General features: G+C 57.7%; 99 protein-coding genes, 1 tRNA gene and 1 pseudogene (2 of these 101 running past the window's edge). 40 read left to right on the top strand and 61 right to left on the bottom strand.

Annotation, left to right across the window (positions count from 1 at the left end; all coding sequences use genetic code 11):
• Positions 1 to 2089, top strand: partial view of an EAL domain-containing protein gene (locus FIV46_RS06065; protein WP_139939480.1) — the 3' portion only. 155 nt of this gene lie to the left of the window's left edge; the window shows 2089 of its 2244 coding nt (coding positions 156-2244); its start codon lies beyond the left edge, outside the window; its stop codon occupies positions 2087 to 2089.
• Between the two features lies 1 nt (position 2090).
• Here FIV46_RS06065 and FIV46_RS06060 read toward each other — a convergent pair whose 3' ends face one another.
• From FIV46_RS06060 to FIV46_RS06050, 3 genes are all read right to left on the bottom strand, one after another.
• Positions 2091 to 2375, bottom strand: a complete 285-nt coding sequence (locus FIV46_RS06060) for a hypothetical protein (protein ID WP_139939478.1) — start codon at positions 2373 to 2375, stop codon at positions 2091 to 2093.
• 8 nt (positions 2376 to 2383) lie between these two features.
• Entirely contained in the window at positions 2384 to 4699 is a 2316-nt protein-coding gene (locus tag FIV46_RS06055) for a S8 family peptidase (protein ID WP_139939476.1), read from the bottom strand.
• A gap of 119 nt (positions 4700 to 4818) precedes the next feature.
• The gene (locus FIV46_RS06050; RefSeq protein ID WP_139939474.1) at positions 4819 to 5367 is read right to left on the bottom strand and encodes a hypothetical protein; all 549 of its coding nucleotides are present in this window, start codon (positions 5365 to 5367) and stop codon (positions 4819 to 4821) included.
• Positions 5368 to 5530: 163 nt separating this feature from the next.
• Between FIV46_RS06050 and mnmC the strand changes: the two genes are divergently transcribed.
• Together mnmC and acs are read left to right on the top strand one after the other, a co-directional pair.
• Positions 5531 to 7459, top strand: a complete 1929-nt coding sequence (gene mnmC / locus FIV46_RS06045; RefSeq protein WP_139939472.1) for a bifunctional tRNA (5-methylaminomethyl-2-thiouridine)(34)-methyltransferase MnmC2/FAD-dependent 5-carboxymethylaminomethyl-2-thiouridine(34) oxidoreductase MnmC1 — start codon at positions 5531 to 5533, stop codon at positions 7457 to 7459.
• Positions 7460 to 7541: 82 nt separating this feature from the next.
• The gene (gene acs / locus FIV46_RS06040; protein ID WP_139939470.1) at positions 7542 to 9485 is read left to right on the top strand and encodes an acetate--CoA ligase; all 1944 of its coding nucleotides are present in this window, start codon (positions 7542 to 7544) and stop codon (positions 9483 to 9485) included.
• An 81-nt stretch (positions 9486 to 9566) separates the two neighbouring features.
• On the opposite strand, the gene FIV46_RS06035 is transcribed toward acs, so the two are convergent.
• Positions 9567 to 10700 carry a tetratricopeptide repeat protein gene (locus FIV46_RS06035; RefSeq protein WP_139939468.1) on the bottom strand — a complete coding sequence of 378 codons (1134 nt, stop codon included), beginning with the start codon at positions 10698 to 10700 and terminating at the stop codon, positions 9567 to 9569.
• A 270-nt stretch (positions 10701 to 10970) separates the two neighbouring features.
• Here FIV46_RS06035 and FIV46_RS06030 point away from each other — a divergent pair, with 270 nt between their 5' ends.
• Positions 10971 to 11459 carry an aminoacyl-tRNA deacylase gene (locus FIV46_RS06030; protein WP_181163077.1) on the top strand — a complete coding sequence of 163 codons (489 nt, stop codon included), beginning with the start codon at positions 10971 to 10973 and terminating at the stop codon, positions 11457 to 11459.
• Here the strand turns inward: FIV46_RS06030 and FIV46_RS06025 are convergent.
• From FIV46_RS06025 to FIV46_RS06015, 3 genes are all read right to left on the bottom strand, one after another.
• A complete protein-coding gene (locus FIV46_RS06025; protein ID WP_139939464.1) occupies positions 11456 to 11950 on the bottom strand; it encodes a nuclear transport factor 2 family protein in 495 nt (164 codons plus the stop codon). The two genes, FIV46_RS06030 and FIV46_RS06025, sit on opposite strands and share 4 nt — an antisense overlap.
• A gap of 3 nt (positions 11951 to 11953) precedes the next feature.
• Positions 11954 to 12673, bottom strand: a complete 720-nt coding sequence (locus FIV46_RS06020; protein WP_139939462.1) for an alanyl-tRNA editing protein — start codon at positions 12671 to 12673, stop codon at positions 11954 to 11956.
• 142 nt (positions 12674 to 12815) lie between these two features.
• A complete protein-coding gene (locus tag FIV46_RS06015; protein ID WP_139939460.1) occupies positions 12816 to 14804 on the bottom strand; it encodes a protein meaA in 1989 nt (662 codons plus the stop codon).
• Between the two features lie 269 nt (positions 14805 to 15073).
• Here FIV46_RS06015 and ccrA point away from each other — a divergent pair, with 269 nt between their 5' ends.
• Both ccrA and FIV46_RS06005 read left to right on the top strand, forming a co-directional pair.
• A complete protein-coding gene (ccrA, locus tag FIV46_RS06010) occupies positions 15074 to 16384 on the top strand; it encodes a crotonyl-CoA carboxylase/reductase (protein WP_139939458.1) in 1311 nt (436 codons plus the stop codon).
• An 11-nt stretch (positions 16385 to 16395) separates the two neighbouring features.
• The gene (locus tag FIV46_RS06005; protein ID WP_139939456.1) at positions 16396 to 18051 is read left to right on the top strand and encodes an acyl-CoA dehydrogenase family protein; all 1656 of its coding nucleotides are present in this window, start codon (positions 16396 to 16398) and stop codon (positions 18049 to 18051) included.
• Between the two features lie 40 nt (positions 18052 to 18091).
• Here FIV46_RS06005 and FIV46_RS06000 read toward each other — a convergent pair whose 3' ends face one another.
• Positions 18092 to 20212, bottom strand: a complete 2121-nt coding sequence (locus tag FIV46_RS06000) for a prolyl oligopeptidase family serine peptidase (RefSeq protein WP_139939454.1) — start codon at positions 20210 to 20212, stop codon at positions 18092 to 18094.
• Positions 20213 to 20549: 337 nt separating this feature from the next.
• Here FIV46_RS06000 and FIV46_RS05995 point away from each other — a divergent pair, with 337 nt between their 5' ends.
• The 4 genes from FIV46_RS05995 (at position 20550) to FIV46_RS05980 (ending at position 22990) form a co-directional block, all read left to right on the top strand.
• Positions 20550 to 20816 carry a hypothetical protein gene (locus FIV46_RS05995; RefSeq protein ID WP_139939451.1) on the top strand — a complete coding sequence of 89 codons (267 nt, stop codon included), beginning with the start codon at positions 20550 to 20552 and terminating at the stop codon, positions 20814 to 20816.
• Between the two features lie 111 nt (positions 20817 to 20927).
• Complete coding sequence (locus tag FIV46_RS05990; RefSeq protein WP_139939448.1) at positions 20928 to 21119, top strand: HIG1 domain-containing protein; 192 nt, start codon at positions 20928 to 20930, stop codon at positions 21117 to 21119.
• A 9-nt stretch (positions 21120 to 21128) separates the two neighbouring features.
• The gene (locus FIV46_RS05985; RefSeq protein ID WP_139939445.1) at positions 21129 to 21695 is read left to right on the top strand and encodes a cob(I)yrinic acid a,c-diamide adenosyltransferase; all 567 of its coding nucleotides are present in this window, start codon (positions 21129 to 21131) and stop codon (positions 21693 to 21695) included.
• A 92-nt stretch (positions 21696 to 21787) separates the two neighbouring features.
• Entirely contained in the window at positions 21788 to 22990 is a 1203-nt protein-coding gene (locus FIV46_RS05980; RefSeq protein WP_139939442.1) for an acetyltransferase domain-containing protein, read from the top strand.
• Here FIV46_RS05980 and FIV46_RS05975 read toward each other — a convergent pair.
• The 3 genes from FIV46_RS05975 to FIV46_RS05965 form a co-directional block, all read right to left on the bottom strand.
• A complete protein-coding gene (locus tag FIV46_RS05975) occupies positions 22977 to 24032 on the bottom strand; it encodes a fatty acid desaturase family protein (RefSeq protein WP_139939439.1) in 1056 nt (351 codons plus the stop codon). The two genes, FIV46_RS05980 and FIV46_RS05975, sit on opposite strands and share 14 nt — an antisense overlap.
• A 119-nt stretch (positions 24033 to 24151) precedes the next feature.
• Positions 24152 to 24745 (bottom strand): glutathione S-transferase family protein, encoded by a 594-nt coding sequence (locus FIV46_RS05970; RefSeq protein ID WP_181163076.1) that lies wholly within the window; start codon positions 24743 to 24745, stop codon positions 24152 to 24154.
• 32 nt (positions 24746 to 24777) lie between these two features.
• On the bottom strand, positions 24778 to 25269 hold the full coding sequence (locus FIV46_RS05965) for a flavin reductase family protein (RefSeq protein ID WP_181163075.1): 492 nt from the start codon (positions 25267 to 25269) through the stop codon (positions 24778 to 24780).
• A gap of 205 nt (positions 25270 to 25474) precedes the next feature.
• Here FIV46_RS05965 and FIV46_RS05960 point away from each other — a divergent pair, with 205 nt between their 5' ends.
• A complete protein-coding gene (locus tag FIV46_RS05960; RefSeq protein ID WP_139939431.1) occupies positions 25475 to 27715 on the top strand; it encodes an ATP-binding protein in 2241 nt (746 codons plus the stop codon).
• Between the two features lie 66 nt (positions 27716 to 27781).
• Here FIV46_RS05960 and cysN read toward each other — a convergent pair whose 3' ends face one another.
• From cysN to FIV46_RS05940, 4 genes are all read right to left on the bottom strand, one after another.
• Positions 27782 to 29686, bottom strand: a complete 1905-nt coding sequence (gene cysN, locus FIV46_RS05955) for a sulfate adenylyltransferase subunit CysN (RefSeq protein ID WP_139939429.1) — start codon at positions 29684 to 29686, stop codon at positions 27782 to 27784.
• Positions 29686 to 30585, bottom strand: coding sequence for a sulfate adenylyltransferase subunit CysD (gene cysD / locus FIV46_RS05950; protein WP_139939427.1), 900 nt, complete (start codon positions 30583 to 30585; stop codon positions 29686 to 29688). The genes cysN and cysD overlap by 1 nt, the downstream gene beginning before the upstream one ends.
• 337 nt (positions 30586 to 30922) lie before the next feature.
• Positions 30923 to 31498 (bottom strand): NADPH-dependent FMN reductase, encoded by a 576-nt coding sequence (locus FIV46_RS05945; protein ID WP_139939425.1) that lies wholly within the window; start codon positions 31496 to 31498, stop codon positions 30923 to 30925.
• Between the two features lie 12 nt (positions 31499 to 31510).
• Positions 31511 to 32212: a pirin family protein gene (locus tag FIV46_RS05940; RefSeq protein ID WP_139939423.1), complete on the bottom strand. Its 702-nt coding sequence runs from the start codon at positions 32210 to 32212 to the stop codon at positions 31511 to 31513.
• A 97-nt stretch (positions 32213 to 32309) separates the two neighbouring features.
• Between FIV46_RS05940 and FIV46_RS05935 the strand changes: the two genes are divergently transcribed.
• The 5 genes from FIV46_RS05935 (at position 32310) to FIV46_RS05915 (ending at position 37882) form a co-directional block, all read left to right on the top strand.
• Positions 32310 to 33203 carry a LysR family transcriptional regulator gene (locus FIV46_RS05935; RefSeq protein ID WP_139939421.1) on the top strand — a complete coding sequence of 298 codons (894 nt, stop codon included), beginning with the start codon at positions 32310 to 32312 and terminating at the stop codon, positions 33201 to 33203.
• Positions 33204 to 33333: 130 nt separating this feature from the next.
• Positions 33334 to 34443: an endonuclease/exonuclease/phosphatase family protein gene (locus tag FIV46_RS05930; protein WP_139939419.1), complete on the top strand. Its 1110-nt coding sequence runs from the start codon at positions 33334 to 33336 to the stop codon at positions 34441 to 34443.
• A gap of 100 nt (positions 34444 to 34543) precedes the next feature.
• Complete coding sequence (trhO, locus tag FIV46_RS05925) at positions 34544 to 35551, top strand: oxygen-dependent tRNA uridine(34) hydroxylase TrhO (RefSeq protein WP_139939412.1); 1008 nt, start codon at positions 34544 to 34546, stop codon at positions 35549 to 35551.
• On the top strand, positions 35548 to 37008 hold the full coding sequence (locus tag FIV46_RS05920; protein ID WP_139939409.1) for a protein adenylyltransferase SelO: 1461 nt from the start codon (positions 35548 to 35550) through the stop codon (positions 37006 to 37008). The genes trhO and FIV46_RS05920 overlap by 4 nt, the downstream gene beginning before the upstream one ends.
• 88 nt (positions 37009 to 37096) lie before the next feature.
• Positions 37097 to 37882 (top strand): hypothetical protein, encoded by a 786-nt coding sequence (locus FIV46_RS05915; protein WP_139939406.1) that lies wholly within the window; start codon positions 37097 to 37099, stop codon positions 37880 to 37882.
• A gap of 12 nt (positions 37883 to 37894) precedes the next feature.
• Here FIV46_RS05915 and FIV46_RS05910 read toward each other — a convergent pair whose 3' ends face one another.
• The 3 genes from FIV46_RS05910 to FIV46_RS05900 all read right to left on the bottom strand — a co-directional run bounded on the left by FIV46_RS05910 (position 37895) and on the right by FIV46_RS05900 (position 39917).
• Entirely contained in the window at positions 37895 to 38827 is a 933-nt protein-coding gene (locus FIV46_RS05910) for an RNA polymerase sigma-70 factor (protein WP_219845916.1), read from the bottom strand.
• Positions 38797 to 39231 carry a carboxymuconolactone decarboxylase family protein gene (locus tag FIV46_RS05905; protein ID WP_379955175.1) on the bottom strand — a complete coding sequence of 145 codons (435 nt, stop codon included), beginning with the start codon at positions 39229 to 39231 and terminating at the stop codon, positions 38797 to 38799. Before FIV46_RS05905 ends, FIV46_RS05910 begins: the two co-directional genes overlap by 31 nt.
• Positions 39232 to 39344: 113 nt before the next feature.
• Entirely contained in the window at positions 39345 to 39917 is a 573-nt protein-coding gene (locus FIV46_RS05900) for a lipid-binding SYLF domain-containing protein (protein WP_219845914.1), read from the bottom strand.
• Between the two features lie 170 nt (positions 39918 to 40087).
• On the opposite strand from FIV46_RS05900, the gene FIV46_RS05895 reads away from it, so the two are divergent.
• Positions 40088 to 42190 carry a TonB-dependent siderophore receptor gene (locus tag FIV46_RS05895; protein WP_181163074.1) on the top strand — a complete coding sequence of 701 codons (2103 nt, stop codon included), beginning with the start codon at positions 40088 to 40090 and terminating at the stop codon, positions 42188 to 42190.
• Positions 42191 to 42222: 32 nt separating this feature from the next.
• On the opposite strand, the gene FIV46_RS05890 is transcribed toward FIV46_RS05895, so the two are convergent.
• The 4 genes from FIV46_RS05890 to FIV46_RS05875 all read right to left on the bottom strand — a co-directional run bounded on the left by FIV46_RS05890 (position 42223) and on the right by FIV46_RS05875 (position 47765).
• Positions 42223 to 43848, bottom strand: a complete 1626-nt coding sequence (locus FIV46_RS05890; RefSeq protein ID WP_181163105.1) for a long-chain-fatty-acid--CoA ligase — start codon at positions 43846 to 43848, stop codon at positions 42223 to 42225.
• Positions 43849 to 43888: 40 nt separating this feature from the next.
• On the bottom strand, positions 43889 to 45691 hold the full coding sequence (locus FIV46_RS05885) for an acyl-CoA dehydrogenase family protein (RefSeq protein ID WP_139939397.1): 1803 nt from the start codon (positions 45689 to 45691) through the stop codon (positions 43889 to 43891).
• 138 nt (positions 45692 to 45829) lie between these two features.
• A complete protein-coding gene (locus FIV46_RS05880) occupies positions 45830 to 46837 on the bottom strand; it encodes a 4-hydroxyproline epimerase (RefSeq protein ID WP_139939394.1) in 1008 nt (335 codons plus the stop codon).
• A 4-nt stretch (positions 46838 to 46841) separates the two neighbouring features.
• A complete protein-coding gene (locus FIV46_RS05875) occupies positions 46842 to 47765 on the bottom strand; it encodes a dihydrodipicolinate synthase family protein (RefSeq protein ID WP_139939391.1) in 924 nt (307 codons plus the stop codon).
• Between the two features lie 217 nt (positions 47766 to 47982).
• Here FIV46_RS05875 and FIV46_RS05870 point away from each other — a divergent pair, with 217 nt between their 5' ends.
• Positions 47983 to 48897, top strand: a complete 915-nt coding sequence (locus FIV46_RS05870) for an alpha/beta hydrolase (protein ID WP_139939388.1) — start codon at positions 47983 to 47985, stop codon at positions 48895 to 48897.
• Positions 48898 to 48908: 11 nt separating this feature from the next.
• Here FIV46_RS05870 and FIV46_RS18445 read toward each other — a convergent pair whose 3' ends face one another.
• From FIV46_RS18445 to FIV46_RS05825, 9 genes are all read right to left on the bottom strand, one after another.
• A complete protein-coding gene (locus tag FIV46_RS18445) occupies positions 48909 to 49055 on the bottom strand; it encodes a DUF2474 family protein (RefSeq protein WP_139939385.1) in 147 nt (48 codons plus the stop codon).
• Positions 49055 to 50053 carry a cytochrome d ubiquinol oxidase subunit II gene (gene cydB / locus FIV46_RS05860; RefSeq protein WP_139939382.1) on the bottom strand — a complete coding sequence of 333 codons (999 nt, stop codon included), beginning with the start codon at positions 50051 to 50053 and terminating at the stop codon, positions 49055 to 49057. Before cydB ends, FIV46_RS18445 begins: the two co-directional genes overlap by 1 nt.
• The gene (locus FIV46_RS05855; RefSeq protein WP_139939379.1) at positions 50053 to 51483 is read right to left on the bottom strand and encodes a cytochrome ubiquinol oxidase subunit I; all 1431 of its coding nucleotides are present in this window, start codon (positions 51481 to 51483) and stop codon (positions 50053 to 50055) included. Before FIV46_RS05855 ends, cydB begins: the two co-directional genes overlap by 1 nt.
• Before the next feature lie 58 nt (positions 51484 to 51541).
• The gene (locus FIV46_RS05850; RefSeq protein WP_139939376.1) at positions 51542 to 53335 is read right to left on the bottom strand and encodes a SulP family inorganic anion transporter; all 1794 of its coding nucleotides are present in this window, start codon (positions 53333 to 53335) and stop codon (positions 51542 to 51544) included.
• A gap of 31 nt (positions 53336 to 53366) precedes the next feature.
• On the bottom strand, positions 53367 to 53807 hold the full coding sequence (locus FIV46_RS05845; RefSeq protein WP_139939374.1) for a protein tyrosine phosphatase family protein: 441 nt from the start codon (positions 53805 to 53807) through the stop codon (positions 53367 to 53369).
• A 77-nt stretch (positions 53808 to 53884) separates the two neighbouring features.
• Positions 53885 to 54538 carry a peroxiredoxin gene (locus FIV46_RS05840; RefSeq protein ID WP_139939371.1) on the bottom strand — a complete coding sequence of 218 codons (654 nt, stop codon included), beginning with the start codon at positions 54536 to 54538 and terminating at the stop codon, positions 53885 to 53887.
• A gap of 29 nt (positions 54539 to 54567) precedes the next feature.
• Positions 54568 to 55431, bottom strand: coding sequence for an MBL fold metallo-hydrolase (locus FIV46_RS05835; protein WP_139939368.1), 864 nt, complete (start codon positions 55429 to 55431; stop codon positions 54568 to 54570).
• A 37-nt stretch (positions 55432 to 55468) separates the two neighbouring features.
• Positions 55469 to 55924: an ArsR/SmtB family transcription factor gene (locus FIV46_RS05830; protein WP_139939365.1), complete on the bottom strand. Its 456-nt coding sequence runs from the start codon at positions 55922 to 55924 to the stop codon at positions 55469 to 55471.
• Complete coding sequence (locus FIV46_RS05825) at positions 55921 to 56595, bottom strand: peroxiredoxin (RefSeq protein ID WP_139939362.1); 675 nt, start codon at positions 56593 to 56595, stop codon at positions 55921 to 55923. Before FIV46_RS05825 ends, FIV46_RS05830 begins: the two co-directional genes overlap by 4 nt.
• Before the next feature lie 185 nt (positions 56596 to 56780).
• On the opposite strand from FIV46_RS05825, the gene FIV46_RS05820 reads away from it, so the two are divergent.
• Positions 56781 to 59687: a cation-translocating P-type ATPase gene (locus FIV46_RS05820; protein WP_139939359.1), complete on the top strand. Its 2907-nt coding sequence runs from the start codon at positions 56781 to 56783 to the stop codon at positions 59685 to 59687.
• A 76-nt stretch (positions 59688 to 59763) separates the two neighbouring features.
• Here FIV46_RS05820 and FIV46_RS05815 read toward each other — a convergent pair whose 3' ends face one another.
• A complete protein-coding gene (locus tag FIV46_RS05815) occupies positions 59764 to 62154 on the bottom strand; it encodes a TonB-dependent receptor (protein ID WP_139939356.1) in 2391 nt (796 codons plus the stop codon).
• A 519-nt stretch (positions 62155 to 62673) separates the two neighbouring features.
• Here FIV46_RS05815 and FIV46_RS05810 point away from each other — a divergent pair.
• Positions 62674 to 64044, top strand: coding sequence for a methyl-accepting chemotaxis protein (locus tag FIV46_RS05810; protein WP_139939353.1), 1371 nt, complete (start codon positions 62674 to 62676; stop codon positions 64042 to 64044).
• A gap of 4 nt (positions 64045 to 64048) precedes the next feature.
• Here FIV46_RS05810 and FIV46_RS05805 read toward each other — a convergent pair whose 3' ends face one another.
• Together FIV46_RS05805 and FIV46_RS05800 are read right to left on the bottom strand one after the other, a co-directional pair.
• Positions 64049 to 64240: a DUF2783 domain-containing protein gene (locus tag FIV46_RS05805; protein WP_139939350.1), complete on the bottom strand. Its 192-nt coding sequence runs from the start codon at positions 64238 to 64240 to the stop codon at positions 64049 to 64051.
• Positions 64237 to 65898: an FAD-dependent monooxygenase gene (locus FIV46_RS05800; protein ID WP_139939347.1), complete on the bottom strand. Its 1662-nt coding sequence runs from the start codon at positions 65896 to 65898 to the stop codon at positions 64237 to 64239. The genes FIV46_RS05805 and FIV46_RS05800 overlap by 4 nt, the downstream gene beginning before the upstream one ends.
• A gap of 156 nt (positions 65899 to 66054) precedes the next feature.
• Between FIV46_RS05800 and FIV46_RS05795 the strand changes: the two genes are divergently transcribed.
• Positions 66055 to 67308: an APC family permease gene (locus FIV46_RS05795; RefSeq protein WP_139939344.1), complete on the top strand. Its 1254-nt coding sequence runs from the start codon at positions 66055 to 66057 to the stop codon at positions 67306 to 67308.
• Between the two features lie 9 nt (positions 67309 to 67317).
• On the opposite strand, the gene FIV46_RS05790 is transcribed toward FIV46_RS05795, so the two are convergent.
• The 10 genes from FIV46_RS05790 to FIV46_RS05745 form a co-directional block, all read right to left on the bottom strand.
• Positions 67318 to 68376 (bottom strand): sodium:calcium antiporter, encoded by a 1059-nt coding sequence (locus tag FIV46_RS05790; protein ID WP_139939341.1) that lies wholly within the window; start codon positions 68374 to 68376, stop codon positions 67318 to 67320.
• Positions 68377 to 68412: 36 nt separating this feature from the next.
• Positions 68413 to 68730, bottom strand: a complete 318-nt coding sequence (locus FIV46_RS05785) for a hypothetical protein (RefSeq protein WP_139939338.1) — start codon at positions 68728 to 68730, stop codon at positions 68413 to 68415.
• 3 nt (positions 68731 to 68733) lie between these two features.
• Complete coding sequence (locus FIV46_RS05780; protein WP_139939336.1) at positions 68734 to 69033, bottom strand: hypothetical protein; 300 nt, start codon at positions 69031 to 69033, stop codon at positions 68734 to 68736.
• A 208-nt stretch (positions 69034 to 69241) separates the two neighbouring features.
• A complete protein-coding gene (locus tag FIV46_RS05775) occupies positions 69242 to 71185 on the bottom strand; it encodes a sensor histidine kinase (RefSeq protein ID WP_139939333.1) in 1944 nt (647 codons plus the stop codon).
• A 273-nt stretch (positions 71186 to 71458) separates the two neighbouring features.
• On the bottom strand, positions 71459 to 72127 hold the full coding sequence (locus tag FIV46_RS05770; protein WP_219845910.1) for a 2OG-Fe(II) oxygenase: 669 nt from the start codon (positions 72125 to 72127) through the stop codon (positions 71459 to 71461).
• A gap of 119 nt (positions 72128 to 72246) precedes the next feature.
• Positions 72247 to 72582, bottom strand: coding sequence for a zinc ribbon domain-containing protein YjdM (locus FIV46_RS05765; protein WP_139939330.1), 336 nt, complete (start codon positions 72580 to 72582; stop codon positions 72247 to 72249).
• Positions 72583 to 72654: 72 nt separating this feature from the next.
• Complete coding sequence (locus tag FIV46_RS05760; RefSeq protein WP_139939327.1) at positions 72655 to 74058, bottom strand: M20/M25/M40 family metallo-hydrolase; 1404 nt, start codon at positions 74056 to 74058, stop codon at positions 72655 to 72657.
• 88 nt (positions 74059 to 74146) lie between these two features.
• Positions 74147 to 75109 (bottom strand): HNH endonuclease, encoded by a 963-nt coding sequence (locus FIV46_RS05755; RefSeq protein ID WP_219845908.1) that lies wholly within the window; start codon positions 75107 to 75109, stop codon positions 74147 to 74149.
• Between the two features lie 8 nt (positions 75110 to 75117).
• On the bottom strand, positions 75118 to 75564 hold the full coding sequence (locus FIV46_RS05750) for a thermonuclease family protein (RefSeq protein WP_139939324.1): 447 nt from the start codon (positions 75562 to 75564) through the stop codon (positions 75118 to 75120).
• Between the two features lie 293 nt (positions 75565 to 75857).
• Positions 75858 to 76514: an outer membrane beta-barrel protein gene (locus FIV46_RS05745; protein WP_181163073.1), complete on the bottom strand. Its 657-nt coding sequence runs from the start codon at positions 76512 to 76514 to the stop codon at positions 75858 to 75860.
• Positions 76515 to 76921: 407 nt separating this feature from the next.
• Between FIV46_RS05745 and FIV46_RS05740 the strand changes: the two genes are divergently transcribed.
• The gene (locus tag FIV46_RS05740; RefSeq protein ID WP_139939319.1) at positions 76922 to 77593 is read left to right on the top strand and encodes a PEP-CTERM sorting domain-containing protein; all 672 of its coding nucleotides are present in this window, start codon (positions 76922 to 76924) and stop codon (positions 77591 to 77593) included.
• A gap of 634 nt (positions 77594 to 78227) precedes the next feature.
• Positions 78228 to 78308, top strand: a pseudogene (locus FIV46_RS18440) (PEP-CTERM sorting domain-containing protein); the annotation flags it as partial.
• Positions 78309 to 78379: 71 nt separating this feature from the next.
• Here FIV46_RS18440 and FIV46_RS05730 read toward each other — a convergent pair.
• Both FIV46_RS05730 and FIV46_RS05725 read right to left on the bottom strand, forming a co-directional pair.
• Positions 78380 to 78814 carry an SRPBCC domain-containing protein gene (locus tag FIV46_RS05730; protein ID WP_139939316.1) on the bottom strand — a complete coding sequence of 145 codons (435 nt, stop codon included), beginning with the start codon at positions 78812 to 78814 and terminating at the stop codon, positions 78380 to 78382.
• 87 nt (positions 78815 to 78901) lie between these two features.
• The gene (locus FIV46_RS05725) at positions 78902 to 79735 is read right to left on the bottom strand and encodes a LytTR family DNA-binding domain-containing protein (protein WP_181163072.1); all 834 of its coding nucleotides are present in this window, start codon (positions 79733 to 79735) and stop codon (positions 78902 to 78904) included.
• A 201-nt stretch (positions 79736 to 79936) separates the two neighbouring features.
• On the opposite strand from FIV46_RS05725, the gene FIV46_RS05720 reads away from it, so the two are divergent.
• Positions 79937 to 81121, top strand: a complete 1185-nt coding sequence (locus FIV46_RS05720) for an acyltransferase family protein (protein WP_139939312.1) — start codon at positions 79937 to 79939, stop codon at positions 81119 to 81121.
• A 195-nt stretch (positions 81122 to 81316) separates the two neighbouring features.
• Here the strand turns inward: FIV46_RS05720 and FIV46_RS05715 are convergent.
• Positions 81317 to 81393 (bottom strand) — tRNA-Arg (locus tag FIV46_RS05715).
• Positions 81394 to 81570: 177 nt separating this feature from the next.
• Between FIV46_RS05715 and FIV46_RS05710 the strand changes: the two genes are divergently transcribed.
• From FIV46_RS05710 to FIV46_RS05695, 4 genes are all read left to right on the top strand, one after another.
• Complete coding sequence (locus tag FIV46_RS05710) at positions 81571 to 82386, top strand: hypothetical protein (RefSeq protein WP_139939310.1); 816 nt, start codon at positions 81571 to 81573, stop codon at positions 82384 to 82386.
• Between the two features lie 127 nt (positions 82387 to 82513).
• Positions 82514 to 82930: an acyl-CoA thioesterase gene (locus FIV46_RS05705; RefSeq protein WP_139939307.1), complete on the top strand. Its 417-nt coding sequence runs from the start codon at positions 82514 to 82516 to the stop codon at positions 82928 to 82930.
• A gap of 15 nt (positions 82931 to 82945) precedes the next feature.
• Positions 82946 to 83737 (top strand): thermonuclease family protein, encoded by a 792-nt coding sequence (locus tag FIV46_RS05700; RefSeq protein WP_219845904.1) that lies wholly within the window; start codon positions 82946 to 82948, stop codon positions 83735 to 83737.
• Positions 83738 to 83766: 29 nt separating this feature from the next.
• Complete coding sequence (locus tag FIV46_RS05695) at positions 83767 to 85266, top strand: M48 family metalloprotease (RefSeq protein ID WP_139939301.1); 1500 nt, start codon at positions 83767 to 83769, stop codon at positions 85264 to 85266.
• Between the two features lie 85 nt (positions 85267 to 85351).
• Here FIV46_RS05695 and FIV46_RS05690 read toward each other — a convergent pair whose 3' ends face one another.
• From FIV46_RS05690 to FIV46_RS05645, 10 genes are all read right to left on the bottom strand, one after another.
• Positions 85352 to 88525, bottom strand: coding sequence for an efflux RND transporter permease subunit (locus tag FIV46_RS05690; RefSeq protein WP_139939298.1), 3174 nt, complete (start codon positions 88523 to 88525; stop codon positions 85352 to 85354).
• Complete coding sequence (locus FIV46_RS05685) at positions 88522 to 89739, bottom strand: efflux RND transporter periplasmic adaptor subunit (protein ID WP_139939295.1); 1218 nt, start codon at positions 89737 to 89739, stop codon at positions 88522 to 88524. The genes FIV46_RS05690 and FIV46_RS05685 overlap by 4 nt, the downstream gene beginning before the upstream one ends.
• Positions 89736 to 91178, bottom strand: coding sequence for an efflux transporter outer membrane subunit (locus tag FIV46_RS05680; protein WP_139939292.1), 1443 nt, complete (start codon positions 91176 to 91178; stop codon positions 89736 to 89738). The genes FIV46_RS05685 and FIV46_RS05680 overlap by 4 nt, the downstream gene beginning before the upstream one ends.
• Positions 91179 to 91383: 205 nt before the next feature.
• Positions 91384 to 92211 (bottom strand): metallophosphoesterase family protein, encoded by an 828-nt coding sequence (locus FIV46_RS05675; RefSeq protein WP_219845902.1) that lies wholly within the window; start codon positions 92209 to 92211, stop codon positions 91384 to 91386.
• A 142-nt stretch (positions 92212 to 92353) separates the two neighbouring features.
• Positions 92354 to 92857, bottom strand: a complete 504-nt coding sequence (locus tag FIV46_RS05670; RefSeq protein ID WP_139939289.1) for a CarD family transcriptional regulator — start codon at positions 92855 to 92857, stop codon at positions 92354 to 92356.
• A 386-nt stretch (positions 92858 to 93243) separates the two neighbouring features.
• Positions 93244 to 93582, bottom strand: coding sequence for a ferredoxin FdxA (gene fdxA, locus FIV46_RS05665; RefSeq protein ID WP_139939286.1), 339 nt, complete (start codon positions 93580 to 93582; stop codon positions 93244 to 93246).
• A 123-nt stretch (positions 93583 to 93705) separates the two neighbouring features.
• Positions 93706 to 94110, bottom strand: a complete 405-nt coding sequence (locus FIV46_RS05660) for a tellurite resistance TerB family protein (protein WP_181163071.1) — start codon at positions 94108 to 94110, stop codon at positions 93706 to 93708.
• 165 nt (positions 94111 to 94275) lie between these two features.
• Positions 94276 to 94803, bottom strand: coding sequence for a retropepsin-like aspartic protease family protein (locus tag FIV46_RS05655; RefSeq protein WP_139939280.1), 528 nt, complete (start codon positions 94801 to 94803; stop codon positions 94276 to 94278).
• Positions 94804 to 94896: 93 nt separating this feature from the next.
• Positions 94897 to 95289, bottom strand: a complete 393-nt coding sequence (locus FIV46_RS05650; protein WP_139939277.1) for an RNA-binding S4 domain-containing protein — start codon at positions 95287 to 95289, stop codon at positions 94897 to 94899.
• A 10-nt stretch (positions 95290 to 95299) separates the two neighbouring features.
• Positions 95300 to 98401: a helicase-related protein gene (locus FIV46_RS05645; RefSeq protein ID WP_139939275.1), complete on the bottom strand. Its 3102-nt coding sequence runs from the start codon at positions 98399 to 98401 to the stop codon at positions 95300 to 95302.
• Between the two features lie 190 nt (positions 98402 to 98591).
• Between FIV46_RS05645 and FIV46_RS05640 the strand changes: the two genes are divergently transcribed.
• The 6 genes from FIV46_RS05640 (at position 98592) to FIV46_RS05615 (ending at position 105497) form a co-directional block, all read left to right on the top strand.
• Positions 98592 to 99893, top strand: a complete 1302-nt coding sequence (locus FIV46_RS05640; RefSeq protein ID WP_139939272.1) for an NTP/NDP exchange transporter — start codon at positions 98592 to 98594, stop codon at positions 99891 to 99893.
• Positions 99890 to 100822 (top strand): aldo/keto reductase, encoded by a 933-nt coding sequence (locus tag FIV46_RS05635; protein WP_139939269.1) that lies wholly within the window; start codon positions 99890 to 99892, stop codon positions 100820 to 100822. Before FIV46_RS05640 ends, FIV46_RS05635 begins: the two co-directional genes overlap by 4 nt.
• Positions 100823 to 100906: 84 nt before the next feature.
• Positions 100907 to 101350, top strand: coding sequence for an Lrp/AsnC family transcriptional regulator (locus FIV46_RS05630; RefSeq protein ID WP_139939266.1), 444 nt, complete (start codon positions 100907 to 100909; stop codon positions 101348 to 101350).
• Between the two features lie 127 nt (positions 101351 to 101477).
• Positions 101478 to 103154 (top strand): thiamine pyrophosphate-binding protein, encoded by a 1677-nt coding sequence (locus tag FIV46_RS05625; RefSeq protein WP_139939263.1) that lies wholly within the window; start codon positions 101478 to 101480, stop codon positions 103152 to 103154.
• A gap of 18 nt (positions 103155 to 103172) precedes the next feature.
• Entirely contained in the window at positions 103173 to 104678 is a 1506-nt protein-coding gene (gene amaB / locus FIV46_RS05620) for an L-piperidine-6-carboxylate dehydrogenase (RefSeq protein ID WP_139939261.1), read from the top strand.
• 90 nt (positions 104679 to 104768) lie between these two features.
• Positions 104769 to 105497 carry a sirohydrochlorin chelatase gene (locus FIV46_RS05615; protein WP_181163070.1) on the top strand — a complete coding sequence of 243 codons (729 nt, stop codon included), beginning with the start codon at positions 104769 to 104771 and terminating at the stop codon, positions 105495 to 105497.
• A 2-nt stretch (positions 105498 to 105499) separates the two neighbouring features.
• Here FIV46_RS05615 and FIV46_RS05610 read toward each other — a convergent pair whose 3' ends face one another.
• On the bottom strand, positions 105500 to 106408 hold the full coding sequence (locus FIV46_RS05610; protein WP_139939257.1) for an SDR family NAD(P)-dependent oxidoreductase: 909 nt from the start codon (positions 106406 to 106408) through the stop codon (positions 105500 to 105502).
• 184 nt (positions 106409 to 106592) lie between these two features.
• Between FIV46_RS05610 and FIV46_RS05605 the strand changes: the two genes are divergently transcribed.
• Both FIV46_RS05605 and feoB read left to right on the top strand, forming a co-directional pair.
• Positions 106593 to 106886 carry a FeoA family protein gene (locus FIV46_RS05605; protein WP_139939255.1) on the top strand — a complete coding sequence of 98 codons (294 nt, stop codon included), beginning with the start codon at positions 106593 to 106595 and terminating at the stop codon, positions 106884 to 106886.
• Complete coding sequence (feoB, locus tag FIV46_RS05600; RefSeq protein ID WP_139939253.1) at positions 106883 to 108736, top strand: ferrous iron transport protein B; 1854 nt, start codon at positions 106883 to 106885, stop codon at positions 108734 to 108736. Before FIV46_RS05605 ends, feoB begins: the two co-directional genes overlap by 4 nt.
• On the opposite strand, the gene FIV46_RS05595 is transcribed toward feoB, so the two are convergent.
• Complete coding sequence (locus tag FIV46_RS05595) at positions 108705 to 110009, bottom strand: MFS transporter (RefSeq protein WP_139939251.1); 1305 nt, start codon at positions 110007 to 110009, stop codon at positions 108705 to 108707. The two genes, feoB and FIV46_RS05595, sit on opposite strands and share 32 nt — an antisense overlap.
• A 439-nt stretch (positions 110010 to 110448) precedes the next feature.
• On the opposite strand from FIV46_RS05595, the gene FIV46_RS05590 reads away from it, so the two are divergent.
• The 3 genes from FIV46_RS05590 (at position 110449) to FIV46_RS05580 (ending at position 113096) form a co-directional block, all read left to right on the top strand.
• Entirely contained in the window at positions 110449 to 111198 is a 750-nt protein-coding gene (locus FIV46_RS05590) for an electron transfer flavoprotein subunit beta/FixA family protein (protein WP_139939249.1), read from the top strand.
• A 2-nt stretch (positions 111199 to 111200) separates the two neighbouring features.
• The gene (locus tag FIV46_RS05585) at positions 111201 to 112133 is read left to right on the top strand and encodes an electron transfer flavoprotein subunit alpha/FixB family protein (protein ID WP_139939247.1); all 933 of its coding nucleotides are present in this window, start codon (positions 111201 to 111203) and stop codon (positions 112131 to 112133) included.
• A gap of 90 nt (positions 112134 to 112223) precedes the next feature.
• Positions 112224 to 113096 (top strand): 3-hydroxybutyryl-CoA dehydrogenase, encoded by an 873-nt coding sequence (locus tag FIV46_RS05580; protein WP_139939245.1) that lies wholly within the window; start codon positions 112224 to 112226, stop codon positions 113094 to 113096.
• A gap of 48 nt (positions 113097 to 113144) precedes the next feature.
• Here FIV46_RS05580 and FIV46_RS05575 read toward each other — a convergent pair whose 3' ends face one another.
• Both FIV46_RS05575 and FIV46_RS18060 read right to left on the bottom strand, forming a co-directional pair.
• Positions 113145 to 114167, bottom strand: a complete 1023-nt coding sequence (locus FIV46_RS05575; protein WP_139939243.1) for a polysaccharide deacetylase family protein — start codon at positions 114165 to 114167, stop codon at positions 113145 to 113147.
• Positions 114168 to 114475: 308 nt separating this feature from the next.
• A complete protein-coding gene (locus tag FIV46_RS18060) occupies positions 114476 to 114640 on the bottom strand; it encodes a hypothetical protein (protein ID WP_181163069.1) in 165 nt (54 codons plus the stop codon).
• 290 nt (positions 114641 to 114930) lie between these two features.
• On the opposite strand from FIV46_RS18060, the gene FIV46_RS05570 reads away from it, so the two are divergent.
• Positions 114931 to 115343: the 5' portion of a YHS domain-containing (seleno)protein gene (locus tag FIV46_RS05570; RefSeq protein ID WP_139939241.1), read on the top strand. Its footprint extends 94 nt past the window's final position; only the first 413 of its 507 coding nucleotides appear in the window; it begins with the start codon at positions 114931 to 114933; its stop codon lies beyond the right edge, outside the window.

Genomic DNA, 115343 nt, shown 5'->3' with positions numbered 1-115343 from the left:
TATCCCGGAAAGTTTTTTCCGGGAGACAAGATATTTGCGCGATTTTCTTGACCTGGTATCCCCCGACTCACCTGACACTGCGGACACCGTTTCCAGCCAGATGTTTCAGGAAATGAAGCGGTTCACCTCAGCCCGGGACTTATTTCCGGTTTCCTTCGAACATTCACTGCCCAGTGGCCGACACATCGAAGTGAAGGGCGAGATCCTTCCGGACACCGGCTATATCCTGACATTGCTGGACATGACTTCCCGCAAAAAGGCTGAGAACCTGGAACAGAACGATCTTCAGGAAATGTCTACCCGGCTGGAAGAAATAAACATTCATCGCCAGACTATGGAGAAGCAGGCGGCGGATGCCGTACAGATGGCCGAGGAACTGGCACTGGCCCAGAATGAAGCACAAGAATCCGCCCGCCGGATCCAGGCCATCCTGGACGCCATGGCCGATGGCCTTGTGACAATCGACGAGGAGGCAATGATCCTCACAGCCAACCATGCCATAGAGGAAATGTTCGGCTATACGGTCGATGAAGTCGTCGGCCAGAGCCTTTTGTTTTTGCTGAATTCCACCTTTTTCATCGATCAGGAAGATATGATCGATTACTTCGATTCCCTTGACCGGAATAAAACAGAATTCAAGCGCAAGGAAACCGGCTACCGCAAAAACGGCGCCCATTTCCCCGTGGAACTGAGTATCCGTGAAGTACATTTCAACGACCAGCGGCAATATACCGTCCTGGTTCGCGACATTTCCGAGCGATTTGAAGCCGAAGCGCTGATCCGGAAAATGGCCCTGCACGACAGCCTGACCGGCCTGGCCAACAGGAACCTGTTGCAGCAACGGCTGGATGAAGCCCTGAAAATGGCCAAGCGGCTCGGTAAAAAAGTCGCGGTCATGTTCCTCGACCTGGATATGTTCAAGCCGGTCAATGACCTTTATGGCCATACGACAGGTGACCGGCTGCTCCGCATCATCGCAGAACGCCTGACCGAGTGCGCCCGGGAAGTGGATACGGTCGCCCGGCTGGGCGGCGACGAGTTCGCGATCGTCTTTACCAACCTGGACGACGAAACAGTGGTGACCAGAATCGCCAAACGGATCCTGAGCAAAATTCAGCAGCCCATTGAGATTGAAGATAAAATACACAATGTCGCCACCAGTATCGGCATCAGCTTCTATCCCCATGATTCGAGGATTCCGGAAGAATTGATCCGCATGGCAGATGTGGCGCTGTACCAGGCCAAGGATGACGGCCGCAGGCTGTATCGCATCTATGATTCCCAGATGGACGCCTCCGCCAAGGCGGAAAAGGAAATCGAGATGGACCTGAGCCGGGCCATTGAACGGAACGAACTCAGTCTTCACTACCAGCCGCAATTGGACACCATTGACAACAGCGTTGTCGGCGCCGAGGCGCTGGCGCGCTGGAATCATCCGGTCAAGGGACTGGTACCGCCTTACCAGTTTATCCCGATCGCCGAAAACTGCGGCGAGATCATCCCGATCGGCCAGTGGATTATGGAAACAGCCTGCCGCCAGGCCAAGGAGTGGCAGGACAAGGGCCTGCCCCCGTTCCGGGTCTGCGTCAACATTTCCGCCAAACAGTTCCACCTCAGCGACTTTACCCAACGGGTGGAAGATGCGCTGACCAGGTCAAAACTGGCCCCGCAGTGGCTGGAACTGGAAATTACCGAGGGTATGGTGATTGCCGACAAGGACAGTATCATCCCGAAACTTGAAAAGCTGTCCAGTCTGGGTGTGAACCTGGCAATCGACGACTTTGGCACCGGCTACAGTTCACTGGCTTACCTCAAGAAATTTTCGGTTCATCAGCTCAAAATCGACCAGTCCTTCATCCGGGATATTACCGAGGATCATGACGATGCCGCGATCACCGATGCGGTTATCCGCCTGGGACACAGCCTGGGCCTGACAGTGGTTGCCGAGGGTGTGGAGACCGAGGAGCATGTCCAGCTGCTGCGCCAGAAAGGCTGCGACGTCCTGCAGGGCTACCACTTCAGTAAACCGCTGCCGGTGGAACAGTTCGAAGACTGGATCAAAGCCCACAACGAACGGCTCTATTCCTGATCTAGTCCTGGTCCGCCACGGCCGGGCAATCGGCCTCGGCCCGGTTCATGGTAAAGCTGCCGTCTTTTTTCCGGTATTTGATCACCTGGGTTGTCTTGGCGCCGGGGATCTTGGTCTGGTACATCATGCAGCCGTTCTTGTCCTGTCCCAGCGGCACCTGAAAGACACCCTCGGCAGTTTCAATGGTCCCGGCCGGCCAGTCGGCCGCGGCGGCACGGGGAAATTCGCTGTTCGCTGCACAGGCGGAGAGCAGAATGGTCAGCCCCAGGATCGGATAAAGTTTCATGTCACACCTCAAAAACCGGAAGACAGCCTGAACAGCACAGAGGAAATATCCCCGGCCGTGGTGCTGTGTCCCGGGTTGATCTGATGCAGCATATTAACCCGAAGTGTCGCCCCGAAGAAACCGGCCATTTCCATCGCCAGCTCGATATCAATCTCGCGCCCGTCCGGCACCAGCGAGACCCGGCGGCTGGCGAAATTCAGCACGTCACTCACATAATCCCGGCTTTCCACATAGCTGACGCTGGCGGCGCCGCTGTCCACCCTGAGGGGCTGGCTGACCGCAAAGCTGACCTGTTCGCCCAGACCGGCCAGGTCGCGCCCTTTCAGCCCCAGCGAGAAACTGCTTGAGGTCAGCCGGTCCAGCCCGCCGAGCAGGCTTGCGGCGGCCGCCTCCACAGTGGTCAGGCCCCGGGAATAATTGCCAAACAGGCTGAGTTTGCCGGACAGCGCATAATCAAACCTGAGGGTGGCGAACAGGCTGCTGGCCCCCTCGCCGATTTTCAGGGCTCCGTCGGACAGGCTGCCGAGCACCGACCCGTCTTCGCGGAGCATCCCCAGGTCGACCCCGGCCGTGAAGGCAGCGGAGAGATCATGTTCCAGTTCGGTCAGCAGCAGCAGGCTTTCCGTTTCCAGGCCAATGCTGTCAAAGCGTTTCTGCCCCTGCCCCAGCGACATCCTGAAACGCGTTGCCTGTGTCACAGGCAGACCGGCCAGCGCCGTCGTGCTGCCGTCGCGGATCTGCAGGGACATAAAATCTCCCTTGCCGATGGTCAGGAAATCATCATGGTTATAGTCAGAGGTCAGTTCCGCCACGCTCAACCCGCTGGCCAGGCTGAACTGCGCCCCGCCCGGAAGGTCCTGACGGAAGGAAAAGCGCAGGTCGCGGACTCGCCTCTCCGCCACATTGCGATTGCTGAAATAAAGCTCGTCGATCTCCCGGAAACGATCTTCCTCCTTCCAGGAAAAACTGATGTCCGCCGTGGACGACAGGGTGAGCACGGCATCGCGGGACTGCAGGCTGCTGTCGGTAATGCTTTCCAGATCAGGACCCCGGTCATCGAGATGAATATTTTCGCCCAAGTCGATGCTGTAGGAGCGGTTATAGCCGTCGAGCATCATGCTGTCGGACAGGGCATCCGCCATCCCGGCGAGGCTGCCGAAAGCCCCGGGGGTGTAGACAACGGCCGTCTCCGTCGACACAGTGATCACCTCGCCAGTTGCGGTCTGCACCGCCACCGAAGTAGTGCCCTGCGGGGCAAAGGCTTCCGTCAGGTTGATCAGGCCGGAGCCGTAAACGCTGTCCAGCCCCTCATCACCCAGGTCGGTCGCGGTAGAATAGAGCAGTTCGGCCACTTGCTGGCCGGTCAGGTTGGGAAAGGCCTCGAACAGCAAGGCCGCCGCCCCGGCAATATGCGGGGTGGAGAATGAGGTGCCGGAATACGCCCATTTAAATTCCTCATTGATGTCTACTGCGGGGATCAACTCGCCAGCCGCCACCAGAAATACTTCCTGGGCGATCGTGCCGGCTTTGTAGCTGAAATCACTGATGACGTTATTTTCACCCACCGAGCCGGCAATGATGATCTGGCCGTTGGCCCAGCTTTGCAGGGCATCGAGTGCGGAGGCCTCGGGCTCATCCCCGGTGCCGGCCGGGTCATCGTCCTGAATATTGCCGGCGGAAACCACGATCACCAGTCCGGCTTCGACCGCATTTCTGAGGGCGTGGGAAAGCGTCGGCGTATTGGGGGCGTCGCCGCCAAGGCTGATGTTGATGACACTGGCGCCATGGGCCACCGCATAATCCACCGCCGCAGCAATGTCGCTGTCGTAAAAAGAACAATCCCCATCCGGCTCGCACGACCCCGGGTCCGCTGCATTGATGGCCAGGATCGTGGAATTGAAGGCCACGCCATGCACCCAATTGTCATTTTTATTGGCCGCGATGACCCCGGCCACGGCAGTGCCATGGCCATCCGGATCCGAATCTTCCACGTCCACATAACTTCCGGTGATGATATTGATGCTGTCGGGGCTGATATTGCCGACCAGCTCAGAATTATCCGTGTCGATTCCCGTATCGATGACGGCCACGGTAATGCCCTCGCCGGTCACCCCTTCCTCATAGGCGGCAATGGCGCCTATCTGGTCCAGTCCGTAATTCAGGCGATATTCGGCCGTATCATAATCAATCACCGGGATGACCGGATCAGGGTCCGGCGTGGCTGGTGTCGGCGAAGAGGTCACACCGCCGCCGCCCGAACCGCCGCAGGCGGTCAGCAGGCATACAGCAGAGGCAGAAACAAGCGTCCTGAGCATCATATTCATGCGTTTTCTTCCACCCCCTCCGTTCCGGCGGGAAACCGGATTCTATCCCACATCACAAGGGTACCGAAGGCTCCTTACCCAAAGGTTAAAACGCCCTTCGGCTCCATCTGCTATTCCGGCTATTCTTCCTCGTCCTCGAATTCCCGACGATTGAGGTTGCGGCGATAGATGAAATCAAACACCGTTTCCCATTCCTCACTGTCTTCCTTGCGCCGCTCGGAAATATTATGAATACTGCCGTCCTTGTCCGGGGTCCAGCTCATCCGGAAGATGTAACCGCCCAGCGGCTCGTCCGATGACAGGATAAAGGCTTTATCCTCCGGCCCGCCTTTCAGGATCTGTGAACCGGCTTGGTTGTCGACCCAGAACTGCACCCACTCTTTGCCGTTGAAGGCCGTCAGGCTTTTGCCGTTCATCCGGAAAGGCACCCCCGGGGAAGAAAAATAATCATCCAGCGAGATCCAGCTCTGCTGCAGGGCGCAGCCGGCCAGCGTCCGGCTGATCCGGTCAAAACCGACCAGCTTGCCGCTTTCACGGTCATAGACCAGCCATTCCCCGACCCAGAAATCAAACAGCCGGAACACCGGATGGGAACAGGGCACCACGGGCTTTTTCTCGTCCTTGGCATATCCCGGCGACACCCCCAGTACACTCAATATAAAAACCATTCCCACAACCCGGCCAACAGACATTCGGCATAACTCCCATTTGCGGTTTCAGCTTGTCCCGTGGCAGCATACTGGCATTGGAGCAAATTGCCAATTGCTTCCGCGACAGGAGTTTCTATGATCAGCTCCATAAACAGCGTGCCCTGGAAACCAGCAGGACCTGATGTCGAACGACCAGTCTGATAAAGACCTCTACTGGCAGGAGGGCCGGATCCCGGCTTCCCGTCAGTTTGAGGATATCTATTACAGCCCGGAAAACGGGCTGGAGGAAAGCCGCTATGTTTTCCTCCAGGGTATCGGTGCGCCGGAAGCATGGCGGAACAGGCACCGCGTCAGTATCGGCGAGACCGGTTTCGGCACCGGACTTAATTTCCTGCTCAGCGTCCATGAGTGGCTGCAGGTGGCTCCCGCAGACGCCCGGCTGTTTTATCTGTCGGTAGAGAAGTATCCCCTGGCGCCGGAAGATATCCGCAAAGCGCTGGCCCCTTGGCCGGAGCTTTGCGGAGAGCTGGAGGAATTGCTCGCCGCCTACCCCGAACCCATTCAGGGCTTTCACCAGCGCAGCCTGTTTGGCGGACGGGTCACTCTGCTTTTGTTGTTCGGCGATGCCTGCGACATGCTGGACAAAGTAGTGCCGGCGCCGCTGGACGCCTGGTATCTGGACGGATTTGCCCCGCGCCGCAACCCGGACATGTGGAACGAGCGGCTGTTTGCCGCCCTCGCCCGCCTGAGCGGTCCGGGTACCCGGCTCGCCACCTTCACCGCTGCCGGTTTCGTCCGGCGCGGCCTGGAGGACGCGGGCTTCGCCATGGAAAAAGCGCCGGGATTTGCCGGCAAACGGGAATGCCTGCGCGGCATCTTCACAGGGGACAGCGCGCAGCCCGAGCGCCCCTATCTCGTCGGAGAGCCCTGGTATAATCCACCTGCCCCTCTGCCCCGGTCCGGCCATATCGCTGTCGTCGGCGCCGGCATTGCCGGCATGATGGCCGGCTGGCACCTGACGCGCGCCGGCTACCGGGTGACGGTTCTCGACCGGCAGGAGGCCCCGATGCAGGAAGCGTCCGGAAACCCGGCCGCCATCCTGGATCCTTTCCTCAGCGTGGATGACGGACGGGAGGGGCGTTTTCATCGCCACGCCCTGCTGCATGCGTTGCAGTTTTACCGGAATCTGCCAGAGGGAATCTTTTACGCCTGCGGCCTGGAACGCCGGGCGGCCTCGGATAAAGAACAGACGCGCTTCAACCGGATCATGGAAACCACGCCGCTGCCGGAGCATCTCCTTGAACAGAAAGAGGACGGCAGCCTCTGTTTCCCGACCCTCGGCTACCTGATCCCGGAAAAACTTTGTGCCTTTCTGAACCGGGACCTGGATTTCCGCGGCGGCCAGCAGGTCGAAACGCTGGAAAAACGCGCCGGACGCTGGCATCTGCGGGATGAAAACGATCACACCCTGATCGAGACGGATGCGGTAATATTGGCCACACCGTCGCTGATCCGCAAGTTGCCCCTGACGTCGCACCTGCCGCTGGAGGCACTGAGCGGCCAGATCAGTCTGTTTCGCACGCCGGCGGCAGCGCCGGACCATGTGATCACCGAAGAAGGCTATGTGGTCCCCTCCCTGGTGCTGCAGGGCCGCCGGGTGACCGTCGCCGGCGCCAGTTTCCTGCCGCTGGCCGATCCCGACCTGATGCCCGCGGTGACAGAGCGGGAACATGATGAAAACCGCGCCAAAGCCGCCGCCCTGCTGCCGCAACTGGCCGGGGCCGACCTGCTTGGCGGACGCAGCGCCATCCGCTACTTCAGTCCCAACCACCTGCCCTATGCGGGACCGGTGCCGGACCGGGATTTTTACCTGCAGGAATATGAGTCGCTCCGCCACGGCCCGCGTCATAAACCCCTGCCCGACGCCCGTTATCACGGCGGCCTATATGTATTAAGCGCCCTCGGCGCCCGGGGTTTCCTGACTTCGCCCCTACTGGCCGCCCAACTGACAGGCCTGATCTGCGGCAATATCCCGCCGCTGGAACAGAAAATCTCCCATGCCCTGCATCCAGCCCGCTTCCTGATCCGTGAACTGGTCAAAGGACGTTAAAATCCACAACATCCTTTGACTTGGAACCGCCATAAAAATATGATGAGATGTAATAGATCCTGCCAACCTATAGGGAAAGACAATGACTGAAATCCACACACACCCGGTACCAAAAGAAGTGGCTGAACGGGCCCTCCTCACCAACGACCAGTATCTGGAAATGTACAAGCGCTCCGTCGAGGATCCGGACGGATTCTGGGGGGAAATGGGCAAAGTCGTGGACTGGATCAAACCCTACAGCAAAGTGAAGGACACTTCCTTTGACAAGGACGACCTGCATGTGCGCTGGTTTGAGGACGGCACGCTCAATGTTTCCTATAACTGTATCGACCGCCACCTGCCGGAAAAGGCTGACCAGGTGGCCATTATTTTTGAAGGCGACGACCCGAGTGTTTCGCGCACCATCACCTACCGGGAACTCTATGAAGAAGTCTGCCGCTTCGCCAACGTACTGAAAGAGCATAACGTGAAGAAGGGCGACCGGGTCACCATCTATATGCCGATGATCCCCGAAGCCCTGTTCGCCATGCAGGCCTGCGCCCGGCTCGGCGCCATGCACAGCGTGGTGTTCGGCGGCTTCTCTCCGGAAGCCCTGGCCGGACGGGTCCATGACTGTAAAAGCCATATCATCATCACCGCCGACGAAGGCCGCCGCGGCGGCCGCCTTGTGCCGCTCAAGGCCAATGTGGACAAGGCCCTGGAGCACAAGGACATAAGCGTGCAGAATGTGATTGTGGTGCGCAATACCGGCAACGATGTTCCCTTCACCGAAGGCCGCGACGTCTGGTATCAGGATGCCGCCGCCCAGGTTCCGGCCGAGTGTGAGCCTGTGGAAATGAATGCGGAGGATCCGCTGTTCATCCTCTATACCTCCGGCTCCACCGGCCAGCCGAAAGGGGTGCTGCACACCACCGGCGGCTATCTGGTCTATACCACCCTGACCTTTAAATATGTGTTCGACTATCATGACGGCGACGTCTACTGGTGTGCTGCCGATGTGGGCTGGATCACCGGCCATAGCTATATCTGCTATGCGCCGCTTGCCAACGGCGCCACCATGGTGTTTTTCGAGGGCGTCCCCACCTGGCCCGACGCCGGGCGGCTGTGGCAGACGGTGGAAAAACACAAGGTGAATATCCTTTATACCGCGCCCACCGCCATTCGCGCCCTGATGGGCGCCGGGGACGAATTTGTTACCAAATATGACCGTTCCAGCCTGAAGCTGCTCGGCTCCGTGGGTGAACCTATCAACCCGGAAGCCTGGGAATGGTATTACCGGGTGGTTGGCGACAGCCGCTGCCCGATCGTGGACACCTGGTGGCAGACGGAAACCGGCGGCATCATGATCACGCCGCTGCCCGGCGCCACCGACCTGAAACCGGGCTCCGCCACCCGTCCTTTCTTTGGCATCAAGCCGCAGCTTGTGGACAATGAAGGCAATGTACTGGATGAAAATGCGGAAGGCAACCTGGTGATTACCGACAGCTGGCCCGGCCAGATGCGGACGGTTTACGGCGATCATGACCGCTTCTACATGACCTATTTCGCCAACTATAAAGGCAAATATTTCACCGGTGACGGCTGCCACCGGGACAAGGACGGCTATTACTGGATCACCGGCCGGGTCGACGACGTGATCAATGTGTCCGGCCACCGCATGGGCACGGCCGAAGTGGAAAGCGCCCTGGTCGCCCACCATGACGTGGCCGAAGCCGCCGTGGTCGGCTATCCCCACAATATCAAGGGCCAGGGCATCTATGCCTATGTCACCCTCAACCATGGCGTCACCCCGACGGAAGAGCTGCGGAAAGAACTGGTCCAGTGGGTCCGCAACGAAATCGGCCCCATTGCCACCCCGGACCTGATCCAGTTCTCTCCGGGCCTGCCCAAGACCCGTTCCGGCAAGATCATGCGCCGCATCCTGCGCAAGATTGCCGAGAACGAATATTCCAATCTGGGCGACACCTCCACCCTGGCGGAACCGGCTGTGGTGGAGGAACTTATCGAAAACCGGCAGAACCGGTAACTACGTACTTGTAAGGAAAAGCCGGGCCTGGAGCCCGGCTTTTTTTGTTATCAGGGTTTTCATGAGGCAAGAGGACGAAAGCTACCGGATCTGCTGTTTTTTCTCCAGGGTTTCCGCGGCCTTTTCCTCTTCCCCCAGGGCGGCATAGGTGTCCGCCATCAGGGTGTAAAAACGCGGTTCCTGGATCTTCCGGTTGATGATCTCCCGGAGATGGGAGAGAGCCACATCATAGTTGCCCTCTTCATAGGCTTCCTTTGCCATGTAGTAGCGGTAATAGGGGTTTTTCATCTGATAGTCCCGGGCTACCTTTTCAAAATAAGCCGCTTTTTCCGGCTCGCCCATCAGGTCGTAAAGAATATGGAGATTATTGAGGGCGGAATAATTGTCCCGTTTCCTGGCCAGGGCGATAAAATAGGCCCGCTCTGCATAATTGTATTTTTCATTCAGCCGGTAAAACACCCCCAAATTCGACCAGAACTGGGAATTACCCGGCGCAAGTCTGATGGCTTTGGCAAAATACCTGAAGGCGTTCTTCATATCCCCCTGGTCCAGATATTCCGCGCCAAGGTTGCTATAGTAATGTCCTTCGGCTTCCTGATCGCCGATCAGTTCGGTCTTGTAGTATGGTTTGACATTCACACGGTCGATATCCACCACGGTGGTTTTCATTTCGTTGGACGTGATGCGGACATTGACATGACGATTGGCATAAATCAGTCTGTCGTCCACAGGCGTCCAGTCCGGCGGAATTTCGACTTCCTGAAATGTTGCCCTAAGGCCCCTTTCCCGCGCCATGAGCGCGATCAGGTAACTGAATCCGAGGCAGTTGCCTTCCGCCTTGCGGAAAGCCTCCCGGGCCGTGTAGGTGACCGACTTGTTGTAATCCATATTCAACCCGCCGCTACCGACCACAGAAGTAAGAATTGATCTGATTGTTACATAATCGCTCTGTATGAGGGGAACCTTTTGGTCCAGAAAGGCCCGCATCTCCGGACTCATTTCGAGAACACCGTCTTCAGGCAATGTCAGGGACACAGCCTCTGCCCCGAAAAGCTCCCGGCCTGACAGCAGGTCTTCGGTTGTAATTTTCGCAGATTTATCGGACTGTTTGTCGCCATAAAAAGTAGCACACCCCGCCAACACCAGCAGAGATGTCAGGATGATCAATCTGGATATAAGTTTCAGCGGGGCTCCCAAACCGCTCCAATCACGCATATGCTCACCTATATTCCCCCTACTAAACTTACCCCGTTTTTCTATTTATCTTCCTTAATGTACCACAAATCACAGGCCTTCCGGGTCAATAATCCGTGAACCGCGCCTGCGAGGGCCCTCTAAACAAGGACCCCTGCAACGGTATTTGCCACTATTTGCATATACTGATATGGATCTTTTCGTGTGAATTACAAGTAATTTTGTAGTACAATGTGCACCTCTACTCTGACCACATTAATCTCGTACAACCAGAACTCAAGGAGGCTCAAAATGGGTATGGCTTTATCCCTCAGAGATTATCTCAGGAGCATGAACTCCTCTCACGAAACACTGACCCACCCGCATGCCGACCGCAGCAATTATGTCGCAAAAAGCGCCCATATTCCGGGCGCCAAGCTGGCCAAGGGCGTATTACTGGCCTCGGGCACCGGTTATATGCTGGCAGTCATTCCCGCCGATCACCGGCTCGATATCCACAAGATCGAGAATATCATCAAAGAGAAAGTGGATATGGCGTCGGAAGGCGAGGTGGAAATGATTTTCAACGACTGCGACCCCGGCGCCGTGCCGCCGGTCGGGCAGGCCTATGGCCTGACGGTGTTCCTGGATGACCATCTTGCCGACTGTGACGACATCTACCTGGAAGGCGGGGACCATGAATCCCTGGTCCACATGGAAGCGGACAACTTCCGCCATGTCATGCAGGGGGCAGTCTACGGCGATTTCACCCGCGACGTGGAGTATGCCGAAAGAGTCTAGTTGCCGTCGGTCGCTGATTGAACGATTTCCGAGACCTGTTCCCAGACTTGGTTGGGCACCAGGAAAGTGAGTGAATAGTGGGCGATCTTCCACGCGTCGTCCTCCTTCACCACCACGCCTGTACCGCGGAAATCACCCCATTTTTCCGATCGGGTGATTTCATCGAACCAGCCGGTGCGGCCATCCGGGGAAAAATCAATGTGCTTTTCAACGGACCGGTAGGACCAGCCCTTGCCGTCCCTGAAACGTTCACCGACATATTTTTCAAACTCGGGATAGGGCCAGCGTTCCCGGCTGTCGGTGCCCATAAACACCGAATCCCTGGTCATGGAGCCCAGGTAGCGCTCCTTGTCACCCTTGTCGGCCGCGTCGTGGAATCCGTCCAGCAGGGCGGCAACCGCCCGTTCCTCCGCTGCCCGGTCAAAAGCCAGCGCCTGCGAGGCCAGAAAGAACACCGAGATGACGCCCAGGGTTATGGTTCTGACATTCATGAGCTATCCTCCCGCAAACATGATATTGACGCGCCGGTTGCGCTTGCCCTTGTTTTCAATCTTGCTGACCCTGAGCGCGCCGATTTCCCCGGTCCGCTTGACATGGGTGCCGCCACAGGGCTGCAGGTCCACGCCGTTCCCAACCTTCATCAGGCGCACACGGCCGGACCCCCGCGGCGGCTGCACCGACATGGTGCGCACCAGTTCCGGGTTTTGATCCAGCTGCTGTTCCGTGATCCAGTAACTGTCAACCACATGGTCTTCCTCCACCAGACGATTGAGCGTGGCTGAGATCTCCTCTTTGTCCAGGGTTCGGTCACCGATATCAAAGTCGAGCCGGCTCTTGTCTTCACCGATCTGGCCGCCGGTCACCCCGCAGGGCACCGCGGCACAGAGCAGATGAAGCGCGGTATGCATGCGCATATGCCGGTACCGCCGGTCCCAGTCGATTTCGGCCCTGACTTTGGCTCCGGCCGCAGGCAGGGTCTGGCCCTCCTCCGGCACATGGATCACCTCGCCGCTATCCCGGTCCGTGACCGTGGTAGAGATTTTGATCTCACGACCATCCTCCAGCACAAGCCGGCCGCTGTCGCCGGGCTGACCGCCGCCAGTGGGATAGAAAACAGTCTGATCAAGAATGATCCCGCCGTGCGGATTGACGTCCGTCACGACAGCGGAACAACGTCGGAGATAGGCGTCCTCGCGGAACAGCTCCTTTGTCATCTTTATATCCCCTTTTTCTAATCTAATAAAACCATAACAGAAAAAGGGTCTTAAGGGAAAGAATCAGAAGTGGGAACAGCAAACGGCCCGCACAAAAAAGGCGGCTCCCAAAGCCGCCTTATGAAACACTCCGGCAGATCACTCAGCGCCGGTACTGGTTATGCCGCCGGCCGACAATACCGACGATATCTGACATGATCTCCGACATCTGGTAATCCTTGGGCGTATAGACCCGGGCCACGCCCATGTCGAGCAACTGCTTTTCATCCTCGGGCGGGATAATGCCGCCGACAATCACCGGAATATCCTCAAGTCCGGCCTTCTTCATCCGCTCCATCACATCCCGGACCAGCGGCAGGTGGGAGCCGGACAGGATCGACAGACCCACCGCATGCACCCCTTCCTCGAGCGCCGCATTGACGATCTGCGCCGGGGTCAGGCGAATACCTTCATAGACCACTTCCATCCCGGAATCGCGCGCCTTGACCGCAATCTGTTCGGCGCCGTTGGAATGACCGTCGAGGCCCGGTTTGCCGACCAGGAACTTGAGGCGGCGACCGAGCTTGTCGCTGACCTCGTCCACCTGATGGCGCACATCCTCCAGGCTGTCGCCGGCTTCGCCGCGCGCCGCCTTGCCGACCCCGGTCGGGGCGCGATATTCGCCGTAAACCTCGCGCAGGGTCTGGGCCCATTCGCCGGTGGTCACCCCGGCCTTGGCCGCTGTGATGGACGGCTCCATGATATTGCGGCCTTCCTGCGCGGCCTGTTTAAGCTCCGCCAGGGCGCTATCCACCGCTTTGTCGTCGCGGCTGTCGCGCCAGGCCTTGAGCCGCTCGATCTGCTCCTGCTCGGCGGCCGGATCGACGGTCATGATGCCGCCGTCTTCCTCACTTACCAGCGGTGACGGCGCGGTCTCGGTGAATTTATTGACCCCGACCACGGTCTGTTCACCGCTTTCAATGGCCCCGAGCCGGGCGCTGTTGGATTCCACCAGCTTCTGCTTCATGTAGCTGCTGTCCACGGCGGCAATGGCGCCGCCCATCTCTTCGATTCGGGCCAGTTCGGCGCGGGCTTCCTCTTTCAGGGCCTCCACCTTGGCCGTCATCACGGTGGACCCGTCAAACAGGTCCTCATATTCCAGCAGGTCGGTCTCGAAGGCCATGATCTGCTGCAGGCGCAGCGACCATTGCTGGTCCCAGGGGCGCGGCAGGCCAAGCGCCTCGTTCCAGGCCGGAAGCTGTACCGCCCGGGCCCGGGCCTTTTTGCTCAGCACCACCGCCAGCATCTCGAGCAGGATACGGTAGACATTATTTTCCGGCTGTTGTTCGGTCAGGCCGAGGCTGTTGACCTGGACGCCATAACGGAAGCGGCGATATTTCTCCTCCTCCACACCGTATCGTTCCCGGGTGATTTCATCCCACAGCTCGACAAAGGCCCGCATCTTGGCGATCTCGGTGACAAAGCGCAGGCCGGCATTGACGAAGAAGCTGATTCGGCCCACCACCTTGGGAAATTCCTCTGCCGGCACCTGGCCGCTGTCGCGCACCGAATCGAGTACCGCCACCGCCGTCGCCAGAGCGTAGGCCAGTTCCTGCACCGGTGTCGCACCGGCTTCCTGCAGGTGATAGGAGCAGACATTGGTCGGATTCCATTTGGGAATCTCCCGGTAGGTGAAGCTGATGACGTCAGTGATCAGCTTCATGCTGGGTTCGGGCGGGAAGATATAGGTCCCTCGACTTAAGTATTCTTTTATCAGGTCGTTCTGTACGGTACCATTGAGCCTGGAACGATCGGCGCCCTGCTCTTCCGCCGCCGCCACATAGAGGGCCAGCAGCCAGGGCGCGGTGGCGTTGATGGTCATGGAGGTATTCATCTGCTCCAGCGGGATCTGGTCGAACAGGGCCTGCATATCGCCGAGGTGGCAAACCGGTACGCCCACCTTGCCCACTTCGCCCCGGGACAGCACATGATCGCTGTCGTAACCGGTCTGAGTCGGCAGGTCGAATGCCACAGAGAGACCGGTCTGGCCCTTGCCCAGGTTGGTCCGGTAGAGCTCGTTGGAGGCTGTGGCCGATGAATGCCCCGAATATGTCCTGAACAGCCAGGGCCTGTCTTTTTGTGCTTTTTCCATATTGCTCTCGTCCCTCTTATTGCAAAGCAGCAATTATTTAATGCTTAAACTAATTGTTTTATTACCAAAATCAATGGTTTTAAAAAAATATTATTTCTCACTAGACCTGAATTAAGAAATAATATAATTATTATTGCGATGCAATAAAAAATGCCGTTTAATATGGTATCATATTGCTGCGGGACAGTAAAAAAATTCCGGCCCCGGGGAGAAAAACCGGGCCCCGACGGCGCATCAAGGGATACACACACAGCTTATCGAGGGACAACATGAGTAAACTGACAGCCGAGGAAATTGCCGAACGGGAAAACCTGGAAGGCAAATTCGAAAAAAAGGACCTGTATGAGGTCGGGGAGATCCCGCCCGTCGGTCACGTGCCGGCCAAAATGTATGCCTGGGCGATCCGCCCGGACCGGCTTGGCCCGCCGGAACAATCCTTCCAGCAGGAAGTGGTTGATGTGCCGGAAATCGATTCCGACGAAGTGCTGATTCTGGTGATGGCCGCCGGCGTCAACTACAACGGCGTCTGGGCCGGCCTCGGCATCCCCATGTCCGTCTTTGACGTGCATGGCGCCGACTATCATATCGCCGGCTCCGATGCCGCCGGGATTGTCTATAAGGTCGGCAGCCGGGTCAAACGCTTCAAGGTCGGTGACGAAGTTGTGGTCCACTGTAACCAGGACGATGGTGACGACGAGGAATGCAACGGCGGCGACCCGATGTTCTCCACCAGCCAGCGCATCTGGGGTTATGAGACCCCGGACGGCTCCTTCGCCCAGTTCGCCAAGGTCCAGGCGCGCCAGCTGATGCCGCGGCCCAAGCACCTGACCTGGGAGGAAAGCGCCTGTTATGTGCTCACCCTCGCCACCGCCTACCGCATGCTGTTCGGGCATCGCCCGCATATCCTGCGCCCGGGTCATAATGTCCTGGTGTGGGGCGCCTCCGGCGGCCTCGGCTCCATGGCGATCCAGCTGATTGCCGCTGCCGGGGCTCATGCCATCGGTGTGATCTCGGAAGAGGACAAGCGCGAATTTGTCATGTCGCTCGGCGCCAAGGGCGTGATCAACCGCAAGGATTATGATTGCTGGGGCCAGCTCCCCCCGGTCAGCGAGACCAAAGAATATGGCGAATATCTGAAAAAAACCCGTGAATTCGGCAAGGCCATCTGGAACATCACCGGCAAGGGCAATGACGTGGACAGCGTGTTCGAACACCCCGGCGAAGCCACCTTCCCGGTGTCCTGTTTCGTGGTCAAGCGCGGCGGCATGGTAGTCTTCTGCGCCGGCACCACCGGCTACAACATCACCTTTGACGCCCGCTTTGTCTGGATGCGCCAGAAACGTATCCAGGGCAGCCACTTTGCCAACCTCAAGCAGGCCTCCGAAGCCAACCGGCTGGTCATTGATCGCCGCATCGATCCCTGCATGTCAGAGGTCTTTTCCTGGAACGACATTCCCCGCGCCCATACCAAAATGTGGAAGAACCAGCACAAGCCCGGCAATATGGCGGTCCTTGTTTCCGCCAAAACCCCGGGGCTGACCACTTTTGAAGACGCCGTCGAAGCCGGCAACAACGGCTAGGGAGAAGTCAAATGACCTTTGAACTGTTTCCCGCCTGCGAGGCCGCCCTTGCGGCGGCGGACAAGCTGGTGGCGTCTGCGCGGGACGGCCTGCGCGCCCATCTGGTCAAGGACGGCAAGCTCGACCGCACCCTGATGGCCGAGCACCAGTTCGAATGCCACGGCCTGTCCTGGATTGCGACCTATGCGGAAACCCTGCGCCAGACCCTGGAGTGGGCGAAGAACCTGTCCACCGAAGGCAAGTTCACCGAACTTGAGGAACTGATCCTGCGGGTCGGTTTCGGCGAATATCTGAGCCAGATGCGTGGCGGCATCCCCATGAGCCAAGGCGAAATCATCCGGCCCGATGCCATGTGGGTGTCCATTGATGACGTCAACGCCTTCGGCACCGAAGAAGTGATCTACCTGATCGAGACCGGCAACACCCCGGAAAACCGTGAAAAGATCGCCCGGCTGGTGGAACACAGTCTTGATTCCGGGGAATTCGGCAATCTGGGCCTGGATGAAATGTATGAAATGATCCGCGACCAGTTCCGCCGCTTCGCCAACGAGGAAGTCATTCCCCATGCCCACGGCTGGCACGAGCGCGACGACTATATCCCCATGGAGGTCATCGACAAGATGAGCGAAATGGGCGTGTTCGGCCTGACCATCCCCGAACAATATGGCGGATCGGAGCTGGGCAAGACCAGCATGTGTATCGTGTCCGAGGAACTGAGCCGCGGTTATATCGGCGTCGGCTCGCTCGGCACCCGCTCGGAAATTGCCGCCGAACTGATCATGGGCGGCGGCACCGAGGAACAGAAGGCGCAATGGCTGCCGAAGATCGCCACCGGTGAAATCCTGCCGACGGCGGTCTTCACCGAACCCAATACCGGCTCCGACCTCGGATCGCTCAGGACCCGCGCGGTCAGGGACGGCGACAGCTATACCATCACCGGCAACAAGACCTGGATCACCCATGCGGCCCGGGCCGATGTCATGACCCTGCTGGCCCGCACCAACCCCAATGAACCGGGCTACAAGGGACTGAGCATGTTCCTGGCCGAAAAAGAACGCGGCACCGAAGACAATCCGTTCCCCACCGACGGCATGACCGGCGGCGAGATCGAGGTGCTGGGCTATCGCGGCATGAAGGAATTCGAGCTCGGCTTTGACGGCTTCAAGGTCAAGGCGGAAAACCTGCTCGGCGGCGAGGAAGGCAACGGCTTCAAACAGCTGATGGTCACCTTCGAGAGCGCCCGCATCCAGACCGCGGCCCGCGCGCTCGGCGTCGCCCAGTGCGCCCTGGAGCTGGGCCTGCGTTACGCCACCGAACGCATCCAGTTCGGCCAGCCCATCTTCAACTTCCCCCGGGTACACAGCAAGATTGCGCTGGCGGTTGTGGAAATCATGATGACCCGGCAGCTGACCTATTTCGCCGCCCGGCAGAAGGACGAAGACAAGCGCTGCGACCTGGAGGCCGGCATGGCCAAGCTGCTTGGCGCCCGGGTCGCCTGGTCCACCGCCGACAACGCGCTGCAGATCCACGGCGGCAACGGTTATGCGCTGGAATATGCCATCAGCCGGGTGCTGTGCGATGCCCGCATCCTGAATATTTTCGAGGGCGCAGCGGAAATCCAGGCCGATGTGATCGCCCGGCGGCTGCTCTCCGAAGCCGGCAACTGATCAAAAACAAAGGGCCGGATCAACTCCGGCCCTTTTTCATTCAGTCATCGCCTTCCAGCTCCCGCCAGAGATAGAGATATTCCAGCGCCCGCATGGTCGCTTCCTGATCATGGTTGGCATTGCCCTTGTGACCGCCTTCGATATTTTCATAATAGAAGAAGGGCTGGCCATAAGCTTCCATCTTGGCCGCCATCTTGCGGGCATGGCCGGGATGGACCCGGTCATCCAGGGTCGAGGTGAAGAAATAGACCCGCGGATAGTTCCCGTCCTTTTTCAGATTCTGGAACGGCGAATATTTGCGGATATAGGCCCATTGCTCCGGAATATCCGGATTGCCATATTCCCCCATCCAGCTGGCGCCCGCCAAAAGCTTGTTATAGCGCTTCATATCCAGGAGCGGCACGCCGCAGATGATGCCATGGAACAGGTCCGGCCGCTGGGTGAAGGAAACCCCCATCAGCAGGCCGCCGTTGCTGCGCCCGAAGGCGCCGTAATGGCGCGGCGATGAGATGCCGCTGGCCTGTACCGCCTCGGCCACGGCGAAGAAGTCGTCATAGGCCCGCTGGCGATGTTCAAACAGGGCCGCCTCATGCCAGCGCGGGCCATATTCCCCGCCGCCGCGGATATTGGCGATCACATAGGCCCCGCCTTTTTCCAGCCACAGCTTGCCGAGCACCGGCTTGTGCCGCGGCAAAACGGAAATGTCAAAGCCGCCATAGCCATATTGCAGCACCGGGGTTTTACCGTCCAGTTTGACACCTTTCCTGTAAACCAGGAAATAGGGCACCTTTGTCCCGTCCTTGCTGGTGGCAAACTTCTTCTCCACCATCAGGTCCTTGGTATCGAATTTCAGGGACACAGACTGCAGTTTTTCTGAAACACCCTCCTTGAAATTCACAAAATAAAGGCTGGGCGGGGTGAGCAGGCCTTCCTTTTCCAGCAACATGTCGTCCCGGCTGTAGGTGGAGGAACGAAGGGTCAGCACCTGTTCGCCCGGCATTTCCACTTCGCTGCCGCTCCAATCACCATCTTTCAGGGAAAATGTCCGGATCCGGCTGGAAACATCTTCCAGCAAATTGACGACCACAGAAGATTTGCCGATCGCCACCTGCCGGATAGTGCCGCTATCCCCCGGATCGTAAATTTCCTCGATCGTAGTGATCTGCCCGCTTTCCATGAATTCTTTCAACGGGAAAGCCAGCAGGCTGCCGGCCTTATGGCCGCGCCAGTCCTCCTGGATCCGGATGATCACCCGGCCTTCAAACAGACCTTCCAGGTCAAGCTTGCGGGGGATCGGCAACTGCCGGGGCTGATTATCGCTATCCAGCACATAATAGCTGAACTCGAAAAAGCTGTGACCGCGTAGCAGGAAGCTGGCACCGCCTTCCTCGCGGTAAAAGCCGGTCGGGAAAATAAAGGTTTCATCGGCGTCGATTTTCATCAACGGGGACGCCTCGGACAACTTCTGCCCCCGGGCAAGGATCTTCATTTCCCGCGGATATCCGGAAGCGTTCAGGCTGTCCGGCGCGCCCCAGTCGGTCGCCACCATCAGTATGTCGCCATCCAGCCAGTCTATCCAGCTTTTGGCCAGGGGTATGTCAAAGCCTCCTTTGACAAAAGACTTGGTGTCCAGATCAAACTCCCGGTACACGGCCGCGTCTGTCCCGCCCGGTGCCAGTTCAATGATACAGCGCCTGTAGGCGGGGGCCAGGCAGTTGGCGCCCTTATAGACCCAGTTTTCCCCTTCCGCCGCCGCCAGGACGTCCACATCAAGGAGAAGTTCCCAGTCGGGTTTACCGGCCCTGTAGGCTGCCACCGGGCTGCGGCGCCAGATACCGCGCACATGCGCTTCGTCCTGCCAGAAGTTGTAGACATACTCCCCCTGCAGGTCGCCGACGGCGAGCCGGTCTTCTGCCGTCAGGATGTCATAGGCTTCCTGCTTGAAGGCGTCAAAACGGGGATCCGCCGTAATCTCCGCAACAGTCCTGCTGTTCCGGGCGCGCACCCAGTCGAGGGCCTTGTCCCCCTGAATCTCCTCCAGCCACAGGAGAGACTGGTCCAGGGCATCCGCCCCGGTTGTTTGCCCGGCCCGCGCGGCTCCTCCGCTCACCAGCAAAAGAGCGGCACACAGTCCCGAAACTACTGATTTCTTTCTCACCATTGATAATCCCCATTTGTCGGTTTTCTTGTCGCCTGAGCGGCAAATATTTGTTTGAGACAGACATGTTATCGAAAGCGGCGGACTATTCCACAAAACAAACAAGGACCGGCTAAAAATAGGCAATTATTCAGAAAATTGTCCCATTTTTAGAATATTATACAATTATAGCGGCTTGGAGCGCATAAAAATTCACATATAGCTATTTATAATACTTGATCAGCCGATTATTCCTGTGATATGTCCTGCACATATTTATCGGGATTTTAGTGGGAATAGCCGATCAGAAAGGAAGTAATTGCTTTCGAGGCTGTTCCAGCAGACGAAAGTCTGATACACTTTGAAAGAATTTGCCGGACCGATGGGGTCAATCGATCCGGCTTCAGGAATATCCCCATCAGGACCTCTGTTCCCGATCACCTCGGGTGGCGGTTCTGACAGATACCAACTGGGGCTGCTTTTAAAAGTTTTTCTTTTGGAAGCAGCCTCTTTTTTCTTTTCCTCCGCAAGAGAACCGGGCTTAACGCCTTTTGTTATTTCTGAAAAACAAAGAATAGTCTATAAAACTAGAACGTTAACTCTGTTGGTCAGAGTCGGGATTGTATAAAATCCTCGCCAAATGCCAAGAGTGAATCGTATAAAATATGCAATCAGGGTAAAAATCCTACAAAAGTGCATTTTATTAGACGTTAATATTGAATAAGTGGAATTTTACAGAATGTTAATCCTCAAACTCCTCATCATTCTTGGGATCATTGTGACCGGGGGAATCATGCTGCTTGGTGTTGCCAGCATGAGCAAAGGGGGAGACTTCAACAAGAAACATGGCAATCAACTGATGCGGGCCAGGATCATCGCGCAGTTCGTGACCCTGCTCCTGATCGCCATTTACCTGCTGGCTTATGGATGAGGTACCGCATTGGTTAAGCTGACCAAAATCTATACCAGGGGAGGCGACAAGGGACAAACGTCGCTGGCCAACGGAGAGCGCCTGCCCAAACACGACTTGCGTATCGAGGCCTATGGCACGGTTGATGAGGCCAATGCGGCCATCGGCTTGGTCCGGCTGCATACATCAGGCATGGAAGATGACATGCTGGGCCGCATCCAGAACGACCTGTTTGATGCCGGGGCCGACCTGGCTTTGCCGTTCGCCGAAGACTACCAGTGGGAGCCTTTGCGCATCACTGCGGGACAGGTGGAACGACTGGAACAGGAGATTGACCTGATGAATGCGGAAATTCCACCGCTGGACAGTTTCGTCCTGCCCGGCGGCTCGCCCGCCTCGGCCTTCCTGCACCAGGCCCGGACTGTAACCCGGCGCGCCGAACGGCTGGCGGCCCGCCTGGCGGAAACCGAACAGGTCAATGCCGAGGTCATCAGGTACCTGAACCGTCTGTCCGACCATCTGTTTGTCCTGAGCCGGCGCCTGAACAACAACGGCGCCGGCGACGTCAAATGGGTGCCGGGGGCAAACCGGGAATAAACCGTCGAAGGAACGATGATTTATTTGTCTACTCCATTAGGGTATAGTGTTATTCTAAAACGAATAAAAATATATCTGAAAAGGGGAAGAAAATGTCAGAGACCGCTGCTGCGGCCGCTACCGCTGTTTCACCGGCCCACCGCAACCGCATCATCAGCATCGATATCCTGCGCGGCATCGTCATGATCATTATGGCGCTGGATCACGCCCGCGATTTCTATTCACCTACTCTATTCGCGCCGGAAGACCCTACCGCGACAACGGGCTTTTATTTCTTCACCCGCTGGATCACCCATTTTTGCGCCCCGACCTTTGTTTTTCTGTCCGGGGTCAGCGCCTGGCTCTATGCCGATGCCCGCAATGCCGGCAAGCAGGATCTGGCGCTCTTTCTCCTGAGCCGTGGATTCTGGCTCATCTTCATCGAAATATTCGTGATCACCTATCTCTGGCTGTTCACCTATCTGGGGTTCACCATGCAGGTGATCTGGGCCATCGGCATGTCCATGATCATCCTTGCCGGCCTGATCTTCCTGCCGCGCGCGGTGATCGCCGTGATCAGCCTGGTTGTCATCTTCGGCCATAACCTGCTAGACCCGATCGCCCCGGCCGACTTCGGTACGCTGGGATGGCTGTGGACCATCCTGCATGTTCCGGCCTTCCACCCCACCCAGGGCGGCGGGCCGATCGGGCCGTTTTTCTTCGTCTATCCGCTGATCCCCTGGTTCGCCGTCATGGCCCTGGGATATGTCATGGCGCCGATCTTCAAAGCGGAGCCAGCCGTTCGCAACAAGAAGCTGATCACCTATGGCCTTGCCGCTATCGGCCTGTTCCTGGTGCTGCGCGGGTTCAACATCTACGGCAATCCCTACCCCTGGGCCGAACAGGCAAGAGGGGACTTCTATACAGCCCTGTCATTCCTGAATGTGGAAAAATATCCGCCGTCCCTGCTATATCTTTGCATGACCCTCGGGCCGGCCCTGTTGTTGCTGCCTTTGCTGGAAAAATGCACCGGCAAAGTGGGGACGGTGCTGGGCGTTTACGGCAAGACCCCGTTCCTGTTTTATATTCTGCATATCCTGTTCCTGCACATCGGATCAGCCATCTGGTATCAGGTGGCCTATGGCAAGTCAGGCGTGCTCTTCTTCATGCCCAGTAGCTGGCCGGAGGGCTTCCAGCCGGTGCTGTGGAAAGCCTACCTGGCCTGGGCCATCGTCTGCATATTGCTCTATTGGCCCTGCAAATGGTTCTCCGACTATCGCAAGGCCCACAAACAATGGTGGCTCAGCTACCTTTAGGCGACTTCTGGCTTTCCGCCGCATCCGCCCACAGGGTTTTCAGCGCATGCCACAAGGTGGGGCGGGAGGCCTGGATGAAATGGGGGCCGATCTCCGGATGGGCCGCCAGCCGCCTGTGAGCCGTGCCCAGCGCATGATAGGGCATCTGCGGAAACAGGTGGTGCGTGGCATGGAACCTGAGCCCGACCGGTGCCCACAGGGCGGAGATCACGCCGCCCGGTACATCAACGCTGTCCAGGAACTGTTCGGCCACGGTCATTGTCTCGTCCCCCGGATTACGATAGGCATGGGCACCAAGGGTACGGAAGCTGTTCATCAGGAAAATCACACTGGTCACGCCGTACCAGACAATCAATACTTTCCACGGCATAATGCCGCCGATCATCAGCGCGACGGCAGCGATGGCATAGAGGCTGGCGCAGACTTCCTGCAGGCGCCAGTAGTCCCCATCCATTTTGGTCGGCGGCGGCCGCTTGTAGGCCAGGTCAATGGTCATAGACGACATGCTTTCCCACAGCTTGCGGTTCAGCGGCGGAATAAGCCAGCTGACAGGGGTGAGGACGAGAAAGCGGACCAGGAAAAGCGCCGGCAGGAAAAAGGACAGCAGAACAAAGATAACATTCTTCCATGGCGGCTGGGCGCCGAAGGGCAGATATTCCCCATCCTCCTTTGTACCATAGACATTGGGTTTATGGTGATCGCTGTGCACCCCCATGTAGGTAAAGGAGGGGATCAGGAGCGGAAAACCCGCCAGCATGTTCCATACCGCGCGGAACAGTTTGAATGTGCCGCGTTTCAAATGCACGATTTCGTGGGTGAAGATGGCGGCCCGGTAGAGCGCCAGCGCGGACACCACAAAAGCCACCCAGAACTGCCAGCCGGCATAGGGCTGCATCACGGCCGCGGCCAGGGACGCCCAGCCGAGGCAGACGCTGACCAGGAAATCCGGCCAGTAGATCCAGGGCTTGGGCTGCATCAGGTCGGTCACAAGTCCCCGCACTTCCCTGAGGGGGAAGTTTTCGGCTCTTTTAATGCCGGACATAGCAGAAATTTTTCCTAACTCATTCATCACACTAAAATATGCTCACTCATATCGTTCCTTGAAGCATGAATTCAAGGCCATTTCGCGGCAAACATCCCTGCCCCGCCCTTCAGCGGACGTTATCTGGGGTATGCGGGCCGTTCAGCGCCCTTTTTCACCCAGGCCGCCACATTGGGCCAGTTGTCCAGAGACATACCAACATAAAGGGTAAAACCGGCGCACCGGATACCAACCAGATCCGCCATGGTAATTTCGTCGCCCACCAGCCATTCCCGGCCTTTCAGGGCTTCTTCCAGCACATTCAGGGCGTTGGTTATATGATATTTGCATTCCTCGCAAAAGGCCTCGTTTGCCTCACCAGGACGGAATTTGGTCTCCAACATCAGCTGGAAGGCAAAAGCGTCGATTTCCGTCATGCCGAAGAAGCACCAGCGCAGGATGTCCGCTTCTTCCTCGGGCGTTTTGCCGAGCAGTTTGCCGCCGCCATACTTGCGGGCCAGATAATAGCTGATGGCCACGGATTCCGTCAGCACAAAGTCGCCGTCCACCAGGGTCGGCACCTTGCCTGTGGGATTGAGCTTGCGATATTCCTCGCTCTGGGTCCCTTCGCTCCGGGGATCATAGGCCTTGAGATCCAGTTCAATGCCGAGCTCGGCCGCAGTCCATATGTTTAGTGCTGCGCGGGATTGCTTGCTGCCGTATAGAGTAATCATTTCTTCCTCCCTTGTTGACCGCCGCCCGGGCCTCATTCTGCCGCGGGGAACGGAGAAAATGTTCCATATTGACCATTTAGATAAATCAGCGGATCGACCTTTTCTTCGATTTCGACATCGACCACGTCACCGATAAAGATCTCATGGCTGCCGTAGGTATGGTTTTCGGTCCGCCGGCACAGGATCACCGCCTGTGCGCCTTTGAGGGTCGGCGTGCCGTCACCCTCCATATTCCAGTTCTCCGCTTCCACCCTTTCCCCGGCCTTCCGGCCGCCGGCACAGTCATTGGAAACGGCAACCTGGTTGCTGTTCAAAAAATTTATGGCGAACTCTTCCACTTTGACCAGAACATCCGCCAGCGCTGTCTTCCTGTTCAGACAGACAAGCATGGAAGGGGGATCGAAAGAGACGGAAGAAACCGCCGTCGCCGTAACCGCATAACAGTTTCCATCCCTGTCCCTGCAGGACACCACAGAAACCGAGGAAGCATAGCGCCTCATGGCGCCGGCAAGTGCTTTTTCCATCATCCATTACCTATTTTTTCATTCTACTCCCGCCCGTTATAGCTGTTTGCCCCGCCGCGTAAAAGTCGAATATTTGAAAAACTGATACCCCGGCGACAACCTCTGCTGCAGAATGCAACATATGGTGGTTTTTTCTGTTTATGATTATGCGGCAATGCTAGAATGGCCCTATAACTAAATAAAACAAGGTCATTCTCCGGGATCAATGAAGAAAAATACGCTGATAACTTTGCTGTTTTCTCTTGCGCTGACGACAGGATTATCCCTGGCAACCTACAGAACAATCCAGCAGAATACCCTGGGAAACGTCCATGCCGAATTTAACACCCTGGCGGCGAGCCTGTCCTACAGGCTCGAGCAGCGTATCCGGGAAAACCTTGAATCAATGTATCTCCTGCAGGAACATTATCGTCGCGACGTCGCTGTCGAGCCACAGGAATTTACTGATTTCACCCGTGATATTCTCGAACGCCATCGCGCCATCTCCCTGTTTGCGTGGCTTCCGAAGATCGAAGCGACAGACCGAAAACAATTTGAAAGAACGCTTGCAGACCGGGGCGCGCAGGCCCCCTATATCCATTCGAAGACAGATGACGTCGCGCCCTCTCCGCGCCAGGAACAGCCGTTTTATTTCCCCGTCGACCTGCAGGCGGTCCGTTTCGGGAAGCCTCTTTTCCTCGGCTTCGATTTTTTCGCGGTACCGGACTATAGAGCTGCCATAGAGCATAGTATAGAAACCGGGAAAATCACGGCCAGCGCCAGCTTTGTGCCCGGGCAGCCCGGACTCAAGAAAGCGGCCTATTGTTTCGTGCCCATCTTTCAGGACGCGGATGCAGCTCACGCCGGGAAAGGGAATGTACGGGGGATCATCGTCGCATTGATCGTCGACCAGAACATCACGACCTATAAGGTATTCGATGCGGGCCACATCTTCAAAGAGCTGGACGTTGACATCACAACCTCCGCCTCGCTGGCCAGCGACGGGGACTTTGCCACCCAGGTCAGTGACGACCCCGACCGTTTTTTTTACCAGTATAGATTTCCTGTTGCGGAGAAATCCTGGATAGTGACCGTCACCAGGTCGGCGGAAGCCGGCTTCCCTGCAAAGCAGGCAGAGCTGGGCGCGCTGATTGTTTTTGTCATAGGCGGTCTGTTGTCGCTGTTCATTGTACAGCAGATGAACAAAAGGATTGCCATTGAGGCAACGGTACGGAACCGCACCAATGAGTTGAAAAAGACCACTCTCAAATTGCGCCGCGCCATGAAGGATATGGCGGATGCCAAGGATTCTGCAGAAAAAGCCAACCGCCTCAAGTCAGAATTTCTGGCCAATATGAGCCATGAAATCCGTACGCCGCTCAATGGCGTACTCGGTATGTGCCAGCTTCTGGAACAGACCAAACTTGATTCCCGGCAACGGGAATATGCTCACACCATCATGTCTTCCGGCCGCTCCCTGCTGGCCATTATCAATGACATACTGGACCTGTCGAGGATTGAGTCCGGACAGATGAAGCTGAAAATGTCCGATTTCAATGTCCTCACAGTGATCAAGGAATCCATGGACACCATTTCTTACCAGGCCATGTCAAAGAGCCTCAAGACTGTGGTCGACGTTCCGAAGGACTGCGATTTGACTTATGTGGGTGATCCCGTCCGGATCAAGCAGATGCTGGTCAATCTGTTGGGTAATGCGGTCAAATTCACTGACGCCGGCACCATATCCCTGCAGCTTTCACTGCTCGACGACGGATCACTGCACTTCCGCGTCCGTGATACCGGCCCCGGCATCCCCCCTGATCAGCAGGAGGCCATTTTCGAGCGGTTCCGGCAGGTCGACGGCACAAGCGTGCGCCAGTATGGCGGCACCGGCCTTGGCCTTCCCATCTGCAAGAGCCTGGCGGAAATGATGGGCGGTGAAATCGGTGTCAAAAGCGAGCCCGACAAGGGGGCCGAGTTCTGGTTCACGCTACCGCTTGACAAAAGTGCCGTTGCCATTGACGCCGAGATTGGGGCTGAACCGGAGCCTTTGCGCGATACCCCCCTACAATCGACGGCAGACAACCGGAAGGTCCTGGTGGCAGAGGACAATCTGATCAACCAGCAGATTATCCGCGAGGCCCTGAAAGTTCTCAATCTGGACGTCACCATTGTGGAAAACGGCCAGGAAGCAATTAATGCACTCGAGCGGCAGGCCTTCGACCTTGTCCTGATGGATATTCAGATGCCGGTCATGACCGGGGAAGAAGCCATCCGCTGGATCCGCGCCTCGGAAGCGCCCTTCCGCGATGTCCCGATCATTGCCCTGACAGCGAATGCCATGAGTGATGCGGAAACAAGATATATCCAGGCAGGAGCCAACGCCTATATCGTCAAGCCCATCAACCTGAAAGAGGCGATTGCTATTATCTCCGATATCCTGGCTGGGAAAACCCAAGTGACATAAAACCGGGGCGACATAAAAAAGCCGGCCCCGAAGAACCGGCTTTTAAGAATTTCACGGGCCTCCCGCTTATGAAGCGAGATAGCCCTTTTCTTCCAGGTAATCAATAATACGGTCAGCGGCCTGGTCCGGCTGCAGATCTGTAGTATCAATGTTCAGTTCGGCATCGTCCGGTTCTTCATAGGGACTGTCGAAACCGGTGAAGTTCTTGATTTCACCTGCACGGGCCTTCTTATACAGGCCTTTCGGATCGCGCTGCTCACACACTTCGAGCGGCGTATTGACGAAGATCTCGATGAATTCTCCGTCATCCATCAGCTCCCGGGCCATGCGGCGTTCGGAGCGGAACGGGGAAATGAAGGAGACCAGGGTAATCAGGCCTGCATCCACCATCAGTTTGGAGGTTTCGGCCACCCGGCGGATGTTTTCCACCCGGTCCACATCCGTGAAGCCCAGGTCCTTGTTCAGGCCATGACGAACATTGTCACCATCCAAAACATAGGTATGGTTGCCGCGGCCGAAGAGCTTCTTCTCCAGCGCGTTGGCCACGGTGGACTTCCCGGAACCGGAATAACCGGTGAACCACAGCACCGCCGGTTTCTGGCTCTTCTGGCCCGCCCGGGAGGTTTTGTCCACGTCCAGCGCCTGCCAGTGGATATTCTCCGCCCGGCGCAGGCCGTGGTCGATCATGCCGACCCCGACCGTATTGTTGTTCAGCCGGTTGATGATGATAAAGGCGCCGGTTTCCCGGATATCGGCATAGTGGTCATAGGGAATCTGGTCGGACAGGGACAGGTTACAGACCCCGACTTCATTCAGTTCCAGGGCTTTGCCGGCTTCATGCTCCAGGCTGTTCACGTTGACCTTGTACTTCAGGTCAGTGATCATACCCGGCACCATTTTCGAACCGATCTTGACCAGGTAGGGACGGCCAGGCAGCAGGTGTTCCTCGTCCATCCACAAAACATGGGCCATGAACTGGTCGGTCAGTTCGGCCCGGTTTTCCTTGCGGCAGATCACATCCCCGCGGGAGATATCAATCTCGTCCTCCAGCACCAGGGTCACCGCCTGCCCGGCGATGGCTTCGTCCAGGTCTCCGCCCATGGCGACGATGCACTTGATGCGGCTGGTCTTGGCCGACGGCAGGACAACAATTTCATCGCCTTGCCGCACGGTGCCGCTGACGATGGTGCCGGAAAAGCCGCGGAAATCCAGGTCCGGACGGTTCACCCACTGGACCGGAAACCGGAACGGCGCCGATTTCTCGTCCGTCGTCACGTCCACCGTCTCCAGAACTTCCATCAGGGTCGGGCCGTCATACCAGTCAAGATTGTCGCCGCGCTCCAGGATATTGTCCCCTTTCAGGGCCGAAATCGGCACACAGGTGATATCGGTGAGACCGATGTCCTTCGCAAAGGCGCGGTAATCGGTTTCAATTTCCTCAAATACCTTCTGGTCATAGTCCATCAGGTCCATCTTGTTGACGGCCAGCAATACATGCTTGATGCCCAGCAGCGACACGATATAGCTGTGCCGGCGGGTCTGGGTCAGGATCCCCTTGCGGGCGTCAATCAGGATAATGGCCAGGTCGGCGTTGGAGGCGCCGGTCGCCATGTTGCGGGTATATTGCTCATGCCCCGGCGTGTCGGCGACGATGAACTTGCGCTTGTCGGTGGAGAAAAAGCGATAGGCCACGTCGATGGTGATGCCCTGTTCGCGCTCGGCGGCCAGACCGTCGACCAGAAGGGCGAAATCCATATCGCCGCCCTGGGTGCCGACTTTTTTACTGTCGGATTCCAGGCTCGAGAGCTGGTCTTCGAAAATCAGCTTGGAATCATACAGCAGGCGGCCGATCAGGGTGCTTTTGCCGTCGTCAACGCTGCCGCAGGTAATGAACCGCAGGAGGCTTTTGTTTTCCTGGCTTTTCAGATATTCGAGGATATCTTCGGAAATAAGGTCAGACTGATGTGCCATTAGAAATACCCCTCCTGTTTTTTCTGCTCCATGGACGCATTGGCATCCTTGTCGATAGCCCGGCCCTGGCGTTCGGAGGTTCTGGTCAGCAGCATTTCCTGGATAATCGCCGGCAGGGTGTCCGCATCTGACTCAATCGCGCCGGTCAGCGGATAGCAGCCCAGGGTGCGGAACCGCACCTTCTTCATCATTGGCACTTCACCCGGTTCCAGCGGCATCCGGTCATCATCCACCATCACCAGCATGCCGTCCCGTTCCACCACAGGGCGTTCCTTGGCGAAGTAGAGCGGCACGATGGGGATATTTTCCTGGTAGATATACTGCCAGATATCCAGCTCGGTCCAGTTGCTCAGGGGGAACACGCGGATGCTTTCGCCCTTGTTGATGCGGCTGTTATACAGGTTCCACAATTCCGGACGCTGGTTTTTCGGGTCCCAGCGGTGCTGGGCGGAGCGGAAAGAGAATATCCGTTCCTTGGCCCGGCTTTTTTCCTCGTCCCGGCGGGCGCCGCCAAAAGCGGCGTCGAATTTATATTTGTCCAGCGCCTGTTTCAGGGCCTGGGTTTTCATCACGTCAGTATGCACTGCAGAACCGTGGGTAAACGGCCCGATGCCCTGGTCGACCCCCTCTTGGTTAATGTGGATCAGCAGGTCCAGCCCCAGTTCGGCGGCGCGCTTGTCACGAAATTCGATCATCTCCCGGAATTTCCAGGTGGTGTCCACATGCAGGATCGGGAACGGCGGGATGGAGGGATAAAAGGCTTTCATGGCCAGATGCAGCATGACAGCCGAATCCTTGCCGATTGAATAGAGCATCACCGGATTCTGGCACTCGGCCGCGACCTCCCGCATGATATGAATACTTTCGGCTTCAAGCCGCTGTAAGTGGGTTAAATCCATTCCAGACTCTCTTCTTCCATCCGTTTCCGGGGATTGCTAACTGCCCCCGTGCCAATCTGCTTCCGTTTATCAGACAGTTCTCATCTTTGTAAAATCTATCCCCTAGATAGCCCCATTGCCCTGAAATGACAACGCCTAATAACCTATTTTTATAAAAAAAATATGTATATTATTTTAATATACACTTTTTTTATGTTTTAATAACATTGCCTGCAGGCAACTTTATTTTCCCTTCCCTCATACAGCTTCGATGTTGAAGAAAGGTAAATGTCTCTGAAAAAACAAAAAAGCAGGCCCCGGCGACCTGCTTTTCAAGGAAGGATAAAATATCCGGCTGTCAGCGGGACAGACTCTCGACCAGCAGCGCGCCGAGTTCCCGCACCGACTGTTCCCTGTCCAGGTTGGTGAAACTGCCGTCCTCGTCAAATTCCTCCATGGCGCTGGGCAGCGCCATCATATTGGGGTGAACCTGTACCATCATATTCATCAGCAGCTCACGCAGGGCATAGAGACCGCGCAGGCCACCCAGGGCGCCCGGCGATGTCGCCATCAGCACCGCCTGCTTGCCAACAAAGGAGTTGAGCATCGGTTCGTTATGATCCGCCGGGCGGGAGATCCAGTCGAGGGCATTTTTCAGCACAGCGGAGTAACTGCTGTTATATTCCGGAGAAGCAATCAGCAACCCGTCATGCCCATCGAACAATTGCTTGAGTTTCCGCGCTCCGCAGGGCAGGCCTTCTGCCGCTTCAAGATCACCGTTATAGAGCGGCAACGGGTAATTGCGCAGATCAATATAGGTGACTTCCGCCCCGGCTTCTTCGGCCCCGGCAGCGGCAGCCTTGACCATGGACTTGTTGAATGACGCCTTTCTCATGCTTCCGGCAAAGGCCAGAATCTTCACTTCTTTGGACATTTTATTCCTCCTTTATTTTGGCAATTCAAACAAGAGCAGCTCGGTTGCCGTCAGGGCGGCAAGCTCCAGGCCATGCTCTTCTTCAAGGGCAAAGCCGTCACCGGCCATTCCTTTCTGCCCGTTCAGTTCCAGTTCGCCCCGGGCCACCTGCAACCAGTATCTCCGGTCCGGATTCAACTCCCGGACATGATGAACGTCAGGATCAAACCGCCCGGCAAAAATGCGCGCGTCCTGCTTGAGGGACAGGCTTTGCTCCTCTCCCTCCGGCGCGGCCAGCAGGTGAAAACTGTTATGGAATTCCCCATCGGCAAATTGTCGCTGCTGATAGCCTGGTTCGCCGTTCACCTGGTTGGGCATGATCCAGATCTGCAGGAGATGCAGTTCAGTGTCGTCTGAGGCGTTATATTCGCTGTGCCGGACGCCGCGCCCCGCACTCATCAGCTGAATTTCCCCCGGTCCGATGGACACCTCGTTGCCCATGCTGTCCCGATGGGACACCACGCCCTCGAGGACCCAGGTAATGATTTCCATATTTTCGTGACCATGGGTCCCGAAACCGGTGCCCGGCCTGATCCAGTCCTCGTTGATCACCCGCAATGGCCCGAAGCCCATATTGCCCGGGTCGTGGTAACGGCCGAAGGAAAAGCTGTGTTTGCTGGTCAGCCAGCTTCCTGTCGTCAGGCCCCGATCATTTCTGTCCCTTTTCAGGATCATTGCGAACCTCTCTATATTTCGGGACAAAAGAATATATTTTTCTTATATTTATGATAATATCCCTTTTAGGAACTTCATTATTCTATTTTTTATATAAATGGACAAATTATCCAATATCAAAACCTTTGCCGTTGTGGGCCAGACCGGGAGCTTCGCCGAAGCGGCGCGACGGCTCAATCTGGCCAATTCCGTGGTCAGCAAACGGGTCAAGGACCTGGAGGATGATCTCGGCACCCGGCTGCTCAACCGCACCACCCGCAATGTCAGCCTGACCGAAGCCGGCTATCAGTATCTGGAACAGGTCCAGAAGCTGCTCAACGAGCTGGAAGAGACAGAAGAAAGCCTGCGCCGCAAAACCCAGACGCCGATCGGTGATATCCGGCTGGCGGCCCCGCTGAGCTTCGCCAGTCACCTGGGGCCGGCACTCAGCGCCTATCTGGAAAAATATCCGCGTGTAACCCTGAACACCTCCTTTTCAAACCGTTTTGTCGATATTGCCGCGGAAGGATTCGACCTGGCGATCAGGGTGTCGAGCAAGTTGCCGGATTCCAACCTGATGGCCCGGCAGATCGCGTCGAGCCACAGGGTCGCCTGCGCCAGCCCGGATTATATCGCCCGACACGGGGCACCCGAACAGCCCGAAGATCTGCTCAGGCATAACTGTCTGACCTTTACCAGTCCCAACCGCTCCAAGGGATGGGACTTTTACCGCAATGACAAAAAAATCCATATTCAGATCCATGGCTCCCTGACCTCGGACAACGGCGACTTTCTCTGCGAGGCGGCCATCAATGGCCAGGGTGTGGTTCTGCTGCCCCGCTTCATCGCCGGTCGGGGGCTTGCCGACGGACGGCTGGTGCCGCTGCTGGAAAATTTCCAGGAACCCGGTTTTCACATCTATGTGCTCTATCCGCACAAAAAACTGATGTCGACCAAAGTGCGCACCCTGATCGACTTCCTGAGCGATTATTTCGCGGAAAGTTTTGCATAATTGTGACCCTTAAGTAACGGGAATACTTCGGAAAAATTATTCTTCCGTGACAGGAGTCCTGCGTCGTTGACAGGCTGAGTCGCGCCCCGTAAACGGAACTTATCTTGTGCCGTTTCACAGGGGATTACGGATGAAGATGCCGCGTCTCAAAGTGCTGTTTTTCGTGGGCGTATTAAGTCTGGGCTGGTCGTCGGGGGCCAATACCTCGATGACGGGCCAGCCGCCCCTGCCGCAAAGTGCCGCCACAAAAACTCCCGCTGTCGAAATTGATCCCGACACCGGCGAGCACAAAATCAGCTTCAGCGTGCTGATTTACAATATCGCCGGCCTGCCCTGGCCGATCAAAAGCGGCCGGGCGAAACGGCTGGCCATGATCGCCGACAAATTCGCCCAGCTTCGCAGCCAGGGCCGCGCCCCGGATCTGGTGCTGCTGCAGGAGGCCTTCATGGACGAAAGCCGCGACATCATCCAGGCCGGCGGCTACCGGAATTATATAGCCGGCCCGCGGGCGGACGATGTGGTCGAAGGCGCCTCGCCGGACGCTTCGGCAGACTTTCTCGACGACCTTCGCAACTGGCGCGGCGAGACCTGGGGCAAGGTCATGAACAGCGGCCTCTATATCCTCAGCGACTTTCCCATTGTCGGGGCCCACAAAGCCGCCTTCCCGCGCCGGGATTGCGCCGGCTGGGACTGCCTCGCCAACAAGGGGGTGATGATGGCCTGGGTCCGCATCCCCGGGGTGCCGTTCCCGCTCGAAGTGGTCAACACCCATATGAATTCCAAGGGGCCGTCCTCGGGAGTCGACTATTCCCGCACCAGCGCCGCACAGAAGCTGCAGCTCGGCGGCATGCGCCGCCTGATCGAACAGAACTCCGACAGCGACAATCCGCTGATCGTGGCCGGTGACTTCAACCTCAAAGGCCTGCCGGAGCTGGTGGAGCAGCTCAAGCGTCACAGCAGTCCGCGCCCGGCGCAGCAGTTCAGCCGGGAATATTGCCTGGAGGCCGCCAGCGGCTGCGAACTGCGGCTGGACGTGAAAAGCGCGACACCCTGGCTCGACAGCAACGACCTGCAGGCCTTTGACAGCGGCCGCCATGCCCACTTGCGGCCGGTCCGGGTCGAGCTGATCTTTGACGAGATTATCGACGGCGAACCGCTCTCCGACCATGACGGCTACCTGGTGCAATATGAGCTGCGCTGGATCCCCGAGCAGATCCCGCAGCAGACCGCCGGCCTGTAAGTCGCACCCGGCTTGAACTCGCCCTGTTCCGCTGTTATATAAGGCTCCTGAATTGGTGCTCCGGATTTACGCTCCGGCCCGCAACAAAAGGAACAGTATCATGTCACAGATTGTCGTTACGGCACTCTATCATTTTGTCACGCTCGACGATTATAAAGAGATGCGTGAGCCCCTTCTCAATTTCCTCCAGGACCAGGGCATCAAGGGCACATTGCTGCTGGCCCGCGAAGGCATCAACGGCACCGTCGCCGGCACGCCCAAAGCCATTGAAAATTTGCACAACTATCTGCGCGCCGATCCGCGCTTCAAGAATATTGTCACCAAGGAAAGCTATACCGACGAGATGCCCTTCTACCGCACCAAGGTGAAGCTGAAGAAGGAAATCGTCACCATGGGCGTGGAGGGGATCGACCCCAACCATATCGTCGGCACCTATGTGAAGCCGCAGGACTGGAATGCGCTGATTAGCGATCCGGACGTGATCCTGGTCGACACCCGCAACGATTACGAGGTAGGCATCGGCACCTTCAAGGGCGCCCTCAACCCGGAAACCGACACCTTCCGCGAGTTCCCGGCCTATGTGCAAGAGAACCTTTCAGGTGACAAAGACAAGAAGGTGGCCATGTTCTGCACCGGCGGCATCCGCTGCGAGAAATCCACCGCCTACCTCAAGGAGCAGGGCTTCAACGAAGTCTATCACCTGGAAGGCGGGATTCTGAAATATCTCGAGGAAGTGCCGGAAGAAGACAGCCTGTGGGAAGGCGAATGTTTCGTGTTTGACAGCCGGGTCGCGGTCAAACACAATCTGGAGCCGGGCATTTACGACCAGTGCTATGCCTGCCGCATGCCGATCACCGAAGAGGACAAACAGCATCCCCATTACGAAAAGGGCGTGAGCTGCCATCACTGCCACGATGAAAAATCTGCCGAACAGTTGCGCCGCTATCAGGAGCGCGAACGGCAGATCGAACTGGCCCGGGAAAAAGGCGGCGAGCATATCGGCGGCGAAGTCTCGGACATCATCGCCCAGCGCCGGGAAGAAAAACGCCGCTTCAAGGAAGAGCAGAAGCAGCACGACCACCACTCCGCCGAACACGTGGAGGCCTGAGCATGATCGACTCCCTCAGTTTTGACAACCGCTTTGCGGAGCTGGGGGAGCCCTTCTTTGCGCCGATGCGGGCCCGGCCGCTGCCGGATGCGCGCATGGTCACCTTCAGCCGGGAGGCGGCACAACTGCTTGACCTGCATCCCGACTGGCTGGGTTCGGCCGAGGCCGTCAATATCTTCGCAGGCCATGAAGTACCGGAGCAGGCCCAGCCGCTGTCCATGGTCTATGCCGGGCATCAGTTCGGCGGCTACAGCGCCCAGCTCGGCGACGGCCGCGGCATCCTGCTGGGCCAGGTCAGGAACAAAGCAGGCGAACTGTGGGACATCCACACCAAGGGTTCGGGCAAGACGCCGTTTAGCCGCTTCGGCGACGGCCGGGCGGTGCTGCGGAGCTGCATCCGCGAATATCTCGCCAGTGAGGCGCTCCATCACCTCGGCATCCCGACCACCCGGGCGCTTTGTGTGCTGGAAAGCTCGGAACCGGTACAGCGGGAGACGCTCGAGAATGCCGCGCTGCTGGTGCGGCTCGCCCGCTCCCACGTCCGCTTCGGCTCATTTGAATATTTCGCCCATACCAAGCGGCCGGAGGCGCTCAAGCAACTCGCCGACTATGTGATCGCGACCCATTTCCCTGACGTTTCGGAGGCGGAACAACCATATGACGCCCTGCTGCTCCGGATGGCGGAGCTGACCGGCAGCATGATCGCCCACTGGCAGGCTTACGGCTTCGCCCATGGGGTGATGAACACCGACAATATGTCGGTGCTGGGCGAGACCTTTGACTATGGCCCCTATGGGTTCATGGAGGCTTTCAACCCGGACTATATCTGCAACCATTCCGACGAGTGGGGCCGCTATGCCTTTAACCAGCAGCCGAGCATCGGCTTCTGGAACCTGCGCGCCCTGGCTTATGCGATGAAGGACCTGCTCAGTGGCGAGCTGACCGAGCAGCTGCTGGAGGTCTACCAGACCCGCTTTTTCGAGGACTATGACCGGCTGATGAACAAGAAGCTCGGCCTCAAGGTGATGATGCCCCAGGACCGCCAGCTGATGGGCGACCTGCTGGCGCTGTTGCACCAGCATGCGATCGACTACAGCATCTTCTTCCGCAGGCTCGCCGATTTCCGGCAGGAGGACGATGAAACGGCGCTCTATGTGCCGAAGCAGCAGCAGGTCCAGTTCCGCGACTGGGTCACGGCTTACAAAGCCCGTCTGGTGCAGGAAAATTCCATCGACGAAGACCGGCAGGCGGCGATGAAGAAAGCCAACCCCAAATATATCCTGCGCAATTACCTGGCCCAGCAGGCCATCGAGAAAGCCGAGGCCGGCGACGCCTCGGAAGTGGAAAAACTGATCGAGATCCTGTCAAAGCCCTATGACGAGCAGCCTGAGCATGAAGACTACGCCGCCGAACCGCCGGAGTGGGGCCGCAAGCTGGAGATTAGCTGCTCGAGTTGAATTGATATTTGAATTTGCTTCTAACAGTAGCACTCAAGTTCTTTTCTGCTAAAATGCCTTGAGCATATCATCATTTTAAGGGGGAACGATGGAAGATTTTAGTCTTCAAAATATAATTTACCTAGTTGTAGGTGGACTAATCGGTTCTGGAATCCAATGGCTCTTCGGTAATATTTCTAACAAAACATCGGTACTCAAATATATTGTGGAAACAAACAACATTGGTGTTTCCACTGATGATAAAACCTTCGGCTCAGTTAGAGTAACCTGGCAAGATAATAATGTCAGAAATTTATATATAACCAACTTTGTAGTGGAAAATGGAACTTCGAAAGATTTTGAAAATATTAAATTCAAAATCTATTCTGGAGACAACACACTTCTTTTGAATGAAAGTGCTGTGGTTGTTGATGAACCCTATGTAATACCCAAAGAAGAACATTACGAAGAAAGATTACATATACCTAAAGATCACGAACCGAACCAACAACAAATAGATGAGTATTATCATTCAAGGGAATATGAGCTTGGTGTTTTTAATCGCGGGAAAAGGCTGAAATTCTCCTACCTATGCACAAACCCTAATGATGACAATCCTCCAGAAGTATTCATCAGCACGCCTAGCAAGGGCATTCGTCTCAAGCAGAATTTAGTTCCCTATCTTGTAATGAAGCCGCTTTTCGGTGTTTCAGTAACCAGTTCAATAATAGTAGCGCTCCTTTTGTCAGCCGTTGTTGTAATCCTTTCGGGTCTCTGGATTAAAGACGTTTGGATTGTTGCATCAATATGTATGATTTTTGGTTTAACTGGCCAAGTATTTGCAGCACTATTTTGTAGAATATTTAAATTTCTTCGAGACCTTATCGCTGGATAAAATACTCCTTCATTATAGTACGCCTACTGACTGATAAATACCCTGCAACCGCTCCAATTTATCCGGGTTGCGCATGATCAGGATTTCCCGGATGCGGCCGTCGTCGTCCCAGTCGAACGACAGGGCGGTGACCACCATCCCGTCCAGTTCGACAATCAGCGCCGGGGCGCCGTTGAGCAGGGACATTTCAATCCGGCCCTGACCGGCATTGTTGATAAAGATTACCCGGAAGAAATGCACGATCCGCTCAACGCCGAACAGCGGCTCGCGAATGGCGTGGGCCTTGCCGCCGCCGTCGGTCGTGAGCCGGATGTCTTCGCTGAGCAGGCTGCTGAGCCGGTCCGTATCACCGGAGCCGAGCGCGCCGAGAAAACTCTCCAGCAGGGACTGCTGCCGCTCGACAGGCACCACCGCCCGCGGACGCTCTCCTTTCACATAGTCCCGCGCCCGGGACACCAGCTTGCGGCAGTTGGGTTCCGTCGCGCCAATAATCTCCGCCACCTCGGCATAGTCCTGATCGAAAATTTCCCTGAGCAGATAGGCGGCCCGTTCCTTTGGTGTCAGCCGTTCCAGCAGGGTGAGAAAGGCCAGCGACAGCGAGGAGGCCAGCGCCACCTGCTGTTCCGGGTCGCCCTCCTCGGTCCCGGCGAGCGGTTCCGGCAGCCACGGCCCGACATAATCGACCCGGCTGCGCTGCGCCGATTTCAAAACGTCCAGGCAGTGGCGGGTACAGACCGTGGTGAGCCATGCGGCAGGATTGTCGATCGCCGTCCGGTCCGCCGCCTGCCATTTCAGGAAACACTCCTGCACGGCATCCTCGGCATCACTGAGCGAGCCCAGCAGGCGGTAGGCCAGCCCCCTGAGCCGGGGACGGGCCGTTTCAAAATCCGTCAACAGGTCGGTATCGGTCATGGTCAATGTTGCGAGGCCTTCATCCGGTTCCACAGATTAATCATCATGATGGTGGAGGTCAAAACCGATATTTCCGCCTCGGAAAAAAGCGCCTTCAGTTCCGCCCTGAGCGCGCCGTAGTCGGTGTCCTCCTTCAGGGTGGTCAGCGCCTCGGTCCATTTGAGTGCCGCCCGCTCCCGCTCACTATAATCGTCCACATGGCGCCAGACCACAAGCCGTTCCAGACGCTCGTCCGTTTCGCCGTCGGCGCGGGCCTCGCGGATATGCATTTTCACACAAAAACCGCAGCTGTTGATCTGGGAGGCACGGAGCTTGACCAGATGCACCAGCAGCGGATCAAGGCCATGCTCCGCCATGGTTACTTCCACCTGCTGCAATGCCTGCAGCACATCGGGAATATGGTTTTCATAGGGGATAGCCGTCGTCATGGTCATCATTTTTCTCCTCTGTGAGTTAAGTCGTCTGAAGAGATGACGAATGGGGATGGCCGTCTGTGACAAAAAAGGCCCGCTAAATTTGCGGGCCTTTGGTTTGAATTCTGATGCCGAAGCTAGTCCTTGTTCAGCTTGCCGTTTTTCCAGTATTTGGTGCCCTGCAGGGTCGCCTGCAACGCGAGACCGTTTTCAGTCATCTGGTAGACACTGACGCCGGACACAACGGTATCGGCGCCGCTCGCCGCCCCGCCTTCGTCAGAGACCTTGGCCGCCGCATCGGCCTGGCCGGAGAAGTCCCAGCCCTTGTCGACGAAATTATCGAAGGAAGAGCGCTTGTGGAAAATCATCACCGTGCGGTAATCCTTGACGCCGAGGCCGATGCCGACCCCGCCGGTGGCCATTTTCATATAGATATTCTGGCCCGACTTGTTGTCATGGGCGACGCCGGTGCCGGAGCCGGCGGAAAAGAGGATCACATTGACCCCGCCCGAGTTGAAGACCGCATAGCCCTCGGCTTCCTTGATCATGGACTTGGTTTCCGGGTTGCTTTTATAGAGCTTGGCCAGCACTTCGTCCTTCATTTCCAGGATTTCCTGGCGCTTTTCGTCTTTGGATTTGGCCTGGGCGGGTACGGATGCCAACAGCGGCACCATCATCGCACAGAGAATCAAAAAGCTTTTTCTGAACATTACATATATCCCTTCCTCTTTTGGTTTCTATATTATCTAGCGGTAAAATAAGGCTATTTCCAGACAGTTTTAGCAGCTTCCGATTTATTAATATTAATAATGATTTGCATTATTATAAATTCAATTCTATGGTCCCTCCAGTCTACGTACAAGTAACCTGGAGGAATAAAATGAGTATCCGGACTACCACAGCCCTGGCCGCCCTGATAACTGTCGGCGCCTGCACACCCCCTGCCCTGGCACAACAAGACGACGACAGTCTCGAGGAGATTATCGTTGTCGGCAAACAACAGTCCTATTTCGAAAAGGCCCGCAAAACGGCCATGAAGATGGAAGCGGACGATCTGGAAACGCCTTTCAGTCTGAGTGTACTTAACGCCACCATGCTGGAAGACCTGAAAGCCAACACCCTGGAAGACGCCTATGGTTATATTTCCGGTTTTTCCCGGTCCGGCACCAACGCCAACTCTTTCACCATCCGCGGCCTGTCCGCCGATCTGCAGAATATCCAGGTGGACGGCCTGCCGGGACTGGTTTCCCGCTTCGGCTCCCCGGTCACGGCCAATATCGAGCGGGTGGAAGTCCTCAAAGGTCCGGCTTCCGTGCTTTACGGCTGGATGGATCCGGGCGGGATGCTCAATATCGTCACCAAGAAACCGCAGGCCGAAACCTATCGTTCCGTTGATGTGACCTACCAGCATTTCATAGACCAGAACGAGGGCGGCCTGGAGGGATCAATTGACCTGACCGGCCCGCTCAATGACGACGGCACGATCATGTACCGGCTGGTGGCGGGCGGTGAAACCGAAGACAGCTTCCGAAATTATGTGGAGGAAGACACCCTCTACTTCTATCCGAGCCTGGCGTTCCAATTGAGTGACAAGACCCGTCTTGATCTGCAGTTTGAATATACCAAAGAAGACCGCAGCGGTGACGACGGCCTGTTTGTCCTGAATCAGGATCTCTCCACCATTGCGCCCATCGAGACCTATTATCAGGAACCGGGCGACAGCGATAATGATAAAGGCTATGCCTTCTCCCTCAGCCTGGAACATCAGGCAAGCGACAATCTCACCGCCTCTTTCAGATGGCGTAGCGTTTTCCATGAAGATGAACGGGATCTCTATGAGAGCAATGCGGTGCGCCCGGACAATACGTTGCGCCGGCGTAACCGGAACCAATATAACAACCGCAAATATCATTTCTTTGACGCCAATGTGAACTATCATATCGACGGCGCCATCGAACAGAATATCCTGGCCGGGGTGAACGGCGGTTATGAATATCGCCAGTATGACCGGCTTGCCTTTGATACCCGGGGCGCCAACGTGGATATCTATGATCCGGTCTATACAGGCCAGATCCTGGAAGACGACCCGGGCAACTTCCGCAAGTGGAACCTTTATAACGTTGGCGCCTATTTGTTCGACCGCTTCACAATAAACGAGCATCTGACTCTTGTCGCCGGTGTACGGTTTGACTATCAGGAAGGTGATTACGAATATTATTATCTCGACAACGACGATACCGGCGAAGACGAAACAAATACCTCAAGCACAAACTTTAATGGCGGCATTGTCTATCGGGTCAACGACAGGCTGTCACTCTATGCCTCCTACGCCCAGTCCTTCAACCCACAGACCGTGGCCACCTATGACCAGCATGGCGACCAGCTGGACCCGGAACAGGGCGAGCAGTTCGAGGCTGGCGTTAAGCTCGCCGCCCTTGACGGCCGGCTGAACCTGAATGCCGCCTGGTTTGATATCAGCAAGGAAAATGTGGTGGAAAACAACGGCGACTATAACGAACTTGTGGGCAAAATCACCAGCAATGGCATTGAAGTCAATCTGCAGTATCAGGCGACGGATACCCTGCAGTTTCAGGGCGGGTACACTTATGTAGATGCGGAAGTGGCTGAAACCTTCAACGAGGATGCGCTCAACAACGTACCAGCCTTTGCCCCAGCGCACAGCGCCTTCCTGTGGATGCGTTACAACTATCCCCGGGAAGTGTTGGGTGGCCTGCTGGGAGCCAGCCTCGGCGTGCGGTATGAATCTGACCGCTTTACCGATGAAGAAAGCAGAAAACGAGTGCTCCTGCCTGAATATACGGTTGTCGATGCGGCGCTATATTACGAACGAAACCGCATGAAATATGCCGTCAATATCGCCAACCTGACCAACAAGGTCTATTATACCGGCGGCAGCAACGACTATAAGATTTACCCCGCCGAACCGCTGAAAATCTCTTTGTCGGCACGGATCGATTTCTAACATTGAGAAGTGCCCCGGATGGGGCACTTTTCTCAGATCTCGGGAAATTTATAATCTTTGAACGTTTCCCTCAGGCCCAGCTTGCTGATCTTGCCGGTGGCAGTGAGCGGGATGTCCTCGACAAACTGCACATCGTCGGGAATCCACCATTTGGCGACCTTGCCCTCGAGATAGCCGAGCAGCTCTTCCCGGCTTGCCTCGGCCCCTTGTTTCAGCTGCACCACCAGCAGCGGCCGTTCCTCCCACTTGGGATGGGACATGCCGATCACGGCGGCGAGCGCCACCGCGTCATGGCCCATGACGATATTCTCCAGGTCCACCGAGCTGATCCATTCGCCGCCGGACTTGATCACATCCTTGGCCCGGTCGGTGATCTGCATGAAGCCATGCGCGTCGATGGTGGCCACATCGCCGGTATCGAACCAGCCGTCCGCATCGACCGCCTTTTCCGCCTGCTTGTAATAGCTTTCCACAATCCACGGCCCCTTGACCAGCAGCCGCCCGAAGGTGGTGCCGTCCCACGGCAGCTCATTGTCGTCATCATCGACGATTTTCATTTTCACGCCGAACGGCGGGCGGCCCTGCTTGCATTTGAGGTCAAGCCAGGCCTCGTAATCCCGGTCCTTGAGCCCCTTCATGAACGGCAGGTCCCGATTGACGGTGCCGAGCGGGCTCATCTCGGTCATGCCCCAGGCATGGTTGACTTCGACGCCATATTTCTGGTCCAGCAGCTGAATCATATAGCGCGGCGCGGCCGAGCCGCCGACAATCAAACTTTTAATAGTGGCCAGGTCCTGGCCGCTTTTATCGAGATAGTCGAGCAGCCCGTTCCAGATGGTCGGCACCGCCGCCGAGCAGGTGGCACCCTCGGCGCGGATCAGTTCATGGATGCTGGCCCCGTCCATGCCGGCCCCGGGCAGGATCATCTTTGCCCCGACCATGGGCGCGGCAAAGGTCAGGCCCCAGGCGTTGGCGTGAAACATGGGCACAATGATCAGGATGGCGCTCTCCGCCGCCTGGCCGAAGCCGTCCGGGCTGTTGCCGCAGGCCGCATGCAGCAGGTTGGAGCGATGGGTATAGAGCACGCCTTTGGGATTGCCTGTCGTTCCGGATGTGTAACAAAGTGAGGACGGCGTCTCCTCCGGGAAGGACGGCCACTGGTACCCCCTGTCCTCGGCCGCCAGCAGATCCTCATAACAGAGCGCGCCGTGCAGGCTGGTGTCCGGCATATGCGCCCGGTCGGTCATGACAATGTATTTTTCCACCGTCGGCAGATGCTCCTGCAGCTTTTCCAGCAGCGGCACGAAGGTGACGTCGGTCAGGATCATGCGGTCTTCGGCGTGGTTGATAATATAGATCAATTGCTCGGCAAACAGGCGCGGGTTCAGGGTGTGGCAGATGGCGCCCTTGCCGGAAATGGCGAACCAGCTTTCGATATGGCGATAGCCGTTCCAGGCCAGGGTGGCGATACGGTCGCCCTCCCGGACACCGAGCCGGGCCAGCGCTGCCGCCAGCTTTTCTGTCCGTGCCAGGCATTGCCCGTAATTTTCCCGGTGTATGCTGCCGTCCTCGGCCAGGCGCGAGACGATTTCCGCTTCGCCGTGGTAGGTGGCGGCATGGATCAGGATTTCCACAAGATTGATCGGTGCCGATTGCATCGAGGCCATGATGTCTCCCTTTATTTTTGTATATTGTACCCTAAAACCAGCTGTCCTGCATCTCAAAGGCGCTGGACTCAAATCCCATCAGTATATTCGCCTGCTCTTTGGTGCGGGTAAGTTCCCGGCCCATGAAATAGCGGGCGGCCTGCAGCTTGCCCTGGTAATAATCCGCCTGGTTTCCTTCCGGCTCCTCGTTCAGGGCGAGCTTGGCGGCCCGGGCCTGGCGCAGCCACATCCAGGCGATGATCACCCGGCCCATGAAATCCAGATACAGGGTGGCGTTGGCCAGCGCCAGGTCCACATCCTCGGCCATTTTTCCGGTCAGGGTGCGGGTCACCCGCCCGACCAGGTCAAGGCTTTCCGCCACCGGGATGGTGATTTCCTCCCCGACCACGTCTTCAGATGCCAGCCGCACATCTTCGGCAATACACTCCAGCAGCAATTTGAGGGAGGCGCCGCCGTCGATCACCACCTTGCGGCCCAGCAGGTCCAGCCCCTGGATGCCTTCGGTGCCCTCATGAATCGGGTTGAGGCGGTTGTCCCGGTAATATTGCTCGACCGGATATTCGCGGATATAGCCCGAGCCGCCGAGCACCTGGATCGCCATCTTGTTGGCCTCGAGTCCATATTCTGACGGATAGCTTTTCACCACCGGGGTCAGCAGGTCCAACAGGCCGAGCAGGCGTTTCTTCTCGGCCCCGTCGTCGGCCAGTTCAATACGGTCCACCTGCTGGCTGGCGTAGAGGGCCAGGGCCAAAGCCCCTTCGCCATAGGCCTTTTGCGCCAGCAGCAGCCTTCGGATATCCGGGTGCGCAACCAGCGGCACCTGCGGGCTCAGCGGGTCCTTGCAGGACGGCAGGCGGCCTTGCTGCCGCTCGCGGGCGTAGTTGAGGCTGTAGTGATAGCCGGCCAGGCCGAGCATGACCGCGCCGAGACCGACATTGATCCGGGCCTCGTTCATCATCTGGAACATATAGCTGAGGCCGCGGTTGGGCTCGCCGACCAGAAAGGCCTCGCAATTGTCATTCTCGCCGAAATTCAGCACCGTGGAGGTCGTATGGCGATAACCCATTTTATGCAGCAGACCGGCCAGGGCAACATCGTTACGATCCCCCAACGAGCCATCCTCACCCACCCGCACCTTGGGACAGATAAACAGGGAGATGCCCTTGACCCCTTCCGGCGCGCCCTTGATCCGGGCCAGCACCATATGCACGATATTTTCGGTGATGGACTGGTCGCCGCCGGAGATGAACATTTTATGCCCCTTAAGGCGATAGCTGCCGTCTGGCTGGAGTTCAGCGGTCGTTTTGATATCCGACAAAGCCGATCCCTGCCCGGGCTCGGTCAGCGCCATGGTGCCGGCAAAGCGGCCGTCGGTCATGGGCGCGAGGAAGCGGGCGATCTGGTCTTCGGTGCCGAAACTGCGGATCAGGTTGCCGGCGCCGATGGTCAGCAGGCTGTACCCGGAGAAAGAAATATTGGCGCCGTAAAAGAAGGACATGCAGGCACTGTTCAGGGTCTGCGGCATATGCATCCCGCCGTGCTCCGCATCATGATGGGCGGACAGGAACCCCGCGTCGGCGAAGGCCCGCCAGGCGTCCGCCAGTTCCGGCAGCAGGTGGACCTTTTCGCCGTCAAAGGCCGGCTCCTGCTGGTCCCCGGTCTGATAATGCGGCAGGTAATGGTCCTCGGCAACGGCCCGGGCCGTCTCCAGAAAGGCGCTCATGGTCTCCGGCGTATAGTCGGCAAAAACACCGCCGGAGAAAGCCTGTTCACTTTCCAGCACATTGTGAAGCTGGAAGTTAACCTCCCGCATGTGATCAAATAAAAACGACATCAATCTCCCTTTCCCAGGACCGCTCTCCGGGCCGCCTCTTATGGGCCGCGCCGGAGTTCAAAAATATCTCCTGGCGGGAAGTATATTCAAACGAACGTTTCAATCAAAGGGAAATCACACACCACCGCTGTTCTCGCCTCAGACCACCCGGAAGCCACGCCAGAAGGGATCATCCTCATCCACGGTGATGGTGTTGAGCCCGGTCTGCCGCGCCCAGCCGGCAAAACTGGGCCGGATGGCGTCAAAATCGCCCACCTTGGTCGCATGTTCCACCCGGCCGCGGAAGCAGGAACCGATGATGCTTTCATGGACATAGTCGTCGCCCGGTTTCAGTTTGCCTTTGGCCGCAAGCTGGGCCAGCCGGGCGCTGGTGCCGGTACCGCAGGGCGAGCGGTCGATGGCCTTGTCGCCGTAAAAGACCGCATTGCGGCCATCGGCGCCTTTCGTTTGTGGCGTCCCGGTCCACATTAGATGGCTGACGCCGCGGATGCGGTCGTCGAGCGGATGAACCGGGGTGATTTTTTCCTGCAAAAGACGCCGCAGTTCCGGGCTCAGCCCCACCAGTTGCGTGGCGGTAAAATGTTCCAGCCCCGGATAGTTTTCCTGGGGATCGATGATGGCGTAGAAATTGCCGCCGTAGGAAATATCCACTTTCAGGGGACCGAGCTTTGGACAATCGACCTCTACCCCCTCGGCATATAGAAAGCTGTCGATGTTATAGAGCCGCACTTCGGTGACCCGCTCGCCCTCGCGCACATACTCTGCCTGCACCAGTCCGGCCGGGGTTTCCAGTGTCAACCGGCCTTCCTCGCACGGATGCAGCAGGCCGTTTTCCAGCCCCATGGTGACCATGCCGATGGTACCGTGGCCGCACATGGGCAGGCAACCGCTGGTTTCCATGAACAGGATGCCCATATCGGCCTCGGGATCAGACGGCGGATAAAAGAAGCCGCCGGACATCATGTCGTGGCCGCGCGGCTCGAACATCAGCGACTGGCGGATCCAGTCATGCTGTTCGATAAACTCCACGCGCTTGTCGGCCAGGGTCTTTCCCCTGAGCAGCGGCGCCCCGCCGGCCACCAGGCGGACCGGATTGCCGCAGGTATGGCCGTCGATACAGAAAAAGACATGCGGTGTTTCGGGCATGGCGCTATCCCAGTAAACTATCCAGGTCGGGCCGGGTTGCCTCTGCCTCACGAACCGTGGAAATCAGGTCCTCCCGCTCCGCGCCGCTCAGGATCATGCGCGGCAGGCGCACCCGCTCCGAGCCCCGCTCCATCACCTGCTCCACCAGCTTGATATATTGCACCAGCTTGGGTTTGGAATCGAAATGCAGCAGCGGCATGAACCAGCGGTACAGCGCCTGCGCCTTGTCGATTTCCCCGCGCTGCAAAAGCTCGTAAAGGGCAACGCTTTCGCGCGGGAAGGCATTGGTCAGGCCGGAGACCCAGCCCTTGGCCCCCAGCACCAGCCCCTCAAAGGCCATGTCGTCAAGTCCGGCAAAGACGATGAAGCGCTCACCGCAGGCATTGATCAGGTCGGTGAAGCGGCGGGTGTCCTCAGCCGATTCCTTGATGCAGACGATATTGTCCACATCCGCGAGCCGTTCCAGGGTCTCGACGGAAATACTGACCCGATAGGACGCCGGGTTGTTATAGAGCATGATCGGCAGGCCGGTGGCCGAGGCCACCAGCCGGAAATGCTGTTCCAGCTCGGCCTGGTCCGGCACATAGACCATGGCCGGCAGCACCATCAGGCCGTCAATGCCGATGCGCTCGGCCGCCCGGACATAGTCCTGCGCCTCCTCGGTCGTAAAGTGTGATACCCCGGACAGGATCGGCACCCGGCCGGCAACCACGTCCTTCGCTGCTTCCAGCAGGGAGATTTTTTCTTCCGTGCGGAGCGAGTTGTTTTCCCCGACCGTGCCCATCAGCACCAGCCCGTGCACCCCGTCGTGCACCAAGCCATCAATCACCTGCTGCGTGGCCGTCAGGTCCACATTATGCTGTTCGTCGAACTGGGTGGTCACCGCCGGGAACACCCCCCTGAAAATCTCTTCCGCCTGTCGCGCCATCGGCCTGCTCCGAAATTGTATAAAATCCTGAACCAACGGCTAAGGGTAGCGTCAAGTCCTCTGTCCGGCAAGCCAAATTGCGCCGCCGCAGAACCTTGTCCGGCCCCCGACAGCAAAAGCATTTGGTAGTGAAACCGGATATGCATTATAAAATGATTTTGTTTGCGATACTGACCGTTTTATGCTGCACAGGCGCAACCAGAAAAAGGACGCTTAAATGACCACGCCCGTTGATCCCCAGGTTCAGGCTTTGCTCGACGAAATGGCAAAGCTCCCCCCGATCCATACCCTGCCGGTGGACATCGCCCGCCAGGCGTCTTTTCCCCAGGCGCCCAAGCCGGCTGTCCATCATATCGAGGACAGAACCATCCCCGGCCCGGGCGGCGACATCCCGGTGCGCTTCTATTATCCCCGCGCCGGTGACAAGATGCCGGCCCTGGTCTTTATCCATGGCGGCGGCTGGGTGATCGGCAGCCTCGACGACTATGACGCGATCTGCCGCAACCTGGCGCTGGAAGCCGACTGTGTGGTGATCTCGGTCGATTACCGCCTGGCGCCGGAGTACAAGTTTCCGGCCGCGCCGGATGATGCCGTGGCCGCCACCACCTGGGTGTTCGAACATGCAGACGAGCTGGGCATTGATGCGGACCGTATCGCCATCGGCGGCGACAGCGCCGGCGGCAACCTGTCCGCCGTGACAACAGTCCGGACCCGTAACGACCTCAACCTGGCGGCGCAACTGCTGATTTACCCGGTGACGCTGTATCATGACCCGCTGCTGCCGTCGCATGTGGAAAATGCTGAGGGCTATATGCTGACCATTGCCGCCATGGACTGGTTCATGGACCATTATCTTCCCGACGAAAGCTACCGAACCCACCCCCTTTTCGCGGTCGGCCTGACGGAGGACCTCACGGACCTCCCCCCGGCCCTGGTCATCACCGCCCAGTATGATCCGCTGCGGGATGACGGCGAAGCCTATGCCGCCCGCCTGCGCGAGGCAGGTGGGAAGGTGGAATGCTGGCGCTATGACGGCATGATTCACGGGTTTTACGGCATGTTCGGTGTCGACAAGGGAGCTGACGCCCTGTCCCGCTCAGCCGCCTGGCTGAAAGAAACCCTGAACGCCTGAAGGCCGCAAGTTCAAGTGCCGATGAACAGGCGGATGCCGTAGGCAATGATGCCGAGCACCATCACCCCGGCCAGCCAGAGCCCGACAAACCAAAGCAGTTTGCGTCCGGTTCCGGGCTCAGGTCCGCCATTGTCATTGGCATCGTCACTGCCTGCCATCAGTAATGATCCTCCTCGCTGGCCTTGCCACGGAACACCCAGTAGGCGTAACCGGTATAGGCCAGGATCAGCGGCAGCAGGATTACCGCCCCGGCCAGCATGAAGGCCAGACTGGAGTGATCGGCGGCCGCCTCCCACAATGTAATCTGACGTGGCACCACATAGGGATAGAGGCTGATGCCGAGCCCGATGTAGGACAGCAGGAACAGGCCCAGCGCCAGCGGAAAGGGAAGTTTCTCCCGCCGGGTGCGGATGCTCCACAGCAGCAACAGGCCAAGCCCCGCCACCAGCACCGGCACCGGCCACAGGATGGCGATATTGGGCCAGCGGAACCAGCGGCCGGAGATTTCCTCGGACAGCATCGGCGTCCACAGGCTGACGGCGGCGATAAACAGCAGCATGCCGAGCGCCAGCGGCAAGGCAAAACGATAGACCTTGTCCTGCAGACCGTCTTCAGACTTGAGGATCAGCCAGCAGGCGCCAAGCAGCGCGTAACCGATCACCAGCGCCACCCCGGTCACGAGGCTGAACGGGGTAATCCAGTCAAACCAGCCGCCGGCATAGGCCCGGTCCTCCACGGCAATGCCCTGGATGAAGGCGCCGAGGATGATGCCCTGGCACAGGGCCGCCCCCACGGAGCCGAGGGCAAAACTATAGTCCCAGGCTTTCTGGTGCGCGGGATCACGCCAACGGAACTCAAAGGCGACGCCGCGGAAAATCAGCCCCAGCAACATGATGATGATCGGTGTGTAAAAAGCCGGCATCAGCACGGCGTAGGCCAGCGGGAAGGCGGCAAACAGGCCGCCGCCGCCCAGCACCAGCCAGGTTTCGTTGCCGTCCCAGACCGGGGCGATACTGCTCATGGCAACGTCCCGCTCCTTGCCCTTGTTGAGGAAGGGGAACAGGATGCCGACGCCAAGATCAAAGCCATCCAGGATCACATAGACCAGGATAGCGACGGCCAGAAGCATGGCCCAGATAAATGCCAGATCCAACATTATTTGCCTCCTTCCGGTTTCTTGTCCTTGATCATGGCGTCCGGATTAACCGCCATGGCCGGGGTTGTCCCCGCCGCCCGGATCGGACTGCGATCCACCGGCTGCGGCTCGTCGCCTTTCGGCAGTTTGGCGAACATGCGGAACAGATAGTAGACGCCGAAGCCAAACACGATGAAATAAACCACTGCGAACTGGGCCAGCGACGTGGAGACCGCCGGCAGGTCGACCGGCGAGACCGAATCCCCGGTCCGCAGCAGACCGTAAATGGTCCAGGGCTGGCGCCCCACTTCGGTGACGATCCAGCCCGCCAGCACACAGATGAAGCCGGTCGGCCCCATCAGCACCGCCAGGCGATGGAACAGCGGACAGTCATAGAGTTTGCCGCGCAGGCGCAGCACCAGGCCCACCAGGCCGGTAAAAGCCATCAGAAAACCGAGCCCGACCATTACCCGGAACGACCAGAACACAATCGGCACAAAGGGCCGGTCTTCCGGCGCCCATTCCTTGAGCCCCTTGATATGACCGTCCCAGTCATGGGTCAGGATCATGCTGCCGAGCTTGGGGATCTCGACTGCATATTTGGTTTCCTCTTCCTCCATGTCGGGCCAGCCGAACAGGATCAGCGGCGCGCCGTCATAGGACTCAAAGTGGCCTTCCATGGCCGCCACCTTGGCCGGCTGATGTTCCAGGGTGTTAAGCCCGTGCATGTCACCGGCCAGGATCTGCAGTGGGGCGACAATGACCGCCATCCACATGGCCATGGACAGCATGATTTTCGGCGTCTCCCGGGTCTTGTCCTTGAGCAGGTGCCAGGCCCCGACCGCGCCGACCACAAAGGCCGTGGTCAGATAGGCGGCCAGCACCATATGCACCAGCCGGTAGGGGAAAGAGGGATTGAAGACGATCTCGAACCAGTCGGCCGGGATATATTGTCCGGCCTCGTTGAGGGCATAGCCGGTCGGGGTCTGCATCCAGCTGTTGACCGACAGGATCCAGAAAGCGGAGAACAGCGTGCCTGCCGCCACCACCAGGGTGGCCGTAAAATGCAGCTTCTTGCCGACCCGGTTCATGCCGAACAGCATGATGCCGAGGAAGCCGGCTTCGAGGAAGAAAGCGGACAGCACCTCGTAGCCCAGGAGCGGGCCGATCACCGATCCGGCCTTGTCGGAGAAGACGCTCCAGTTGGTGCCGAACTGGTAACTCATGACGATGCCGGACACGACACCCATGCCGAAGACGACGGCGAAAATTTTCATCCAGTAGCGGAACAGGCGGATGTAGGCGTCCCGCCCGGTGTACAACCACAACCCTTCCAGCACGGCCAGGTAACTGGCGAGCCCGATGGTAAAGGCGGGGAACACGATATGAAACGCAACGGTGAAGGCAAACTGCACCCGTGCGAGCATCGTGGCATCAAATAATTCTGTCATTTTTCATACCCTGTCGATTACTTGGTTTACGTCAGTCTCTACAGGGATCTGGCGTAAGTTAAATTGACGGATCAAACCCGCTTCGTTGCCGGGTTGCTTCATTTTCCCTGTTCTTCAGGGACCGGGCTGCCATTTCGGCCAGCTCCGGCGCCAGAGCATGCATCGCATCGAACTGGCTGAGGAATACTTCGCCGGTCAGGTCATCAAGAAAATGGGATCGCTTGAGACGATCCATGACCGGGCCCTTGACTTCGGAAAGATGGAATTTCACACCGGCGTCCTTGAGCAGGTGATTGATCGCCTCCAGGCTTTCCAGCGCACTGGCGTCAACATCATTGACCGCCGGGCACATGAGCACCACATGGCGGATTTCCGGCTGTTTGGCGACCAGTTCGTAAATGCGGTCTTCGAGAAACCGGGCGTTGGCGAAATAGAGGCTTTCGTCAATCCGTAGCGTGACCAGCTCCTTGCTGGTCAGGACCTGGTGGCGGTTGACATTGCGGAAATGCTCGGTACCTGGCACTTGGCCGACAATGGCGCAGTGGGGCCGGCTGGTGCGATACAGGAACAACAGGATCGACAGGCCGACGCCGAGGATGACGCCGATCTCCACCCCAAGCCCCAGGGTGCCGAGGATGGTCGCCAGCATGGCCAGGAAATCGCTTTTGGAATAGCGCCAGGTCTGGGCCAGCAGGCGGAAATCGACCAGCGATAGCACCGCGACGATGATGGTGGCGGCCAGCGTCGCCTTGGGCAGGTGAAACAGCAGCGGAGTCAGGAACAGGGCGGCGAGACAGATGCCGACTGCGGTATAGGCGCCGGCCGCCGGGGTCCGGGCACCGGCATCGAAATTGACCACCGAACGGGCGAAGCCGCCGGTGACCGGATAACCGCCGGACAGACCCGAAGCCATATTGGCGGCGCCGAGGCCGATCAGTTCCTGGTCGGCATCAATGCGCTGGCGCCGTTTGGCCGCCAGGGTCTGGGCCACGGACACGGATTCGACAAAACCGATAATGCTGATCAGCACGGCGGAACCGATCAGGCTGCTCCACAGATCCATGTCAAAGACCGGCAGGGTCAGCGGAGGCAGGCCGGTGGGAATATCGCCGACAATGGAAACCCCCTTCTCGCCGAGCCCGAAGGCCAGTACCACCAGGATCGACAGCGCCACCGCGCCAATCGGCCCGGCCTTGGCCAGGATATCGGCAAAGCGTTCGCCGAGACCGAAACGGACCAGTAACGGCTTCAGGCCCTTACGCACCCAGAACAGGAACAGAGTCGCCGTCACGCCGACGGCCACCGTATAGGGATTGAGTTCTTTAAGATGTTCAATCAGGGAGACAATAATTTCCAGCAGGTTGTGGCCGGATGCCGAAATGCCGAAAATATGTTTGAGCTGGCTTGCGGCGATAATCAGGCCCGAGGCGGTAATGAAGCCGGAGATCACCGGATGACTGAGGAAATTGGCGAGGAACCCGGCCCGGAACAGACCCATGAGGATCAGGAACAGGCCCGACAGGAAGGCCAGGGTCAGGGCCGCGGTCAGATATTCGGGTGAGCCGGTCTGGGCAATCCGCCCCACCGCCGTCGCAGTCATCAGCGAGACCACCGCCACCGGCCCAACGGCCAGCGCCCGGCTGGTGCCGAACAGGGCATAGGCCACCAGCGGCAGGATACTGGCATAAAGCCCCACTTCCGGCGGCAGACCTGCCAGCAATGCATAGGCCAGGGACTGGGGGATCAGCATGATGGTGACGATCACTGCCGCCACCACGTCATCAATCAGCAGGCCGCGGCTATATTCGCGGCCCCAGTCCAGCACCGGGAAATATCGGCTCAGGCCTGACATGATCTTCGTCCCGAATTGTTAAAAAAGGTTATTACTGGCCCTTGCGGGCGGCTTCGGCACGGGCATGAAGACGCGGTGCCAGCCCGGAAAGATCGTAACCGGCGCTGTTACAGGCATTGAGAACAGTGTCGGGATTCTGTTCCGCCGCCTCGTGAAGCGCCCACAGGCAGGCCGCCCGGGTCCCGGACTTGCAAAAGGCCAGCACCGGCCCGTTGCAGCCCTCGACTGCCTTGCCAAACTCTTCCACCTGTTCATCGGTAAACTGGCCCGGCGTCACCGGAATGTGATAATAGGCCATCCCGTGCTTTTCCGCTACGGCCTTGAGGTCGTCGGACGACGGCTGCATCAACCCTTCTTTATCGGGGCGATTGTTGATGACGGTCTTGTAGCCTTCGGCAGCAGCTTTTTCGATATCCTTGACGGTAAGCTGGGGGCTGACCGCTACCTGGTCATTCAGTTTTCTGATGGTCATGGCTGTTCTCTGATTTCATATAATTGTCGGAATTGTTGGCAGGAAGGCCGTGACCTTCCTGCCGGAATGATAGTGGATTAGAGGTCTTTCTTGCTGAAATACCAGTCGGTATACTCGTAACCTTCACCGGAGCGGGCTTCAGCAGCTTCTGCTGTCGCCGGCGGCGGCACGATGACCTTTTCACCCGGTTTCCAGTTTTCCGGTGTGGCGACACCATTTTCGTCTGCAGTCTGCAGGGCTTCCAGCAGGCGGACAAATTCGTCGATGGAGCGGCCGTTGCTCATGGGATAATAAACCATGGCCCGCAGCTTGCCTTCGGGATCAATGAAGAAGGTCGCCCGCACCGCAGAGGTATCGCTCGCACCCGGCTGGATCATGCCGTAGGCATTGGCCACATTCATGGACAGGTCCTCGATAATCGGGAACGGAATGTCGACGCCGAATTTTTCCTTGATGTTCCGCACCCAGGCGATATGGGCAAAGTTACTGTCGATGGACAGGCCAAGCAGATCGCAGTTCAGGGACTGGAACTTGTCATAGCGCTGGGCAAAGCCCATGAATTCCGTGGTACAGACCGGGGTAAAGTCGGCCGGATGTGAAAACAGAATCAGCCAGCGCCCCTTGTAGTCATCCAGTTTCTTTTGACCGTGGGTGGTTTTGGCGTCAAATTGCGGCGCCGGTTTGTTCAGTTCCGGCATGGCCGGACGGAAAGTTTGCTGAGTCTCTTCCATGATAATTTTCCTTTCAGTGTTAAATCGGGTCAAAGAGCGTTTACGGGTAACTTGAGATACTGCACTCCATTGTCTTCTGCCGGCGGCAGTTCACCGGCCCGCATATTGACCTGCACGGACTGCAGGATCAGTCGCGGCATATCCAGGGTCTTGTCCCGTTCAGTGCGCATCTCCACAAATTCATCTTCGCTGATGCCTTCATGCACATGAACGTTGGCAGCCTTTTCCTCGGCCACCGTGGTTTCCCAGATATATTCGTCACGCCCCGGCGCCTTGTAATCATGGCACATGAACAGACGGGTCTCGTCCGGCAGGGCAAAAATCTTCTGAATGGACCGGTACAGGGTCCGGGCATCGCCGCCCGGGAAATCAGCCCGGGCCGTGCCGTAATCGGGCATAAACAAGGTGTCACCGACAAAGGCGGCATCGCCGACAACGTAGGTCATACAGGCCGGGGTATGACCCGGGGTATGGACCGCAACAGCCGTCAGGTTGCCGATCCGGAAGGTGGCACCATCTTCGAATAATACATCAAACTGGCTGCCGTCGCGCTCAAATTCAGTGCCGGCATTGAATATTTTTCCGAAAGTTTCCTGTACAATCAGGATATGAGAACCGATGGCCAGTTTGCCGCCAACCTTCTCTTTCAGGTAAGGCGCCGCAGACAGGTGGTCGGCATGGACATGGGTCTCCAGGATCCATTCCACCTCGAAACCCTTTTCGCGGACATATTCGATGATCCGGTCGGCGGACTCGGTGTTGGTCCGGGAGGAATTGGGATTGTAATCCAGCACGGAATCGACAATAGCGCATTTTGACGTGGTCGGATCGCTCACCACATAACTCACCGTAAAGGTATATTCATCAAAAAAAGCTTTTACATCTGGTTTCATGGTTATTTCTCCTTGCAGCCCTGTCGGAGCCTGCTTTTCAGTCTTTCCGGTAGGGATCCGGATTGATCCTCAGCCGTCCACTTCGCCGTGCCGGCGCCTTTCTGCCAACCGACGCAAATTCAGCGGCATTTTTTTTCGCAGCCTGTGATGCTTTATAGGTTTGCTCAAAGGCCGGCGGGATGCATTTTCCCTCGGCGCAGCTCACACAGAGTGCCGACACAAGATCGCTCAACCGCTCATCCGCCAGCCGGTAAAAAACCGCCTTGGACTCCCGGGTGGTACTCACCAGCCCCTGCTCCCTGAGCCGGGCCAGTTCCCGGGACAGGCCCGGTTGCTTGACGCCGGTGTTCTGCTCGATCTCGCTCACTGAACGTTCTCCTTCCATCAGCTCACAGGCAATCAGGAGCCGGTTGGGGTGAGACAGCACCTTCAGCAGTGCTGAAATTTCATCAGCGCGGTCGCGCAGTTTTTCAAGGGCCTGGGTTTCACTCATTCCGTTGCCTCTGAATAATACCAGTCTTTTGTTACACTACTTTGGCCGGAAGACAGCCTCTGCTTCATGGTTTCCAGTGTGATCGGCGGCGCCTTGAGCAGGCGATCGCCCGGCTTCCAGCCTTCGGGGGCGGCCAACCCTTCCGCCGCCGTTGCCTGCAACGCCGACAGCACCCTGAGTAATTCATCCACTGACCGCCCCACATTCATGGGATAGTGGACCATTGCCTGAACAATCCCGTCGGGATCGATAAAAAATGCTGAACGTATCGCCGCCGTGCTGGTGGAATTTTCGTTGATCATTCCATAAGCCTCGGCAATGATCATGGACAAATCCTCGATAATGGGAAAGCTGATCGTCACGCCGAACTTGTCCTCGATATTCTGGATCCAGGCCAGATGGGCATAAATGCTGTCAACGGAAAGGCCCAGCAGCTCGCAATCGCGCCGGCGAAATTCTTTCGCGGCATTTTCAAAGGCGATAAACTCCGACGTACAAACCGGCGTAAAATCCGCCGGGTGGGAAAACAGCAACAGCCACTTCCCACGGTAGTCATCCAGAGACTTGACGCCCATTGTCGTGCGCGCCGTGAAGGCGGGAGCCCGCTCGCCAATGCGCAAATATTGTCTTACGGCCGGCTGGTTTTCTTCTCCAGAATAAGTCTCACTCATGGCGGCGCTCACTTGTTTGTTTCAGTTCATATTTTGTTAATATATTACATTATACATAATTGTAAAGTATAAAATAAAAAAATAACAAAAATATCACAAAAAACCCGCCACAGTACGCTGTGGCAGGCTCAAAATAGGGAAGGATTTATTGTTCAGTTCTGTTGAGCACGGCGGATTTTCGCCACATGGCGGATGCCGAGAGCAAAAAGCTCAACGCCAGGGGCGCGCTGGTATGGCGGAAAATGTCCCTGGAAAAAATGCAGGCTATCGCCGAGGCCTACCCGCCAAAGGAAGAGATCGACCTTGAGGGACCGGCTGACCTCTTTACAACCTTGCCAGAAGATGGAATCGTAATGTCCAGAGTGTCGAACGATTCCCGGATACTGCCCCGACAGGTCCTGTTTTACCGGGATTACATCAAAAGGACATTCAGCCAGCTAATTTCAACCCAGGATTTTGCGACCTCCCGCCCCATGGAACTCATTACCCCTTCGGCCGATGCGCCCCCCACCCCGTCTTGGCACTGCATCAGTGAACAGGAAGTGCTGGCTTTTCTCCAGACCGATGAGGGCGGCCTTTCCGGACAGCAGGTTGCTGTATTGCGTGCAAAATGGGGCGCCAACCGGCTGCCGGAAGGAAAAGAAAAAAAACTCTGGCAGATTGTCCTCAACCAGTTCCTCAACCCCCTGATCTATCTGCTGCTGATCGCCGCCGTCCTGGCCTGGCTGATCGGCGAACGGGTGGATTCCTATTTTATTTTCGGCGTACTGGCCTTCAACGCGGTAGTCGGCACCTTCCAGGAATGGCGGGCGGAAAAAAGCGCCCGGGCCTTGCAGAAGTTCATGCGCACCATGGTCCAGGTGCACCGCGACGGGCACTGGCAGGCTGTCGACAGCACCGAACTGGTCCCGGGTGATATCGTCAAGCTGGAGGCGGGACAGAAGATCGCCGCCGACCTCAGGATTCTGGAGGGACGGGAGCTGACCGCCAATGAATCCCTGCTGACCGGGGAATCCACGCCGGTCCACAAGAAGGTTGCCCGTGACCTCCCCGCCGACCTGGTGCTGGCCGACCGGGAGAATATGCTGCACGCCGGCAGTGAGCTGGAAGCCGGCAGCGGCATGGCCGTCGTCGTTTCAACCGGCATGCAGACGGCGCTCGGCAATATCGCCGAAGCACTCAGCACCGAAGATGTCTCCCGGCCGCCCCTGATCCTGCGCATGGAAAGATTCTCCAACCGGCTGATGCTGTTCACCGTCGTCCTGATGGCGGTCCTGAGCATTTATCTTTATCTGCAAGGCCATTCCGCGGTCTCCATCTTCATGCTGGTGGTGGCGCTGGCCGTGGCGGCGGTGCCCGAAGGTCTGCCCGTGGCGGTGACTGTCGCGCTGGCCGCCGGCATGCACAGGATGGCCCGGAAAAATGTCATTGTCCGGCAAATGCCCGCCGCCGAAGGACTCGGCGCCTGCAGCATGATCTTCAGCGACAAGACCGGCACCATGACCCAGAACAAACTGGTTGTGCAGGCCGTGAGACTGGCCGACGGCGAACAATTCACCCTTGGTGAAAAGCCCCTTTCGCCAAGAGCCCGAATTGCACTCTGGCGCGCCGGCGCCGTCGCCGCCCTGTGCAATGAAACCAGCGACGACGGCGACGAACTGGCCGGCGACAGTGTCGATATCGCCTTCATCCATTTCGCCCGGACTGTCGGGGTCCGGCAGAAAAAGCTGCTTCATCACTTCGCTTCCCTGAGCCTGATCCCGTTTGACGCCCGCCGCCGTTATGCCGCCAGTTTTCACAAGTTCCATGATCGCACCCTGGCCGCCGTCAAGGGAGCGCCGGAAGCCCTGGCCCCGCTGTGCCGCGGCGACACCTCGGGCTGGCTCGCTGAAGCGGAGCGCATGGCCGCTGACGGCTACCGGGTGCTGGCGCTGGCCGGAGGTGAAGTGCAATATACCGATGAAACCTTCCTCAGGGACCTGGAATTTATCGGCTTGGTCGGCCTGATCGATCCGGTCCGGCCGGAGGTCCCCGCCGCCGTCGCCCGCTGCAAGGAAGCCGGGGTGAAAGTCTGCATGATCACCGGCGACCATCCGGCCACTGCCTTGGCCATCTGCCGGGAAATTGGGCTTGCTTCCGACATTTCCGAAGTTGTAACCGGCCGGGAAATCGCTGCCCTGGCGGAAAATCCGGAAGCACTCCGCGCCAAAGTCAGGGAAGCCCGGGTCTTCGCCCGGGTGGAGCCGCTGCAGAAGCGGCAGATCATCCAGGCCGCCATGGCGGAAGGACATTTCGTCGCGGTGACCGGCGACGGGGTCAACGACGCCCCCGCCCTCAAGGACGCCAATATCGGTGTCGCCATGGGCAAAGGCGGTACCGACATGGCCCGCAATGCCGCCGACCTGATCATCACCGACGACAATTTCGCCTCCATCGTCGACGGCATCGAGGAAGGCCGCGTCGCCTACAGCAATGTGCGCAAGTTGATTTATCTGCTGATTACCACCGGCCTCGGCGAGATCGTCCTGGTTCTGCTCAGTCTGGCCATGGGACTGCCGCTGCCGCTGACCGCGATACAGCTGCTGTGGCTGAACCTGGTATCCAATGGCATCCAGGATGTGGCGCTGGCCATTGAAAAGGGCGAGCCCGGCCTGATGTCACGGCCGCCACGTCCGGCCAGTGAAGGCATCTTCAACCGGCGCATGATTCGGCAGATCACCGTCCACGGCCTCTATATCGGTGCGGCCGCCTGCGGTGTATTCTGGTTCAGCCTCACCCATCTCGGCCTTACGGAATTTGACGCCCGCAACCTGACCCTGCTGGTAATGATCATGTTTGAAAACGCGCATGTGTTCAATGCCCGCAGCGAGACCCGCTCGGTGTTTCGCATCCCCTTTTCCGCCAACTGGTGGGTGATCGGCGCCGTGTTCGCCACCCAGGCCCTGCACACCACGGCCATGCATATTCCGCTGGCGCAGCAGATTCTGGACATTGGTCCGGTCTCCCCGGCAACCTGGTTCGAACTTTTGGGAATGGCGCTGGGACTGATCCTGCTCAACGAGATCTTCAAGCTGATATACCGCCGGGAGTGATCGACCGGCGTACAAAAGAAAGGAGATGCGACAGTGCCGCATCTCCAGATAGCTTAAACCCAATTTATGTCCGGGATCAGAAGCGGGCCCGGGCGGTCAGACCGAAGGTCCGCGGCTGGTTGGTACGGAAGCCAAGGCGGGCACGTCCACCGCGCTCGCGGTCGAAGGACAGGTTGGCATTTTCGTCCAGCAGGTTGTTGACGTAAGCCACCAGCTCCCAGCTTTCCAGGATAACACCGGCGCTCAGGTTGACAGTCTCATAGCTGTCCAGCTCCAGATCCAGAACTGTTGCATCTGTACCTGTCGCACCGCCAAACGGCAGGCCGGAGACGAAGGTACCGGCTCCCGGCTCCTGGTCGGACGGCTGGGTATAGATGCTGCCGCGATGCTGGAAGGTGGCTGATACATAGCCTTCCGCACCAGCATCAACCATTTCAAGCGGGAAGTAATAGGTTGCCGTTGCCGCCAGGTTGAATTCCGGAGTGGAGGCCAAGCGGTTACCGTCACGCACGCCGCCGAGAACCGTACCGGTGCCATCAACCACGGTTGAGTCAAACTGGGATTCCAGAATGCTGGTGGCAATGGACAGGTCCAGGCCTTCGGTCGGCTGGAACTTGAACTCACCTTCCAGGCCCATGGTGTGGGCATCAGGCACGTTGAAGGAAATCCTGGAAGAACAGGATCCGGCATCCAGCGTGACCTGCAGGTCGTTGATCTTGGTGTAGAAGGCGGCCGCGTTCAGGGACATCTTGTCCGTTTTGACCTTTACGCCGGCTTCATAGTTCCAGGTTGTTTCATCGCCATAATCCTGGAAATCACCAAAGATCGCCAGGTCCTCTGCGGAACAAAGCGGTGTGTTCAGCGGATCGTTCACCCCGCCAAGACGGAACCCTTTGGAGACCTGGGCGTTCAGGGTCACCTCTTCGCTGACATCATAGCTGGCCAGGAACCGCGGGGAGAAGCCGTCAGAGGATGTGTCATCCATCTGACCGATAATGCCACTGCCGAACAGGCCGACAATGGTCGCCGTCCGGTCTTCGTTATAGTCATAATAACGACCGCCGACAGTCAGCTGCAGCCGGTCGGTAACGTCGTAAGTGGCTTCACCGAAGAGCGCCACCTGCTCCAGGGTATAGTCAAGTGTTGAATAATAGGGTGAATCCGCAGGACCAACGCCGGCAGAAGTCGCCGCAGCAGTCCCGGCCCCAAGAACGGCGTCCGTGTAGGCGTCATAGCCCGGTGTCGGCAGGAACTGCTCATAGCCGCGATCGGTTTTGGCGTAGAAGCCGCCAACCACCCACTGCAGCGGACCATCGCCGTTGGAACTCAGGCGGATTTCCTGGGTGAACTGTTCCACCTTGGTGGTGTCGCGCAGGTTGGACGGCAGCAGAACGGCTGCATCCGGATAGCCGAGATCAACAGACACACTGCCGGTCAGGGCGCTGGCGTCGCGGCTGACCAGGATGTCACGGTCTGTGTAGCTGGAAACAGACGTCACATCAAAGCCGTCAAAGCTGCCTTCAATAACCGCATCGGCAATGAAGGTTTCATCTTCAAAGGCTTCGCGGAGCAGCAGGAACTGCTGGCGCTCGTCAAAAGTTACCGGCGTGCGGGTTGTGGTGAAGGGATTGGCATAGAGGTTGAAAACTTCCTGGCGGTTAAAGCCGTCCATGTCAATTTTCTGGTAGATCACACGCGGCGTAATGGACCAGGTATCACTGGGTTCAAAACGCAGGGCGATACGGCCGCCGGTGCGGTTGCCGCTGTTCACATTCTCGTCAACGCTGCCATCTTCGCGCAGAGCATCAATAAAGCCGCCGTATTCGGTATGATAACCGACGATACGCAGGGCCGCTTTGTCAGCAATCGGGGCATTGACCATACCCTTGATATGGCCGCCAACACCGCCGCCGTCGATCACATTCAGTTCACCTTCCGCGGTGCCTTCGAAACCATCCAGGTCCGGCTGGCTGGTGATATAGCGGATGGTGCCGCCAACAGAACCGGAACCAAACAGGGTGCCCTGCGGACCACGCAGAACTTCCACCCGGTTCAGGTCATAGAGGTCGATATCCGGTGTAAACAGGGACAGGGAGATGACGGATTCATCAAGATAAACCCCCACCTGCTCTTTCACACCCGGCTGGTCGCGGACGATCTGGCCGGCGGAAACGCCGCGGATCGCCACCTGGCTCTGGCCCGGGCCGAGGTTCTGGATCATCAGGCCGGCCACATTGCGGGCAACGTCTTCAAGGTTCTGGGACCCGGTACGCTGGATATCGGCGCCGGTCAGGGCGTTGATGGAAAAGGGCACGTCCTGGATTGTGGACGCCCTTTTTGTCGCGGTCACGGTGATTTCTTCCAGCACCATTTCGTCATTTTCTTCGGCCACTGCTGCAGCATTGGCCAGCAGGGTGCCTGCAACAGCAGTACCCGCAAGAGTCAGAATTTTTCTGCTAAGTTTCATGGTCTTTGTTTCCTCCGATTTTGTCTTGTTCCAGTCCATCTCACTTTACTGGCGGCAATCACAGGACTGGATGCAATCGCCGAAAAAGGGATAAATATTATTTTTTTACTGCCTTATTGACTGGGCAACCTCCCGCCAGAGGGGAGGATACGCGCAAAAGCCGCGAAATGTCCTTGCATTTTCGCATACCGTTCCGCATGAAAATAGAAACATTATTCTATAATACAAAGAAATTTAGAAGATTATGCCTTTTTAGGGTGATTTTATAAAAATTATGCTCCGCCGTCCGGAAATTTCTACATAAATAATCAGGAATATGCAACCTTTTTAAACAAACGTTTCAGCGACAGGTGTCGCCAGCTGTATCTTCCCGAGTAACAGGCTTCACATTCAAAAGTGGTAAAAATAAGATTTTTCGAAAATTCTTCCTATTTTTTGAGATTGATTAACCAAATTTTGACTTTGGAAAAATAGATTTCCCCTACCGAGTTTGAACCAACGTGTGTACGGAAAAGTATAATGCATAATAATAACCGGGAGGCCATCGAACAGTCTCTCACCCTGATCCTGGAGGGGAAATTTGAAGACGTTCCCGCAGGAATCTGCCCGATCTCAAATCTCATCAAATCCATTGCCGACAGCAACCTGCAGAGGGTTCGCAAAAACCTGAACCGGACGGTTCAGATGTCTGTGACGGCCAACCAGGGCGTTGCCGGTGTCGCCGAAATGATGCGGGATATCAAGGAAGTTGACTCCCAGTCTCACTCCATCGCCGGCGCCGTTGACAGCCTGACCCATTCTGTCGACGAAATCTACCGAAACACCAGCGATGCCGCCCAGGAGATCGCCAGCGTTTCGGAATGCGCGACCGCCAGCCTTGATGCTGCCCAGAAAGCCCAGGGCGCCATGGGTGAAATTGCCGACTCCGTGGAGCATGCCGCCGGCAAGGTCAACGACCTCTCTCTGGCCTCCGAGGACATTGGCAAGATCGTCAAGGATATCGAGGATATCGCCAAACAGACCAACCTGCTGGCGCTCAATGCCACCATCGAGGCCGCCCGCGCCGGCGAGGCCGGAAAAGGGTTCGCCGTAGTGGCCAACGAAGTGAAAAACCTGGCCAGCCAGACTGCGGAAGCGACCGAAACCATTCGCAACCGCATCGAAAACCTGCGCAGTGAAATGGCCGCCATTGTTTCCGCCATGAACGAAGGAAACGAGAAAGCCTCCCAGGGCAAGGAAATCATCGATGCTTCTGCCGGGGAAATGACCCGCATTTCCGATAAAGTCCATGTGGTCAGCAGCCGCATTGCCAAAATCAACGGCATCCTGGAACAACAGATCTCCGATACCCAGAATGTCGCCAGGGGCGCCCAGACCATTGCCGTCATGAGCGCCGCCAACGTTAAAAAAATCAACCAGGTCATTGATGTCCTGGAAGCGACCGAGGCGCCGATCCTTGATGGGGTTAACGATCTCATTGAAAGGGGAGGCAAGCGCGCCACAGTCTGTGCGGCCAAATCCGACCATATGATCTGGATGCGCAAACTGTCACAGATGCTGGCCGGGCGCATCTCACTCAACGCCGACGAACTGTCCGACCACCACAGCTGCCGGCTTGGCAAATGGTATGACCAGCAGAATGACCCGGGACTGACCTCCCTGCCGCAATGGGCCGCGCTGAAGGAACCGCACCGGGCCGTGCACGAGGCCGGGATCCGCGCCACCCGGCTGTTCAACCGGGGAGACATTGACGGCGCCGTCGAGGCGGTCCATGAAGCCGACGCCGCGTCACAGAAAGTGATGGAAATTCTCGACAAGCTGAGTTCGGAACACCACAACCTGCCGAGCCATGCGCCGGCACAGACCATCCTGCAGGCGATGGCAGGCTAGTTTTTCAACCGTCGAGCAGGCCCTCCCGGGCATTCAGGAGGGCCTGCTCGACCTCTTCCGGATCGCCGATCTTGTGGGCCAGGATCATCACCAGCTTGGCCAGCAGCAGGGCGTGTTTCTCTTCCCCCACTTCATCGAGCACCTCCGCCAGCCGGTCATAGGTCTTTTCCAGATCTTCGAACGCCATATCCGTCATTTGCTTTCTCCCAGCGCAATGTGCACGGCGTCCCGCACCTCCCCGGGGACAATCTTTTTCCAGCGGGCGGCAATGTGGCGATCCGGCCGGATCAGATAGAAGCTCCCGGTCCCGGCGCCATAGGCGGCAAATATACCTGCATGATCGGCACGGCCAAGAACCACAGGGGTAAAGGCGTCACCATCCGCCTGCAGTTCACCGAACAGTTTTTCAATGTCGCCCGGCACATTGCCGTCTTCGGAAAAATAAAAACCGCTGAAACCCCGTCCCAGGTGATCGAGCAGGTAATCATCCGCGCCCAGCCGCTGGTTCACGGCCGGAGCCCCGGCGGACGGTCCCGCGTCAAACGCCGCATCCCGCTCTGGAAAACTGGTCAGCGGGCTTTCCGCATAGGTGTAGGGCTGCACCTGGCGCGGGTCGGCAAAACGTTTGGTGAAGTCGTTATTGACTGCCAGTGACAAGACCGCTTCGCGCATCAGCGCATAACCCGGCGTCGGCGGCGTCATGAAGCGGGCACTTTTGCCCGCATTGGCAAACACATCCAGGGTCGCGCCGCGTCGCTCCGGTGTATAGCTGTCGAGCAACGCCTCCGGCGCGGCTCCTTTCAGCACATAGGCCAGTTTCCAGGCCGCATTGACCGCATCGGCAAACCCGTTGTTCAGGCCCCTGACCCCGAAGATCGGCACAATATGGCCGGAATCGCCGATGAACATCACCCGGCCGTGGCGATAATCATCCAGGCACAGGGTATTGGCGGTATAGATGCTCCACCATTCCAGCTGCCAGTCGCCGGTGTGGCCGACCATGTCGAGGATCGCCTGCACCCTGGTGCGGATATTTTCCTCGCGGACCGCCTCCTCGGCGCTCTCCCCTTCCTGCAGTTGGTAGTCGATGCGCCAGATATTGTCCGGCTGTTTGTGGATCAGGATGGTGGCGTCCGGGTTGGCGGAAGACCGGAAAAAAGAGCGCCGTTCGGTGGGGAAATCATGGTTCATCTGCACGTCGGCAATGACATAGTTGCCTTCCAGGTTTTTGCCCTGGAGCGACAGGCCGCACATCTTGCGGATCGTGCTGCGGGCCCCGTCCGCCGCCAGGAGCCAGTCTGCCGCGAGTTCGTAGTCGCCCTCCGGTGTCTCCACGGTCAGGCGTACACCTGTCTCCTTCCGCTCGAGCGCGGTGACCCGGCTTTGCCAGCGCAGGTCGATCAGACCGGGGTAGTCGGCCGCCTTATCGACCAGAAACTGCTCGATATATTGCTGCTGGATATTATACATGGGCTTGAACCGTTCATCTTCGGAATGAGGCATTTCCAGCCGGTAAATCATCTTGTCCCTGTAGAAACACTGGCCGTGGGTCCAGCCCAGGCTCTTGTCCAGAAACGGCGCCACCACCCCCAGCTGCTGCAGGGTCTCAAAGCTGTTGCGGGAGATACAGATCGCCCGGCTGCCGTCATTGAGCGTGTCCTTGTCGTCCAGCACCACCGAGCGGATACCGCGCCGGGCCAGCTCCAGCGCCGCGGTGAGGCCGACCGGCCCGGCACCGACAATTGCCACCGGGTGACCGAGTTTCTGCCCGTCCAGTTCCGGCGGCCGCCGGAACGGAAAGGTCGGATAGTCAAAATACAGGGAATCATAAAGTCCCTTGCCCTTGGGTCTCATTTTGTGTCTCGTCTAGCTCAAAAACTGTTCCCCCGAGTAGACCAGACCGCCAGCTGCCTTGTCCACCATTAACCCGTCATACTTTAGGGTCAAAAACAACTGCCTTTGCATGTTTTTCCCTGTAAAATATCCCCAAGGAAACGCAGGGAGGGAGCGATGAGGCAAACGAATTACGGCGGCAACGGTAGGCTCAGACGCAGTATCAACCTGCCGTTTCTGGTCTTTTACGGCCTCGGCACCATCGTCGGCGGCGGCATCTACGCCATGACCGGCAAGGTCGCGGGCATCGCCGGCCTGTACGCGCCGGTGGCCTTCCTGATCTCCGCCTCCATCGCCCTGATTACCGCCTTCTCCTATGCTGAAATGGCCGGCCGTTACCCGCTCAGCGCCGGCGAAGTCCGCTATGTGGACGCCGGTTTCTCAAGACGCCGTTTCTCCATGCTGATCGGCTGGATGATCATTTTCACCGGCATTGTGTCCTCCGCCACACTGGCCAACGCGACGGCAGGATTTATCGTCGATTTCATTGAGTTGCCGGTCCTGCCGCTCCGGGCCGGGATTATCCTGCTGCTGGGGCTGATCGCCTGCTGGGGGATCCGGGAATCGGTCTCGCTGGTCGCGATCATCACCCTGATCGAGGTGGGTGGCCTGCTGCTGGTGGTGGTGCTGTCGCGCCAGGAGCTGGCCACCATCGGTACCCGCTGGCGAGAGCTTCTGCCCCCAGTAGGGGCCGGCGATCTCGCCATCTGGAGCTCCATATTCAGCGCCGCCTTCCTGGCTTTCTATACCTTCATCGGATTTGAGGATATGGTCAATGTGGCCGAGGAAGTGAAGGACGTGCGCCGCACCCTGCCGGCGGCGATCCTGATCTGCATCTTCCTGTCCATGACCCTGTATGTGCTGGTGGCGCTGGCCGCGGTCCTGACCGTGCCGCCACAGGAGTTGGCGCAGAGCAATACGCCGCTCGCCACCATTGCGTCCTGGTCGGACCATATGCTGCCGCCCTGGCTGCTGGGCGCGATCAGCATCCTGGCCACGATCAACGGCATCCTGGTGCAGATCATCATGAGTTCCCGGGTCCTGCACGGCATGGCCAACGGCAACGAAGCCCCCGCTGTGTTTCGCCGGGTCAACAGCTTCACCCGCACGCCGCTGGAGGCCAGCCTGTTCGTGATCGGGCTGGTGCTGTTTTTCTCGCTGGTGCTGGACCTCGCCACCCTGGCCAAGACCACCAGCGCAGTCATCCTGTTTGTCTTTGCCGCGGTGAATGCCTCCCTACTGAAACTGAAGTGGACCGGCAAAGCCGCGCCGGATGGTGTGTTCACCACCTGGTGGGGGGTACCGCTGCTCGGCTTCATAAGCTGCAGCGGAATGTTGCTGTTCAAGCTCGTTGAATTCCTGCCGCTCTGACGCCCACGGCTATCTGAACCAGTAAAATACCCCGAGACTGGCGAGATAGACCAGCAGCACCAGTGCCGAATCGACACCCATCTTGAAGATTTTCCCCTTGCGGCGGATCAACAGGCCGAGGCAATAGATGGCCGTCACCAGGATTCCCGAGCCGAGGGCCAGCGCGGCGGAATAATCGATTTCATTGAGGATCGGGCCGGGCCGGTAAAAAATGTCCGCCGGCAGAATCAGGAATACCATGATCAGGTTGCTGCCCAGGATATTGGAAATGGCCATAGTATAGGCGCGGATGCGCACGGCGGCGATGGTGGTGCTGAGCTCCGGCAGGGAGGTGGTCGCCGCCAGCAGGGTGACGCCGATGAAGCTGCTGCCGAGACCGGTCTGATCCGCCAGCGTCTCCGCGGTGTGGGTCAGCAAGACGCCGATGACCAGGATAAACACCGCCGATAACAGAATGGCAACATACAGGCTGCTCAACGGCTTGTGGTCATAATGGTTGTTGCGTTCAGCGCCTTCTTGCTCTTCCTCCGGGTTGGGCAGGTCGACCGGGCTCCACACTTCCGCAGTGACGAATTTCTGGATGATGAAGATGGACAACAGATACAGGCCCGCCAGCAGCAGAGCCGACAGGCCGATGCCCCCCGGCAGGGCGGTGTCGCCGGTAGTAAACAACAGCAGCAAGAACGTCAGCATCAGGATCAGGAACAGCCCCTCGATCACCGGGGTCGGCTTGCGGGGATAGGTGGTCAGCGCCGCATGGACGACAAACATGTCGGCCACCGCCAGAATGGCGGTCTGCATGCTGATGCCGCCGAACATATTGTTGAGCGCCAGTTCGGCATTGCCGGCCAGCGCCGCCGTCACCGTGGTGACCATTTCCGGCAATTCGGTGATGATCGCCAGCACGCCGAGCCCCATCAGGGCGCGGGCGATTTTCGTCTGCTCCGCCAGGGCGTCCACCAGATAGGACAGGCGGGTACCGGTAAACCAGATCACCGTGGCAAAAGCGCAGAACAACAGCAGGTTGAACGCCATCGGCAGGCTATGAAAAAAGCTGGAAAGATCCATCCTGTCAGCCCCGCACCACTAAGTTACCTCATCGCCTCAGGATTCCCCATGGTCCCAGGCCAGCTTCCGGTCCAGTTGTGCCATAACATGGTCCAGGCTGCCGGACGTGAGGTCCTGGCCTGACGGATCCAGGGCGTAATATTCATCCTGTTCCCGGTGGCGGCCGATCTGCAGCACAAGTTCCTCCACGGCGCCGCCGCGATAGATTTCAAACAGGGGATCGCCCTGCTCACTTTCGGTCCAGTGAAAACGGGTTGCCCGGCCGCGGGCAATCTCGTGGGCGCCGTAGCTTTCCAGCTTTTGACGGTCGTCGTTGCTGATCAAATTGTCCGGGAGCTTGATGATATCAGCCATGGTTTACCCTTCTGTCCGCATTCGGGCTTGAATTTCTGGTTGAAAGCAGTCTAACCCTGCAGCGGCAGGATAAACAACCTCTATATTGCCTGCGGCAGCACCTGTTCCCGTGTCGTCATAAATTTTTGCACCCTCTCCGGCTTCCGGTGTGGCCTTGCCGAAGGCAAAATCCAGAAAGCCGGCGTCACAGGTCGGTCGCGGCGGTCTGACGGACAGGCTTTCCCGAAAGCTGACGGCATGGCGGAACGCTGTTTCCAGCGCTTTCTGCTCCTGTCGCCCGCCCTGCTTGTTCTTGGTTTTCATCTAGTCTCACTCCAGAAGTTCCAGAGAACGCCGGACGAAATTATTGTTCAACACATCAGGCGTTCGGTTCCTGACATATTTCTAGCGGGATGGGAAACCAGATGCTGTGATCTGCAGCACAGAGGAAAAAAATCGACAGCTGCAAATGCCATCACTGCCTGGAGGGGATGTGGATTTCAGAGATTTCCCAGCGGCTGGGAAATAGATCTTATCGGTCGGCATCCTGCATTTCTGCAGTCTGCGGCAGACCTTCCCGATCCGCCGCCATCGGGAAGGAAACAGAGACACAGGTCCCCTCACCGGGGGCGCTTTCAATTTCCACATGGCCGCCCTGCAGTTCCGCCAGCTGTTTGACGATCGCAAGTCCCAGACCGACCCCTTCATGGTTGCGGGCATAACTCATATCGGCCTGCACAAACGGCTGGAAAACTTTCTTCACATCCTCTTCGCTCATACCAATACCGGTATCGCGGACAAACATTTCGATTTCTTTGCCTTTGCGCCGCGCCCCAAGTTCAATCGTTCCCCCGGGATCGGTAAATTTCACCGAATTGGTCAGCAGATTAATCAGGATTTGGCCGGTGTGGCGTTCATCCAGATAAACGTCCGGAAGGTCCTCTTCCCTGTTGACGCTCAGCTTGATGCATTTGTTATGGGCTCTTTCCGAAATATATTTCAGGCTCTTGTCCAGAAGCTGTGATGGACTGATCCAGTCGGATCGAAGGTCAATGGTGCCCACTTCAATGCGGGAGAGATCGAGAATATCATTGATGATGGAGAGCAGATGTTCCCCGCTGTCCTTTATATAGCCGACATATTCCTTATATTTCGCGTCCAGCTCGCCGAAAATACCGTCCTTCATGCTGCTGCTGAAGCCGATAATAGCATTCAGCGGCGTCCGCAGTTCATGACTCATGGTGGCCAGGAACTGGGACTTGGCGCGGTTGGCCGCTTCCGCCCTGCTATGGGCTTCGGACAGGGCCTTTTCCCGGTGCCAGTTTTCCGTAATATCCTGCACCGTACCGGTCATACGTAACGGTTTTTCCATCTCGTCCCGCAAGACCTCTCCCAGTTCATGAACGATTTTTTCTTCACCGTCAGGCGTGCGGATGCGATGAATGATATTGTAAGGCTTGCAATACTCGACGGCATTGGCCACGGCTTTTTCCACCTTTGACCTGTCCTCCGGGTGAATGCTTTCCAGGAACGCAGGATAGGACGCGCCGAAAGCGTTGGGTGTCCGGCCGAAGATGCGAAAAGCTTCGTCCGACCAATACAGGTCGTCCGTCTCCATATCCCATTCCCAGCTTCCCAGGTGAGAAATTTGCTGCGCCCGCGCCAGACTGCGTTCGCTTTTTCTCAGTGCGTCGTTGGTTTCCGCAAGCCTGGTCACATCCATCGCCTCAAGAACGATGAGTTTTTCGTCATAGCCGTCGATGGAAAATTTCTTCAGGCTGATATCGAGAGAAATTTTTTTCCCGTCCGGCGAGACTATTTTTGCCTGCAATTTGCCAAACCGTCCCCCTTCCAGGGTGCCAAGTTCCCGCCGGAGCCGGGCCCGGTCAATATCATCCTTCCAGAACGCGCATTCCCAGATGTACATTCCCAGGCAACAATCCTGATCGGGGCCCAAAATATCAAAGGCCGTGTTGTTGGCTTCCCGAACCCTGCCTTCTTCATCTATCAGGAAGATCAGCCGGTTGGAGCTGTTGAACAGGGCCTCGAATTTTGATTTCTGTTCGGACAGCTTTCTTTCCCGGTCCATCCTGTGGGAAATATCCCGACAGATCGCCGAAAATTGTATCTGGTCAGAGTTGTGATGCTGGATGGCAATATGCAGGGGAATCAAACCACCGCCCTTGGACTTGCCATAAAAGACCTTGCGATCTCCCATCATGCGGGACGGGTTGCTTTCTGTTTTAAAGGCGTTTACATGACGCCGGTGAATCCGGGCCACACCGTCAGGCAGCAGGACATCGAGCTTTTTCCCGACGATTTCCTCGCTGCGATAGCCGAAAATACCCTCGGCCCCCTTGTTAAAAAGAGTGATCTTCTGGTCCTTGTCCAGGGCAATAAAAGCATCAACGGAGTTCTCAAAAATCTCCAGAAGAACGGTGCTTTCCTTGTCGAGAATATTCCAGTCGAGTGTCATCTTATGAATAGACCCCCCGGGAAAGGCCTGTAACTTCGCAGGCGCCAGTCCATGTGCACAATGGATAGAAATTATCCGGAAAACCGTTGAAATACAAACGGCTAACTGCTTTTCGGTATTTACAAAGATTACCCATATACACCCACAGCTACTCCCAGACAAGCCCTGACTGGTCAGCCTAGCATGCTTAGGGTTAATTTTTTCCTAATATTTGCAGGCCAGGGATATTCTAATATTTCTTGACCGGAGGAACCTGCTGTCCCGGCCCGACGGCTACAGGAGCGGCGTTTCCAGCGGCCGGACCCGGAACCAGCCGGCGATGGACAGCCGTTCCGTGCGGCAGGGCAGCACCTCATGGGGCATTTCCTCAGCGAGGAAAATGGCCAGGGTGCCGAAGGCCGGGGCCGTCGCCACCGGCGCGGCGGCGTCCGGATAGAGGATGATCTCGCCACCATCGCCCGGCGCCCAGTCATGGTTGAGATAGGCGACCAGGGAGAGGACCCGGTTGGCCTCGCCCGGGAAAGCGTCAAGATGGCGGCGGTAGAAATCGCCCTCGCCGTAGCGGGCATAGTGGCTTTCGAAGCTGGTGAGGCCCAGGAACAGGCGACAGTTGAGATAGAGCCGCAGCTCGTCGGCCCAGTCGAGCCAGGCCCGGCCGGCCGGGCGCTCACCGGTGATCCAGCTGATCTCGTCGCGGCGGATGCTGGTGTTTTTCTGGCGGGTCTTCTCGCGGCCGATGCGGGCCGGGCGAAAGTCGCGGGCCGGAAACTCGGGCAGTTGCCCGGCCAGGATATAGTCCAGTTGGTCGGACAGGCCGCCGGTATAGAGGCAATAGCCCTTGTCCTCCAGCTCCCGGGCAATATGCTCGAACAGGCGCTGATCAGCACCGCCCTCGAGGGAACTCCCGCGGCCGGGACGCGGGGAAAGAGGCAAAGAGGTCACAGGTAATCATCACTCCGAAGGGCGCCCTTTCCCACAGGCAGCGATGCGCCAAAACCGTTATCCGGCGCAATTTACACCCGTTTCGAAGCTGTCACAATCAAATAGTGATCAGGCCGACTTCAGTCCTGGACCTTGCGCACGAACTCGGACTTGAGGCCCATGGAGCCGATGCCGTCGATCTTGCAGTCGATGTCATGATCGCCCTCGACCAGGCGGATGTTCTTGACCTTGGTGCCGACCTTGACCGTGGAAGAGGAGCCCTTCACTTTCAGGTCCTTGATCACGGTCACGGTATCGCCGTCGGACAGGATATTGCCGACGCTGTCGCGCACCACATTTTCCTCGGCCGCCTGGGCCGGGTTCCATTCATGGCCGCATTCCGGGCAGATCAGCAGCGCCCCGTCCTCATAGGCATAGGGGCTGTTACATTTCGGGCAGGGCGGCAGTTCGCTCATGACGGTATCCTTTGCACAAAGAAAATCAGGAGCCCTGTATAGGACTCCTGATCCATAAGAGCAACCGGGAAGTTACTTCCCGCCAGCGAGGGTCTTGAGAATAATGCTCCAGTGATCAAGCGCGCCGGTGAAGGCCGCTTTGGTCACCCGCTCGTTGAGGCCGTGGGCATACATCTCGTTCGGGTCCATAAACAGGCTCGAGACCCCCCAGGTGGGGATGCCGTTTTTGCGGAACTGCTTGCCGTCGGTGCCGCCGGATTCCATATAGGGGATCAGCTTCAGGCCGGGGTAGCGGGCATGCACCGCTTTGGCCACCGCCGCCATGACGTCGGCGCGGGGCTCGGAAATCGGGCTTGCGTCCGCATCGCCGAGGATTTTGAACTCCAGCTTGTCATTGGCCACCACTTTTTTCAGCACCTGCTCCACCTCGGCCACCTTGACGCCGGGGAAAATGCGGCAGTTGACCGTGGCGGTCGCCGACTGCGGCAGGGCGTTTTCCGCATGGCCGCCGCGCAGCATGGTCACCACGCAGGTGGTGCGGGTGGTGCCCACATAGGAAGATTCCGTCCACAGCCGGTCGGAGGCCGCCGTATCCTCGGGATTATCGGCAAAGGCGATCATGGCCGCGCCCAGTTCACCGCCCACCTTCTGGCCGGTTTCGCGGAAATAATTGAGCGTCATGTCGCTCCAGCGCACCGGAAAGCGATGGGCCTGGATTTTCCTGATGGCGTCGGCCAGGTCGTAGATGGCGTTATCCGGACGCGGGCGCGAGCTGTGGCCGCCGGGATTGGTGGCGGTCACTTCCCAGGTGGCATAGGTCTTTTCCGCCGCCTGCACCCCATAGGCGACGGGCGTGCCGTCCGCCTCCAGCATGCCGCCGCCGGCATCGGTATTGAGCGCATATTCCGCGGTCGAGAGCACCGGATGGGCGGCCAGCATTTTCGTGCTGACCATGCCGGTTTCCTCGTCACCGGAAAAGGCCAGGTAAATATCCCGGTTCGGCACAAAGCCTTCCTTTTTGAGGCGGATGAAGGTGGCGGTCGCCTGGGCGATGCCGAACTTGTCGTCCTCGGAGCCGCGGCCAAAATAATGGGTGTCATCCTCGGTCAGGGTGAAGGGCGGGCGCTCCCAGTCGGCGGGATTGGCCTCGACCACATCCATGTGACCGAGGATCAGGATCGGCTTTTTGCCGCTGAAGCTGTCACCGCGCAGGCGGGCGATCAGCGCCGGCACGCCGTCGGTCATCACCACCTGCACGTCCTCTTTGGGGAAGCCGGCGGCCAGCAGCTGGTCCGCCAGATAATGGGCCACCGCCGGCGCGCCACCGCTGGTTTTCGAGCTGTCGATCTCGACAATATGCTTGTAGATCTCGAAAGTCTTTTGGGCATGGTCGGAGTCGGACGCGGCGGCAAGGGCCGTTCCGGAGGTGAAACAAATGAGGCCGATGAAGGCCGGTAGCAGGCGGGCAAGGCGCATGATGATATCCCCTGAGGTTATTATTTTTTGCAGGCGTTCAGATCAAAAAAGCCTACGGCGCGGGCGCGGGGATGTCAATTGGGGGGAACTATCCCTTGAAAAATGTTTTTCTATGAAACTCCAAATATCTTGGATGAGGGAAAAACTCAGATCTCTCCGGCAAGGTTATTCTTCCAGAGGAGTTCAACAAATGCTTCACTTGCGGAGGTAAATACTCGTCGGCTGTCAGTATTCTATATTCGTCATCTAGCGACAAAAGACCCCTATCAAACATCCAATGAACGGTACCGGATAAAGCTAGGCCATTTCGGATGGAATCTGGTCCCTTATCAGCCACAGGCATAATATGCGCGGCTTGAACTTCTGGACGCCCCCCACCATTAATAATTTTCAGTCCTGTCATTGCGCAGGTTTCATTATAGGCATGTCTTACAGAAAAACGAAACGCGTCATCTCTAAACGGGCGAGCTACCAATTTTTCAACAATTGGGCGCTCAAACTCCTGTTGCTCACCTTCTCCAAATTCTTGAACTGGTTCCGCATTACGCCTGTAGTATTTTTCTTCACCAATCAAGGAAAATTCAAAACCGGCCCGCAAAATAGCTTCATACTCATGATCCTCTATATTACGTACGGCTCGGCCAAAAGCACCTTTATTAGTACTCCCATCCTCTTTTACCAGTCCGCCCTCATAATAAAAATCACCTTCCTTGAACGAAACCATATGATCGAAATCCAGGTATTTTTCTATCTTTGCGTAGTAATGGCCCTCATTGTGCAGATCACTTTTAATATCTGCAATCTTACCTACCGCAAAGTAAGCCTGTTTTCCGCCAGCCTTATTCAAATGCGTAGATAATCGTCTTGGCTCATAATATATGAACCAGTCACCCAATGAGTTCCGGATTTGATTTAGATAAGTCTGTGGGAAATGATACCATTCCTCCCTTTTGTCATTGTAGGAAGAATCTGGTTTTAGTGTTAAAATTGCCTTGACCATTAATACAACCCCTGTGGTTGTAAGGGTGCCCAAAAAAGCAATTTTTGTCACTCAAAAACTTACCGTCTCCGCTGGCGATACTCATAGGGCTCGAGGAATTCCCCGTTCCAGATGCCGCGCCCGGCCTCTTTGGCGCGGGATTGTTCCGCAGCATAGTCACGGGAGAAATAAAGGTAGGCGATAGCCTGTCCACGCTCCACCATGCGGGCATTGAGGTCGGTGCCCCCGCCGACGAAACATTTGGCCACGGCGCGGCCGTATTCATCTTGCTCGCCACTGTGGCAGGTAACCGGCCGCCCGGCAATCAGGCTTTCAAGATAACGCTTGGCTTCATGGCCGCAGGAATAAGCGTTTCCGTTCCGGGCACAATTCTGACTTAACTCCGGAGCATCAATCCCCTGAAGCCGAATACGGCGGCTGTGAATGCTGAGAGTGTCGCCGTCGATCACAACTGCCGGACCGGAGATTGTTTCCCCACCGGCAAAATCGCTTTGACTGAAAGGCATCACGATTGCGGTGCTTCGATCCCAAACATTCACAGGCAACGAAAAATGTATGACGCCCCCGGCGACAAGGCCAACCGAGGCAGCAACAAAGACATCGAGACCGAATGGTCTTCTTCTGCGGAATTTGAGAATTTTCCCCACTCTAACTCCCTCATCTCCTGGACGTTTCCAGAGAGTCTAGCTTGAGCAAGTTAGCAAAAGGTTATTTCATCGCCGCCCCCCATGATTTGCCCCGGCCCCTGCGCCCTGACCCTGATGTTCCTCAACCAGGGCCGGGACGCCGCGGCGAGCGCCTAGAAGCTGTAGCCCACCGACAGGCCGAGCCTGTGGGAAAAGACATAGTCATCATATTCGTCAGCGACGAAATAGCCGCTGGCGTTGACGCCGACAGTCCAGCCCGAGCCCGGGAATTTGTAATAGGCGCCGGCGGTCAGGCCGTACAGGGTGTCGCTGTCGGACGAGCTGTGGCTGGTCAGTCCTTCGGCGGCGGCATCAGGCTCCCAGGACACGTCATAATCGCCGGAGCGGCCGCCGATGGTGGGGCCTGCGAAATAGGCGAGCCGGCCGCCGCTGTCAAATTCCGAAATGCCGCCCAGCACCAGCGACACTGTATAGACGGTGAGCGTTTCCTTCGCCTCGCCGCTGAAGTTCCGGGTGCCGTTATTGAAGGCGAGGTCATTGGACTTTTCCAGTCCGAAGGTGACATTGGCATTGACGCCGAGCGACAGGCCGCCCCAGACTTTTTTCAGGTACAGGGCATCGGCGCCGAAGCCGAAATGGCTGTTGTCGCCGTAACTGTCGTCTTTGAAGGTGGCGAGGCTGCCGCCGACAAAGGCAAAGGAGTCCGCCCGGCCGTCGTCCGCCCGGGCCCCGGTGGCCAGGGAAGCCGCCAGCAGCAGCGGAAGGATAGTGACGGCTGTGAAACGATGGTTTTTGTGATTATTTTTCAAAGTGATATCCCCATGGTTTTGTGGTTTATGTGTGCCTCCTTTGTAGGGCCCGCCGGAAATATGACAATATTGTTACAGTAAGCTTTCCGGATGTTACCGTAACAGTATGGCGGGTTCGCAAAATCACCATAATTCTGCAGGCGAAATCATTGAAAAATCGATCTGCGTCGCGGCTTTTTTGCATCAAAAAGCCGCGGCGGAAATCTACCACAGGTAGAAAGTCCCAGGCTCTTGTCCATCCACAGGAAATAACCTTGTGGCGAATGTTGTAAAGATTCCTGACTCTTTGTCGGAATTCTTTACATTATTTCACCCTAATATTTACAAAACATCTTATTATCAGCCACTTAGATTCTGGCACAGCATTTGCTTACATAAGAAGTGCAGAATATGGAGAGGATTTCGCTATGAGTAAAAAAATCGCCATCCTTGTCGGCGCCCTGCTGCTCAGCCTTGGCGCTTCCACAGCCCAGGCCCTGATCATCGATTTTGAAGAATATCAGGTCCGGGACAATTTCAACAACCTGGGGATCAGCGACAGCTATTACGGCTATGAATGGGGCTTCGGCACCTCCCCCGGTGTGGCCAATTTCGCCAACGCCCCGACCGGCTGGGCGCTGGCGACCCTGTCCGATCCCGCAATCACGGGATTACCGGCCCCGGCCGGCGTCAGCGGCACCGCCTACGCCTGGAATGCCAGCGGCCCGCAAAGCCTGTGGATCGACTTCAAGGGCCTGGTGGATTTCACCCTCGGCCGCTTTGCCAAGGCGAGCCCCGACTATCTCTGGAACGCCACCACCCTGCAGCTGTTCGGCTATGACGCCGGCATGAATGAAATCGTCTCCAGCAGTGTCTTTGACCTGACTGACACCCTGGAAACCCATATCTTCAATTTCGAGGACATCCAGTTTCTGGAAATCCGCGCCAACGACACCGACTGGTTCTATGCCGTTGACTATCTGGTGATCAATCAGAACGAGGTTTCCGAACCCGCCGCCCTGGCCCTGCTCGGCCTCGGCCTCATCGGCGTCGGCCTGGCCCGGCGCCGGCAGTGCAGCGTAACAGAATCACAGAATTGAAAGCAGCTCCTGCGATCAGCTGAGTGGGCCGCTTTCCTTTTGCCTTGAGGGAACTTGTGGAGAACCTGCCATGACAAAAATATTCCGTATCCTTATCGGCGCCTTTCTGCTCATCCTTGGCGCCGCCCCGGCCCGGGCCGTGATCATCGATTTTGAAGAATATCAGGTCATGGACACTTTCGCCGACCTGGGGATCAGCGACACTTATTACGGCTATGAATGGGCCTATGGCGAAACACCCGGCGTCCCGCTCTTCTACAACGGCTCACCCGGCTGGGCCATTGGGACCGTGGCCGACCCGCCGGCACCCGCGGCCCCGTACAACGTAAGCGGCACCGCCTATGCCTGGAATGCGGGCGGGCCGCTGAGCCTGTGGATCGACTTCAAGGGCCCGGCGGATTTCACCCTCGGCCGCTTTGCCAGACTGGGCGTCGACTATTTCTGGAGCGCCGAGACCCTGCAGCTGTTCGGCTACGATGCGGACCTCAACGAAATTGTCTCCAGCAGCGCCTTTGAGCTGACCGAAACCATGGAAACCTATATTTTCAATTTCGAGGACATCCATTATCTGGAAATCCGGGCCAATGAACCGTCTTCCTGGTTCTCCCTGGACTATCTGGTGATCAATCAGAACGAGCTGCCCGAACCCGCCACGCTGGCCCTGCTCGGCCTCGGCCTCGCGGGCATCGGCCTGGCCCGCCGCCGCCGTCGCTGAATTTGCCGGACCGCCAGACTCGAAAAGCGGTCCCGAACGGGGCCGCTTTTTTTCACGGGATAAGGAAGCCTTTAGTTCCCTTCCGCGCGCGTCTTCAGGGCTTCATTCATTTGCTGGAAGCCGTCTACCACGGTGGTATCCAGGGTCTTTTTCAACAGCCGGATCAGCAGGCCGTTGAATTTTTCTCCCTGGGAAAAACGGGTGCCGCCGTCTATGGGTTCGAGCCGATACCAGTGACGGCCGGAAAACAGCCCCGGAATCGGCGGGCTGCCGTACCATTCGAGCACTTTCTCCGCCTCATAGTCGGTGATTGTCGCGGTAAAGGAAATGGACTTGCCGCCCGGGGTGCGGATAGAGGCCGATACCTTGCCGCCCTTGACCTGATCGCCGCTGATCCTGGGAATGAAGGGATTCCATTCGCCCCAGCTGTCAAAATCGGTCAGGATCTTCCAGACCTCGGCCGGCGGGGCCTTGATGTCAATGCTGGTGCTGATCTGATGTTTCATGGCAAGATACCCCTTTTACTTGTCCGCGAAGTATAGCCAACAACACTCATTGCGAAAGATGTTTTGTGCGGACTGTCCGGAAATATTTTACAGCAGACGCTCCTTGTAACGGCGACTGGCGCGCAACATCTCGCCTCCCTTCAGTTTCACGTTCATATCCCCGCCGGCAATCGGCGCGGTTTCCACGATGGAACTGCGATTGACGATAGCAGAGCGGTGAATCCGCACCACGTCGGCCCCGCTGTCCTGCAGCAGGTTTTCAAGGTCAGAAAGTGTTATGCGGGCCAGCTGTGTGCCCGACCCCGAGGTAATGTCCACATAATTGCCGGCGGCTTTTGCATAGAGAAAATCGTCAGGATAGAGGTGAATCGTGGTCGCCCCGCTTTTCAGGACCACAGGCGCTTTCTCCCGGCCGGCTTTTCCCGCCATCTTTACCTGCCGCTGCAATTTGTGCACCGACACATAGAGCAGGAAGCTCAGCAGATCCTTGCGATACTCGTAAAGGATATCTCCCGGACCATTGGAAAAAAAATCATAAGTGCCGTCAAACAAGACGACCCAGGCCAGTTTCCGCATCAGGACCATCATGGTCACATGCAGCAAAGAAAAGGCAACGCTGACCGCAAAATAGGGGAGCAGGAGCCGGACCCAGTCTTTTCGGGTCAGGGGCAGGCGATCAAAAAAGACAAACAGCGCCGGCAGCAGAAGTACAAGCGCCAGGGCGCTGGAAAATTCGGTAATGACCGGTCGCAGCAGGTCCGGCTCGCCGCCTTGCCTTCGCGCATCCGAAATATAGGTCATGATATTGACAACGGTAATACCGAAAGTGAACGCCGCGAGAAAATGCAGCAAACGGTCCCGCAGCGCCATCTGCACCATCGCCTGCCAATATGTCCGCAGAGTTTCCATGAGTCGCAGCATACGCCAGTCTTTAATCATGTAAAAGCGATAAAATAACAGCACCTTACCGCTTGTCCCAAGCCACTCACCGCTCATCCCTGGCCAAAAAAACCGCCTCACCGTTCGTCCCTGACAGACGCCGCAGGCACCATCAGGCGTGCACCGGCCCCAGTTGCTCTGCCACAGTGCAGATCACTAACCGCAACCGCATTGGAGACTGACATGGACAGAAATTCAACCCGGCGTTATGATCTGGACTGGATCAGGGTAATCGCCTTTGGCATCCTTATTTTTTATCACATCGGCATGTTTTTCAACAGCGAGGGCTGGCATGTCAAAAGCGTGCATATGAATGACACGCTCGATCATTTCATGTGGCTCTCCAGCGCGTTCCGGATGTCGCTGCTGTTTCTGATTTCCGGCGTCGCCTTGCGCTATGCCGTTGACAAGAATGGTTCGGTCGCCCGCTTTGCCGTCCGCCGCTTTGGCCGCTTATTCATCCCGCTGCTGTTCGGGATACTGGTGATTGTCACGCCGCAATCCTATTTCCAGCTCCTGGCAACAGGGGAAATCACCCCCGGTTATCTGGAATTTTACGGACGCTACCTGTCTGCTGACGGCAACTTCTCCATCATTGTGCCGACCTGGAACCATCTCTGGTATGTGGCCTATCTCCTGGCCTATACCATGCTGCTGCTGCCGCTGCTGCCCGCAGTGCGCAAACTGGCGGACGTGCTGGACCGGCCCTGGTTCGGCGCTCTGATGGGTGGGGGCCGGCTGTTTATTCTGCCCGCGACACTGTTCATCACCTACCGCTTCACCACAGATATCGCCTTCCCCCAGACCTATGCCCTGTGGGGCGACTGGGGCGCACACGCCCGCTATGGCAGTTATTTCCTGATCGGATTCCTGCTGGCCAAAAACAGCACTTTCTGGGACGTGCTCGCCCGGACCTGGCGGATTGCGGCCGTGGGAACAGTACTCCTGGCGGTCAGCCTGTTCCTTCTGTGGGCCAACTGGGATAACTGGTTTGGCGGCATCACCTGGATCGAGAATATCGTCCGCGCCATGTACCCGCTTTATGCCTGGGTGACGATCATGGCGATCCTCGGCGCCGGACAGACTTACCTCAACCGGCCGGGGAAGCTACTCAGCTATTGCACCGAGGCGGTGTTCCCCTGGTATATCCTGCACCAGACTCTGATCGTGCTCGCGGGCGTAATGGTTGATCCGATGGGGCTTGGCGTCTGGAGCGAATTTCTCGTGATCCTGACTGTCACCGCGGGCGGCTGCCTGCTGCTCCATGAATATGTCATCCGGCGGACCCCCTTATTGCGCCCGCTGTTCGGGGTGCCGATGAAGGCCCGGGAACGGAGGGCATCCGCGCAGCCGCAACTGGCGGAATAGAATTTAAAGCGCCGACCAGAAAGTAAAAAGCCGGGTTAAATTCCCGGCTTTTTTTATTGGTGATCCCGACAGGATTGACGGTCAGTCTCTCGACTGCCTCGTCTACTCCGCTGACGCTCCGTGAACGAACAAGGTCCAAATCCGGGCGGCGCCAGAACCAAAAACAAAACCGGCCGCAAAGGGCCGGTTTGATTTTGGTGATCCCGACAGGATTCGAACCTGTGACCCCCAGATTAGGAATCTGGTGCTCTATCCTGCTGAGCTACGGGACCCTCGTTTCAGTGAGTTCAGTGATGCCGAAAAGCGCCTCTCAAGTCAACCTTATTGTGCCCTAGTTCTAAGTGGCTGACATGGCACATAATGACAAAGATAACGCAAATTAGCTATGCAACAAGATAGCATGTATATTACTCTACTATAAATTGAGATCAGTGAATTAGGGTGACGTCATGACCTTAAGCATGTCTTGGATTAGAACGGTGAAGTCTACACGGGAACTAATCGTAATCTCAGATAGCAGACTTTCAGGCGGACAGAGTTGGGATGGAAATCCAAAAATTTTTCAACTCCCTAGAAGTGATGCAGTGATTTCATTTGCGGGTATTACCAACGATGCTTACCCATTTATACAACAAGCAATTGACGGGATACGCCTTTATCCACCTGCTGTATCCAGAGCAATGGATATTACAGACTTGAAAGGCCACTTAGTTAGACTTTTCAATCATTCAAGAAGTTTCATTTCCAACCTTCCTCATGGACAAATTTCACCGTCTCCCCCGGAGGCAGTGTTCGTTCTAAGTGGATACTCATGGAAAATGAAAGAATTTCGTATCTGGAAACTGCACTTCGACAGCAATATTGATAAATTCACATTTCGACCCACCACTCCTTGGCAAGGACAAAATGATAATTCTAAAAAGGTAATCGCGTTTAATGGAGACGAAGATGCTGTTGCAGAGGCAAAAGACATGCTCGTGGAGATGTTAAAATCAAAGGATAAAATTGATAAGGGCTCCTTCAATATGGAGCCATTTTGTATTCTACGCGACATAATCAGAAGCAATCGATTCCCTAGTGTAGGTGGGCCAATCCAAATGGTGAAAATCTATGAACATGCAAATGTTGCACCGGTTGGTATCTTTTGGCCCACGAAAGAAGACGGGAATATTTGTATTTTTGGAAGACCTATCATGGATTATGAAAAGATGCCTTGGGGTATAATCGATCCAGATAATCCAACTCATATTGAACCTTTGAAATAAATTTCAGCTCTTAATTCAATATCTTCCATAGCATGGCGGAAAGAAGACTTCTTTATTTCCCCCGTCTCCCGGTCTATCCTGTCTCCCCGGCACATAAACAATCACAATAAACCAGTCGAGTACACTCATGATCGAAACCTATCGCGGCATTGTCTATCCCACCCAGCTGGACCATATGGGCCATATGAATGTGCAATGGTATACCGCCAAGTTTGACGAGGCGACCTGGCATTTCGTCTCCGCGCTCGGCCTCACCCAGGACTATGTGCAAGGCAGCGGCATGGGCATGGCCGCCCTGCAGAATACCACCCATTACAAGGCGGAAGTGATGGTCGGCCGCCTGCTGGTGATCAAATCAAAACTGCTGGAGATCAACAACAAGACCATCAAGTTCCTGCACGTCATGTATGACGCGGAAAGCGGCCAGGAAGTCGCCACCAGCGAGCTGATCGGCGCCCATCTCGACCGCACCAAACGCAAGGCCGTTCCCTTCCCGGAAGAGATCGCCGCCAAAGCCCGGGCCATGCTGGCCGCCGAACAATAGCCCCAGGCCCCCATGATGAAACGCCTCCTTCCCTTCCTCCTGCTGTTGGTCCTGCCCGCCCTGGCCCGGGCGGCGGATTTTAGTGGACTGTCTCCGCCGGAGGGACCGTTGCTGGTCACGGAGGTGGTCGACGGCGATACGCTGCGGCTCGAGGACGGCCGCCAGGTGCGCCTCGTCGGCCTGCAGGCGCCGAAACTGCCGCTGGGCCGAAGCGGCTTCAAGGAATGGCCCTTCGCCAAAGAGTCCAAGCAGGCACTTGAGCAGCTGACCCTCGGCAAGAAAGTCTCGCTACGCTACGGCGGCCGGCAGACCGACCGCTATGGCCGGGCCCTGGCCCATCTGTTCCTGGAAGACGGCAGCTGGGTCCAGGGGAAAATGCTCCGCCGCGGCATGGCCCGGGTTTACAGCTTCCGCGACAACCGGGCGCTGGTGCGCGACATGCAGGCGATCGAGCGGGACGCGCGAGAGGCCCGGCGCGGCATGTGGGCCTTGAGCTACTACGCCATCAAGCATCACCTGGAGGCGGGACGCTTCACCGACAGTTTCCAGATCGTCGAAGGCGTGGTCAGGGATGTGGCCAGCGTACGCGGCCGGGTGTTCATCAATTTCGGCGATGACTGGCGCACCGACTTCACCCTGGTGGTCGAGGGCAAGGCCCGGCGGCTGTTCCTGGACTCGGACATCAAACTGTCCCATTTGCCCGGTAAAAAAATTCATGTCAGGGGCTGGCTTAAATATTATAATGGCCCCATGATCCAGCTGACCCATCCGGAACAGGTCCAGATTGTCGGGTCGGCGCCGGACTGATCAGCAGCCGATGAGGGGAGTAACAGAACATGGCATTGAACAAAATCACCGGAATTGTCAGCAAATGGCTTGTGGGCGGTCTGATGATCGTCTCTCTGGCGGGGTGTACCACCCTTAATCCGGCCACCGGCCAGCGGGAATTCACCCCCTTCATGAGTCCGAGCCAGGAAGCTTCGCTGGGCGCCGAGGCCCACCCCTCGGTGATCAAGGAGCATGGCGGCGTTTATGACGACCCGAATATCGGCGGCTATGTGGCCACGGTCGGCGGCCGGCTGGCGGCGGTGTCCGAGCTGCCGGAACTGGGCTTCACCTTTACCGTGCTGGACAGCCCGATCGTCAACGCCTTCGCCCTGCCCGGCGGCTATATCTATGTGACCCGCGGCATTCTCGCCTTGTTCAATTCCGAGGCGGAAATGGCCAGCGTGCTGGGTCATGAAATCGGCCATGTCACCGCCCGCCATACCGCCAAACGCTACAACCAGTCGGTCTTCGCCAATATTCTTGGCGCCGGGGTCGGCGTCCTGGCCGGCAGCGAGGAAGTGGCGAACCTGGTCAACTACGGCTCCCAGCTGTACCTGTTGAGCTACAGCCGCGACCAGGAATACCAGGCCGACAGCCTCGGCGTGCGCTACACCAGCCGGGCCGGCATCGATCCTTACGGCGCCGGCCACATGCTGGACAGCCTGAAGGCCGAAAGCGACCTCGCCGACCTGATCGCCAACCGCAGCGGGTCGGAACGCACGCCGGAATTTTTCTCGACCCACCCCAATACCGAGGACCGGGCCAGCCGCGCCTATCAACTGGCCAGGGATACCGGCATCGCCCAGGGCAGCCGCGATTCGGGACACGACCGCTATCTCAGCGTCATCGACGGCATGATTTACGGCGACAATCCGGACCAGGGCCTGATCCGCGGCCGCATCTTCTGGCATCCCAAGATGCTGTTCACCTTCGAGGTGCCGGAAAATTATAAAATGAGCAACAGCTCCACCGCCGTCGTCGCCCAGGGCAGCGGCGCCGCAGAAGGCGCGGCCGTTATCTTCGCCGGCGGCAGCGCCGAGGGCAAAAGCCTGCAGCAATATATGAATGAAGCCTGGAAAAGCATCAGCGACAATGGCGCACTGGAAAACTGGCAGGACATGACCATCAACGGCATGGCCGGACTGACCGCCACCACCACCGGCACCCTCAGCAACCAGCCGGTGCTGGTGCGCATGGTGGCAATCCGCTATTCCGCCACCCAGGCCTATCACTTCCTGATGATCATGCCGCAGAATAATGTCGCCGCGCTGGAACCAGGCCTCAAGACCATGGCCTACAGCTTCCGCAAGCTCAGTGCTTCCGAAGCCGACAAAGTGAAGGCCAAGCGCATCAAGGTGATTACCGTGCAAAAGGGCGACACCGCCCAGAGCCTGTCCCGGCATATGGCCTTTGACGACTATCAGCTGGAGCGATTCCTGACCCTGAACGGCTTGCAGAAAAACAGCACACTCCGGGTCGGCGAGCGCCTGAAACTGATTGTCGAATGATAAAAAAGGCCGGGAGAGAGTACTCTCCCGGCACAGGTTGTGTGGCTTGCTTGTTATAGTGGGCTAGGCTTTTATTCTACTCTCTTCACTCTCCGACAATCACGGACGGTTCCTTGTGGCCGAGCAGGAAGCTCAGCTTCTCGCGTGTCCGGGCCACCATCAGGTAGAGGATCGGCACCAGGAACAGGGTCGCGATGGAGGACAGGGCCACCCCGAAAGCGAGGGAGACCACGGTCGGCACCAGGAACTTGGCCTGCACGCTGGTTTCCATCATCATCGGCACCAGGCCGATGAAGGTGGTCAGCGAGGTCAGGAAGATGGGACGGAAACGTTCTTCCGCCGCAATCTCGATCGCCCTGAGCGCGTCATGGCCCCGGTCCCTGAGCTTGTGGATATAGTCCAGCAGCACCAGGTTGTCGTTGATCACCACGCCGGCGGCCGCCACGATGCCCAGGATCGAATAGATGCTGAGATCCATGCCGAGCGCCAGGTGGCCGAGGATCGCGCCCATATAGCCGAACGGGATCGCGGTAAAGATCAGGAACGGCTGGATATAGGATTTGAAGGCCACCGCCATCAGGAAGTAGATGGCGAGCAGGGCGATGCCGAACCCGGACGCCAGGGACTGCATGAATTCCTGCTCTTCCCGCTGGTCGCCTTCGAGGCTGAATTCCACGTCGGGGAATTTCTTCTTCCACTCGGGGAAATATTTTTCCTCGATATCCTTCAGGATTTCGCTGGCATTGGCCACATCGGGGTCCACGTTGGCCATCACCTCCAGGGTCCGCATGCGGTCGGTGCGTTCGATGGTGGTATAGGCCTGGCGGTAGCTGATGTCCGCGGCGGCGCCAAAGGGCACTTCTTCGCCCCCCGGGGTCCGCACATACAGGTCGTTCATGGTGTCAAAGGAGGTACGGTCTTCCTTGGGCAGGCGGACCATCACCTTCACATCGTCCGGGCCGCGCGGGATACGCTGCACTTCATCCCCGTAAAAGGCCTGGCGCACCTGGCGGGCAATATCCGCCAGGGACAGGCCGAGGTTTTCAGCACTGGGCTTCAGGTTCAGCACCGCTTCCATACGGGCCGTATCGCCGGAGTCAGTGACATTATAGAGGCCGTTGTAGCCGCGATAGACATCCTTCAGCGCCAGCGCCGCCTGCTCAATCTGCTCCGGATTGCGGGACTTGATCAACAGATCGATCGTGGGACCGCTGCTGCCCTGGCCGGAAAAGTCGAAGTTGACATTCTTGGCATCGGGAATGACCGGCGTCATGTCGCGCCAGCGCTCGGTGATCTGCACCACGTTGACATCCCGCTCTTCAGCCGGCACCAGGATCAGGAAGGCGCGGGCGGAGCCGCTGCGGTTGCTGGTCCAGGTCAGCACATCTTTGATAACTTTCTGGTCCGGATACTCCTGTGCCAGTTCATCTTTCAGCTTCAGGGCAGCATCCTCCAGGATATGGGTCGCCTGATCGATGGTGTCATAAGGCGATCCGGCCGGAAAGTCGATCCGGGCCTGGACAAAGTCCATGGGCACGTCCGGCATGAAGGTGTTTTTCACCCAGCCGGCGATGTTCAGGGAAAAGACGATCATGCTGCCGGCCAGGATAATGCACAGCGACAGCCCGGCGCGATGCAATACCTTGTCCAGAAACGGCCGGTACCAGGAATAGACGAACCAGTTCAGGAACTGCGACGCCTTATCCTGGATGCGGGTGAACAGCTTGGACATGTTATCCAGGACATTGCGGATCAGCGACAAGTTGGCGACTTTGGACAGGAAACCGGTGCCCTTCTCTCCGCCGTGACGCAGATGGGTCGGCAGAATCAGGAGGGATTCCAGCAGGGAAAAGCAGAGGCACAGGATCACCACCACCGGGATCACATAGGTGACCTTGCCCGAGTTGCCGGGCAGGAACGCCAGCGGCAGGAAGGCGATCATGGTGGTCAGCGCCGAAAAGATCACCGGCTTGGCCACTTTCTCGGTGCCGACGATTGCTCCCTCGCCGCCAATCACCCCATGCTGGTTTTCCCGGTGAATGCTTTCACCGATGATAATGGCGTCATCCACCACAATCCCCAGGATCAGGATAAAGGCGAACAGGGAAATCATGGTCAGGCTGACCCCCGTCGACGGCAACAGCATCAGGCAGCCGAGGAAGGATATGGCGATCCCCGCGGTCACCCAGAAGGACAATTCCACATTCAGGAAAATCATCAGGCAGACAAACACCAGGATCAGGCCCGAAATACCGTTCCACAACAGCATGCTGAGCCGGCTGTTGAAAAAGTCGGAAGTGTCGAACCAGTTGTCCATTTGCACGCCCTCAGGCAGGGTCGGGCGGATTTCTTCCTCGATCATTTTATTGATCTGCTTGCTTAATTGCACCACGTCAGGGGTGCCTTCGGTGCGCACAAACAGAAGTACGCCCGGCTTGCCGTTAAAGCCGATCCGGAACTGGTCGTCGGTGAAACCGTCGACAACCCTGGCGACATCTTTCAGCAGTACCCTTGTGCCGTCTTCATTGCGCAGGACCACGATATTTTCAAAGTCTTCCTGAACGTAAGCCTGACCGCGGGTCATGATCTGGATCTGGCCGGATTCATTGTCCACCTTGCCGGCCGGCATATTGACGGAAGACCGGGCGATGGCATTGGAGACATCGTCAAAGGTCAGGCCGTATTTCTGCAGGTCCAGTTCGGACACTTCGATGGAAATTTCATAGTCGCGTACGGCGTCCAGTTGCGTTTTGGCTGCTCCGGGGATGGTAGCGATCTTGTCACGAATATCGCGGCCGAGTTCCTTCAGCTCCTTTTCGCCAATGTCGCCGTAAACCACAAGGTTGATCACGTCGCTCTGGGCGTAGTCGCGCTCCACAATGGGACGTTCTGACAAAGCCGGAAGGGTATTGATCGCGTCCACCCGCGCCTTGACCTCATTGAGCATCTTGTCGGGATCATAGCCATCCTCGACCTCGATACGGACCATGCCGTTGCCTTCACGAGCGCGGCTATAGAGCCGTTTGATGCCCTGCAGGTCAAAGACCGCTTCCTCGACACGGACAAGCACCCTTTCCTCCACCTCGCGGGGACCGGCGCCAAGATAGTTCACACTGACCCGGATCTCGTTAAGGGGAAAGGTCGGAAAAGCAATCTTGCCCACGCTCTGATAGCCCATGATGCCGCCGATCAGGATCACGATCATGATCAGGTTGGTGGCAACCGGGTTGTTGACAAACCATTTGACGATGCTTTTCATGACTTGCCTCCTGCGCTATCGACGGCTGACAACAGGGAGCCGGCATCTGCAGGCACGGCTTCCACAAGTGTCCCGTCCACGGCAATGCCAAGCTGGGAAATACAAACCTTGTCCCCTTCCTTGATGCCGTTCGCGACTACGATATGCTCACGGGTACTTTCCAGCACCTCGACCTTGCGGGTGCGCAGCTTATTGTCCGCATCCACCACCAGGACACTGTCACCCTGGCGCAAGGCCTGGCGCGGCAGCTGGTAGACATTGGCGTAGGCCCGGCCCTCGATCTCGGCGGAGACAAACTGGCCAATGGTCATCCGCAGGCCGTTTTCAACGGAATAGAGCTCATCGCCCTTCAGCTCCGCCACCACATAGAGGATCCGGCTCTTGGTGTCGATCACCCCTTCAGAGCGGGCAATCCGTCCCTTCCAGGTATAATTTTTGTTGGCAAAGGTACCGGTCAGGGTCACTTTCAGGTCGGCCTTGTTGTTCTGCAGCTTGACCAGGTCGAACTTGCCGAGGTCCCGGTTGGTGAGCGGCAGGCGCACTTCCAGCACGTCGGTGGAATAATACATCCCCATTTTGCTGCCTGGGCTCATATACTGGCCCAGATCGACAAATTTTTCCGTCAAAATGCCGTTAAACGGCGCAGTAATGTCAGTGCGTTCCAGGTCCAGGCGGGCTGTATAGAGCGCGGCCTCGGCTGCTTTCAGCTTGGCTTCGGCATCGGCAAGCTGCGGCTTGCGCAACACCAGGTCGCTGGCCTCGCCCTGGCCCAGGAGTTCCCATTCTTCCTTGGCAAGGGCTGCTTCCTGCTGCTCCTGCGCCAGGCGCTGACGGGCTTCCGCCACCCGGGCCTCGGCGGAAGTTACCGCCGCCTCATAGTCACGGGCGTCAATCCGCAGGATGGTTTCGCCTTTTTTAAAGGTGCCACCGGCAACAAACTTGTCGGACACATAGACGATATTGCCGGACACCCGCGGGGTCAGGTCGATCATCTGCTTGGGCTGGACCGTTCCCTGGGTTTCCACACTCAGGCGGGTGGCGTCCGCATGGGCGGTCACGACGCGCACTTTGCGGGCTTCGACCACATGCTCCTTTTTCTCCGGTTCCGGCTTGGCCTTGACCAGGCCGACGCTGGCAACAACGCCCAAGGCAAGAACCAGAACAGGCAACCAAACCCGTTTCAGGAAAGACACCGTCTTTTGCTTGATACTCATTTTTTATCCCCTTCGATCTCGTAAGCGGTTTGCTGGTAGCTGTTGGTTGCCTGATGATCTTCCATAGTTGTCGTTGTGAAGTCCCCGCCCAGTGCCAGGTGGAGTCTTATTCTGTTATTGATGCGTAATCTTTTCACCAGCAGGAGCTGGCTCTGCTGGGCCAGCGCCTGACGCTGGGAATCCAGCAGCGTGGTCACATTGATCAGTCCGCGGGAATATTGGTCGATGGCCACTTCCTCGGCGGAGACCGCCGCTTCGGCCGCCTTGGCCGTATGCAGGACCTGCTCATGCAGGGAGCGGTCGGAAGACAAACCATCTTCCACTTCCCGGAATGCCTGCAGCAGGGTCTGGGCAAACTGTTCCTTCTGGGCCTCGAACCGGGCCTCCTGGGCTTTGGCGTTGTAATGCAGGCGGCCGCCCTGGAAGATCGGCTGGGTTATACCGCCGATCAGGTTCCAGAAAATATTGTCGAATTTCAGCAAATCGCTGAAGTTGTCGGAGGTATTACCGGCTGATCCAGTAAGCGAGAAGGACGGCAGCAGCGCCTTGTCCGCCTGTTGGGAGCGGTAGCCGGCGGCATACAGGCGCTGTTTGGCCGCCTGCAGGTCGGGCCGGCGCTCCAGAAGCTCCGCCGGCAGACCGGCTGGTACCTCCGGCAATTCATCCGGAATGGCGCCGTCGGCCATAACTGAGCCTGCCGGATAGCGTCCGGCCAGCACTTCCAGCGCCCGCCGGGCGGCATCAAGCTGGTCGCGGCGGTCGCTGAGCGAAGCCCGGGCCGCTTCCAGGTTGCTGAGCGCAAGGCGCAGGTCAAGGCCGTCGCTCAGGCCGCGGTTAAACCGGTTGCGGATGATCCGTTCGCTTCGTTCGTAGCTTTCCACGGTGCGCCGGGCCAGGGCATATTGCTGTTCGGCTTCCAGGGCCTGAAACCAGCTCTGGGCCACCTGGGCGGCCAGCGACAGGCGGGCGCCTTCCAGATCATATCTCGCCACCGCATAGTCGGAAGCCGCGGCTTTTTCCTGGGCGCTCAGACGTCCCCAGACATCCAGTTCCCAACTGGCGTCGAGGCCGAGGGAAAGGGCATTTTCTGTCACAGACGGATTGCTGGTGTGCTGGCGCTGGGCGCCGAAGGAGCCCGACAAAGACGGGTACAGGTCTGCTGCGGCCACACCGCGGTCATAGCTGGCGGCTTCCATCAGCAGTGCTGTACTTCTGTAATCCGGGTTATTGTCCAAGACCTGGGTGACAAACTGCGACAGCTGCGGCATATTCAGCTCGTCAAGCCAGCCGTCCCGCACCATACCGTCGTTGTCTGATGAAGCCTGCCAGGCGTTGGCAGTTTCGGGTCCTGGAAGATCCCGGTCGGCGACCGGTATGCTTGTGCACGCTGTCAACGCCGTCGCTGATACAGCACACACCAACAAGGAAATCCTGTTCATCCACACAATTCCTTGAACCCGTCCGAAATTTCTTCTTTATGTCTTCTGGTCCGGGTCCATATTCAGTTAAAAATAACTGATATCTTCCACCTCCAGTCATAGCAAAAAAATTCCCGCATGGCGAGAGCCGCAAGATCACTTGGTCTCAAATTTATGTGATTTTATCGCAATGCAATATGACGTCTTTATTTCACGCCGCGATTATTCAGGCCGTGATCCGGTCCAGAACCTCACCCTCAGCCGAAAAACATACCGCAGACAAGTCCCCGCCCCGGCCGCAGCCGCTGTCCACCGTCGCCGTATGAGCCCGGTCCAGGGAAAGCCCGCCATTCGAATGGTCGTAACCGCGGATGACTTTTGTAAAACCGGAGAAAGGGCCGTCAATCTCGTCAAACCTGCCGTTATCCCACCAGAACTGGTCCTTCTGCATATCCAGCGGCCGCGAGGTATCGACCGAGGCATGGACAAACAACAGCTTGCCGTCCCGGCTGAAAGCGGCCCGGCGCAGGTGTTTCAGCAGGTCGCCATGGCCGGCGTGATTATAGATTTCCCGGCGCAACCCATTGGTCCAGCGGGTAATAGACAGCGTTCCTTCCCGGGATATGGCGCGGGCCACATGGGCTTTGGTGCCATAAGCCTCGATTACTGCTCCCATGCCGTGATCCAGCAGCCAGTCCATCACCTCTCCCGGATTTGGTGCAAACTGCAGTTGCAGGAGCTTGGAAAACATTTCTTCCTTGGCACCGCGAAGATAGACAAAGTCCTCGGGCATATAAACCGACGGCATGGACATGATTTCCCGGCGGCTGCGCAGAAGTTCGTCAATGGTCTCCAGATTGCCGTCATTGCTGCCGAAATAATTGCCGAGATAGACAAGTTTGTCCTTCTTGTACAGCTTGTCGAGCAGCATCCGGTGGAGTTCCCTGAGGCGATCAACCTGGCCGTGGATGGCGCCAACGGCCCAAATGCGTTGCACATTGTCAAGGCATCCGTATCTTTCCGGATCCATGGCTGACAGGTCTGTACCGCTCATCAATTTTTACGTCCCTCTTTACCGAATCCGGCGTATAGCAGGACTTCCTGCGCCGGATAAATCACTCTAGAACATCACATTAAATAAAAAAAGAGCCTGAAATTAGACAGGCTCTTTTTTTCATTTCTTTTCCGCAGAGGGATCAGGCAACCTGGAGATAGGTCTCCAGCTTTTCCAGGGCTTCCTTTTCGGCGATATCCTCGACCGCAGCCACTTCGCGGGCCAGGCGGCTGATGGCAGATTCATAGATCTGGCGTTCGCTGTAGGACTGTTCCGTCTGGTCACCGGAACGATGCAGGTCGCGCACCACCTCGGCCAGGGAAATCAGGTTACCGGAATTGATCTTGGCTTCATATTCCTGCGCCCGGCGGCTCCACATGGTCCGCTTGACCTTGGCCTTGCCTTTGAGGGTGACGAACGCCTTGTCCATGACATTTTTGTTGGACAGGGCCCGCATGCCGGCGCCTTCAGCCTTGTTGGTGGGGACACGGAGCGTCATCTTTTCGCTTTCAAAGCGAATGACATACAGCTCCAGCTTCATGCCGGAAATTTCCTGTTCTTCAATATCAATAATAACGCCAACACCATGTTTGGGGTAAACGATGTTGTCATTGACTGCAAATCTTAATGTATTCGACTTAACCATTTAGAAAAATATTCTCCAACTGAACTAAATGGGCAGGATTATCACCCCAGGCCCACATGGTTAGCAAAGCACCGAAAAACCACCAGGCAGGGGCCACACTATGGTTAACGGCGACATAAATGTATCAGAATCGCCAAAAAACACCGCCTCAGGCCACTGCATATACGCAAGCCAAGGTTAGCGAATATCTGAAATTAAGGATTTAAAAGCAACAGGTTACTCTAATTGCTGCCAGAATCCTTGTGCAATGCATATAATATAACATAAATTTAACAAAAAAACACCCCTTAAGACGCATATGGCCTTGAAAAGAGGTGCTCTTTCTTAATTCTTTCGGGTCTGCAACAAAGAAAAAGGGCCGGCCAGCGGCCCTTTTATAAATGCGGTCAGGTGCCGGCGCCGGGTTTGTCGCTGAAATGTTTCTCGAACTTGTCCTGTTCGTCCTTGGCGGCGTCAGCCCCGTCCATGGGATCGACACGCTCGGTGATATTGGGCCATTCGGCAGAATATTTCTCACCAAGCTCAATCCATTTTTCCAGTCCGTCTTCGGTATCCGCCAGAATGGCTTCGGCAGGACATTCCGGTTCACACACGCCGCAGTCAATGCATTCGTCGGGATTGATCACAAGCATGTTCTCGCCTTCATAGAAGCAGTCCACCGGACAAACTTCCACACAGTCGGTGTATTTGCAGTTGATACATGCCTCTGTGACAACGTAAGTCATAAAGTTCTCCTCCATTTACCGCCGCACCGTCTGGTCTTCCGAAACGGCGATCAATATACCCTGACACAGGCATATAACATTTTTCGCTTTATTCACAAGCCAAAAAACGGGAATTGTAAGTCCTTATCTGCCCTGGTGACGTTCCCGAACCTTGCGACGGATACGGCCACTCTCTTTATCGGGCACATAAAGCAGGCCGGTGATGCGGCGCAACAGGTTGCTTTCATAGGCGGTCTCCTCGCCGTCCGCATAGACTACTTCCCACAAAAGCTCGAGGATCTTTTCCCGGCCCTTCTCATCAAAGTGATCCTTGATACGGCGGGTAAAGTTCAGGATTTGATTGCTGTTGTCCACCTGGGCCTCGGCCTCGGCCAGCATGTCTTCAGCCTCCTCCCTCTCAACGCCAAGGCGGCGTTCCAGAAGCATCAGGATATGGTCCCGCTCTGAGCTGGAAAAATCACCGTCCTGCAGCGCCACCTCGACCATCAGCGCCGCGGCGGCGAGCTTTTCCGGCGGCAGGGAAGACATTGAGCCTCCGTCATCTCCCGACAGTAATTCCCCCAGTTTCGCAAATAAAGACACCTGACAAACCTTTATAAAATAATTCCGCATTCGCGCGGCAAGCATAGGGAATACCTATTGCCGCGGCCAGCCATTTCCGACCAATCTGCATATATACGGGATATAGGGTGTTTAGTAGCGCAGGACAAGGTCCCGCTGCTCGACCTCAAAGCTGCTCAGCCGGTTGAGGAAGCTCATGCCCAGCAACGACACCGGCAGGGCGCCGGGGGAGGAGACAATAGCCGGCACGTCATACATTTCAATGTTGCCAATCCGCACGGAAGACAGGGTCACCCGGGCAACCGCCGCAGTCCCGTTGGCGGTAGAGACCGCCCCGTCAAATTCCAGGTCGGACGGGTCAAGCCCGATCGCTTCCGCATCCTCATAGCTGAGCGCGATATGGCTGGCGCCGGTATCGACGACAAAGGTGATGCTGCCGTCTTCAACATAGGCGTCCGTCCAGTAATGACCGCCCTCGCCCCGGGGGATGCGCACCTCGTCGGGCATTTGACTGGCCATCACCCGCTGTTCAACCGGACGAACCTTGCCCGCAAAATGAGGCAGTTCTTTTTGCCCCTCCGGTTGGTCAGACGTGTCTGCCATGACGGCCACAACAACCGTCAATAGCAAAAAGCCGAAAAATATCTTGCCTGCATTCATGCTCCAGCACCCCTCAACTGATCAGGAAGATACTCTAGCATCTGTCGGTTAAGGGGGATTTAAGGAAAGATCAGATTGTAAAAGACGGCCAAATTACTGGTCGCGCAGGCGATCAAGGGCGCGCCGCTCGGCCTTGGTCGGGCGGCCGCTGCCGGCGTCCCGCACCGCCACCGGCGCCGGGCGTTCTTTTTTGATCCGGGGCGGGCTCAAGTCTTCATAGAGCGACTGCGCCTCGGCGGCGGGACCGCGCCGCTCGGCCAGGGCCAGGATGCGGGCGATGCGCACATGATCGCCCTGGGGAAAGGTCAGCACATCTTCCGGCCCGACCGTGACGCTGGCCTTGCGGATCACCTGGCCGTTGAGGCGCACCTTGCCGGCCCGGCACATTTTGGTCGCCAGCGAGCGGGTCTTGAAAAAGCGGGCATGCCAGAGCCACAGGTCGATACGTTGCGTCGCAGTATTCTGTGGCTCCGGTGCAGAAGTCATTTTTTCTTGGTCATTTTTTCTTGGCGAGGGATTTTTTAAGATCCGCCAGTGCCGCAAATGGTGAATCCGGGTCAATGGCCTGGGGCTTTTTGTTGGGCGCTGTGGCGCTGATCACCTTGGGCCCCTTCGGCCCACCGCGACCGGGCCTGCCGCCCGGCTTGCGGCCACCTTTGGCTCCCTGACCCTTCGGCCCCTGACCTTTTGATCCTTGGCCTTTTGATCCTTGGCCTTTGCGGGCACCATTGCGCTCGCGGCTGCGTTCCCTGCCATGTTCCCGGCGCGGGCCACCCTTGGCCACGTCGGGCTGGTGGATGAAATATATGTATTTCTCGGGTTCCGCCGGTTTGTCCTCGGCGGCCTCTTCTCCGGCGGCCTCCTGCGTTGAGGTCTCTGCAACCGGTTCTTCGGCAACAGCCGCTTCAGGAGCTGGTTTTTCTTCCCGGTCTCCGGTCTGCTTTTCCCGTATATCCTCTTCCTCGGCAGAGGTTTCTTCCGCAGGAGCTTCCTCCGCCCTTGCTTCTTCTGCCTTTACTTCCTCTGCAGGAGCTTCGCCTTCGGAGGTCGGTACTTCCTCAGCCTTTTCCGCCTTCGCGGCCAGCTCGGCAAATGCCGCCGCCTGGCGCTTGCGTTCGATCTCGGCGGCTTCCTCGGGGCTGAATTCCCTGGTCACATAGCCGAGGTAGCGCATGATCTCTTCAAAGTCCTCACCGCTGACCCCGACCAGGCTCATCAGATCCGGGTTGGGCGGGAACGGGCCCTTCATGGACACCTCGCGGGCGGCATTGGCCAGACGCTCCAGCATGTCAAGCCGGACCGCATTCTTGCCGGTCACCCGGTAGCCGGACACCTCGTAAAAAGTTCGCGGCGCTTTCTGGTCGATCTTGATGGTGCACAGACCGGCCGGCGGCATCTCCGGCAGCTGGTCCATGTCGTTGAACAAGGCCCAGAGATAAAGCCGCAACTGGGCCGGGGCCGGTTTCAGCACGGCCGGAATATATAGGCTGGCGGCGCCGAGCCAGACGCCCAGTTTCTTGATCTGGAAGCGGCCGTCCCGGTCCACCTGTTTGAAGTCCCGGGCAATCAGCCGCCGCGGAATGGTGCCGAGCTTTTCCACCATCTGGAAGGCAATGCCCCGGGCCAGGCCGTCAATCAGCGGTTTGCCCTCATCATTGGTGCCGCCCTCCACGGCTTCCTTGAGCACAAACAGCGGCTCCAGAACTTCCTGCACATGCCCGCTCAGCCAGCGGTCTACTGCCTGCTGCACCAGGGCAAGGCTGTCGCCCTGCAGCACCGGCGTCGGCAGCACGGACGCCTTCGGCGACAGGATATCCTGTCCCTTGACCACCCGGGCGATCGGCACGCCGCGCCAGTTGATGGTGCTCTGGGTCAGGGGATTGCCGAACACCAGCGACAGTTCACCTTCACCGGCTTCATTCAGCTCCTGCGCCCTTTTCGCGATTTCCTCGGCCAATACCTTGTCCGCGGCATGACGCAATGTCTTGCTGTCCTCCCCATAAGCCCCCGGGTCCTCCCGGAACTGGAACCCTTCCAGGGTGCCGATGAAATGGCTTTCCACAAACACATTGCCGTCGGTATCAATATTGGCCATCAATCTTCCTTTTTGGCGTAACTCTCTCATCAGGACCGACGTGCGCCGGTCTACAAATCTCTGGGTCAGGCGTTCATGTAGCGCATCTGACAGTCTGTCTTCAATATCTCTTGTCACATCCTGCCAGTGTTTCGCCCGGTCAAGCCACGCCGACCGGTGGGAAATATACGTCCAGGTGCGAATATGTGCAATACGTGCTGACAGGGCATCGATGCCGCCGTCGGTCCGGTTGAGGGGGTCGACCTGGCGCGCCATCCACTGATGATCGATCACCCCGTGATGCGAGGAAATCTGCCGATAAATGTCGCCCGTCAGCTTGACATGCTCGTCGTCACTGGTCTTGCGGAAATCGGGAATCTGGCAGATTTCCCACAGCAGTTTCAGCGACGCAGGACCCGCCGCCAGGGTCCGGATATCCTCCTGTGCGGCCAGCCGGCGCAGGGTGGCGAGATCGATATTTTCCAGCGCCCGGCTCAGGCCTTTGCGCTGTGGCGCCGCCTCGAGCGAGCGAATCAGCGCCCCCGGGCCGGAATAATCCAGCAGGCTGTTGCGCCACTGCAGCACCGTTTCCGGCGGGAAATCATGATTTTCAATGGCGCGAATGACATCTTCGCTGAGGCCGCGCTCATAATCCGCCCCCTCGGTCAGGGTGCCGAAGGTGCCGTTGTTCATGTGGCGTCCGGCGCGGCCGGCAATCTGGCCCAGCTCCGCCGGGGTCAGGTCGCGCATGCGGCGGCCGTCGAACTTGCTGGTGGCGGCAAAACAGACATGGTCGATGTCCATGTTGAGGCCCATGCCGATGGCGTCAGTCGCCACCAGGTAGTCCACATCACCGTTCTGATAAAGCTCCACCTGGGCGTTGCGGGTGCGCGGGCTCAGCGCCCCCATGACCACGGCGGCACCGCCCTTCTGGCGGCGGATCATTTCCGCGTAGCCATAGACATTTTCGGCACTGAACGCGACCAGGGCCGAGCGGCGCGGCAGGCGGGAGAGTTTTTTCGGCGGCACATAGGTCAGGGTGGAAAAACGCCGGCGGGTGATAAATTCCACATCCGGCACCAGATGGCGGATCAGCCCGGCCATGGTGGCCGAACCCAGGAACATGGTTTCCTCACGGCCGCGGGCACGCAGCAGCCGGTCGGTGAAGATATGACCGCGGTCGAAATCTGCCGCCAGCTGGATTTCATCCACGGCGAGGAACGCCACCTCGATCTCCATGGGCATGCTTTCCACGGTGCAGACATACCAGCGGGGGTTTTTCGGGATGATCTTTTCCTCGCCGGTGATCAGGGCGACGGCATTCTTGCCGGCCGGGTTCTGCGGCGAGTTCACAATACGGTCATAGATTTCCCGGGCTAGCAGGCGCAACGGCAGGCCGATCATGCCGGTGCTGTGACCGAGCATGCGCTCTACCGCGAGGTGGGTCTTTCCCGTATTGGTCGGGCCAAGCACCGCCTTGATATGAGAGCGGCTGTCAACGGCCCGGTTGGACAGATTTTTCATGACCGGGGCTTGTAACACTAAAAGACCCGCGGGTCTTCAATAAAATACCCCCTGTAGATAGGCGTGCCGGGCGGAATGTAAAGGTTTCGTCACGGACGGCAATTGCTTTACCCGATTGGACTGGCCAGTGTTATGGAATCTGTGCCATACTCCGCCTTACAACAATGAACCGAAAAATTCGGAAAAGGGGATGGATATTTCAGGGACAGGACAGCAGACCAGACTTATCCCGGTGCTCAACATCAGGGCCGGGGAGCTACCGGCCGTACTGCTGGCGTTCGGCTATTTTTTCTGCCTCCTTTGCAGCTATTACATCCTGCGCCCCATGCGCGACGAAATGGCCATCGCCAGCGGCGTGGAGAACATGCAGTGGCTGTTTACCGGCACCTTCTTCGCCATGCTGGCGGTCACCCCATTGTTCGGCTTTCTCGCCAGCCGCTTCCTGCGCAAACAGATCATTCCCGTCACTTATGGTTTTTTCCTGGTCAATATCCTGGTCTTTTACGCCCTGTTCCAGGCGGAGCTCACCAGTCCGTGGGTGGCGCGGGGGTTTTTCTGGTGGGTGTCGGTGTTCAACTTCTTCGTGGTCAGCGTTTTCTGGGCTTATATGTCCGACATTTTCTCGGCCGAACAGGGCAAGCGGCTGTTCGGCATTATCGCCGCCGGCGGCAGCATCGGCGCCATCACCGGCCCGGTCCTGACCCAGTCCCTGGTGACCCATCTCGGCACTGCCAATCTGCTGCTGGTCTCGGCCGCCTTCCTGTTCCTGGCCCTGGTCTGCATGCTGGCATTACTTCGGCATGAACAGGATGTCGAGGAATTCCATGTCTCGAAGGCGGACCGGAAGCTGGGCGGCAGCTGGCTCGAGGGCCTGCTGGCCATTTTCCGTTCCCGCTACATGGCCGGGATTGCCGCCTGGATCCTGCTGTCGACCCTGGCCGCCACCTTTCTCTATTTCCAGCAGGCGGTGATCATCCGCGACGCCTTTGACAGCCCCGAAGAGCGCATCCGGATGTTCGCCCGTATCGACCTGGCGGTAAACGGCCTCACCCTGCTGACCCAGATCTTCATTGTCGGCCGCTTGATGGGCCGGTTCGGCGTGAGCCTGACCCTGGCCCTGTTCCCGCTGGTGACGCTCATGGGCTTTGCCGCCCTCGCTGCGGCCCCGGTGCTGCTGGTGGTGGTCGGCTTCCAGGCCACCCAAAGGGCGGTGAATTTCGCCATCGCCCAGCCCGGCTACCGGGTACTCTATACCACCGTCAGTGACGGGGAAAAATACAAGGCCCAGCCGTTCATTGATACGGTCGGGGTCCGCGGCGGCGATGCCGCAAGCGGCTGGATCTATGCTTCGCTGGCCCAGGGATTGGGCTGGGGCCTGCAACCGCTGGCCCTGTTCATCCTTCCCATTGCCGGAATTTGGGCTATTCTCAGTATCCGGCTCGGCCGTATACATGAACAGAAACTGGAAACATCGGAGGAGACATCCCCATGACGGACATCACCCGCAAGCAGTTCATCAAGTTGACCGGCGCGGCCGGCCTGGCCCTGGCCGGCGGAGTTGGCGCCCCGGCGCTGGCTGATACCTTTTTGCACAAGATGGTCAGGAAGCCGATTCCGTCCAGCGGCGAGCTCCTGCCGGTGGTCGGCTTCGGTACCTCCCGGGTGTTTGATGTCGGCCGCAGCGCGGAGGAACGGGCCCCGTTGCTGGACACCCTCAAGATCCTTTATGACGCCGGTGGCTCGCTGATCGATACCGCGCCCATGTACGGCCCGGCCGAGGCCGTCGTCGGCGACCTGGTGGCCCGGCTGAACAGTCGCAACAAGAGCTTTATTGCCACCAAGGTACTGCAAAACGGCAAACAGGCTGGCATCGACCAGATGAACGCTTCCTTCCACAAGCTCAAAACCAGCCATGTGGACCTGATGCAGGTGCATAACCTGGTGGACTGGCAGACCCAGCTTGGTACGCTCAGGGAAATGAAGCAAGACAAGAAAATCCGCTATCTCGGCATCACCCATTATACCGACAACGGCACCCGGGAACTGGTCGAAATCATGAAGCAGGAGCAGCTCGACTTCGTGCAGTGCCAGTATGCCATGAATGCCAGGCTGGCCGAAGAGGAACTGCTGCCGCTGGCCCGGGAGCGCGGAATCGCCATCCTGTGCAACCGGCCGTTCGGCCGCGGCGCCCTGTTTAACAAAGTCAAAGGCAGAGAACTGCCTGTTTGGGCCGCCGACCTCGGCATTCACAGCTGGGCCCAGTATTTCCTCAAATATCTGCTCGGCCATCCGGCGGTCACCGCGGTCATTCCCGGCACCGGCCGGCCCGACCATGCCCGGGACAATGTGATGGCCGGCATGAGCCCGCTGCCCGACGAGGCAGCCCGCAAAATGATGCTGGATCACCTGCACGGCCTGTAAAATCGTCCCTTTTCGCAACATTTTTATGAACAATTGTATTTTTTATGCTACGATTGTTCATAATCAATTGTACAAGAGGATGTAATGCAGCTACAGGATAATGAAAAGAAGCTTTTGGAACTCCTCAAGGTCAACAGCCGCCTGAGTGCGGCGGAGCTGGGCCGCAAACTGGGCCTGGCCCGCTCCACCATCCATATGATGCTGCAGAAACTGGAGGAAAAGGTCATCGACAGCTATACGGTGACCCTGAAACCGGAAGCGGACAACGGCAATATCCGCTGTTATGTGATGATTACCCGGGATCCGAAAAAAAGTCAGGAAATCGAACAGGCGCTGGAAAATATGCCGGAGGTGGCCTGCCTCAGCACCGTGGCCGGCAGCTTTGATTTCATTGCCCTGGTCCATGCGGACACGCACCCGCACCTGGACGAGGTCCTGACCAAAATCGCCATGATGCCCGGAATCCTGAAGACGGAAACCCATATCATATTGTCGCCCAAATTCGACCGGCGGACCTGCTTCACGTAAAGTTTATCTGTCAGATATATATTATATTTGTTCATTATTTCTTATTTTTGTTCCTTTTTTATTTATATTTGTTCATATTTAGGATAAATATACAGAAAAATGAAATCACATCCGGATGGTGTCTGAAATGGGAAAAAATACCTCTGCAGCGGAAATCTTGGTGCAGTGTCTGCTTGCCAACGGCACCGACCGGGCCTTTTGCGTGCCGGGAGAAAGCTATCTGTCGGTGCTTGATGCGCTCTATGACGTGAGAGAGCAGATTGACCTGATCACCTGCCGCCAGGAAGCGGGCGCCGCCAATATGGCCGAGGCCTACGGCAAGCTGACCGGCCGTCCCGGCATCTGTTTCGTCACCCGCGGCCCGGGCGCCACCAACGCCAGCATCGGTGTCCATACCGCGTTCCAGGATTCGACGCCAATGATCCTGCTGATCGGCCAGGTGGCGCGCGACCAGTACGACCGCGAAGCCTTTCAGGAGGTGGATTACCGACAGATGTTCGGTCCGCTGGCCAAATGGGTGGCCGAAATCCGCGAAGCAGACCGCATCCCCGAATATATCAACCGCGCCTTCCATGTGGCCCTGTCCGGCAGACCCGGCCCGGTGGTGCTGGCCCTGCCGGAGGATATGCTGACCGACGAGGTGGAGGCTATATCCTCTCTTCTTCCGGCAACGCCGCCGGTCGCCGCCCCGGACCGGGCTTCCCTCGACCAGCTGGCCGTCGAGCTGCAGCAGGCCAAACAGCCGGTGGTGATCCTCGGCGGCCGCGGCTGGAGCGATCAGTCATTAGATGACATCCGCCAGTTCGCCGAACAACAGCAGCTGCCGGTGGGCTGCGCCTTCCGCTACCAGGACCTGTTCGATAATCATCATCCCCACTATATCGGCGATGTCGGCATCGGCGTGAACCCGAAACTGTTCCAGCGCCTCCAGGAAGCCGACCTGATCCTCAATATAGGCGCCCGGCTCGGGGAAATGACCAGCAGCGGCTACAAACTGTTAAACATTCCGTTTCCGAAACAAAAACTGGTGATGGTACATACCGGAGCCGAGGAAACCGGCCATGTCTACCGCGCCCATTTGAGCTTTACCTGCAGCCTGCCGGAAATGGCAACGGCCCTGAAAGCCCTGCCAGTCGGCGACGTCGCTGACCGCTCTGACTGGCTTGCCGGCGCACGGGCCGACTATGAGGCCTGGAGCAATCCCCTGGGCGACCTCAGGGGCAGCAGGACCGGCAAGGTGCAGCTGGGCGAGATCTATGCCTATCTCAACCGGGCCATGCCGAAAGACGCCATCCTGACCAACGGCGCCGGCAATTTTTCCATCTGGCTGCACCGCTTTTTCCGCTATTCCACCTTCCCGTCCCAGCTTGCCCCCACCAGCGGCGCCATGGGCTACGGACTGCCGGCGGCGCTCGGCGCCAAGGTGGCGGCCCCGGACCGGCCGGTGGTCTGTTTTACCGGCGACGGCGACTTCCTGATGACCGGCCAGGAACTGGCCACCGCCGCCCACCATCGCCTTCCGGTCACCATTCTGCTGTTCAACAACGGCATGTATGGTACCATACGCATGCATCAGGAACGGAACTATCCGGACCGGGTTGTGGCCACCGAGCTGACCAATCCGGATTTCACCGCGCTGGCAAAGGCTTACGGGCTGGACGGCGTCAAGGTGACGACCACGGGGGACTTTGCGCCCGCCTTCGAGGCGGCGCTGAAAAACGATAAAACCACATTGATTGAAATAATCGTCGATCCACAGGCCCTGACACCGGCGGCCACCCTGGACGACATCAGAAAGAAATAATCACAAGGGATATACAGAATGAATAAAGAAGAAATTTTCAAAAGCCTGGACCTGACCGACGCCGAGCTCAAGGGCGGCTCACTTTATGTCAACAGTCCGGGCGACGGCAGCCTGATCGGCCATATCCATATGACCGATGTGGAAGATGCCGACCATAAGATCCATGACAGTGTGCGCGCCTTCAAGGAATGGCGCACGGTGCCGGCTCCGAAACGAGGTGAACTGATCCGCATTTTCGGCAACATCCTGCGCGAAAAGAAAGAGGCGCTCGGCGCGCTGGTGACCCTGGAATGCGGCAAAATCTATCAGGAAGGCCTCGGCGAGGTGCAGGAAATGATCGACATCTGCGACTTTGCCGTCGGCCTGAGCCGCCAGCTCTATGGCCTGACCATCGCCTCCGAACGGCCGGGTCACAAGATGCGCGAATACTGGCAGCCTCTGGGCCCGGTCGGCATCATCAGCGCCTTCAACTTCCCGGTTGCGGTCTGGGCCTGGAATGCGGCCCTGGCCGTGGTCTGCGGCAACAGCGTGATCTGGAAACCGTCGGAAAAAACCCCGGTCACCGCCATCGCCGTCCAGAAATTGTTCGAACGCGCCTGCGCCGAATTCGGCGAAGCGCCCGCGGGCCTGAGCCAGTTGATTATCGGCGAGCGCAACATCGGCGAGGAACTGGTCAACGACCACCGGGTCCCGCTGATCAGCGCCACCGGCAGCTGCCGCATGGGTCGGGACGTGGGCCAGAAAGTGGCGGCCCGTTTCGGCAAGACCATCCTCGAGCTTGGCGGCAACAACGCCATCATCGTCACCCCCAACGCCGACCTGGACCTGGCGTTCCAGGGCATCCTGTTCGGCGCGGTCGGCACCTGCGGCCAGCGCTGCACCTCGACCCGGCGCCTGTTCGTCCATGAGGATGTCTATGACCAGCTGGTGCCGCGCCTCAAGGAAGCTTACGGCGGTCTTTCCATCGGCGATCCGCTGGATGAGAAAACCCTGGTCGGGCCGCTGATCGATGAGGACTCCTTCAACAATATGCAGAAGGCGCTGGAAAAAGCTGCAGATCAGGGCGGAGAAGTGTTTGGCGGCGGACGGGCGCTGCAGGAAATGTATCCGGACGCTTATTACGTCCATCCCGCCATTGTCGAAATGCCGGCCAGCGTCGACAATGTGCGCGAGGAAACTTTTGCCCCGATCCTTTACATCTTTAAATATAGTGATCTGGAAACCGCCATCGAACGTCAGAATGACGTGCCCCAGGGCCTGAGCTCTTCCATCTTCACCACCGATGTATGCGAAGCCGAGCTGTTCACCAGCGAGGCCGGCAGCGATTGCGGCATCGCCAATGTCAACATCGGCACCAGCGGCGCGGAAATCGGCGGCGCTTTCGGCGGCGAGAAGGAAACCGGCGGCGGCCGGGAAAGCGGTTCCGACGCCTGGAAAGGCTATATGCGCCGCATGACCAGCACGCTCAACTATTCCAAGGAGCTGCCGCTGGCCCAAGGCATCAAGTTCGGGTCCGACGACTAGGTCCGGCCGAATATCTTATCCAAGGGCAGGCCCAACGGCCTGCCCTTTTTTAATGACGCCCCCGCCCACTTCTTCTATCCTGCGACCATGATGAAAAAACAAGGCATCTTGCTGGTCAGTCACGGCAGCCGCTCGCCACAACCAGCAAAGGAAAAGGCGGTACTGGCGGACAAGCTCAGGGTGCGTTTTCCTCATGTGGAGATCCGCACCGCCTATCTGGAGCTCGCCGAACCGTCGGTGACCCAGAGCCTGCTGCACATGGAAGAGGACCGCATCCAGGAAGTGCTGGTGCTGCCGCTGATGCTGTTCCCGGCCATGCATGTGAGCGAGGATATCCCCGAAATCCTGCGCAGCTATCGCCTCTCGGGCAGCGCCATGAAAATTCATTATGGAAGTGAAACAGGATCAAGTGGCCGGATCATCGAGGCCGCGGCGCAGGCGGTACGCCAGTCGGGCGGCGAGAATGCCGAGGGCCTGGCGCTGCTGGTCAAGGGATCGTCCAATCCGGCCGTCGCCGAACGGGGGCAGGACGTGCTGGAGGCCCTGCTGCAGAGGCTGCAGATCCCGACCGGGCGGCTCTGTTTTACCGGCGACAAGGCACCGGGCCTGCAGCAAACCCTGGAAGAGCTGGTGGAGCAGGGCATGGCCCGCCTCGCGGTCAGTCCGTTTTTGCTGTTTTCCGGCCGCCTCAAGGACCGGACGGAACAAACCATCGCCAAGTTTACCGAAACCCATCCGGCGGTGAAGGTCACCATCGCGCCGGTGCTCTATGACCAGCCGGGCGTGCTCGACGCCCTGGCCGATCAGATTTTCTTTTAAGGCTATTTCTGTTTGGCCTCGAAAACGGCCTTCATCACCTTCTGGGTATGGTCGCTGCCGCTGTTCAGCGGTGTGGCGGTGCTCATGTCGGAAATCTTGTCCCAGCTGTCGCGGATCATTTCCGGAGTCGGGGCATCGCCGAGGTAGACGCTGTTTGTTTCCACCACCACGGAGCGGGAAAAGGTGCCGGCGCCGGCAGCAATGATCTCGCCGGTGGGCGCCGTTTCATCAGCCATGAACAGCACGGCCGGGGACACCAATTCCGGCTTCAGCAGCGCCAGCATTTCTTCAGGAATGATCGACTCGGTCATGCGGGTCGCCGCGACCGGCAGCAGGGCATTGACCTTGATGCCGAACTTGGCGGTCTCCAGTTTCATGGTGTTCATGAACCCGCTCAGCGCCGCCTTGGCCGCGCCATAGTTGCTCTGGCCGAAGTTGCCGTACATGCCGCTGGAGGAGGTGGTAACAATAATCCGGCCGTATTCCTGTTCCTGCATCACCGGCAGGGCCGCCTTGGTGGCATAGACGGAGCCCATCAGGTGCACATCGACAACGGTGCGGAAGTCGGCCATGTCCATCTTGGCAAAGGTCTTGTCGCGGAGAATCCCGGCATTGTTGACCAGGATATCGAGGCGACCGAATTCACTGACCGTCTTTTCCACCATATCCTGCATGTCCTCGAAGGAGGTTACGTTTCCGCCATGGGCCATGGCCTTGCCGCCCTTGTCGGTAATTTCCCGAACCACAGCCTGGGCCGCCGACTCGGAACCGCCTTCGCCGCGCACATCGCCGCCAAGGTCGTTAATGACCACGGCACAGCCGCGTTCTGCCAGAGCCAGGGCATGACAGCGTCCAAGCCCGCCGCCGGCACCGGTTACCACGGCCACCCGGCCGGAAAAATCAAAGGACATAACCAATCTCCCAATTTAAAAAATTCATACGATCGTTTTAATTCCTGTCCGTTTTACCTTATCGACAGGCGGATGAGAAGAACATTCCCCATAAAATTTACGGATTTTGTTGCATTAGCATTTCCAATCGGGACATTTTAGTCTATAGAGTTTTTGCGAATGATTATAAGAAACCAGTTTTGTGATGAAATATCTCAGTGACCTGACCATCGGCGACAAGGCCGTTATCACCGGATTTGACACCTCCCGCTGCAGTGATGCGGAATTTGCCCGCGACCTGGAAGAACGTCTCCTGGAAATCGGATTTGAGGAAGGCCTTCAGGTGGAAGTGCTGCATGAAGGCCTGATCGGCCGTGACCCCCTTGCCGTCCAGGTCGGCCGCGCCACTATCGCCCTGCGGCGTATGGAAGCCGATGTGGTGAAAGTCAGGGATATTCACCACTCGGGCGAAACCCAGTCCGGGGAGCAGGCGGCATGACTGAGCTTCGCATCGCTTTGGTGGGGACCCCCAACTGCGGAAAAAGTTCCCTGTTCAACATGCTGACCGGCAGCCGCCAGAAAGTGGCCAATTACCCGGGCGTCACTGTAGAGAAACGCAGCGGACATTATACCAGCAGCACCGGGCGCAACATCGGCCTGATCGACCTGCCCGGCATCTACAGCCTCAAGGACCGGACCCTGGATGAACGGATCAGCCGCCAGGTGATCACCGGCCGGCACCCGGAAGAAGAACAGCCGGATATCCTGCTTTGTGTCGCCGACAGCACCAACCTCCGGGTGCACCTGCGTCTGGTGCTCGAGGTCAAGGAACTGGGCCTGCCCCTGATCCTGGTCCTGAATATGCAGGATCTGGCCGAACGGGACCGGATCAAGATCGATGTGGACAAACTGGCAGAGGAACTGGGCGTCCCGGTCATCACCTCTGTTGCCGTCCGCCAGGTCGGCATGACGGAGCTGAAGAAAATCCTCGACCGGGACCTCCGGGAAATGTCCCATCATCAGCCGCCGCACCAGGGCAAACACAGCACCACCCGGGAATTGCAGCGGCATGCCCGCCAGATGGCAGAACGGGTGCTGATTTCCGAAGGCCGCCAGCACAAGATCACCCGGCAGATCGACCAGGTCGTCCTGCATCCTCTTGCCGGTCCCGTGATCTTTTTCGCCCTGCTGTTTATCATGTTCCAGGCTGTGTTCAGCTGGGCGGAAGCGCCCATGGATATGATCGATGCCGGCGTCATCGGACTGCAGGATCTGGCCACGGCCCACCTGCCCGACAACTGGATCCTCAGCCTGCTCAATGACGGCATCCTTGCCGGTGTCGGCAGCGTGGTGATTTTCCTGCCGCAGATCCTGGTGCTGTTCGCCTTTATTCTGGTGCTGGAAGCCTCCGGCTATATGGCCCGGGCCGCCTTTATCATGGACCGGTTGATGGAAAAGGTCGGCCTCAACGGCCGCGCCTTCATCCCGCTGCTCAGCGGTTTCGCCTGCGCGATCCCCGGCATCATGGCGACCCGGACCATTGAAAATACCCGGGACCGGCTCACCACCATCATGATTATTCCGCTGATGACCTGTGCCGCCCGCCTGCCGGTCTATACCCTGATCATTGCCGCCTTCATTCCCAATAAAACAGTATGGGGTCCCATCGGCCTGCAGGGCCTGGTCATGTTCACCCTGTATCTGGCCGGGATCGTCAGCGCCCTGATTGTGGCCGCGATCATGAAAAAGACCGTTACCAAAGGCGCTGCCCAGCCCTTCCTGATGGAACTGCCCAAATACCAGTTGCCGGTGCTGAAAAATATCCTGATCGGCCTTTATGAACGCGCGCGGGTGTTCCTGCGCCGGGCCGGCACCATCATTATGAGCACCACCATCATGCTGTGGTTCCTGGCCAGCTATCCCAAGGCCCCTTCAGGTTCTCCCCATCCGGATATCTATTACAGCTTTGCCGGCACGATCGGCAAATTCCTGGAAAAAATCTTCGCCCCGCTGGGCTTCAACTGGGAAATTTCCATCGCCCTGGTACCGGGCATGGCGGCCCGTGAAGTGGCTGTTGCCGCGCTCGGCACCGTCTATTCCCTGAGCGGTGATGACGAACAGGTCGCCGAAAGCCTGTCCGGCCTTTTGCAGGGCGCCTGGCCGCTGCCGACGGCGCTGGCCTTCCTGGTCTGGTATATCTATGCGCCGCAGTGCTTTGCCACCCTGGCCGTGGTGCGCCGGGAAACCAACAGCTGGAAATGGACTTTCTTCCTGGCCGGTTACCTGTTTGCCCTCGCCTACTTCATGGCCTGGATCGTCAATGTGACGGCGACGGCGCTGATGGCCTGATGGTGCGAAAGATATAATAAGCCACCCCCCAAGTGAGCAGGCCAAGCGCCAGGAAGACCCCCGGTATGGACAGTCCCGCGGCCAGTAACGCCATGGTGACAAGCGCCCCCAGCACCATGAAGACCGCATTGAAGATATTATTGGCCGCCACCATACGCGAGCGAAGGGCGGGATCGCTTCTGTCCTGCAGCAGAGCATAAAGCGGCACGATATAAAGGCCGCCAAAAATGGAAATCAAAAGACAATCCATGAAAATCCGCCAGTAGCGGAGGTCGGCGGCAAACTGGCCGATGCCCAGAAGTGAGCCGTCAGCCGGTGGGCCAAGCGACTGGCAGGCGAGATAGAGATCGAGGCAGAACAGCCCCATACCCAGCGCAGCCAGCGGCACATAGCGGGCGGAGACAATGCCCCTGAGAAGCTTGTGGCATAGAAGCGCCCCGAGGCCGATCCCCACCGAAAAGGCTGCCAGGAACAGGGTCCCCACCTGTTCATCACCGCCCAGTACCGTGCGGGTCAGGGCCGGAAACTGGGCCAGCACCGTCGCCCCCAGCAACCAGAACCAGGAAATGCCCATGATGGAATGAAAGACGGCGCGGTTTCCGCGCGCATGCTTCATGATGATCCAGCTTTCTCTCAGGATATTGCTTTCAAGCGCCAGGTCGGGCGAGGCCGCCCCGGTCCAGGGCATGGCCCGGGCGGCGATAAAACCGGCCACCGAGACCAGGATAACCAGCGCCGACACCAGCAGGGCGCCATTGCCGCCGAGGATGCTCAGCCCGCCAATGATGGTGCCGAGCAGGATGGCAAGGAAGGTGCTGCCCCCGACCAGGGCATTGCCGGCGATCAGTTCGTCCTCGGACAGGTGGTCGGGCAGGATGCCGTATTTGAGCGGGCCGAAGAAGCTGGACTGGCAGCCCATCAAAAACAGGGTCAGCATCAGCACATAGAACTGACCTATCCAGAAGCCGGCCCCGGCCAGCAGCATCAGGGCGATCTCAACCAGTTTCAGCTTTCTGATCAGGGCGGTTTTCTCGAACTTGTCCGCCAGTTGGCCGGCAAGGGCGGAGAAGAGGAAAAACGGCAGGATAAAAATGCCCTGGGCGGCAGTCACGGCAATGGCCACATTCATGTCCATGTCGGCCGCCAGCCGGTAAGTGATCAGGATCACCAGGGCATTCTTGAAAAGATTGTCATTAAAGGCGCCGAAAAACTGGACCAGGAACAGGGGTAAAAACCGTCGAACCGCAAGAAGATGAAACTGGTTTTTCAGCATATATTGGTTTGTCCCTGCCCCTGACGACGTAAGCTACACGTCTTTGCTGATAGCATATTTTTCCCGCGCACGCCGACTAATTACATTTCGTCGCTGCCATTTTCCCTTCGCATCCGCAAAAAAGAATCGCCGCAGCCCCTGCCATTTGGAAGAATTGACGACCGTCCCGCTGACTTTTTACTTTCCCTGAAGGCGGCATTCCAATGGCGGTTTATGTTGCACAAATGGCTGATTTCCGCCATTATGCTGCGATTTTCAAACGAATGTTTTGAATCGAGGGACAACAAGACAACGCAGCTGCAATGAAATGTTGACAGCCCAAGGCGGTTTAATTACCGTCCGGGAACCATTGCACTGCCAAAAACAACGAACATCCATTGCGGAGCGTAATGGATCGGAGTAGTTTCTAGTCTGAAAAAGCAAACGGAGACCCAGACAAATGAAAATATTGGTCCCGGTAAAACGGGTTATCGACTATAACGTCAAGGTCCGCGTCAAAGCGGACAACACAGGCGTTGAGCTTGCGAACGTCAAAATGTCAATGAATCCCTTTGACGAAATCGCTGTGGAGGAAGCCATCCGTCTGAAGGAAGCAGGCAAGGCAGAAGAAATCATCGCCGTATCCATCGGCCCGGCCCAGGCCCAGGAAACCCTGCGCACCGCACTGGCCATGGGCGCCGACCGGGCGATCCTGGTCAAAACCGATGAAACCGTCGAACCCCTGGCAGTGGCAAAAATTCTCAAGGCTGTGGTCGCTGAAGAAGATCCCGGTCTGGTGATCCTCGGCAAACAGGCCATTGATGATGACTGCAACCAGACCGGCCAGATGCTGGCCGCGCTGCTGGGCTGGCCCCAGGGCACCTTCGCTTCCGAGGTTAACCTCGGCGACGGCAGCGTGGATGTGACCCGCGAGATCGACGGCGGCCTCGAAACCGTGAAGCTGAACCTTCCGGCCGTGGTCACCTCCGACCTGCGCCTCAACGAGCCGCGTTACGCATCCCTGCCGAACATCATGAAAGCCAAGCGCAAGCCGCTGGACGAGAAAACCCCCGCCGATTACGGTGTGGACACCGCCGCCCGCCTGACCACCCTGAAAGTGGAAGAGCCACCGAAACGCCAGGCCGGTATCAAGGTTGAAAGCGTGGAAGAACTGGTCGCCAAGCTGCGCGACGAAGCGGGAGTACTCTGAACATGACATCACTTGTAGTTGCCGATCATGACAATGCGGTCCTCAAGGACAGCACCCTGAACACCATCACGGCCGCGGCCGCCCTCGGTGGCGACGTGCATGTGCTGGTGGCCGGTTCCGGCTGTGGCGCCGTGGCGGAAGCCGCCGCCAAAGTGGCCGGTGTCGCCAAGGTCCTGGTGGCCGATAGCGCCGATTACGCCCATCCGCTGGCCGAAGTCCTGGCCCCGCTGGTGGTCGGCCTGGCCGACGGCTATGACGCCATCCTGGCCGCCGCCACCACCACCGGTAAAAACTTCCTGCCCCGTGTGGCCGCCCTGCTGGACGTGGCGCAGATTTCCGACATTATTTCCGTCGAGAGCGCCGATACTTTCCAGCGTCCGATCTATGCCGGGAACGCCATTGCTACCGTGCAGAGCGCTGACGCCAAGAAAGTCATCACTGTGCGCACCACCGCCTTTGCCGCTGCGGCCAAGGACGGCGGTTCCGCCGCTGTGGAAAATATCTCTGCCGGCGAAAACCCGGGCCTGTCCAGCTTCGTCGGACAGGAGCTCAGCAAATCCGAACGTCCGGAACTGACCAGCGCCAAGATCATCATTTCCGGTGGCCGCGGCATGGGCAGCGGCGAGAATTTCGCCCTGGTCGAAGCCGTGGCTGACAAGCTCGGCGCTGCGGTTGGCGCCTCCCGCGCTGCCGTGGATGCGGGCTTCGTCCCCAACGATTACCAGGTCGGCCAGACCGGCAAGATCGTCGCCCCGGAACTCTATATCGCCGTGGGTATTTCAGGCGCCATCCAGCACCTGGCCGGGATGAAGGATTCCAAAGTTATTGTTGCCATCAACAAGGACGAGGAAGCTCCCATCTTCCAGGTTGCCGATTACGGCCTGGTCGCCGATCTGTTTCAGGCTTTGCCTGAGCTCGAGAAAGCGTTATCATAACATCCGATATGTTCCCCTTCCCCCAACGGGAAGGGGACTTTATAGTACAGCATAACCCAACAAAAAAATAACAGTAGAAAGCAACCATACATGGTTCAAAAAGTAGGCATTATTGGTGCAGGGCAGATGGGCAACGGCATTGCCCACGTCTTTTGTCTGGCCGGATTCGACGTACTGATGAGCGATATCAGCCAGGACAATCTGGACAAGGCCATGGACACCATTGCAAAGAATATCGGCCGTCAGGTCTCCAAGGGCAAGGTGTCTCAGGAATCCGCCGACGCGGCCATCGCCCGAATCACCCCGGTCGTCGGCACCGACGGGATCGGTGATTGCGATCTGGTGATCGAAGCCGCCACCGAAAACGAAGAGATCAAGAAGCAGATTTTCCAGGATGTCTGCCCCAAGCTGAAGCCGGAAGCCCTGCTGGCCACCAATACCTCTTCCATTTCCATCACCCGGCTGGCGTCCACCACGGACCGCCCGGAGAAATTCATCGGCCTGCACTTTATGAACCCGGTGCCGCTGATGAAACTGGTGGAGCTGATCCGCGGCATCGCCACCAGCGAGGAAACCTATGCGACAGCCAAGGAAATCGTGAACAAGCTGGGCAAAACCACCGCCAGTTCCGAGGATTTCCCGGCCTTTATCGTGAACCGGATCCTGTTGCCGATGATCAACGAAGCGATCTATACCCTGTATGAAGGGGTCGGCTCCGTCGAATCCATCGACAAGGCCATGCGGCTTGGCGCCAACCACCCCATGGGCCCGCTGCAGCTGGCTGACTTTATCGGCCTGGATACCTGCCTCAGCATCATGCAGGTGCTGTTCGAAGGCCTGGCCGACAGCAAATACCGGCCCTGCCCGCTGCTGGTCAAATATGTGGAAGCCGGCTGGCTCGGCCAGAAAGTGGGCCGCGGTTTCTATGACTACCGCGGCGACGAGCCGGTCCCGACCCGCTAAGTCACCCAGAAATTTTCCAAAAGGAAAGCGCCCGACCGGGCGCTTTTTTTATTTGCGCAGCCTGCGCAGCAGTTCCTGGAAGCCGTAGAGCTCGGCCTCGAACTCGATCTGGCTGACATCCTCGCCATCGAGAAACCGCTTCAGCTCCAGCAGCGGCGTGTCCTGGTAATTGAGGCCGGGGAAACAGGTGGTAGCGCTCTTGATGCCCAGTTGCTGCAGATACTCAAGGTGCTGCGGCTCGAAATAGCCGCTGGGATAACAGAGATGCACCGGATCCGCATTGCCGGCTTTGGCGATGCCCTTGCGATTGTCGGCCAGTTCCTTGTCCAGCGACTCTTTACTGCCGTCGCCCAGGGTATGGCGGTGGGTATGGAGCTGCAGGTCCACACCGGACTTCGCCATCTCCCGGGCGGTGTCCAGATCGATCAGGCGGAACAGCTTTTTGTCCTCGAATTCCTTCTGGTCGAGGCGGAAGGCGGACGCAGCGCGGCGGACGAAGTCCTGCCGGTCCTGGGCCGTCGGGCATTTTTCGCCGATCTCCACCAGCTTTTCGGCCAGCGCATCCCGGCTCATATCCACGTCAAGGCGCAGTTCCTTGCCGAAGTCGGGACTGAGCGAACTCAGGTCAACACTCGCCTCCCGGCTTTTCCAACACAGATACTGCAGCGCCAGGTTCATCACCTGGGTCTGCTTTTCCGCATAATAGGTGGTGAGATAGAGGGTCCAGTCGAAGCCGTATTTGCGGAACAGCGGCCAGGCATGATCCGCAGCGCCCTGCCAGCCGTCATCCATGGTGATGACCACCGCATTGTCGGGTAGGGTGCCGGCCCGGAGCCCCTCACAGGCTTCATCGAGGGACAGGACTGGAAAGCCGCTTTTTTTCAGCAGCTGGAGTCGTTTCTCCAGCGTGGCCGCGGTCATGAACAGTTTGGGGCGAAACTCATGTTCGTCAGCCAGGGAAAAACCGTGATAACACAGGATCTGCAGACCCCGTTTGGTTTTGTTGCGGCTGTAACGGAACAGGCCGAGCACTTTGGCCAGATAGAGAATGATCAGTTTAACGCTGTGCATGAACGCGCCTATTACCCCTGTATTTAGTCGTGCACCAAGTTTTAGCGCCCAGCCGTTAGTGTAAGGTTAAGTTGACGAGAAAAAAACCGATAATAGAAAATATCGACTCCCCCGGCGCGGCGCGGGACTCGGGAAAATGTCGGAAAATTTTACAAATTTTGGGGGTTTTTCCCAATTCTGGACAGCGACTGAAATCGGCGAAGGGGGGGGAGTTTGACCCCGGCAACAAGCTCCGGGAAGACCGTTCCGCCGGTGAGCTCACAGCTCTTTGGCAGAAAAGAGAGGATATTAGGATAATGATCCGGGTGTCAGCGACTCTGGCGCTCTTCCCGTATCATCCTGATTTCATTGGCAATTCCCATCCACTGGCTGTCTTTGCAATATTCCAGTGCGGCGGAAACGCCCATGCATTTAATCAGGCGCAAAGCGGTTTCGCGGGTATGTGTCAGCCGTTCGCTTTTTGCAGTCATCATTGTTTTCACTCCGGTCTACGGGCCGGTCCCTGAATAAAACCCCGGCCTATATTACTAACCTTGCATATACCATGCCAAAAAGACGCGGCCTTTTTGAGACGGGAATATGTTCATATTGAGGTAAATAAGTAAGCGAAGGATTAACCATCCAATAAAAATGTCAGTTTCATTAAGGATAAATGACGGCGGCGCCGGCCGATGTAAATTAGACTTGGGAATCATTCTGTCGTTGGCAATTGACCCCATGCGCAGTAAGGTGCGGAAAATCATCCGAAACGAATGAGGCCGGAATGGACAAGCTTCCCAAATATCTGCTCTTTATTTCCGCCATCACCGTCGCCGTGCTCGGCGGTCTGGTCTTTTATTACACGTCCCAGAGCTACTTCGCCGACAGCGTGATCTTCGACGACGAAGAGGGCGTGGCAATCCTCGGCTATGACCCGGTCGCCTATTTCACCGAGGAAAAGGCCACCTTCGGCAATCCCCTCTATGAAGTGAACTGGGCCGGCGCCAAATGGCGGTTCGCGTCCCAGGAGCACCGCGACCTGTTCGCCAAAGCCCCCAACGACTACGCCCCCCAGTTCGGCGGCTATGAGCCGGTGTTCATCGCCAAGGGCTATTCCAGCCCCACGGACCCGCAGATCTGGACCCTGCGCGACGGCAAGCTCTATCTGCACAACAATGAAAAAACCAAGGCCTACTG

Source organism: Emcibacter nanhaiensis, assembly GCF_006385175.1.
Classification (GTDB): Bacteria; Pseudomonadota; Alphaproteobacteria; order Sphingomonadales; family Emcibacteraceae; genus Emcibacter; species Emcibacter nanhaiensis.
The sequence above is the reverse complement of the archived record's forward strand: the minus strand, read 5'-3'. Positions and strand labels throughout refer to the sequence as shown.

Bases quoted from the DNA above. Each gene is read 5' to 3' on its own strand.
- FIV46_RS06060 (WP_139939478.1), bottom strand. From the start codon at position 2,375: ATGAAACTTTATCCGATCCTGGGGCTGACCATTCTGCTCTCCGCCTGT.
- FIV46_RS06055 (WP_139939476.1), bottom strand. From the start codon at position 4,699: ATGAATATGATGCTCAGGACGCTTGTTTCTGCCTCTGCTGTATGCCTG.
- FIV46_RS06050 (WP_139939474.1), bottom strand. From the start codon at position 5,367: ATGGTTTTTATATTGAGTGTACTGGGGGTGTCGCCGGGATATGCCAAG.
- mnmC (WP_139939472.1), top strand. From the start codon at position 5,531: ATGTCGAACGACCAGTCTGATAAAGACCTCTACTGGCAGGAGGGCCGG.
- acs (WP_139939470.1), top strand. From the start codon at position 7,542: ATGACTGAAATCCACACACACCCGGTACCAAAAGAAGTGGCTGAACGG.
- FIV46_RS06035 (WP_139939468.1), bottom strand. From the start codon at position 10,700: ATGCGTGATTGGAGCGGTTTGGGAGCCCCGCTGAAACTTATATCCAGA.
- FIV46_RS06030 (WP_181163077.1), top strand. From the start codon at position 10,971: ATGGGTATGGCTTTATCCCTCAGAGATTATCTCAGGAGCATGAACTCC.
- FIV46_RS06025 (WP_139939464.1), bottom strand. From the start codon at position 11,950: ATGAATGTCAGAACCATAACCCTGGGCGTCATCTCGGTGTTCTTTCTG.
- FIV46_RS06020 (WP_139939462.1), bottom strand. From the start codon at position 12,673: ATGACAAAGGAGCTGTTCCGCGAGGACGCCTATCTCCGACGTTGTTCC.
- FIV46_RS06015 (WP_139939460.1), bottom strand. From the start codon at position 14,804: ATGGAAAAAGCACAAAAAGACAGGCCCTGGCTGTTCAGGACATATTCG.
- ccrA (WP_139939458.1), top strand. From the start codon at position 15,074: ATGAGTAAACTGACAGCCGAGGAAATTGCCGAACGGGAAAACCTGGAA.
- FIV46_RS06005 (WP_139939456.1), top strand. From the start codon at position 16,396: ATGACCTTTGAACTGTTTCCCGCCTGCGAGGCCGCCCTTGCGGCGGCG.
- FIV46_RS06000 (WP_139939454.1), bottom strand. From the start codon at position 20,212: ATGGTGAGAAAGAAATCAGTAGTTTCGGGACTGTGTGCCGCTCTTTTG.
- FIV46_RS05990 (WP_139939448.1), top strand. From the start codon at position 20,928: ATGTTAATCCTCAAACTCCTCATCATTCTTGGGATCATTGTGACCGGG.
- FIV46_RS05980 (WP_139939442.1), top strand. From the start codon at position 21,788: ATGTCAGAGACCGCTGCTGCGGCCGCTACCGCTGTTTCACCGGCCCAC.
- FIV46_RS05975 (WP_139939439.1), bottom strand. From the start codon at position 24,032: ATGTCCGGCATTAAAAGAGCCGAAAACTTCCCCCTCAGGGAAGTGCGG.
- FIV46_RS05970 (WP_181163076.1), bottom strand. From the start codon at position 24,745: ATGATTACTCTATACGGCAGCAAGCAATCCCGCGCAGCACTAAACATA.
- FIV46_RS05965 (WP_181163075.1), bottom strand. From the start codon at position 25,269: ATGGAAAAAGCACTTGCCGGCGCCATGAGGCGCTATGCTTCCTCGGTT.
- FIV46_RS05960 (WP_139939431.1), top strand. From the start codon at position 25,475: ATGAAGAAAAATACGCTGATAACTTTGCTGTTTTCTCTTGCGCTGACG.
- cysN (WP_139939429.1), bottom strand. From the start codon at position 29,686: ATGGCACATCAGTCTGACCTTATTTCCGAAGATATCCTCGAATATCTG.
- cysD (WP_139939427.1), bottom strand. From the start codon at position 30,585: ATGGATTTAACCCACTTACAGCGGCTTGAAGCCGAAAGTATTCATATC.
- FIV46_RS05945 (WP_139939425.1), bottom strand. From the start codon at position 31,498: ATGTCCAAAGAAGTGAAGATTCTGGCCTTTGCCGGAAGCATGAGAAAG.
- FIV46_RS05940 (WP_139939423.1), bottom strand. From the start codon at position 32,212: ATGATCCTGAAAAGGGACAGAAATGATCGGGGCCTGACGACAGGAAGC.
- FIV46_RS05935 (WP_139939421.1), top strand. From the start codon at position 32,310: ATGGACAAATTATCCAATATCAAAACCTTTGCCGTTGTGGGCCAGACC.
- FIV46_RS05930 (WP_139939419.1), top strand. From the start codon at position 33,334: ATGAAGATGCCGCGTCTCAAAGTGCTGTTTTTCGTGGGCGTATTAAGT.
- trhO (WP_139939412.1), top strand. From the start codon at position 34,544: ATGTCACAGATTGTCGTTACGGCACTCTATCATTTTGTCACGCTCGAC.
- FIV46_RS05915 (WP_139939406.1), top strand. From the start codon at position 37,097: ATGGAAGATTTTAGTCTTCAAAATATAATTTACCTAGTTGTAGGTGGA.
- FIV46_RS05905 (WP_379955175.1), bottom strand. From the start codon at position 39,231: ATGATGACCATGACGACGGCTATCCCCTATGAAAACCATATTCCCGAT.
- FIV46_RS05900 (WP_219845914.1), bottom strand. From the start codon at position 39,917: ATGTTCAGAAAAAGCTTTTTGATTCTCTGTGCGATGATGGTGCCGCTG.
- FIV46_RS05895 (WP_181163074.1), top strand. From the start codon at position 40,088: ATGAGTATCCGGACTACCACAGCCCTGGCCGCCCTGATAACTGTCGGC.
- FIV46_RS05890 (WP_181163105.1), bottom strand. From the start codon at position 43,848: ATGCAATCGGCACCGATCAATCTTGTGGAAATCCTGATCCATGCCGCC.
- FIV46_RS05885 (WP_139939397.1), bottom strand. From the start codon at position 45,691: ATGTCGTTTTTATTTGATCACATGCGGGAGGTTAACTTCCAGCTTCAC.
- FIV46_RS05880 (WP_139939394.1), bottom strand. From the start codon at position 46,837: ATGCCCGAAACACCGCATGTCTTTTTCTGTATCGACGGCCATACCTGC.
- FIV46_RS05875 (WP_139939391.1), bottom strand. From the start codon at position 47,765: ATGGCGCGACAGGCGGAAGAGATTTTCAGGGGGGTGTTCCCGGCGGTG.
- FIV46_RS05870 (WP_139939388.1), top strand. From the start codon at position 47,983: ATGACCACGCCCGTTGATCCCCAGGTTCAGGCTTTGCTCGACGAAATG.
- FIV46_RS18445 (WP_139939385.1), bottom strand. From the start codon at position 49,055: ATGGCAGGCAGTGACGATGCCAATGACAATGGCGGACCTGAGCCCGGA.
- cydB (WP_139939382.1), bottom strand. From the start codon at position 50,053: ATGTTGGATCTGGCATTTATCTGGGCCATGCTTCTGGCCGTCGCTATC.
- FIV46_RS05855 (WP_139939379.1), bottom strand. From the start codon at position 51,483: ATGACAGAATTATTTGATGCCACGATGCTCGCACGGGTGCAGTTTGCC.
- FIV46_RS05850 (WP_139939376.1), bottom strand. From the start codon at position 53,335: ATGTCAGGCCTGAGCCGATATTTCCCGGTGCTGGACTGGGGCCGCGAA.
- FIV46_RS05845 (WP_139939374.1), bottom strand. From the start codon at position 53,807: ATGACCATCAGAAAACTGAATGACCAGGTAGCGGTCAGCCCCCAGCTT.
- FIV46_RS05840 (WP_139939371.1), bottom strand. From the start codon at position 54,538: ATGGAAGAGACTCAGCAAACTTTCCGTCCGGCCATGCCGGAACTGAAC.
- FIV46_RS05835 (WP_139939368.1), bottom strand. From the start codon at position 55,431: ATGAAACCAGATGTAAAAGCTTTTTTTGATGAATATACCTTTACGGTG.
- FIV46_RS05830 (WP_139939365.1), bottom strand. From the start codon at position 55,924: ATGAGTGAAACCCAGGCCCTTGAAAAACTGCGCGACCGCGCTGATGAA.
- FIV46_RS05825 (WP_139939362.1), bottom strand. From the start codon at position 56,595: ATGAGTGAGACTTATTCTGGAGAAGAAAACCAGCCGGCCGTAAGACAA.
- FIV46_RS05820 (WP_139939359.1), top strand. From the start codon at position 56,781: ATGGCGGATGCCGAGAGCAAAAAGCTCAACGCCAGGGGCGCGCTGGTA.
- FIV46_RS05815 (WP_139939356.1), bottom strand. From the start codon at position 62,154: ATGAAACTTAGCAGAAAAATTCTGACTCTTGCGGGTACTGCTGTTGCA.
- FIV46_RS05810 (WP_139939353.1), top strand. From the start codon at position 62,674: ATGCATAATAATAACCGGGAGGCCATCGAACAGTCTCTCACCCTGATC.
- FIV46_RS05805 (WP_139939350.1), bottom strand. From the start codon at position 64,240: ATGACGGATATGGCGTTCGAAGATCTGGAAAAGACCTATGACCGGCTG.
- FIV46_RS05800 (WP_139939347.1), bottom strand. From the start codon at position 65,898: ATGAGACCCAAGGGCAAGGGACTTTATGATTCCCTGTATTTTGACTAT.
- FIV46_RS05795 (WP_139939344.1), top strand. From the start codon at position 66,055: ATGAGGCAAACGAATTACGGCGGCAACGGTAGGCTCAGACGCAGTATC.
- FIV46_RS05790 (WP_139939341.1), bottom strand. From the start codon at position 68,376: ATGGATCTTTCCAGCTTTTTTCATAGCCTGCCGATGGCGTTCAACCTG.
- FIV46_RS05785 (WP_139939338.1), bottom strand. From the start codon at position 68,730: ATGGCTGATATCATCAAGCTCCCGGACAATTTGATCAGCAACGACGAC.
- FIV46_RS05780 (WP_139939336.1), bottom strand. From the start codon at position 69,033: ATGAAAACCAAGAACAAGCAGGGCGGGCGACAGGAGCAGAAAGCGCTG.
- FIV46_RS05775 (WP_139939333.1), bottom strand. From the start codon at position 71,185: ATGACACTCGACTGGAATATTCTCGACAAGGAAAGCACCGTTCTTCTG.
- FIV46_RS05765 (WP_139939330.1), bottom strand. From the start codon at position 72,582: ATGAGCGAACTGCCGCCCTGCCCGAAATGTAACAGCCCCTATGCCTAT.
- FIV46_RS05760 (WP_139939327.1), bottom strand. From the start codon at position 74,058: ATGCGCCTTGCCCGCCTGCTACCGGCCTTCATCGGCCTCATTTGTTTC.
- FIV46_RS05750 (WP_139939324.1), bottom strand. From the start codon at position 75,564: ATGCCTTTCAGTCAAAGCGATTTTGCCGGTGGGGAAACAATCTCCGGT.
- FIV46_RS05740 (WP_139939319.1), top strand. From the start codon at position 76,922: ATGAGTAAAAAAATCGCCATCCTTGTCGGCGCCCTGCTGCTCAGCCTT.
- FIV46_RS05730 (WP_139939316.1), bottom strand. From the start codon at position 78,814: ATGAAACATCAGATCAGCACCAGCATTGACATCAAGGCCCCGCCGGCC.
- FIV46_RS05725 (WP_181163072.1), bottom strand. From the start codon at position 79,735: ATGCTGCGACTCATGGAAACTCTGCGGACATATTGGCAGGCGATGGTG.
- FIV46_RS05720 (WP_139939312.1), top strand. From the start codon at position 79,937: ATGGACAGAAATTCAACCCGGCGTTATGATCTGGACTGGATCAGGGTA.
- FIV46_RS05710 (WP_139939310.1), top strand. From the start codon at position 81,571: ATGACCTTAAGCATGTCTTGGATTAGAACGGTGAAGTCTACACGGGAA.
- FIV46_RS05705 (WP_139939307.1), top strand. From the start codon at position 82,514: ATGATCGAAACCTATCGCGGCATTGTCTATCCCACCCAGCTGGACCAT.
- FIV46_RS05700 (WP_219845904.1), top strand. From the start codon at position 82,946: ATGAAACGCCTCCTTCCCTTCCTCCTGCTGTTGGTCCTGCCCGCCCTG.
- FIV46_RS05695 (WP_139939301.1), top strand. From the start codon at position 83,767: ATGGCATTGAACAAAATCACCGGAATTGTCAGCAAATGGCTTGTGGGC.
- FIV46_RS05690 (WP_139939298.1), bottom strand. From the start codon at position 88,525: ATGAAAAGCATCGTCAAATGGTTTGTCAACAACCCGGTTGCCACCAAC.
- FIV46_RS05685 (WP_139939295.1), bottom strand. From the start codon at position 89,739: ATGAGTATCAAGCAAAAGACGGTGTCTTTCCTGAAACGGGTTTGGTTG.
- FIV46_RS05680 (WP_139939292.1), bottom strand. From the start codon at position 91,178: ATGAACAGGATTTCCTTGTTGGTGTGTGCTGTATCAGCGACGGCGTTG.
- FIV46_RS05675 (WP_219845902.1), bottom strand. From the start codon at position 92,211: ATGAGCGGTACAGACCTGTCAGCCATGGATCCGGAAAGATACGGATGC.
- FIV46_RS05670 (WP_139939289.1), bottom strand. From the start codon at position 92,857: ATGGTTAAGTCGAATACATTAAGATTTGCAGTCAATGACAACATCGTT.
- fdxA (WP_139939286.1), bottom strand. From the start codon at position 93,582: ATGACTTACGTTGTCACAGAGGCATGTATCAACTGCAAATACACCGAC.
- FIV46_RS05660 (WP_181163071.1), bottom strand. From the start codon at position 94,110: ATGTCTTCCCTGCCGCCGGAAAAGCTCGCCGCCGCGGCGCTGATGGTC.
- FIV46_RS05655 (WP_139939280.1), bottom strand. From the start codon at position 94,803: ATGAATGCAGGCAAGATATTTTTCGGCTTTTTGCTATTGACGGTTGTT.
- FIV46_RS05650 (WP_139939277.1), bottom strand. From the start codon at position 95,289: ATGACTTCTGCACCGGAGCCACAGAATACTGCGACGCAACGTATCGAC.
- FIV46_RS05645 (WP_139939275.1), bottom strand. From the start codon at position 98,401: ATGAAAAATCTGTCCAACCGGGCCGTTGACAGCCGCTCTCATATCAAG.
- FIV46_RS05640 (WP_139939272.1), top strand. From the start codon at position 98,592: ATGGATATTTCAGGGACAGGACAGCAGACCAGACTTATCCCGGTGCTC.
- FIV46_RS05635 (WP_139939269.1), top strand. From the start codon at position 99,890: ATGACGGACATCACCCGCAAGCAGTTCATCAAGTTGACCGGCGCGGCC.
- FIV46_RS05630 (WP_139939266.1), top strand. From the start codon at position 100,907: ATGCAGCTACAGGATAATGAAAAGAAGCTTTTGGAACTCCTCAAGGTC.
- FIV46_RS05625 (WP_139939263.1), top strand. From the start codon at position 101,478: ATGGGAAAAAATACCTCTGCAGCGGAAATCTTGGTGCAGTGTCTGCTT.
- amaB (WP_139939261.1), top strand. From the start codon at position 103,173: ATGAATAAAGAAGAAATTTTCAAAAGCCTGGACCTGACCGACGCCGAG.
- FIV46_RS05615 (WP_181163070.1), top strand. From the start codon at position 104,769: ATGAAAAAACAAGGCATCTTGCTGGTCAGTCACGGCAGCCGCTCGCCA.
- FIV46_RS05610 (WP_139939257.1), bottom strand. From the start codon at position 106,408: ATGTCCTTTGATTTTTCCGGCCGGGTGGCCGTGGTAACCGGTGCCGGC.
- FIV46_RS05605 (WP_139939255.1), top strand. From the start codon at position 106,593: ATGAAATATCTCAGTGACCTGACCATCGGCGACAAGGCCGTTATCACC.
- feoB (WP_139939253.1), top strand. From the start codon at position 106,883: ATGACTGAGCTTCGCATCGCTTTGGTGGGGACCCCCAACTGCGGAAAA.
- FIV46_RS05595 (WP_139939251.1), bottom strand. From the start codon at position 110,009: ATGCTGAAAAACCAGTTTCATCTTCTTGCGGTTCGACGGTTTTTACCC.
- FIV46_RS05590 (WP_139939249.1), top strand. From the start codon at position 110,449: ATGAAAATATTGGTCCCGGTAAAACGGGTTATCGACTATAACGTCAAG.
- FIV46_RS05585 (WP_139939247.1), top strand. From the start codon at position 111,201: ATGACATCACTTGTAGTTGCCGATCATGACAATGCGGTCCTCAAGGAC.
- FIV46_RS05580 (WP_139939245.1), top strand. From the start codon at position 112,224: ATGGTTCAAAAAGTAGGCATTATTGGTGCAGGGCAGATGGGCAACGGC.
- FIV46_RS05575 (WP_139939243.1), bottom strand. From the start codon at position 114,167: ATGCACAGCGTTAAACTGATCATTCTCTATCTGGCCAAAGTGCTCGGC.
- FIV46_RS18060 (WP_181163069.1), bottom strand. From the start codon at position 114,640: ATGATGACTGCAAAAAGCGAACGGCTGACACATACCCGCGAAACCGCT.